Annotated in this window: 80 protein-coding genes and 3 pseudogenes; 55 read left to right on the top strand and 28 right to left on the bottom strand. The window is 59.0% G+C overall.

Going from position 1 to position 85,415, the window contains the following annotated elements; all coding sequences use genetic code 11:
- The 4 genes from UW3_RS29750 to minC form a co-directional block, all read right to left on the bottom strand.
- A partial coding sequence (locus UW3_RS29750) for a pseudouridine synthase (protein ID WP_010224189.1) occupies positions 1 to 328 on the bottom strand: 328 nt, incomplete at its 3' end.
- Positions 329 to 436: 108 nt separating this feature from the next.
- On the bottom strand, positions 437 to 691 hold the full coding sequence (gene minE / locus UW3_RS0118115; RefSeq protein ID WP_010224188.1) for a cell division topological specificity factor MinE: 255 nt from the start codon (positions 689 to 691) through the stop codon (positions 437 to 439).
- A 3-nt stretch (positions 692 to 694) separates the two neighbouring features.
- Complete coding sequence (minD, locus tag UW3_RS0118110) at positions 695 to 1,507, bottom strand: septum site-determining protein MinD (RefSeq protein WP_010224187.1); 813 nt, start codon at positions 1,505 to 1,507, stop codon at positions 695 to 697.
- A gap of 97 nt (positions 1,508 to 1,604) precedes the next feature.
- Positions 1,605 to 2,354, bottom strand: a complete 750-nt coding sequence (minC, locus tag UW3_RS0118105; protein ID WP_010224186.1) for a septum site-determining protein MinC — start codon at positions 2,352 to 2,354, stop codon at positions 1,605 to 1,607.
- Positions 2,355 to 2,475: 121 nt separating this feature from the next.
- Here minC and UW3_RS0118100 point away from each other — a divergent pair, with 121 nt between their 5' ends.
- Positions 2,476 to 3,408 (top strand): lipid A biosynthesis lauroyl acyltransferase, encoded by a 933-nt coding sequence (locus UW3_RS0118100; protein ID WP_010224185.1) that lies wholly within the window; start codon positions 2,476 to 2,478, stop codon positions 3,406 to 3,408.
- Positions 3,409 to 3,511: 103 nt separating this feature from the next.
- The gene (locus UW3_RS0118095) at positions 3,512 to 4,672 is read left to right on the top strand and encodes a patatin-like phospholipase family protein (protein ID WP_010224184.1); all 1,161 of its coding nucleotides are present in this window, start codon (positions 3,512 to 3,514) and stop codon (positions 4,670 to 4,672) included.
- Positions 4,673 to 4,678: 6 nt separating this feature from the next.
- Here UW3_RS0118095 and UW3_RS0118090 read toward each other — a convergent pair whose 3' ends face one another.
- Together UW3_RS0118090 and UW3_RS0118085 are read right to left on the bottom strand one after the other, a co-directional pair.
- A complete protein-coding gene (locus UW3_RS0118090) occupies positions 4,679 to 5,437 on the bottom strand; it encodes an MlaA family lipoprotein (protein ID WP_420220029.1) in 759 nt (252 codons plus the stop codon).
- Positions 5,438 to 5,474: 37 nt separating this feature from the next.
- The gene (locus UW3_RS0118085; RefSeq protein ID WP_010224181.1) at positions 5,475 to 6,773 is read right to left on the bottom strand and encodes a hypothetical protein; all 1,299 of its coding nucleotides are present in this window, start codon (positions 6,771 to 6,773) and stop codon (positions 5,475 to 5,477) included.
- Between the two features lie 241 nt (positions 6,774 to 7,014).
- Between UW3_RS0118085 and UW3_RS0118080 the strand changes: the two genes are divergently transcribed.
- On the top strand, positions 7,015 to 7,377 hold the full coding sequence (locus UW3_RS0118080; RefSeq protein ID WP_010224179.1) for a hypothetical protein: 363 nt from the start codon (positions 7,015 to 7,017) through the stop codon (positions 7,375 to 7,377).
- A gap of 91 nt (positions 7,378 to 7,468) precedes the next feature.
- Here the strand turns inward: UW3_RS0118080 and UW3_RS0118075 are convergent, their stop codons facing one another.
- Positions 7,469 to 9,025 carry a glycoside hydrolase family 17 protein gene (locus tag UW3_RS0118075; RefSeq protein WP_010224177.1) on the bottom strand — a complete coding sequence of 519 codons (1,557 nt, stop codon included), beginning with the start codon at positions 9,023 to 9,025 and terminating at the stop codon, positions 7,469 to 7,471.
- Between the two features lie 224 nt (positions 9,026 to 9,249).
- Here UW3_RS0118075 and UW3_RS0118070 point away from each other — a divergent pair, with 224 nt between their 5' ends.
- From UW3_RS0118070 to UW3_RS0118060, 3 genes are all read left to right on the top strand, one after another.
- Positions 9,250 to 10,098, top strand: coding sequence for a glycine betaine ABC transporter substrate-binding protein (locus tag UW3_RS0118070; RefSeq protein ID WP_010224175.1), 849 nt, complete (start codon positions 9,250 to 9,252; stop codon positions 10,096 to 10,098).
- Positions 10,099 to 10,290: 192 nt separating this feature from the next.
- Positions 10,291 to 10,602, top strand: a complete 312-nt coding sequence (locus tag UW3_RS0118065) for a DUF485 domain-containing protein (RefSeq protein ID WP_010224173.1) — start codon at positions 10,291 to 10,293, stop codon at positions 10,600 to 10,602.
- On the top strand, positions 10,599 to 12,257 hold the full coding sequence (locus UW3_RS0118060; RefSeq protein WP_010224171.1) for a cation acetate symporter: 1,659 nt from the start codon (positions 10,599 to 10,601) through the stop codon (positions 12,255 to 12,257). Before UW3_RS0118065 ends, UW3_RS0118060 begins: the two co-directional genes overlap by 4 nt.
- A 121-nt stretch (positions 12,258 to 12,378) precedes the next feature.
- Here UW3_RS0118060 and UW3_RS28350 read toward each other — a convergent pair whose 3' ends face one another.
- Complete coding sequence (locus UW3_RS28350) at positions 12,379 to 12,531, bottom strand: DUF3309 family protein (protein ID WP_010224169.1); 153 nt, start codon at positions 12,529 to 12,531, stop codon at positions 12,379 to 12,381.
- Between the two features lie 242 nt (positions 12,532 to 12,773).
- Here UW3_RS28350 and UW3_RS0118050 point away from each other — a divergent pair, with 242 nt between their 5' ends.
- The 3 genes from UW3_RS0118050 (at position 12,774) to csrA (ending at position 14,299) form a co-directional block, all read left to right on the top strand.
- Positions 12,774 to 13,589 carry an SDR family oxidoreductase gene (locus tag UW3_RS0118050; RefSeq protein ID WP_010224167.1) on the top strand — a complete coding sequence of 272 codons (816 nt, stop codon included), beginning with the start codon at positions 12,774 to 12,776 and terminating at the stop codon, positions 13,587 to 13,589.
- A gap of 53 nt (positions 13,590 to 13,642) precedes the next feature.
- Positions 13,643 to 13,975 carry a YnfA family protein gene (locus tag UW3_RS0118045; protein WP_010224166.1) on the top strand — a complete coding sequence of 111 codons (333 nt, stop codon included), beginning with the start codon at positions 13,643 to 13,645 and terminating at the stop codon, positions 13,973 to 13,975.
- 135 nt (positions 13,976 to 14,110) lie between these two features.
- Positions 14,111 to 14,299, top strand: a complete 189-nt coding sequence (gene csrA, locus UW3_RS0118040; protein WP_010224165.1) for a carbon storage regulator CsrA — start codon at positions 14,111 to 14,113, stop codon at positions 14,297 to 14,299.
- A 1-nt stretch (position 14,300) separates the two neighbouring features.
- Here csrA and UW3_RS0118035 read toward each other — a convergent pair whose 3' ends face one another.
- Both UW3_RS0118035 and mnmC read right to left on the bottom strand, forming a co-directional pair.
- Positions 14,301 to 14,528: a YheU family protein gene (locus UW3_RS0118035; RefSeq protein WP_010224164.1), complete on the bottom strand. Its 228-nt coding sequence runs from the start codon at positions 14,526 to 14,528 to the stop codon at positions 14,301 to 14,303.
- A 131-nt stretch (positions 14,529 to 14,659) separates the two neighbouring features.
- Positions 14,660 to 16,675, bottom strand: a complete 2,016-nt coding sequence (gene mnmC / locus UW3_RS0118030) for a bifunctional tRNA (5-methylaminomethyl-2-thiouridine)(34)-methyltransferase MnmC2/FAD-dependent 5-carboxymethylaminomethyl-2-thiouridine(34) oxidoreductase MnmC1 (RefSeq protein WP_010224163.1) — start codon at positions 16,673 to 16,675, stop codon at positions 14,660 to 14,662.
- 135 nt (positions 16,676 to 16,810) lie between these two features.
- Between mnmC and pap the strand changes: the two genes are divergently transcribed.
- Both pap and UW3_RS0118020 read left to right on the top strand, forming a co-directional pair.
- A complete protein-coding gene (gene pap, locus UW3_RS0118025) occupies positions 16,811 to 18,304 on the top strand; it encodes a polyphosphate:AMP phosphotransferase (RefSeq protein WP_010224162.1) in 1,494 nt (497 codons plus the stop codon).
- A 209-nt stretch (positions 18,305 to 18,513) separates the two neighbouring features.
- Complete coding sequence (locus UW3_RS0118020) at positions 18,514 to 19,470, top strand: DMT family transporter (RefSeq protein ID WP_010224161.1); 957 nt, start codon at positions 18,514 to 18,516, stop codon at positions 19,468 to 19,470.
- A 1-nt stretch (position 19,471) separates the two neighbouring features.
- Here the strand turns inward: UW3_RS0118020 and UW3_RS0118015 are convergent, their stop codons facing one another.
- On the bottom strand, positions 19,472 to 20,866 hold the full coding sequence (locus tag UW3_RS0118015; protein WP_010224159.1) for a class II fumarate hydratase: 1,395 nt from the start codon (positions 20,864 to 20,866) through the stop codon (positions 19,472 to 19,474).
- A gap of 157 nt (positions 20,867 to 21,023) precedes the next feature.
- Here UW3_RS0118015 and UW3_RS0118010 point away from each other — a divergent pair, with 157 nt between their 5' ends.
- From UW3_RS0118010 to UW3_RS0117980, 7 genes are all read left to right on the top strand, one after another.
- A complete protein-coding gene (locus tag UW3_RS0118010) occupies positions 21,024 to 21,545 on the top strand; it encodes a DUF2059 domain-containing protein (RefSeq protein ID WP_010224157.1) in 522 nt (173 codons plus the stop codon).
- Positions 21,546 to 21,560: 15 nt separating this feature from the next.
- Entirely contained in the window at positions 21,561 to 21,860 is a 300-nt protein-coding gene (locus UW3_RS0118005; RefSeq protein WP_010224156.1) for a BolA family protein, read from the top strand.
- Between the two features lie 109 nt (positions 21,861 to 21,969).
- Entirely contained in the window at positions 21,970 to 22,908 is a 939-nt protein-coding gene (gene trhO, locus UW3_RS0118000) for an oxygen-dependent tRNA uridine(34) hydroxylase TrhO (protein WP_010224155.1), read from the top strand.
- A 3-nt stretch (positions 22,909 to 22,911) separates the two neighbouring features.
- Positions 22,912 to 23,544, top strand: a complete 633-nt coding sequence (locus tag UW3_RS0117995) for a DsbA family protein (protein ID WP_010224154.1) — start codon at positions 22,912 to 22,914, stop codon at positions 23,542 to 23,544.
- Positions 23,537 to 25,369: an ABC transporter ATP-binding protein gene (locus tag UW3_RS0117990; RefSeq protein WP_010224153.1), complete on the top strand. Its 1,833-nt coding sequence runs from the start codon at positions 23,537 to 23,539 to the stop codon at positions 25,367 to 25,369. The genes UW3_RS0117995 and UW3_RS0117990 overlap by 8 nt, the downstream gene beginning before the upstream one ends.
- A 105-nt stretch (positions 25,370 to 25,474) precedes the next feature.
- Positions 25,475 to 27,931 carry an EAL domain-containing protein gene (locus UW3_RS0117985; protein WP_010224152.1) on the top strand — a complete coding sequence of 819 codons (2,457 nt, stop codon included), beginning with the start codon at positions 25,475 to 25,477 and terminating at the stop codon, positions 27,929 to 27,931.
- Between the two features lie 36 nt (positions 27,932 to 27,967).
- Positions 27,968 to 28,762, top strand: a complete 795-nt coding sequence (locus UW3_RS0117980; RefSeq protein WP_010224151.1) for an iron-containing redox enzyme family protein — start codon at positions 27,968 to 27,970, stop codon at positions 28,760 to 28,762.
- A 2-nt stretch (positions 28,763 to 28,764) separates the two neighbouring features.
- Here the strand turns inward: UW3_RS0117980 and UW3_RS0117975 are convergent, their stop codons facing one another.
- From UW3_RS0117975 to UW3_RS0117960, 4 genes are all read right to left on the bottom strand, one after another.
- Positions 28,765 to 29,505: a YciK family oxidoreductase gene (locus UW3_RS0117975; RefSeq protein WP_010224149.1), complete on the bottom strand. Its 741-nt coding sequence runs from the start codon at positions 29,503 to 29,505 to the stop codon at positions 28,765 to 28,767.
- Between the two features lie 98 nt (positions 29,506 to 29,603).
- The gene (gene mupP, locus UW3_RS0117970; protein ID WP_010224148.1) at positions 29,604 to 30,275 is read right to left on the bottom strand and encodes an N-acetylmuramic acid 6-phosphate phosphatase MupP; all 672 of its coding nucleotides are present in this window, start codon (positions 30,273 to 30,275) and stop codon (positions 29,604 to 29,606) included.
- 2 nt (positions 30,276 to 30,277) lie between these two features.
- Positions 30,278 to 30,976, bottom strand: a complete 699-nt coding sequence (ubiG, locus tag UW3_RS0117965) for a bifunctional 2-polyprenyl-6-hydroxyphenol methylase/3-demethylubiquinol 3-O-methyltransferase UbiG (protein ID WP_010224147.1) — start codon at positions 30,974 to 30,976, stop codon at positions 30,278 to 30,280.
- A 61-nt stretch (positions 30,977 to 31,037) separates the two neighbouring features.
- Entirely contained in the window at positions 31,038 to 32,369 is a 1,332-nt protein-coding gene (locus UW3_RS0117960; protein WP_010224146.1) for a TRZ/ATZ family hydrolase, read from the bottom strand.
- 108 nt (positions 32,370 to 32,477) lie between these two features.
- Here UW3_RS0117960 and mtnA point away from each other — a divergent pair, with 108 nt between their 5' ends.
- From mtnA to UW3_RS0117835, 25 genes are all read left to right on the top strand, one after another.
- Positions 32,478 to 33,554, top strand: a complete 1,077-nt coding sequence (mtnA, locus tag UW3_RS0117955) for an S-methyl-5-thioribose-1-phosphate isomerase (RefSeq protein WP_010224145.1) — start codon at positions 32,478 to 32,480, stop codon at positions 33,552 to 33,554.
- Between the two features lie 278 nt (positions 33,555 to 33,832).
- Positions 33,833 to 36,472, top strand: a complete 2,640-nt coding sequence (gene gyrA, locus UW3_RS0117950) for a DNA gyrase subunit A (RefSeq protein WP_010224144.1) — start codon at positions 33,833 to 33,835, stop codon at positions 36,470 to 36,472.
- A 101-nt stretch (positions 36,473 to 36,573) separates the two neighbouring features.
- Positions 36,574 to 37,659, top strand: a complete 1,086-nt coding sequence (gene serC, locus UW3_RS0117945) for a 3-phosphoserine/phosphohydroxythreonine transaminase (protein WP_010224142.1) — start codon at positions 36,574 to 36,576, stop codon at positions 37,657 to 37,659.
- A complete protein-coding gene (gene pheA, locus UW3_RS0117940; RefSeq protein WP_010224140.1) occupies positions 37,659 to 38,753 on the top strand; it encodes a prephenate dehydratase in 1,095 nt (364 codons plus the stop codon). The genes serC and pheA overlap by 1 nt, the downstream gene beginning before the upstream one ends.
- A 77-nt stretch (positions 38,754 to 38,830) precedes the next feature.
- Entirely contained in the window at positions 38,831 to 41,038 is a 2,208-nt protein-coding gene (locus UW3_RS0117935; RefSeq protein ID WP_026001392.1) for a bifunctional prephenate dehydrogenase/3-phosphoshikimate 1-carboxyvinyltransferase, read from the top strand.
- Positions 41,035 to 41,721, top strand: coding sequence for a (d)CMP kinase (gene cmk / locus UW3_RS0117930; RefSeq protein ID WP_010224137.1), 687 nt, complete (start codon positions 41,035 to 41,037; stop codon positions 41,719 to 41,721). Before UW3_RS0117935 ends, cmk begins: the two co-directional genes overlap by 4 nt.
- A gap of 125 nt (positions 41,722 to 41,846) precedes the next feature.
- Complete coding sequence (gene rpsA / locus UW3_RS0117925) at positions 41,847 to 43,526, top strand: 30S ribosomal protein S1 (protein ID WP_010224136.1); 1,680 nt, start codon at positions 41,847 to 41,849, stop codon at positions 43,524 to 43,526.
- A 245-nt stretch (positions 43,527 to 43,771) separates the two neighbouring features.
- Positions 43,772 to 44,071 carry an integration host factor subunit beta gene (gene ihfB / locus UW3_RS0117920; protein WP_010224135.1) on the top strand — a complete coding sequence of 100 codons (300 nt, stop codon included), beginning with the start codon at positions 43,772 to 43,774 and terminating at the stop codon, positions 44,069 to 44,071.
- A gap of 393 nt (positions 44,072 to 44,464) precedes the next feature.
- Positions 44,465 to 45,541, top strand: a complete 1,077-nt coding sequence (locus UW3_RS0117915; protein ID WP_010224134.1) for an LPS O-antigen chain length determinant protein WzzB — start codon at positions 44,465 to 44,467, stop codon at positions 45,539 to 45,541.
- Between the two features lie 154 nt (positions 45,542 to 45,695).
- Positions 45,696 to 47,033 carry a Wzz/FepE/Etk N-terminal domain-containing protein gene (locus UW3_RS0117910; protein ID WP_010224133.1) on the top strand — a complete coding sequence of 446 codons (1,338 nt, stop codon included), beginning with the start codon at positions 45,696 to 45,698 and terminating at the stop codon, positions 47,031 to 47,033.
- 60 nt (positions 47,034 to 47,093) lie between these two features.
- Positions 47,094 to 47,660: a dTDP-4-dehydrorhamnose 3,5-epimerase gene (rfbC, locus tag UW3_RS0117905; protein WP_010224132.1), complete on the top strand. Its 567-nt coding sequence runs from the start codon at positions 47,094 to 47,096 to the stop codon at positions 47,658 to 47,660.
- Positions 47,657 to 48,055, top strand: a complete 399-nt coding sequence (locus tag UW3_RS0117900; RefSeq protein ID WP_010224131.1) for a sugar 3,4-ketoisomerase — start codon at positions 47,657 to 47,659, stop codon at positions 48,053 to 48,055. The genes rfbC and UW3_RS0117900 overlap by 4 nt, the downstream gene beginning before the upstream one ends.
- On the top strand, positions 48,052 to 48,570 hold the full coding sequence (locus UW3_RS0117895) for a GNAT family N-acetyltransferase (RefSeq protein ID WP_010224129.1): 519 nt from the start codon (positions 48,052 to 48,054) through the stop codon (positions 48,568 to 48,570). Before UW3_RS0117900 ends, UW3_RS0117895 begins: the two co-directional genes overlap by 4 nt.
- On the top strand, positions 48,570 to 49,694 hold the full coding sequence (locus UW3_RS0117890) for a DegT/DnrJ/EryC1/StrS family aminotransferase (protein WP_010224127.1): 1,125 nt from the start codon (positions 48,570 to 48,572) through the stop codon (positions 49,692 to 49,694). The genes UW3_RS0117895 and UW3_RS0117890 overlap by 1 nt, the downstream gene beginning before the upstream one ends.
- A gap of 6 nt (positions 49,695 to 49,700) precedes the next feature.
- Positions 49,701 to 50,969, top strand: a complete 1,269-nt coding sequence (locus UW3_RS0117885; RefSeq protein WP_010224125.1) for an O-antigen translocase — start codon at positions 49,701 to 49,703, stop codon at positions 50,967 to 50,969.
- A gap of 85 nt (positions 50,970 to 51,054) precedes the next feature.
- Entirely contained in the window at positions 51,055 to 51,957 is a 903-nt protein-coding gene (locus UW3_RS0117880; RefSeq protein ID WP_081492820.1) for a glycosyltransferase family 2 protein, read from the top strand.
- Positions 51,954 to 53,285 (top strand): hypothetical protein, encoded by a 1,332-nt coding sequence (locus UW3_RS0117875; protein ID WP_010224121.1) that lies wholly within the window; start codon positions 51,954 to 51,956, stop codon positions 53,283 to 53,285. The genes UW3_RS0117880 and UW3_RS0117875 overlap by 4 nt, the downstream gene beginning before the upstream one ends.
- Positions 53,286 to 53,297: 12 nt before the next feature.
- Positions 53,298 to 54,182: a glycosyltransferase family 2 protein gene (locus UW3_RS0117870; RefSeq protein ID WP_010224119.1), complete on the top strand. Its 885-nt coding sequence runs from the start codon at positions 53,298 to 53,300 to the stop codon at positions 54,180 to 54,182.
- A 41-nt stretch (positions 54,183 to 54,223) separates the two neighbouring features.
- On the top strand, positions 54,224 to 56,155 hold the full coding sequence (asnB, locus tag UW3_RS0117865) for an asparagine synthase (glutamine-hydrolyzing) (RefSeq protein WP_026001390.1): 1,932 nt from the start codon (positions 54,224 to 54,226) through the stop codon (positions 56,153 to 56,155).
- Positions 56,156 to 56,177: 22 nt separating this feature from the next.
- A complete protein-coding gene (locus UW3_RS0117860) occupies positions 56,178 to 56,984 on the top strand; it encodes a glycosyltransferase (protein ID WP_010224117.1) in 807 nt (268 codons plus the stop codon).
- Positions 56,985 to 56,992: 8 nt separating this feature from the next.
- Positions 56,993 to 57,955, top strand: coding sequence for an NAD-dependent epimerase/dehydratase family protein (locus UW3_RS0117855; protein ID WP_026001388.1), 963 nt, complete (start codon positions 56,993 to 56,995; stop codon positions 57,953 to 57,955).
- 12 nt (positions 57,956 to 57,967) lie between these two features.
- Positions 57,968 to 59,308: a UDP-glucose dehydrogenase family protein gene (locus UW3_RS0117850; RefSeq protein ID WP_010224114.1), complete on the top strand. Its 1,341-nt coding sequence runs from the start codon at positions 57,968 to 57,970 to the stop codon at positions 59,306 to 59,308.
- A 2-nt stretch (positions 59,309 to 59,310) separates the two neighbouring features.
- Positions 59,311 to 60,273, top strand: a complete 963-nt coding sequence (locus tag UW3_RS0117845) for an NAD-dependent epimerase/dehydratase family protein (protein ID WP_010224113.1) — start codon at positions 59,311 to 59,313, stop codon at positions 60,271 to 60,273.
- Positions 60,274 to 60,307: 34 nt separating this feature from the next.
- The gene (locus UW3_RS0117840; RefSeq protein WP_010224111.1) at positions 60,308 to 61,321 is read left to right on the top strand and encodes an MraY family glycosyltransferase; all 1,014 of its coding nucleotides are present in this window, start codon (positions 60,308 to 60,310) and stop codon (positions 61,319 to 61,321) included.
- Positions 61,322 to 61,424: 103 nt separating this feature from the next.
- Positions 61,425 to 63,419 carry a polysaccharide biosynthesis protein gene (locus tag UW3_RS0117835; RefSeq protein WP_010224109.1) on the top strand — a complete coding sequence of 665 codons (1,995 nt, stop codon included), beginning with the start codon at positions 61,425 to 61,427 and terminating at the stop codon, positions 63,417 to 63,419.
- 167 nt (positions 63,420 to 63,586) lie between these two features.
- Here the strand turns inward: UW3_RS0117835 and UW3_RS28340 are convergent.
- Positions 63,587 to 64,466, bottom strand: a pseudogene (locus tag UW3_RS28340) (IS3 family transposase); the annotation flags it as partial.
- 156 nt (positions 64,467 to 64,622) lie between these two features.
- A complete protein-coding gene (locus tag UW3_RS27235; protein WP_010224104.1) occupies positions 64,623 to 65,750 on the bottom strand; it encodes an acyltransferase family protein in 1,128 nt (375 codons plus the stop codon).
- A 379-nt stretch (positions 65,751 to 66,129) separates the two neighbouring features.
- Here UW3_RS27235 and UW3_RS0117820 point away from each other — a divergent pair, with 379 nt between their 5' ends.
- Positions 66,130 to 66,447 (top strand): ComEA family DNA-binding protein, encoded by a 318-nt coding sequence (locus UW3_RS0117820; RefSeq protein ID WP_010224103.1) that lies wholly within the window; start codon positions 66,130 to 66,132, stop codon positions 66,445 to 66,447.
- A gap of 130 nt (positions 66,448 to 66,577) precedes the next feature.
- The gene (locus tag UW3_RS0117815) at positions 66,578 to 67,372 is read left to right on the top strand and encodes an SDR family NAD(P)-dependent oxidoreductase (RefSeq protein WP_010224102.1); all 795 of its coding nucleotides are present in this window, start codon (positions 66,578 to 66,580) and stop codon (positions 67,370 to 67,372) included.
- A 30-nt stretch (positions 67,373 to 67,402) separates the two neighbouring features.
- Here the strand turns inward: UW3_RS0117815 and UW3_RS28335 are convergent, their stop codons facing one another.
- Positions 67,403 to 67,570 (bottom strand): DUF2897 family protein, encoded by a 168-nt coding sequence (locus UW3_RS28335; protein ID WP_010224101.1) that lies wholly within the window; start codon positions 67,568 to 67,570, stop codon positions 67,403 to 67,405.
- A 179-nt stretch (positions 67,571 to 67,749) separates the two neighbouring features.
- On the opposite strand from UW3_RS28335, the gene pyrF reads away from it, so the two are divergent.
- On the top strand, positions 67,750 to 68,451 hold the full coding sequence (gene pyrF, locus UW3_RS0117805) for an orotidine-5'-phosphate decarboxylase (protein WP_010224100.1): 702 nt from the start codon (positions 67,750 to 67,752) through the stop codon (positions 68,449 to 68,451).
- Here the strand turns inward: pyrF and UW3_RS0117800 are convergent.
- Positions 68,441 to 69,445, bottom strand: coding sequence for an NADP-dependent oxidoreductase (locus UW3_RS0117800; RefSeq protein WP_010224099.1), 1,005 nt, complete (start codon positions 69,443 to 69,445; stop codon positions 68,441 to 68,443). The two genes, pyrF and UW3_RS0117800, sit on opposite strands and share 11 nt — an antisense overlap.
- 230 nt (positions 69,446 to 69,675) lie before the next feature.
- Here UW3_RS0117800 and UW3_RS0117795 point away from each other — a divergent pair, with 230 nt between their 5' ends.
- The gene (locus UW3_RS0117795) at positions 69,676 to 70,437 is read left to right on the top strand and encodes an SDR family oxidoreductase (protein WP_010224097.1); all 762 of its coding nucleotides are present in this window, start codon (positions 69,676 to 69,678) and stop codon (positions 70,435 to 70,437) included.
- Here UW3_RS0117795 and UW3_RS0117790 read toward each other — a convergent pair.
- Positions 70,430 to 71,599 carry an MFS transporter gene (locus UW3_RS0117790; protein ID WP_010224096.1) on the bottom strand — a complete coding sequence of 390 codons (1,170 nt, stop codon included), beginning with the start codon at positions 71,597 to 71,599 and terminating at the stop codon, positions 70,430 to 70,432. The genes UW3_RS0117795 and UW3_RS0117790 overlap by 8 nt on opposite strands.
- Positions 71,600 to 71,711: 112 nt before the next feature.
- Here UW3_RS0117790 and UW3_RS0117785 point away from each other — a divergent pair, with 112 nt between their 5' ends.
- The 3 genes and pseudogenes from UW3_RS0117785 (at position 71,712) to UW3_RS30295 (ending at position 75,165) form a co-directional block, all read left to right on the top strand.
- The gene (locus UW3_RS0117785; protein ID WP_010224094.1) at positions 71,712 to 73,109 is read left to right on the top strand and encodes an aminotransferase-like domain-containing protein; all 1,398 of its coding nucleotides are present in this window, start codon (positions 71,712 to 71,714) and stop codon (positions 73,107 to 73,109) included.
- Positions 73,039 to 74,304 (top strand): annotated as a pseudogene (locus tag UW3_RS30300) (HAMP domain-containing protein); the annotation flags it as partial. The gene UW3_RS0117785 and the pseudogene UW3_RS30300, both read left to right, overlap by 71 nt.
- Positions 74,284 to 75,165, top strand: coding sequence for a methyl-accepting chemotaxis protein (locus tag UW3_RS30295; protein ID WP_374045282.1), 882 nt, complete (start codon positions 74,284 to 74,286; stop codon positions 75,163 to 75,165). The pseudogene UW3_RS30300 and the gene UW3_RS30295, both read left to right, overlap by 21 nt.
- Before the next feature lie 17 nt (positions 75,166 to 75,182).
- Here the strand turns inward: UW3_RS30295 and UW3_RS0117775 are convergent, their stop codons facing one another.
- The gene (locus tag UW3_RS0117775; protein WP_010224092.1) at positions 75,183 to 76,370 is read right to left on the bottom strand and encodes a benzoate/H(+) symporter BenE family transporter; all 1,188 of its coding nucleotides are present in this window, start codon (positions 76,368 to 76,370) and stop codon (positions 75,183 to 75,185) included.
- A gap of 147 nt (positions 76,371 to 76,517) precedes the next feature.
- Here UW3_RS0117775 and UW3_RS0117765 point away from each other — a divergent pair, with 147 nt between their 5' ends.
- A complete protein-coding gene (locus UW3_RS0117765) occupies positions 76,518 to 77,120 on the top strand; it encodes a glutathione S-transferase family protein (RefSeq protein WP_010224090.1) in 603 nt (200 codons plus the stop codon).
- A gap of 4 nt (positions 77,121 to 77,124) precedes the next feature.
- Here the strand turns inward: UW3_RS0117765 and UW3_RS0117760 are convergent, their stop codons facing one another.
- The 5 genes from UW3_RS0117760 to UW3_RS0117740 all read right to left on the bottom strand — a co-directional run bounded on the left by UW3_RS0117760 (position 77,125) and on the right by UW3_RS0117740 (position 79,766).
- Entirely contained in the window at positions 77,125 to 77,493 is a 369-nt protein-coding gene (locus tag UW3_RS0117760) for a glutathione S-transferase N-terminal domain-containing protein (protein ID WP_010224089.1), read from the bottom strand.
- 59 nt (positions 77,494 to 77,552) lie between these two features.
- Entirely contained in the window at positions 77,553 to 78,098 is a 546-nt protein-coding gene (folE, locus tag UW3_RS0117755) for a GTP cyclohydrolase I FolE (protein WP_010224088.1), read from the bottom strand.
- Between the two features lie 70 nt (positions 78,099 to 78,168).
- The gene (locus tag UW3_RS0117750) at positions 78,169 to 78,726 is read right to left on the bottom strand and encodes a Smr/MutS family protein (RefSeq protein ID WP_010224087.1); all 558 of its coding nucleotides are present in this window, start codon (positions 78,724 to 78,726) and stop codon (positions 78,169 to 78,171) included.
- Between the two features lie 52 nt (positions 78,727 to 78,778).
- Complete coding sequence (locus UW3_RS0117745; protein ID WP_010224086.1) at positions 78,779 to 79,099, bottom strand: hypothetical protein; 321 nt, start codon at positions 79,097 to 79,099, stop codon at positions 78,779 to 78,781.
- A gap of 76 nt (positions 79,100 to 79,175) precedes the next feature.
- On the bottom strand, positions 79,176 to 79,766 hold the full coding sequence (locus tag UW3_RS0117740; protein WP_010224084.1) for a cysteine hydrolase family protein: 591 nt from the start codon (positions 79,764 to 79,766) through the stop codon (positions 79,176 to 79,178).
- A 189-nt stretch (positions 79,767 to 79,955) separates the two neighbouring features.
- Here UW3_RS0117740 and prmB point away from each other — a divergent pair, with 189 nt between their 5' ends.
- Positions 79,956 to 80,864, top strand: a complete 909-nt coding sequence (gene prmB, locus UW3_RS0117735; protein WP_010224082.1) for a 50S ribosomal protein L3 N(5)-glutamine methyltransferase — start codon at positions 79,956 to 79,958, stop codon at positions 80,862 to 80,864.
- Between the two features lie 84 nt (positions 80,865 to 80,948).
- Here prmB and UW3_RS0117730 read toward each other — a convergent pair whose 3' ends face one another.
- Together UW3_RS0117730 and UW3_RS0117725 are read right to left on the bottom strand one after the other, a co-directional pair.
- Entirely contained in the window at positions 80,949 to 81,746 is a 798-nt protein-coding gene (locus UW3_RS0117730; protein ID WP_010224080.1) for a hypothetical protein, read from the bottom strand.
- Between the two features lie 106 nt (positions 81,747 to 81,852).
- Positions 81,853 to 82,815 (bottom strand): alpha/beta hydrolase, encoded by a 963-nt coding sequence (locus tag UW3_RS0117725; protein ID WP_010224078.1) that lies wholly within the window; start codon positions 82,813 to 82,815, stop codon positions 81,853 to 81,855.
- A gap of 133 nt (positions 82,816 to 82,948) precedes the next feature.
- Between UW3_RS0117725 and aroC the strand changes: the two genes are divergently transcribed.
- The 3 genes and pseudogenes from aroC to UW3_RS29745 all read left to right on the top strand — a co-directional run.
- Positions 82,949 to 84,040, top strand: a complete 1,092-nt coding sequence (aroC, locus tag UW3_RS0117720) for a chorismate synthase (protein WP_010224075.1) — start codon at positions 82,949 to 82,951, stop codon at positions 84,038 to 84,040.
- Between the two features lie 38 nt (positions 84,041 to 84,078).
- Positions 84,079 to 85,227, top strand: coding sequence for an MFS transporter (locus UW3_RS0117715; protein ID WP_010224073.1), 1,149 nt, complete (start codon positions 84,079 to 84,081; stop codon positions 85,225 to 85,227).
- A gap of 43 nt (positions 85,228 to 85,270) precedes the next feature.
- A pseudogene (locus tag UW3_RS29745) lies at positions 85,271 to 85,415 on the top strand (acireductone dioxygenase); the annotation flags it as partial.

Genomic DNA, 85,415 nt, shown 5'->3' with positions numbered 1-85,415 from the left:
AGCGCAGCGGCGGGTCGATCCTGCCGCTGTCCAGCTCCGGTTGGCCCCAGCACAAGGCGGTATAGGCTTTTTCGGTTTCACGGTCGTGAAATTGGCGGGACAGTTCGCGGTGACTGTCGGCGTCGCGGGCCAGCAGGATGATCCCCGAGGTTTCCCAGTCCAGGCGATGGACGATCAGGGCATCGGGGTAGCCGTTTTCCTGCAGGCGGGTGATCAGGCAATCCTTGTTGTCTTCGGCCCGGCCCGGCACGGACAGCAGCAGGGTCGGCTTGTTGACCACCAGGATGGCGTCATCTTCATGCAGGATGTGAACGTTGGACAGCGGCATTGCGTGTTCCAAAATAGTTGTGGGAGCGGGCTTGCCCCGCGATGCGATATGACTGACAGATCGCTATCGCGGGGCAAGCCCGCTCCCACAGGGTGCTCGAAAACGCTATCAGCGATCGGGCAGGGTGATGTTGAGTTCCAGGATCGAGCAGCTGCCCTGGTTTTCCAGAGCGACCTGCACATCATCGGAGCCGATGTTGACGTACTTGCGGATCACTTCCACCAGTTCCTTCTGCAGGGCTGGCAGGTAGTCCGGAGTACTGCGCTGACCGCGCTCGTGCGCCACGATGATCTGTAGACGCTCTTTCGCGACCGAGGCGGTGCTTACTTTTTTGCTGGCACGAAAGAAGTCAAAAAGGTTCATTGGTTAGTTGCCTCCAAACAGGCGCTCGAAGAATCCCTTCTTCTTCACATCAAGGAACCGATGTTCCACGTTTTTGCCCAGCAGGCGGTCAACGGTATCGCTATAGGCCTGGCCAGCATCGCTCTGGTCGTCAAGGATCACCGGCACGCCCTGGTTGGATGCCTTGAGCACCGCCTGGGATTCCGGAATCACGCCCAGCAGGGTCACCGAAAGGATTTCCTTGACGTCTTCGACGCCGAGCATTTCGCCCTGGCTGACGCGCTCGGGGTGGTAGCGGGTGATCAGCAGGTGTTCCCTGATCGGGTCTTCGTTGCGTTCGGCGCGGCGCGATTTGCTCGCCAGCAGGCCCAGCATACGGTCCGAGTCACGTACCGAGGAGACTTCCGGGTTGGTCACGACGATCGCTTCGTCAGCGAAGTACATGGCCAGGTGGGCACCTTTCTCGATACCGGCCGGCGAGTCGCAGACCACGTATTCGAAGTCCTCTTTGAGCTGCATCAGGACTTTTTCCACGCCTTCCTGGGTCAGCGCGTCCTTGTCGCGGGTCTGGCTTGCGGCCAGCACGTAGAGGTTTTCAAGGCGCTTGTCCTTGATCAGTGCTTGCTGCAGGTTGGCTTCGCCGTTGACCACGTTGACGAAGTCGTATACCACGCGGCGTTCGCAGCCCATGATCAGGTCGAGGTTACGCAGGCCGACGTCGAAGTCGACAATGACAGTCTTGTGGCCGCGCAATGCGAGGCCGGTACCAATAGCGGCGCTGGTGGTGGTCTTACCCACACCACCCTTGCCGGATGTAACCACGAGAATCTTGGCCAAGGTGTTTCACCCCTAAAGAAAAGGACGTCGAGTCCCAAAAAATACAAAAAACGGCAACATCAAAAAAAGTTGCGCAGAAAATGGCGGCAAGTATCCGTTAAAGACGGGTGATGTTCAACACGTCACCGGACAGGCTGACCTGCACCCCTGCCCCCCACAGCGGATCGCGGCGCAGGTCTTCGGAGACCTTGTATTGCCCGGCGATCGAGACCATCTCGGCGGTCAACTGCTGGCAGAAGATCCGCGCCCGGGTGTTGCCCTTGATCCCGGCCAGTGCCCGCCCACGCATTGCACCGTACACATGGATGTTGCCATCGGCGAGAAGTTCCGCCCCCGGGCTGACCGACGACACCACCACCAGGTCGCCGCCCTGGGCGTAGATCTGCTGGCCGCCGCGTACCGGCGTGGTGATGATCTTGGTCGGGCGGATGCTCGGTTCCGGCGGTGGCGGCGGGGCCGGGGCCGGCTCGGGCTTCTTCACTTCCGGCTCTGGCTCCAGCGGCCGCTCACGGGCGCCGGACGGTGGCAGCACCGGCAGGTCGATGGCGATCGCTGCGGCGATGTCTTCGATTCGGCTGGCACGGATGGCCAGGGTGCGCAGGCCGTGATGGCGGCAGACGCGCATCAGCCCGGGCAGGTCGACTGCGCCTTCGCCGGCCGGGAGCTTGTCCAGGGCCAGCACCAGCGGGGTGTTGCTGAAGAAATTCGGCGCCTGGGCCACCTTGGCCGCCAACTGCCGGTCGAGGCCTTCGAGGTTGTTCCGGGCAAGCTCGAGCACGGTAATGGCGAGCATGCTGCCCTTGAGCTGGAACACGGGGTCTTGGTCTGGCGTTTGGGTTTGGCTCATGGTCTGCATTAGGGCGGCTTGTTACGAAAAAGTGCCCAGACTTATAACGAGAACACCGGTTGGCCGCAACCCGTGCCGAACCGTTGTAGAATGCCCGGCCCTTGTCTTTCCGGAATCTTTAATGGATCGCCCGCGTTTTCGTCGTTACTTTCTGCACCCGCGCTTCTGGCCGCTGTGGCTGGGCCTGGGCCTGCTGTGGCTGATCGTGCAGCTGCCATACCGTGTATTGCTGGTGATCGGCCGTGCCCTGGGGGCGCTGATGTACCGGGTGGCCGGCGAGCGCCGCTACATTGCGGCGCGTAATCTGGAGCTGTGTTTCCCCGAGCTACCGTCCGTCGAACGGCAGCGTCTGCTCAAGGAAAATTTCGCTTCCACCGGCATCGCCTTCTTCGAAATGGCCATGAGCTGGTGGTGGCCAAAGGCCCGGTTGGCGCGCCTGGCGCACATCGAGGGGCTTGAGCACCTGCAGGCCGCCCAACGTGATGGCCAGGGTGCCATCCTCATGGCCCTGCACTTCACCACCCTGGAGATCGGCGCTGCACTACTGGGCCAGGAGCACACCATCGACGGCATGTACCGCGAACACGGCAACCCGGTGTTCGATTTCATCCAGCGCCGTGGCCGCGAGCGGCACAACCTCGATTCGCTGGCGGTGGAGCGTGAGGACGTGCGCGGCATGCTCAAGCTGCTGCGCGCCGGGCGCGCCATCTGGTACGCACCGGACCAGGACTACGGCGCCAAGCAGAGCCTGTTCGTGCCGCTGTTCGGCATCGAGGCGGCGACCGTCACCGCGACGACCAAGTTTGCCCGGCTGGGCAAGGCGCGGGTGATTCCCTTCACCCAGCAGCGCCTGGCCGATGGCAGCGGTTACAAGCTGGTGATCCATCCGCCGCTCGCAGACTTCCCTGGCGAGACCGAAGAGGTCGATTGCCTGCGCATCAATCAATGGATCGAAGCGGCCCTGCGTGAATGCCCGGAGCAGTACCTGTGGGCGCATCGGCGCTTCAAGTCGCGCCCGCCAGGGGCGCCGAAACTCTACGAAAAACGGCGTTGAGGCTATCGCTGGCAAGCCAGCTCCCACAGGGTCGAGCCAGCCCTGAAGCTGTGGGAGCCGGCCTTGCCGGCGATAGGGGCGACACAATTGGCGGGAGGAACCCATGGCAGCAAAACCGATCACCGGCTTGATCCTCTCCGGCGGCGGCGCCCGCGCCGCCTACCAGGTCGGTGTGCTGGCCGGCATCGCCGACCTGTTGCCGCCGGGTGCGGCCAATCCCTTTCCGGTGATCGTCGGTACCTCGGCCGGCGCCATCAATGCCGTGACCCTGGCCAGCGGCGCGATCCACTTTGCCGACGCCATCCGCCGCCTGACCAGCTTCTGGCAGGGCTTTCGCAGCCATCAGGTGCTGCGCAGCGACTGGCCCGGAGTGATCCGCCAGGCCAGCCGTTTCGTTTGCCACAACCTGCTCGGCCTCGGCACGCCAGTGCCGGTGGCGCTGCTCGACAGCTCCCCCTTGCGCAAGCTGCTCAACCAGCACCTGGACATGAACGGCATCGACCAGGCCATCGAGCGACAGCACCTGCATGCCGTGGCGGTAACCGCCTTCGGTTATGAGTCCGGTCAGGCGGTGACCTTCTACCAGGGCAGAGGTGCTATCGATCCCTGGCTGCGCCACCGGCGGATCGGCCTGCCGACCCGCCTGAGCGTCGAACACCTGCTGGCAAGTTCGGCGATCCCGTTGCTGTTCGCGCCGATCAAGCTTGGCGAGGAGTTCTTCGGCGATGGCGCGGTGCGCCAGTCGGCGCCGATCAGCCCGGCGCTGCACCTGGGCGCCAGCCGGGTGCTGGTGGTCGGGGTCAGCGGCAACCCGCAGCGGCCCACGGCAGGCGACCTGCAACCGCGCATCTTCAGTGGCCAGCAACCGAGCCTGGCACAGATTGGCGGGCACATGCTCAACAGTACGTTCATTGACAGCCTGGAAGACGATATCGAGTTGCTGCAGCGGCTCAATCACCTCAGCCACCTGATGCCGGAACACCTGGAGCGCCGGCGTTTGGGCCTGGCGCCGGTCGAGGTACTGGTGGTTGCGCCCAGCCAGCCCCTGGATGAGATCGCCGCCCGCCACCGGCGTGAATTGCCTGCCGCCTTGCGCCTGTTCCTGCGTGGTCCGGGGGCGACCAAAACCAGCGGGGCGGGGGTACTCAGCTACCTGCTGTTCGAAGCCGGCTACTGCAGCGAACTGATCGAACTCGGGCGCCGCGACGCCTTGGCCAAGCGCCGCGAACTGTGCGCGTTTCTTGGTCTGCCGCCGCTCAGCTGAAGCCGCTTACTCGGCGATCTGCAACTTGCGCGCTTCGGTGTAGACGTAGCGCACCTTCTCGTACTCGAACGGCGAGTTCAGCTGGCCATAACGGAAACTGGTGGTGTAGCGCTTGTCGATGGCGCGCAAGGCCAAGACTTCCGGGTGGTTGCTGCTGACCTCGGCGACATTGAGAAAGTTGATCCAGTTCTCGGCGCTGTAGTCCACCACCAGGCCACCGGTATCGCGCAGGTTCGAGGGGCCGAGGATTGGCACCATCAGGTATGGGCCGTCTGGCACACCGTAGAAGCCCAGGGTCTGGCCGAAGTCCTCGCTCTGGTGCGGCAGGCCCATCTTGCTGGCCGGGTCCCACAGGCCGGCGACGCCGATGGTGGTGTTGAGCAGCAACCGCGCGGTGATTTCCATCGAGCGCTTGCCCTTGAACTGCAGCAGGCTGTTGAACAGGTTCGGCACATCGCCAACGTTGCTGAAGAAGTTGCTTACGCCACTGCGCACGAAATGCGGGGTGATGTAGCGGTAGCCATTGACCACCGGCAGAAATACCCATTGGTCGAAGCGGTAGTTGAAGTGATAGATGCGCCGGTTCATCGATTCCAGCGGGTCGTAGACGGTCAGCGCCGCCAGGGTCGAGCGTTCGAATTCGCGCTGGTCCAGGCCCGGGTTGAATTTCAGTGCCTTGAGCGGCTCGGTGAAACCATCGCTATCGACGTTATTGGCTTCGATGACGCTGGTGCGCGGCGCGGTTTCTTCAACCGCCTCGGCCATGCCACAGGCCAGCAGCGCGCTAATGATCAATAGGCGTTTAACCACGGAAGAACTCCAGCATGTCGTCGCTGTTGACGCGGTAATTGAGGTTGCCGCAATGGCCGCCATGAGGGTACAGGGTCAAGCGCTCGCCAAAGGCGCTACGCAGGAACCCCAGGTCGCCAGGGCCAAGGATGACGTCGTCGGCGTTATGCATCACGGCGATTTTCGGGCTTTGCTGCAGGTAGTCCTTGAGTGCATAGAGGCTGACCTGGTCGACCAGTTGCAGCAGGCTGCCGCCGTCGGTGCGGGCGCGCCACATGGGGATTACCTGCTCGGTCAGGTAGCAGTCGAAGTCGCATTGCAGGGCCCGCTTGAAGAACGGTGTGAGGCTGCTGCCTTCGGTGATCGGGTACTTGGGCGGGATGATCAGGCCGCGGCGGTTGATCAGGTCGGAGGTAAAGGCGATATCGGCCGCCGAGAAGCGGAACGAGGTCCCGATGACCATCGCCATCTGCTCATTGGACAGGTGCTGGCGTGACTGCTGGAAGTCGTAGAGCAGGGCATCGTTGAGGTCGATGTAGCCCTTCTGCTGGAAATAGCGGGTCAGCTTGTTGAGCACCAGCTCATAGAACGTCGTGCTGTTGTTGACCCCCTTGACCTCGGTCTGCACCAGCTTGTCGAGGTTGCTGATCGAGGTGTAGAGGTTGACCGGCGGGTTTAACAGCAGCACGCGCTTGAAGTTGAAGCTGCGCCGGGTCTCGTCCAGGTGGCTGACGAATGCGGCGTCCAGGGCGCCGAGGCTGTAACCGCTGAGGTAGTACTCGCTGACCGGCAGGCGCGGGTGCTGGGCGCGCACGCCCTGCATCACCCGGTACAGGTCTTCGGCATCCTCCTTGGTCACCCCGGGGGTGGCATAGCGCGAGGCGGCGGTGATGAAGTCGAAGCTGGTCGGCGACGACAGCTGCACCACGTGATAGCCAGCTTTGTAATAGAGCTTCTTCAGGTATTCGTTGATGCTGCTGGAGTAGGGCGCGCCGGTGCCGGCGATCAGAAACATCAGCGGCGCTTCGTGGTCCTGGCGGGCCAGGCGGTACTTGAGCTTTTTGACCGGCCAGAAGTTGTCCGGCAGGGTGAAGGCCCGCTCCGGACGCAGGTTCAGGCTGTAGTCGGACTGGGTGATGTCGTCGTCGCTGGGCAGTTCCGGGCGCAGCTCCGGAGGCGTCGTGGCGATGGTCGCCTCGAACGGGTTGGTCAACGGGTAGCCGTAACTGGCGGCGTCGATGGTTTGTGCCCAAGCGCACGCACTCGAGATAAGGCCGCCCAACAGGGCAGCGAGGCGCAGAGAACGAAGCATGACGGATCCCCAAAAATGCAGCGGCAAAGTGCGTTACGCAGGCTAGGACCATGATGGCCCTGGCAAAGTTGCCTGGCGCTCCGGCATTTATCGTCCCAGATGTTGCCGATGCCCGTTGAGGATACGCAACATTTGGTTCCACTTATCTACAGGACAAAGTAGTTGAGGCTGGCGCTTTTGCCTTGCATAGACGCCTCGGACGATTATGCTGGGCGCCGATTTCACGTTTCTGGAGTGTCGCATGTCCCGTCGTTTACCGCTGATCGCTTTGCTGGTGTTCCTGCCTTTGTGGCTGGCGGCAAGCTATGGGCTGCGCTATGTGCTGATGGAGGACGCCCACTGGCTCGCCACCTGCGCCGATCAGGCACAATTGTGGGGCTGCCAGGCGCGCTCGGTCATGGGCTTGATGATTCACTTCAGGCTGCTGGCCTGGTCGGCCCTGGGCCTGGCGCTGCTGGCCACGCTGGTGCCTGGGCGCGCAGGTTGGCGCCTGGGGGTGGCGGCGCTGGTGTGCGGGATTCCGGCGCTGGTGTTGTATACCGCGAGCATTGCGGTGTTCGCGGTGGTGCTGGCGGGGTTGCGCCTGGTGCGGCGCTCCAGCTGACATTGCGGCGCTGCCATCGCTGGCAAGCCAGCGCCCACAGGGGCTGTTGTGGGAGCTGGCTTGCCAGCGATGGGGTGCGAAGCAGCCCCGGTTACTGCTGAAGCCGAACCCTCAGGCTGCGCCACAACGCCGCCACCATCAGTACGCTCACCCCGGCCCAGACCAGCGCTTGCTGGTTGCTCAGCCCTTCAAGGAACAACTGCGGGGCAATGCCGCCGCCAACGATCAACGCCAGCAAGGCTGCTTCGGCCCGGCGTGCCGGTACCGGCCGCAACAGGTACACGACCGCTGGCAACAACAGTGCCGGGCTCGGGAAACTGCGATAGCGCGGGTCGAACACCAGCGCCAGCATACTCACCGCCGCCGCAAAACCTGCCGCCAGCAACCACCCTCCGGCACGTGCTTCAAGCCAGGCGAAGGCGCGCCCACGCCAACCCTGACGCTGCGACAACGCCAGCGCGCCATGGGCCAGTACCAGCAGGTTGAGGCCCGCCAGCAGGAGCGCCCAGATCCACTCTCCGGCAAATCGGCTATTGATTCGCACCATTTCGCCCCACAGGCCCAGGCTGGCGGCGCCCAGTGCCGCCAGCAACGGCACCAGCAAGGCCGCGCGGGTACCGCGCACACGCCCGGCCAGCAGCAGGGTGGTGGCGAACAGCGCAACACCGACGCCCAGCCACTGCGGCCAGAACGCCAGGTTGCTCACCGGCCCTTCAAGGATGCCCTTGTCCTGGCGATCGGCGTCATACAGGCCCCAATAACCGCCTACGGCGCCTTCGCTGGCACGTTTCCACGGTTGGTCGAAGGCTTCGATCAGGTTGTACTTCCAGCCCTGCTGTTCGGCCATGGCCACGAAGCCACGGATGAAACGCGCTTCGTTGACCCGGCTGGGCAGGGCGGTTTCGCGCTGGCGGCCTTCGCTCGGCCAGCCGGTTTCGCCAATGACGATGTCCTTGGGCGCGAAGCGGTTGCCGAACACCTGGCGAATCTCGCCAACGTGCACCAGGGCATCGTCGATGCTCTTGGGATCATCTTCCCAGTAGGGCAGCAGGTGGATGGTCAGGAAGTCCACCGTCGGGGCGATCTCGGGGTGTTGCAGCCAGAACTCCCAGACATCGGCGTAGGTCACCGGCACGCTGACCTGGCTTTTCACCTGGTTGATCAGCGCCACCAGTTGCGGGCCGGTGACCTCCTTGCGCAGCAGGGTTTCGTTACCGACGATCACCGCCTTGACCACATCCGGGTTGGCATTGGCCGAGGCGATCAGGGCCTTGACCTCCTTTTGCGAATCCACCGGGTTGGCGTTGATCCAGGCGCCGAGCATCACCTTCAGGCCATGCTTGCGGGCCAGGTCCGGGATCGCCTCAAGCCCGGTCATCGAATAGGTACGGATGCACTCGAAGCGCTGCGCCAGCAAGGCCAGGTCCGCGTCCATGCGCGCCGGGCGCAGCTGGAACGGCTGGTCGAAGGGTGATTGGTCCTTGTCGAATGGCGTGTAGGAGGCGCACTGCAGCTTGTGTGAAGCGCTGGCCGCATCCGGCAGTACCACCGGTTTGCCCAGGCCGTACCACAGGCCCCCCAGGGCAAACAGGCCCAGTAGGCAGGCGAACAGGTAGGGTAAAAGCGGGAAGCGCGCAGTCGAGGACATGGATCGGACCGTCTGGGAACAAAGCCGGCAATAGTACCTGCAAATGGCTCAGGCCAAAGCCTTGGGCGGCAAAGTTGGCCGCGGTGGATGTTGCTTGATGTAACGATCCACGTTGCTGGCGATGTGATGTCGTTTCTCGTTGCCTTGAGGTCGTTACCAGAGCAGGTCAGCAACCATGCGCGGTTGATGATGCAGCTTCCGTGACGTGACGAGGGGATGCTTGGATGAAAATGCGACGACTCCTGGGGGTGGGCACCGCCCTGGTAATGGCCATTGGCGCGGGGCAAGCGCTGGCCAAGGAAGTGAGCATCGGCTATGTCGATGGCTGGTCCGACAGTGTGGCGACCACTAACGTCGCCGCCGAAGTCATCAGGCAGAAACTCGGCTATGACGTCAAACTGCAGGCCGTGGCCACCGGCATCATGTGGCAGGGGGTGGCTACCGGCAAGCTCGATGCCATGCTCTCGGCCTGGCTGCCGGTAACCCATGGCGAATACTGGACCAAGAACAAGGACAACGTGGTCGACTACGGCCCCAACTTCAAGGATGCCAAGATCGGCCTGATCGTCCCCGAGTACGTCAAGGCCAACTCCCTGGCCGACCTCAAGGCCGATGACAGCTTCAAGAAGAAAATCGTCGGCATCGACGCAGGTTCCGGCGTGATGCTCAAGACCGACCAGGCGATCAAGGACTATGACCTGAGCGGTTACAAACTCCAGGCCAGCTCCGGCGCGGCGATGACCGCAGAGCTGGGCCGCGCCTATGCCAAGCAGCAATCGATCGCGGTGACCGGCTGGGTACCGCACTGGATGTTCGCCAAGTGGAAGCTCAAGTTCCTCGAAGACCCCAAAGGCGTGTATGGCGCTGCTGAAACCGTCAACAGCATCGGCAGCAAGGAACTGGACAAGAAAGCCCCGGAAGTGGCGGCATTCCTGAAAAACTTCCAGTGGCAGTCCAAGGATGAAATCGGCGAGGTCATGCTGGCCATTCAAGAGGGCGCTAAACCCGAGGCCGCAGCCAAGGACTGGGTAGCCAAGCACCCGGAACGCGTAGCACAGTGGACCGGCAAATAATGGCCTAAGGCTTCTATCTGGCACCTTCCAGGGCCGCGGCAGCGAAAACGCTGTCGCGGCCCTTGTCGTTTCAGGCTGTTACCGATTCGGTAAAAGAGTTTTGCATCTAAGACTAAGGTCGTCTGGAGTGCGTCCGAAGGCAGCATAAAGTGGAGTGGGTTCTACCTAATCTGTGCTGCGAGGACAAAAACAATGAACGACAGCATTTATCTCTCGATACAAAACAGCCCGCGGTTCAAGGAGCTGGTTTCAAAACGCGAACGCTTCGCCTGGATTCTCTCGGCGATCATGCTCGGTCTCTATTCCGCCTTCATCCTGTTGATTGCCTATGGCCCGCATGTATTGGGTGCCAAGCTCAGCCCTGACTCGTCGATCACCTGGGGTATTCCCCTCGGCGTCGGTCTGATTGTCTCGGCCTTCATCCTCACGGCCATCTACGTGCGTCGCGCCAACGGCGAGTTCGACGAGATGAACAAGGCGATCCTCAAGGAGGCTCAGCAATGATCCGGCGTCTACTGGCAACCCTGGCCTTCGGCGTTTTTGCACCCGCCGTCTGGGCCGCTGACGCCCTCACCGGCGCGGTGCAGAAGCAACCGTTGAACGTGTCGGCGATCGTCATGTTCGTCGCCTTCGTCGGTGCCACCCTGTGCATCACCTACTGGGCATCCAAACGTAACAAGTCCGCCTCTGACTACTACGCCGCCGGCGGGCGCATCACCGGTTTTCAGAACGGTCTGGCGATTGCTGGCGACTACATGTCGGCAGCCTCTTTCCTGGGTATTTCCGCCCTGGTGTTCACCTCTGGCTACGATGGCCTGATCTACTCGATCGGTTTTCTGGTCGGCTGGCCGATCATCCTCTTCCTGATCGCCGAACGCTTGCGTAACCTGGGCAAATACACCTTTGCCGACGTCGCTTCGTACCGCCTTGGGCAGAAGGAAATCCGCACCCTGTCGGCCTCCGGTTCGCTGGTGGTGGTGGCCTTCTACCTGATCGCGCAGATGGTTGGCGCCGGCAAGCTGATCCAGTTGCTGTTCGGCCTCGACTACCATGTCGCGGTGATTCTGGTCGGCATCCTGATGTGCATGTACGTGCTGTTCGGCGGCATGCTCGCGACCACCTGGGTGCAGATCATCAAGGCCGTGTTGCTGCTCTCCGGTGCCAGCTTCATGGCGCTGATGGTGATGAAGCACGTCAACTTCGACTTCAACGCGCTGTTCTCCGAGGCGATCAAGGTTCACCCCAAAGGTGAAGCGATCATGAGCCCCGGTGGCCTGGTCAAAGATCCGATCTCGGCGTTCTCCCTTGGCCTGGCACTGATGTTCGGTACCGCCGGCCTGCCGCACATCCTGATGCGCTTCTTCACCGTCAGCGATGCCAAGGAAGCGCGCAAGAGCGTGCTCTACGCCACGGGCTTCATCGGCTACTTCTACATCCTGACCTTCATCATCGGCTTCGGCGCGATCCTGCTGGTCAGCACCAACCCGCAATTCAAGGACGTCGCTGGCGCCCTGATCGGCGGCAACAACATGGCCGCGGTACACCTGGCCAACGCGGTAGGTGGCAGCGTGTTCCTCGGCTTCATCTCGGCAGTGGCCTTCGCCACCATCCTGGCAGTGGTTGCCGGCCTGACCCTGGCCGGTGCTTCGGCGGTCTCCCACGACCTGTATGCCAGCGTGATCAAGAAGGGCAAGGCCAACGAGAAGGATGAAATCCGCGTCTCGAAGATCACCACCATCGCCCTGGGCGTACTGGCGATCGGCCTGGGTATCCTCTTTGAAAGCCAGAACATCGCGTTCATGGTTGGCTTGGCGTTCTCCATCGCTGCCAGCTGTAACTTCCCGGTACTGCTGCTGTCGATGTACTGGAAGAAGCTGACCACCCGTGGCGCCATGATTGGCGGCTGGATGGGCCTGGTCAGTGCGGTGGCGCTGATGGTTCTCGGCCCGACCATCTGGGTGCAGATTCTCGGCCACGAGAAGGCGATCTACCCGTATGAGTACCCTGCGCTGTTCTCGATGCTCATTGCCTTTGCCGGTATCTGGTTCTTCTCGATCACCGACAAGTCCAAGGCCGCCGATGATGAACGGGCGCTGTTCTTCCCGCAGTTCGTGCGCTCGCAGACTGGCCTGGGTGCCAGCGGTGCGGTGTCTCACTAAGTAGGCAAAAGGCAGCCTTTGGCTGCCTTTCCAGCCACAAGCCACAAGCCACAAGCCGCAAGTTGAAGCCGTACGCGTACTGCTTTGACTTGCGGCTTGCCGCTTATGGCTTGCAGCTTTTCTATATCTTGCCGAGCAATAACAGGATCAACAGGATGATCAGCACCGTACCGATGATGCCGGATGGCCCATAGCCCCAACTTCTGGAGTGCGGAAAGACGGGTAAGCCACCGATCAACAGCAGAATCAGGATGATGATAAGTATGGTGCCCATGGCAGTTTCCTTGTTTGGCTTGAGAAGTAGGCGTTACGCTGCAATCCATCTCTTCGGTCATGTGTTTCATGCCCGCCTGTTAATTCCGACTGCTGCCAGTGGCTAAAAGTTTTATCGGTTGTTAACACGCCACTTTCACCGCTGTTTGCCCCGCCCATTCAGCATCCTGATACAGCGTGGGTCGCGGCCTTGCCTTCGCTACACTGGCCTGAACTTTCCAGAACAGTACAAGGCAGCCTGCTATGCAAAAGCGCATGATGATTACCGGTGCCGGCTCAGGGCTTGGGCGCGAAATTGCCTTGCGCTGGGCGCGCGAGGGGTGGCGGTTGGCCCTGGCCGATGTCAACGAGGCCGGCCTCAAGGAAACCCTGGCGCTGGTACGCGAAACTGGCGCTGACGGCTTTGTGCAGCGCTGCGATGTGCGCGACTACAGCCAGTTGACCGCCCTGGCCCAGGCCTGTGAAGAAAAGCTCGGTGGTATCGATGTGATCGTCAACAACGCCGGGGTGGCCTCTGGCGGCTTTTTCGCCGAGCTGTCGCTGGAAGACTGGGACTGGCAGATCGCGATCAACCTGATGGGCGTGGTCAAGGGCTGCAAGGCCTTCCTGCCGCTGCTGGAGCGCAGCAAGGGCACGATCATCAACATCGCTTCGATGGCGGCCTTGATGCAAGGCCCGGCGATGAGCAACTACAACGTTGCCAAGGCTGGTGTGCTGGCCCTGTCGGAAAGCCTGCTGATCGAGCTGCGCCAGCATGAGGTCGCCGTGCATGTGGTGTGCCCGTCGTTCTTCCAGACCAACCTGCTCGACTCGTTCCGCGGTCCGACCCCGGCAATGAAGGCCCAGGTCGGCAAGCTGCTGGAAAGCTCGCCGATCAGCGCCGCCGATATCGCCGACTACATTCACCAGCAAGTGGCCGCCGGCGAGTTCCTGATTCTGCCCCATGAACAGGGCCGTGAAGCCTGGAAGCTCAAGCAGCGCACCCCGCAGCTGCTCTACGACGAAATGGCCAGCATGGCCGAGAAAATGCGCGCCAAGGCCCGACCGTCCCAGGCTTGAGCGTCGGCATCAGGTATTCTTGGCCATCCCTTGAACAGCCTTGAGTACCTGGTGTGATCAATTACCTGTGGTTTTTTCTCGCGGCGGTCTTCGAGATCGCCGGTTGTTATGCCATCTACCTGTGGCTGCGCCTGGGCAAGAGCGCTTGGTGGATTGCCCCGGCCCTGCTCAGCCTGTCCCTGTTCGCCCTGATCCTCACCCGGGTCGAGGCCGCTTACGCCGGGCGCGCCTATGCCGCCTATGGCGGTATCTACATCGTCACATCGTTGCTCTGGCTGGCGCTGGTCGAGCGAGCCCGGCCGCTGGGCAGTGACTGGATCGGCGCGCTGCTGTGCGTGCTGGGTGCCAGCATCATCGTGCTCGGACCACGTCTACAGACTGCCTGAAGGGTCTAAAACAACAAGAATCTGTAGGCAAAATCGCCTAGTTAGGTGGGATCTGTCTAATTAGTTGTCAGAGCATTGAAGGCGTCCGGCGCCCCGTGCAGTCTCCGAACTTCCTGATTTGTGGAGGATCGGAGCATGTTGGTAATAGGCCGCGAAATAGGCGAAATCATCGCCATTGACGATCACATCAAGATCAAGGTGTTGTCGGTGGACGGCAATACGGTGCGCTTTGGCATCAGTGCCCCCCGGCACGTCGAGGTGCACCGGGCAGAGATCTACAAGCGCATTGTCGAGCAGTTGGCCAAGCAGGCGGTGGCCGGCTAAATCAATCGAGCAGTTCCCTGGGCACGTCGTGCTTGGCCAGCAGCTGGCATTGCTGGCTGTCGAGATCAAACAGGATGAATGCCTGTTTTTTTGCCAGCGCCTGGCGTACCCGCAGCACGCGGGTTTCCAGCGGCGTGTCGTCACCGTTGTCGGTGCCGTCGCGGGTGACGAAATCCTCGATCAGGCGGGTGAGGGTTTCGGCTTCCAGTTGGTCGTAGGGAATCAGCATGAACAGGACAGGTCTGGCGAAAAGGTACCGCCATGCTACGCGAAACCTGTCCTGGCTGTGTAGGCGCCAATGTTTGTTGCCGACCAGGCTGTCTAATCCGCACACAAGTCCTTAAGACAGAGCCGGGCCGGTCAGCTTTTAGCGTGTGGCTTGCCGCTTGCCGCTGCATTTTTGCTTCTGACCAGATCACGCAACATGAAGCGATTCGGGTGGCACGCTTCGGCGACGGCGCGAGGCACTGGCAGCGGCGCGTTGTCGGCCCAGGCGGCGATCATTTCGCCAGAAAGTGGCGCGGTGATCAGCCCGCGCGAGCCATGGCCGCTGTTGATGAACAGGCCTTCGAGCCAGGGGCAGGGGCTGTCGGGGATCTGCCGGGCATCCCAGGCCAGCACGGCGTAAACCTCGTTTAACTGCGCCTGGTCGGCCAGCGGGCCGACAATCGGCAGATAGTCGGGGCTGGTGCAGCGAAACGCGGCGCGGCCCTGCAACGCGTGCGGGTCGAGGTCGTGGGCGCCCAGGCGCTGGGCCAGGTCGCTGGAGATCGCTTCGAGCAAGCCGAGGTTACCGACATGCTCGCCAGTGGTGGGCGTCAGGTCGGTGCTGTGGAAATCGAAGCTGGCGCCGAGGGTGTGCTCGCCATTGCGCGGTGGTGCCACGTAGCCGTCGGCACAGACCACGGTGCTCAAGGCCTGGCTCTGTGCAGTAACCGGCAGGCGGGTGATCTGGCCACGAATCCGCTTGAGCGGCAGCCCGGCGCAAGGCTCGAAGCTATGGATCTCGGCGGCGGTGGCGAGTACCACCAGCGGTGCGCTGGCCAGCAGCTTTTCACTTTCCCAGGCTTGCCACAGGCCGTCGACCTTGCGCAGTTGCAGCACCTGATGATGGGGCAGCAGGGTGATGTTCGGGTGCTGCAACTGGGCCTGGCACAGCGCCGGCGGATGCACCCAGCCGCCTTCGGGGTAGAACAGCCCGCCACTGCCCAGGGCAACCCCGGCCAGCTGCTCGGCCTGCTCGCGGTCCAGGCGTTGCAGCAATTGCGGGTTGAAGGCCTCGGCCAGTTGCTGCTGGCGTTGGTCTTCCTTGGCGTCGAACGCCAGTTGCAGCACCCCGCAGCCATCCCAATCCTGCCCGCGCTGCAGGCGTTCGAGCAGCCGCCTTGTGTAGCCGAAACCGCTGAGGATCAAGCGCGACAAGGCCGTGCCGTGCGCGGATAATTTCAGGTACAGCACCCCTTGCGGGTTGCCCGAGGCTTCCGCCGCCGGCGTTGCATGGCGCTCCAGCACTTTCACCTGCCAACCGCGGGCGGCAAGGCTGGCGGCGCTGGCGCAACCGGCCAGGCCGGCGCCGATCACCAGCGCCTGGCGCGGCCCTGGCAATACCGGCGGGCGAGCAAACCACGGCGCGCTGGCGGGCGGCAGTGGCTGCTCGGCTGGCCGGCCATTGAAGGTCCCGCGCAGGATTTCCCATTTCTTGCCGATGCCGGGAATGCGCTTCATGGTAAAGCCCACGGCGATCAGGCCCCGGCGCACCCAGCCAGTGCTGGTGAAGGTGCCGAGGGTGGCCGTGGGCGATGACAGCCGGCCGATCTGGGCGAACAGTTCCGGGGTCCACATTTGCGGGTTCTTGGCCGGGGCAAAACCGTCGAGGAACCAGGCGTCGACCTGGGCATCGAGCTGCGGCAATTGCTCCAGCACGTCACCGATCATCAAGGTCAGGCGCACCCGGCCCTGCTCGAACACAAACGGCTGGAAGCCTTGGTGCACCGCCACGTATTGAGCCAGCAACTGGCTGCTGAACGGCGCCAGTTGCGGCCACAGAGCCAGGGCGCGGCCGAGGTCGGCGCGGGTCAGGGGGTATTTTTCGACGCTGATGAAATGCAGCCGCGCATCACGCGGGGCGCACTCGGCAAACAGCTGCCAGGCGCAGAAGAAGTTCAAGCCGGTACCGAAGCCGGTTTCACCGATCACCAGGCACTGGCCCGGCTGCAGCGCAGTGAAACGCCGGCGCAGGTCGTTCTGGTCGATGAACACATGACGGGTTTCCTCCAGGCTCTGCTCCTTGGAGAAATAGATGTCATCGTATTGGCGCGAGTGCGGTCGGCCTTGGTCATCCCAGTCGATCTGGGCGTATTGGGTTACTTCGGTCATGTTCGGCTCAGCGTTGGCAAGAGGGCCATTTTAGCTGATCGGTGCCAGGCTGTTTGACCTGCGGCAGGCTTTGTTTTGTACCGACAAAGGTTTTTACAATCCGCTAGTCTTGCTTATCCATGTAGGGAGCCTGGTATGTTCGAATCCGCTGAAATTGGTCACGCCATCGATAAAGACACCTATGAAGCCGAGGTTCCGGCACTGCGTGAAGCGCTGCTGGAAGCCCAGTTCGAACTCAAGCAGCAGGCGCGTTTTCCGGTGCTGGTGCTGATCAACGGCATCGAAGGCGCCGGCAAGGGCGAGACAGTCAAGCTGCTCAACGAATGGATGGACCCGCGCTTGATCGAGGTGCGCACCTTCGACCAGCAGACCGACGAAGAGCTCGCCCGGCCACCGGCCTGGCGCTATTGGCGGGCACTGCCGGCCAAGGGGCGGATGGGCGTGTTTTTTGGCAACTGGTATAGCCAGATGCTTCAGGGGCGGGTGCATGGCCAGTTCAAGGATGCCGTGCTCGACCAGGCCATTCGTGGCGCCGAGCGCTTGGAGGAGATGCTCTGCGATGAAGGCGCGCTGATCTTCAAGTTCTGGTTCCACCTGTCCAAGAAGCAGATGAAGGCCCGGCTCAAGGCGCTCAATGACGACCCGTTGCACAGCTGGCGGATCAGCCCGCTGGACTGGCAGCAGTCGGAGACCTACGACCGTTTCGTGCGCTTTGGTGAGCGGGTGCTGCGGCAAACCAGCCGTGACTACGCGCCCTGGCACGTGATCGAAGGCGTCGATCCGCATTACCGCAGCCTGGCCGTGGGCAAGATTCTGCTCGAAGGGCTGCAGGCGGCGCTCAAGGCCAATCACGCACCGATCCACCAGGCCAACATCGCCCCGCTGGGCGAAAGCATCGACCAGCGGAGCCTGCTTGGCAGCCTCGACCTGAGCCTGCACCTGGACAAGGACGACTACCAGGAGCAGTTGATCACCGAGCAAGCGCGCCTGGCCGGTTTGCTGCGTGACAAACGCATGCGCCGGCATGCGCTGATCGCGGTTTTCGAGGGCAATGATGCGGCGGGCAAGGGCGGTGCCATCCGCCGGGTTGCGGCGGCGCTAGACCCGCGTCAGTACCGCATCATACCGATTGCCGCGCCCACCGAAGAAGAGCGCGATCAGCCTTATTTGTGGCGTTTCTGGCGGCACATTCCGGCGCGCGGCAAGTTCACCGTGTTCGATCGCTCCTGGTATGGCCGGGTGCTCGTCGAGCGGGTCGAAGGCTTTTGCAGCCAGGCTGACTGGATGCGTGCCTATGGCGAGATCAACGACTTTGAAGAGCAACTGAGCAACGCCGGGGTCGTGCTGGTCAAGTTCTGGCTGTCGATCGACGAACAGACCCAGCTCGAGCGCTTCCAGGAACGGGAGCAGATCCCGTTCAAGCGCTTCAAGATCACCGAGGAAGACTGGCGCAACCGCGAAAAATGGGGGCAGTACGCGGAGGCGGTGGGCGACATGGTTGATCGCACCAGCACCGAGATCGCGCCCTGGACCCTGGTTGAGGCCAATGACAAGCGCTGGGCGCGGGTCAAGGTTTTGCGCACCATCAATGAGGCGCTGGAGGCGGCGTTCAAGAAGGACAAGAAATAGGACCTCATCGCCGGCAAGCCAGCTCCCACAGAAAGGGTGCAAACCTGGCCTTGTGGGAGCCGGCCTTGCCGGCGATGGGGCGCGTAGCGGCGCCAGCAGGAACTCAGGGAATGAAGTACTGAATTCTTTTCCACAATCGCGCCTGTCTCCCCACCAGCCCACCCCGTAGAATCCGGTTTCCCCCCACCACAGGGCTATCGAGGCTGGTTATGCATATTTCTTCCGGACGCTGGGTTTACGGTCTGTCCTTGTCGCTACTGACCGCCGTGCTCTGGGGTATCTTGCCGATCAAGCTCAAACAGGTGCTGCAGGTGATGGACCCGATCACCGTGACCTGGTTTCGCCTGCTGGTTTCCGGTGGTCTGCTGCTGGCCTGGCTGGCGGCGAGCAAGCGCCTGCCCTCGTTCGACAACCTCGGGCGCAAGGGCTGGGGCCTGGTGTTGCTGGCCACCTGCGGCCTGGTCGGCAACTATGTCCTGTACCTGGTCGGGCTCAAGTTGCTCAGCCCCGGCACTGCGCAACTGGTGGTGCAGATGGGCCCGGTGCTGTTGCTGGTGGCCAGTGTGTTCCTGTTCAAGGAGCGATTCAGCCTGGGGCAGGGCATGGGCCTGGCGATCCTGCTGGTGGGCTTTGGCCTGTTTTTCAATCAGCGCCTGGATGAGCTGTTGAGCTCCTTGAGTGTCTATACCACCGGCGTGCTGACCATTTTGCTGGCGACCACCATCTGGGTGTTCTATGCCCTGAGCCAGAAGCAACTGCTGACGGTGTGGAATTCACTGCAGGTGATGATGGTGATCTACCTGTGCTGCGCGGCGCTGCTGACGCCCTGGGTGCATCCGCTCGAAGCCCTGCAATTGAGCCCGCTGCAAGGCTGGCTGTTGCTCGCCTGCTGCCTGAACACCCTGGTGGCCTATGGCGCCTTTGCCGAAGCCCTGGCGCACTGGGAAGCCTCCAAGGTCAGCGCGACCCTGGCGATTACGCCGTTGATCACCTTCGTCGCCGTGGCCCTGGCGGCCTGGTTCTGGCCCGACTACGTGCACGCCGAGCAGATCAACACCCTGGGCTACATCGGTGCGCTGGTGGTGGTGCTGGGTTCGGCGCTGACCGCCCTGGGCCCGTCGATCATGGCCGGCTGGCGGGCCAGGCGCGTACGCCTGGCCCGGTGACTCAGCCCTTGTCGCCCGGTTCGAGCATTTTTTCCGGGCGTACCCACTGGTCGAACTGCTCGTTGGTCAGGTAGCCCAGGGTCAGCGCCGCCGCGCGCAGGGTGGTGCCTTCGCTGTAGGCCTTCTTGGCGATTTCCGCCGCCTTGTCGTAGCCGATGTGCGGGTTGAGCGCGGTCACCAGCATCAGCCCGCGCTCCAGGTGCGCGGCCATCTGTTCGGTATCCGGTTCGATACCGGCAATGCAGTGCTGCTGGAAGTTGCTGCAACCGTCAGCCAGCAGGTCGATGGACTGCAGCAGGTTGTGGATGATCACCGGCTTGAACACGTTCAACTGCAAGTGCCCTTGGCTTGCGGCAAAGCCGATCGCGGTGTCATTGCCCAATACCTGGCAGACCAGCATCGACAGGGCCTCGCATTGGGTCGGGTTGACCTTGCCGGGCATGATCGAGCTGCCCGGCTCGTTGGCCGGCAGGCGCACTTCGGCAATGCCGCCGCGCGGGCCGGAGCCGAGCAGGCGCAGGTCGTTGGCCAGCTTCATCAGCGCCACGGCGAGGGTTTTCAGGCCGCCGGCGAGGGTGGTCAACGGTTCATGGCCGGCCAGGGCGGCGAACTTGTTCGGCGCGGTAACAAAAGGCAGGCCGCAAAGGGCGGCAAGCTCGGCGGCAATGGCTTCGGCAAACCCGTGCGGGGCATTCAGGCCGGTGCCCACGGCAGTGCCGCCCTGGGCCAGCTCGCACACCGCTGGCAGCGCCGAGCGAATGGCGCGTTGGGCGTAATCGAGCTGGGCGACATAGGCCGAGAGTTCCTGGCCGAAGGTGATCGGCGTGGCGTCCATCATGTGGGTACGGCCGGTCTTCACCAGATGCTGATGGCGCGCTGCCAGTTCCGCCAGCCCCGACGACAATTCGCCAATCGCTGGCAGCAGCTTGTGCTGCACCGCCTGGGCGGCAGCGATGTGCATGGCGGTGGGGAAGCAGTCGTTGGAGCTCTGCGAACGGTTGACGTGATCGTTGGGGTGGACTGGCGCTTTGCCGCCTCGACCCTTGCCGGCCAGTTCGTTGGCCCGGCCGGCTATCACTTCGTTGACGTTCATGTTGCTCTGGGTGCCACTGCCGGTCTGCCAGACGACGAGTGGAAACTGGTCATCCAACTGGCCGTCGAGCACCTCGTCGGCGGCCTGTTCGATCAGTCGGGCGATGTCCGCCGGAAGGTCTCCGTTGCGGTTGTTGACCCGTGCTGCGGCTTTTTTGATCAGTGCCAGGGCATGCAAGACCGCCAGCGGCATGCGTTCCTTGCCGATGGCAAAATTGATCAGCGAGCGTTGCGTCTGGGCACCCCAGTAGGCCTGGTCAGGAACTTCGACCTGCCCCAGGCTGTCAGTTTCGATACGGCTCATGCTGCGCTCACTCCCTTGTGGTCTGAATTCGCAGTTTAGGTCCTTATTCGACATCGCGGTTCCATCGCGCGTCGATCCACTTGAGCACTGTGCCACTGTCGGCGCAGAATGCTCTACTCTGGGGTACTACCTCCTCTGTCTACTTGAAGGAATTCCGATGACCCGTCTTCGCGCCCTCTGCACTGCTGTAGCGCTGGTCTGCGCCAGCGGCCAGGTGCTTGCAGATACCGCCAGCCACAACGCCAGTGCTGAAAAATTCCTCATGATGGCACATGCCGACAAGCTCGGTACTCCGGTCTACATGCAGGTGCAGCAGATGTTTGCCCAGCGTTTCGAGCAGACCAAGGCACCCGCCTCGAAGAAGTCCGTGCTCGACAGCTACCAGGCCAAAGCCAACGCCGCCCTGGACCAGGCCATTGGCTGGAACAAGCTCAAGCCGGACATGGTCAAGCTCTACACCAGCACCTTCACCGAAAGCGAACTCAAGGACCTGGTAGCGTTCTACCAGTCGCCGCTGGGCAAGAAAGTCCTGGAGAAGATGCCGCAGGTGACTCAGCAATCGGCCCAGCTGACCCAGCAGAAACTGGAAAGCGCGGTACCGGTGGTCAACAAGCTGCTGGCTGACATGACCAATGAACTCGATCCGAACGCCGGCAAGGCCGCGCCGGCCAAGAAGTAACCAGCGGAGCCTGACATGACCATGCAGCAAAAAATCGAGCAGAGCCTGCAGGCGCTGGCACCCCAGCACCTTGAGGTGCTCGATGAAAGCCACATGCACAGCCGTGGGCAGCAGACCCACTACAAGGCGGTGCTGGTGAGCGAGCAGTTCGAAGGCCTGAACAGTGTCAAGCGTCACCAGAAGGTCTACGCCACCCTCGGTGAGCTGATGAGCCAGTTCCATGCCCTGGCACTGCACACCTACACGCCGCAGGAATGGCAGAAAATCGGCGTCGCCCCGGCCTCGCCGACCTGTGCCGGTGGCAGCAAGCACTGATTTCCTCGTCAGGTTTTTGCTAGAATGCTCAACGCGCCGCTTGTCGGCGCGTTTTTATTTGGCATCCGGTCCGCCCTTTGCGAGGGCGACCACCTGGAGAAGTTACTGCATGTCCCAAGCTATCGTCGTCGCGGCGCTGTACAAATTCGTCACCCTGAAAGATTACGTCGAGCTGCGCGAGCCGCTGCTCGAGAGCATGATGGCCAACGGCATCAAGGGCACCTTGTTGCTGGCCGAGGAAGGTATCAACGGCACCGTCTCCGGTACCCGTGAAGGCATCGACGGCCTGCTGGCCTGGCTGCGCAGCGATGCGCGCCTGGTGGATATCGACCACAAGGAATCCTACTGCGACGAACAGCCGTTCTACCGCACCAAGGTCAAGCTCAAGAAAGAGATCGTCACCCTCGGCGTGCCGGGCGTGGACCCGAACTACAAGGTCGGCACCTACGTCGAGCCCCAGGACTGGAACGCGCTGATCAGCGACCCTGAAGTGCTGCTGATCGATACCCGCAACGACTACGAAGTGGCGATCGGCACCTTCGACGGCGCGATCGACCCCAAGACCACCACCTTCCGCGAGTTCCCCGAGTACATCAAGGCCAACTTCGACCCGGCCAAGCACAAGAAAGTGGCGATGTTCTGCACCGGTGGCATCCGCTGCGAGAAAGCCTCCAGCTATATGCTCGGCGAGGGTTTTGAAGAGGTCTATCATCTTAAAGGCGGGATCCTCAAATACCTCGAAGAGGTGCCGCAGGATCAAAGCCGCTGGCAGGGCGACTGCTTCGTGTTCGACAACCGGGTCACCGTGCGTCACGACCTGACCGAGGGCGATTACGACCAGTGCCATGCCTGCCGCACCCCGATCAGCGTGGAAGACCGTGCGTCCGAGCACTACTCGCCAGGCATCAGTTGCCCGCATTGCTGGGACAGCCTGAGCGAAAAGACCCGACGCAGTGCCATTGACCGGCAGAAGCAGATCGAGCTGGCCAAGGCGCGCAATCAGCCTCACCCGATCGGTCACAATTACCGCAAAGCTGCCGAGGCCTGATTGATGTCCGCACGCCTGCTTTATGTGATGGACCCGATGTGCTCCTGGTGCTGGGGCTTTGCCCCTGTCGCCGAGGCCCTGATCGCCCAGGCGCGGGCAGCAGGCGTACCGACCCAGGTAGTGCTGGGTGGCCTGCGTTCCGGCAGCCGGGCGCTGGATGTCTCGACGCGCGGTTACATCCTCGATCACTGGCAGGCGGTGCACGACGCCACCGGGCAGGATTTTCAGTTCGAAGGTGCGCTGCCTGACGGTTTTGTCTACGACACCGAGCCTGCCTGCCGGGCCCTGGTCACCGCGCGCAGCCTTGACCCGCAGCATGTCGGCACGTTGCTCAAGCTGATCCAGCAAGCGTTCTACCTGCGTGGCGAAGACGTCACCCGCGCGCCTTTGCTGGTGGAGCTGGCCGAGCAGGCCGGTTACGAGCGCGCAGCCTTTGCCGAGGCCTTTACCAGCGCCGAACAACGCTCGGCCACGGCGGCGGACTTCACCTGGGTCCAGGACCTGGGCATCGCCGGCTTCCCGACCCTGCTGGCCGAACGCAATGGCCAGCTGGCTTTGCTGACCAACGGCTACCAGACCCTCGAATCCCTCGAACCGCTGCTCGGCCGCTGGCTGAAGCAGGCCGCCTGTGCTTGACCTGCCGGGTTCACCCGACCCGGTACCAGGGCCAGGCCCTGTGCATGCTGATCGCTTGAGCTGGGCAGAAATCCGCCGCCTGGCCCTGCGGCATAAAAAAGCCCTGTGGATCGCCAATGGCGTGGCCGTGCTGGCAGCGCTGTGCAGTGTGCCGATCCCCTTGCTGCTGCCGTTGCTGGTCGATGAAGTGCTGCTGGGGCATGGCGATGCCGCGCTGAAGTGGATGAACCAGTTCCTCCCCGGCAACTGGCAGGTTGCCGCCGGCTACATCGGCCTGATGCTGCTGTTCACCCTGACCCTGCGTTGCGCCGCCTTGGCCTTCAATGTGGTGCAGGCCAAGCTGTTTGCGGGCCTGGCCAAGGACATCGTCTACCGCTTGCGCATTCGTCTGATCGAGCGCCTCAAGCGCATCTCCCTCAGCGAATACGAGAGCCTGGGCAGCGGTACCGTGACCACCCACCTGGTCACCGACCTCGATACCCTCGACAAGTTTGTCGGCGAAACCCTCAGTCGCTTCCTGGTGGCCATGCTGACCCTGACCGGCACCGCCGCCATCCTGATGTGGATGCACTGGAAGCTGGCGCTGCTGATTCTGTTGTTCAACCCGTTGGTGATCTTTGCCACGGTGCAGTTGGGCAAGCGGGTCAAGCACCTGAAAAAACTGGAGAACGACAGTACCTCGCGCTTCACCCAGGCACTGACCGAAACCCTCGACGCGATCCAGGAAATCCGCGCCAGCAACCGTCAGGGCTATTTCCTCGGCCGCCTTGGCCTGCGCGCCCAGGAGGTACGCAACTACGCTGTCGCCTCGCAATGGAAAAGCGATGCCAGCGGACGTGCCAGCGGCTTGCTGTTCCAGTTCGGTATCGATATTTTCCGCGCCGCGGCGATGCTCACGGTGCTGTTCTCCGATTTGTCGATCGGGCAGATGCTGGCGGTGTTCAGCTACCTGTGGTTCATGATCGGCCCGGTCGAGCAACTGCTGAACCTGCAGTACGCCTATTACGCCGCCGGTGGCGCCCTGAGCCGGCTCAACGAACTGCTGGCGCGTGCCGACGAGCCGCAGTATCCCGGTGGCGTAGACCCGTTCAAGGGGCGCGACACCGTTGGCATCGAAGTGCAGGGGTTGCGCTTTGCCTACAACGACGAGCCGGTGCTCGATCAGCTCAACCTGTCGATCGCCCCGGGCGAGAAGGTCGCGATCGTTGGTGCCAGCGGCGGCGGCAAGAGCACCTTGGTGCAATTGCTGCTGGGCCTGTACAGCGCCCAGGCCGGGACCATCCGCTTTGGTGGCTCGACCCTGCAGGAAATCGGCCTGGAAACCCTGCGTGAGCATGTGGCGGTGGTGCTGCAGCACCCGTCACTGTTCAACGACACGGTGCGCGCCAACCTGACCATGGGGCGCGACTGCAGCGATGATGCCTGCTGGCAGGCGCTGAACATCGCCCAGCTCGACACCACCATTGCCGCCTTGCCGCAAGGCCTGGACAGCGTGGTTGGCCGCTCTGGCGTGCGCTTGTCCGGCGGCCAGCGCCAGCGCCTGGCGATTGCGCGGATGGTGCTGGCCGAGCCCAAGGTGGTGATCCTCGACGAGGCCACCTCGGCCCTGGATGCGGCCACCGAATACAACCTGCACCAGGCCCTGACTCGTTTTCTCAGTGCCCGCACCACCCTGATCATTGCCCACCGCCTCTCGGCGGTGAAGCAGGCCGACCGGGTGCTGGTGTTCGACGGCGGCCATGTCGCCGAGGACGGCGATCACCAGCAATTGATCGCCGAAGGTGGCTTGTACGCCAAGCTGTACGGCCATTTGCAACAGAGTTAGGGCAAATTGCTGTGCATGTGAGAAAAGCTCTCCAGTATTAATAGCAAATAGCCTAGGCTGTGCTTTTGTAGGTGAGATTCATCCGGCTCTGTTGCAAGGGACCTCATGAAGCGAAAACGGACTCTCGAAGCGCCAAAGTTGTTGGGCATTATCTGGCCATTTGTTGCTGTTGTACTGTTTCAGGCCTTGCTCGGGAGCATCAGCCTGTACGCGCTGTCGGCAGTGCGTGGTTATGTGGCGGGCGAGAGCTTGTGGTCCAAGGGCCAGAAAGACGCTATCTATTACCTCAACCTGTACGCTGACAGCCGCGACGAGGCGGTTTTCAAAAAGTATCGCAAGGCGATTGCCGTGCCCCAGGGTGGCCATGACCTGCGCGTGGCCCTCGACCTGCCGAGCCCGGATATCGACGCCGCGCGCCGTGGCATTCTCCAGGGCGGCAACCATCCCGACGACGTGTCCAGTGTGATCTGGCTGTACCTGAACTTTCACCAGGTCAGCTATATGCAGGAGGCCATCGAGCTGTGGGCGGTCGGTGACGGATTCCTGCGCCAGCTGGATGAAGTCGCCGAGCAGATGCACAACGGTTTTCGTTCAGGCCAGGCCGATGCCCGTAGGGTCGCGGGCTGGAAGGCGCAGATTGCTGCGATCAACGATGCCGTGACCCCGGCCGCGCGGGCTTTCAGCGACGCCCTGGGCGAAGGCTCGCGAATGTTGCTGCGGGTATTGCTGGTCACCAACCTTGCGACCGCACTGTTCCTGATTGCCCTGGCCTGGATGCGCTCGAGCAAGCTGCTGGCCCAGCGCCAGGCCTTTGCCAATGCCCTGGAAGTGGAGAAGGAGCGGGCGCAGATCACCCTCGAATCCATCGGCGATGGCGTCATCACCACCGATGTCGAAGGCTGTATCGCCTACATGAATCCCGCGGCCGAACAGCTGACCCACTGGCATGCGGCCCAGGCCCAGGGTTTGCCCCTGGCGGCGCTGTTCAGCCTGCTGGACGAGAATGCCGAAAAAGACAGCCTGACCCTGGTCGAGCGCGTACTTGAGGGCGGGCTCAAGGGCGGCAGCGAACACACCAAACTGATCCAGCGTCTGGACGGCAGCACTGTGTCGGTCACCCTGGTGGGCGCGCCGATCATGGCTGAGGGCAAGGTCAGTGGCATCGTCCTGGTGCTTCACGACATGACCCAGGAGCGTCAGTACATCGCCAACCTGTCCTGGCAGGCGACCCACGATGCCCTGACGGGCCTGGCCAATCGCCGCGAGTTCGAATACCGCCTGGAACTGGCGCTCAATGCGCTGGCACGCAAACCGGCGCGCCACTCCTTGATGTTTCTTGACCTGGACCAGTTCAAGCTGGTCAACGATACCTGTGGCCATGCTGCCGGGGACGAGCTGCTGCGCCATATCTGCGCCGTGTTGCAGGCCGGGCTGCGCGAAGGCGATACCCTGGCGCGGCTGGGCGGCGACGAGTTCGGCATCCTGCTGGAGAACTGCCCCCAGGAGCAGGCTGAACGCATTGCCGAGAGCTTGCGCCAGGCGGTGCAGAGCCTGCACTTCGTGTGGAAGGGGCGGCCATTCATGACCACCGTGAGCCTGGGGCTGGTGCATATCGCCCAAGGGCCGGCCACCCTGGAAGCCTCGCTGCGGGCAGCCGACATGGCGTGCTACATGGCCAAGGAAAAGGGCCGCAACCGCGTGCAGGTGTACCACGCCGACGACAGTGAGCTGTCCATGCGTTTTGGCGAGATGGCCTGGATCCAGCGCCTGCACGTGGCCCTGGAAGAGAACCGCTTCTGCCTCTATGCCCAGGAAATTGCCGCCCTGGGGCCCCATGAAGGCGTCGGGCATATCGAGATCCTCCTGCGCCTGCACGACGAGAGCGGCCGCATCATCCTCCCTGACAGCTTCATTCCCGCCGCCGAGCGCTATGGCCTGATGACCGCGCTGGACCGTTGGGTGGTGCGCAGTGTGTTCAAGGTCATCCGCCAATGCCTGGACGAGCAACGCGACGGCCCATTGGCCATGTGCGCGATCAACCTGTCGGGCAGCAGTATCGGTGACGACAAGTTTCTTGAGTACCTGCAGCGGCTGTTTGCTGAGTTCGCCATTCCGCCGCACATGATTTGTTTCGAAATCACTGAAACCAGTGCAATCGCCAACCTGGGCAGTGCCATCCGCTTTATCAACGAGCTCAAGGGGCTAGGTTGCCGGTTCTCGCTGGATGACTTCTGCGCCGGTATGTCGTCGTTCGCCTATTTGAAGCATTTGCCTGTAGACTTCCTGAAAATCGACGGAAGTTTTGTCAAGGACATGCTCGATGACCCGATCAACCGGGCCATGGTCGAGGTGATCAACCACATCGGTCACGTGATGGGTAAACGCACCATCGCCGAGTTTGTCGAAACCCCGTTGATCGAGCAGGCCCTGCAGGAGATTGGCGTCGACTACGCCCAGGGATACCTGATCGAGCGGCCACAGGTGTTCACCTGTGACAGCTTGCAGCGCAAACGGATTGCTGCAAGGCCCCTGTTGTTCAAGGCGCCGGGGACCTTTCGCTGAGATCCACCGAAAATCACAAGGAACAAGGAGCTGACAGTGATTGACGCGTTTATTCGTACTGGTCCATTGATGGACCCCAGCAGTTACCCGTTTTGGGCCCAGCAGTTGATCAAGGACTGCAGCGAGAGCAAGCGTCGGGTGGTGGAGCACGAGCTTTATCAACGTATGCGTGATGGTCGCCTCAGTGGCCGGACCATGCGCCAGTACCTGATTGGCGGCTGGCCGGTGGTCGAACAGTTCTCCCTGTACATGGCCAAGAACCTCACCAAGACCCAGTACGCCCGCCACCCCGGCGAAGACATGGCGCGGCGCTGGCTGATGCGCAACATCCGCGTCGAACTCAACCATGCCGATTACTGGCTGTTCTGGGCCCAGGCCCATGGCGTCGCCCTCGAAGACCTGCAGGCGCAGCAAGTCCCCAGCGAACTCAATGCCCTCAGCGACTGGTGCTGGCACACGTGTGCGACCGATTCGCTGGTGGTTGCCATTGCCGCTACCAACTACGCCATCGAAGGTGCAACCGGTGAGTGGTCGGCGCTGGTTTGCTCGACTGGCGTCTACGCCCAGGGTTTCCCGGAGGAAGGCCGCAAGCGCGCCATGAAATGGCTGAAGATGCACGCCCAGTACGATGACGCGCATCCGTGGGAAGCCCTGGAGATCGTCTGCACCCTGGCCGGCAACAACCCGTCGGTGGCGCTGCAAACCGAACTGCGCCGGGCCGTCTGCAAGAGCTACGACTACATGTTCCTGTTCCTTGAGCGCTGCATGCAGCACGAGCAGGAACAGCGCCAGCAGCCCGCCCGGGCGCGGGCGGAGCTGGCCGAGGGCTGAGCTTACTGGGCGTTGAAGGCCTGGCCGTTGATGCCAGTGCTGTCCGGGCCCATCAGGTACAGGTAGACCGGCATGATCTGCTCTGGCAGCGGATTGTTTTCCGGGGTTTCCGCAGGGTAGGCCTGGGCGCGCATGCTGGTACGGGTGGCGCCCGGGTTGACACTGTTGGCACGCACCGGCGCCACCCCTTCAAGCTCGTCGGCGAGGGTCTGCATCAGGCCCTCGGTGGCGAACTTCGACACCCCATAGGCACCCCAGTAGGCTCGGCCTTTGCGCCCGACGCTGCTGGAGGTGAAGATCACCGAGCCATCCGCCGACAGCTTGAGCAGCGGCAGCAGGGTGCTGGTGAGCATGAACATGGCATTGACGTTGACCTGCATCACGCGCATGAAGTTGTCGCCCGAGAGCTGCTCCAGCGGCGTGCGCGGGCCGATGATCGAGGCATTGTGCAGCAGGCCGTCGATATGGCCGAACTCGGCTTCGATCATCGCTGCCAGCTCGTCGTACTGGTGCGGCAGGGCGGTTTCCAGGTTGAACGGAATGACCGCGGGTTTCGGGTGGCCAGCCGCTTCGATCTCATCGTAGACCTGGCTCAGGTTGGCTTCGGTCTTGCCCAGCAGCAAGACGGTGGCGCCATGGGCGGCGTAGCTCTTGGCCGCGGCCGCACCGATGCCGCGACCGGCGCCGGTGACCAGAATGGTCCGGCCTTTGAGCAGGTCGGGGCGGGCAGAGTAATCGAACATGGGGTTACCTCTAGATAGGTGATGGCTTCATCGCTGGCAAGCCAGCTCCCACAAGGTTGGTGGTGACCTGTGGGAGCCGGCCTTGCCGGTACGAAGGTTCAGCAGCCGCAAAGCGCGTTATCGAGCACCTTGCGCAGCTCCAGCGGATGATCGACCACCACATCCGCGCCCCAGTTGTTGGGGTTGTCATCTGGATGAATGTAGCCGTAGCGCACCGCCGCAGTGCGGGTGCCGGCATCGCGGCCCGACTCGATGTCACGCAGGTCGTCGCCGACGAACAGCACGCTGGCCGGGTCCAGGTTGAGGGTCTTGCAAGCGAGGATCAGCGGCTCGGGGTCCGGCTTGCTGTTCTTCACGTGGTCCGGGCAGATCAGCAGCGCCGACCGTTCGCTCAGGCCCAGTTGCTGCATGATCGGCTCGGCGAAGCGCACCGGCTTGTTGGTGACCACGCCCCAGATCAGGTTGCCTTTCTCGATGTCGGCCAGCAGTTCGGCCATGCCGTCGTAAAGCTTGCTGTGCACCGCGCAACCCTGCTGGTAACGCTCGAGGAACTCCAGGCGCAGGGCCTCGAAACCTTCGGCTTCAGGGTCGAGGTCGAAGGTCGCCGACACCATGGCCTTGGCGCCGCCCGAGACCACGTCGCGGATTTTCTTGTCGTCGATGGCCGGCAGGCCGCGCTCGGCGAGCATGGCCTGGCAGATGGCGATGAAGTCCGGCGCCGTGTCGAGCAGGGTGCCGTCCATGTCGAAAAGTACCGCTCGCAAACGCATGCTTATTCCTCGCGCAGGGTCTGGATCATGTAGTTGACGTCAACGTCGTTGGCCAGCTTGTAGTGCTTGGTCAGCGGGTTGTAGGTCAGGCCGATGATGTCCTTGACGGTCAGGCCGGCATCGCGGCTCCAGGCGCCAAGCTCGGACGGGCGGATGAATTTCTTGAAGTCGTGGGTGCCGCGCGGCAGCAGCTTCATGATGTATTCGGCGCCGATGATGGCGAACAGGTAGGCCTTGGGGTTGCGGTTGATGGTCGAGAAGAACACCTGGCCGCCGGGCTTGACCATGCGCAAGCAGGCGCGAATCACCGAGGACGGGTCCGGCACGTGCTCGAGCATCTCAAGGCAGGTAACCACGTCGAACTGCTCGGGCATTTCTTCGGCCAGGGCTTCGGCGGTGATCTGCCGGTACTCGACGTTGACCCCGGACTCGAGCTGGTGCAGCTGGGCCACGGCCAGCGGCGCTTCGCCCATGTCGATACCGGTGACGGTGGCGCCGCGCAGGGCCATGGCCTCGCTGAGGATGCCACCGCCGCAGCCGACGTCGAGGACTTTCTTGCCGGCCAGCTTGACCCGCTCGTCGATCCAGTTGACCCGCAGCGGGTTGATGTCGTGCAGCGGCTTGAACTCGCTCTCGCGGTCCCACCAGCGGTGGGCCAGGGCTTCGAACTTGGCGATTTCGGCGTGGTCGACGTTGCTCATGGAACAGTCCTCTGAATCTTGGATAATTTGCTCTTGCCCGCCAGCACTGGCTGCCGGGCGCTTATTCGTTGCGCTCGCCGATCCGCTGGCCCCAGGCGCAGGCGGTGGCGTGCAGGGCCTGTTCGTCCAGGCGGGTCAGGCGCCGGTCGTCAAGCAGTGGCTTACCGGCAACCCAGACGTGCTTCACGCAGTCCCGGCCGCTGGCGTAGATCAGTTGCGAAACCGGGTCATACAGCGGTTGCTGGGCCAGCCCCGAGAGGTCGAAGGCGACCAGGTCGGCGGCCTTGCCCAGCTCCAGCGAACCGGTAATCGCCTCCAGGCCCAGGGCCCGGGCGCCATTGAGGGTGGCCATGCGCAGCGCCCGGTGGGCGTCCAGGGCGCTGGCCGAACCGGCCACGGCCTTGGCCAGCAGTGCCGCGGTACGGGTTTCGCCGAGCAGGTCGAGGTCGTTGTTGCTGGCCGCGCCATCCGTGCCGACGGCAACGTTGACGCCAGCCTGCCACAAGCGCTCGACCGGGCAGAAGCCGCTGGCCAGCTTGAGGTTGGACTCCGGGCAGTGCACCACACTGGTGTTGCTTTCTACCAGCAGGGCCAGATCCTCGTCGCTGACCTGGGTCATGTGAACCGCCTGCAGGCGCGGGCCGAGCAGGCCGAGACGGGCCAGCCGAGCCAGCGGGCGCTCGCCACGGGTCTGCAGCGATTGCTCGACCTCGAAGGCGGTTTCATGGATGTGCATGTGGATCGGCGCGTCCAGCTCTTCGGCAATGACGCGGATCTTTTCCAGGTTGTCGTCGCTCACCGTGTACGGCGCATGCGGGCCCAGCGCTACACTGATGCGTGGGTGGTGGCGCAGGTCGCCGAACAGCTCGATGCCCAACTGCAGGGCTTCGTCGGTGCTGCGCGCGCCGGGGATGGGGAAGTCCAGCAGGGGCACGGCGATCTGCGCGCGAATGCCGCTGAGGTGCACGCGCTCGCTGGCGACCTTGGGGTAGAAGTACATGTCGCTGAAGCAGGTGATACCGCCTTTGACCTGCTCGGCAATGGCCAGGTCGGTGCCGTCACGCACGAACGCTTCATCGACCCAGCGCCCTTCGGCCGGCCAGATGTGCTCTTCGAGCCAGGTCATCAGCGGCAGATCGTCGGCCAGGCCGCGAAACAGGGTCATCGCCGCGTGGCCGTGGGCGTTGATCAGCCCGGGGCTGAGCAGGCAGCCCGGCAATTCGCGGGTTTCGCTGGCAATAAACGCCTGGGCCTGGCTGCGCGGGCCGATGAACACGATCTGCCCATCGCGGATGCCCAGGCCGTGATCCTTCAATACCACCCCGGCAGGTTCGACCGGCACCAGCCAGGTAGGCAGGAGCAGCAGGTCGAGCGGCGTAGCGGGTTTGGGCATGACAGGTTTCCCTGGGCGACTGGAAGTGAGGGCGAAGTATACCCGAGCGTCCGCGCCTGGGGCTCGCTATAATCGTCCGCTTTTGATGTCCGAATGATGGGGTGAGGCATGCGCGATCGACTAATGGCTGCAGAGAAGGTGAAAGCCATCGATTGGCGGGATGGCACCCTTTATCTGCTCGACCAGCGCGCGCTGCCGGGCGCGCAGGTCTGGCTGGCCTGCGGCGATGCCGCTGCGGTGGCCGAAGCCATTCGCTCGATGGCGGTGCGCGGCGCTCCGGCCATCGGCATCAGTGCCGCCTACGGCCTGGCCATGGCGATTCGCCAGCGCCTGGCCGCTGGTGGGGATTGGGAAATGGCCCTGGAAGAGGACTTCGAGCTGCTGGTGCATGCCCGGCCAACCGCCGCCAACCTGTTCTGGGCCCTGAACCGCATGCGTGAACGCCTGCTGCGGCTCAAGCCGGGCGATGACGTACTGGCCATCATGGAGGCCGAAGCCATGGCCATCCACGACAGCGACCGCGAAGCCAACCTGACCATGGCCCAGCTGGGCGTGGAACTGATCCGCAAGCACCAGGGCAACGAGCAGACCATCCTTACCCACGGCAATACGGGTGCTCTGGCCACCGGTGGTTTCGGCACGGCCCTTGGGGTGGTGCGCGCCGCGTACCTGGAGGGCATGATCGAGCGTGTCTATGTCGGTGAAACCCGCCCGTGGCTACAGGGTTCGCGCCTGAGTGCCTGGGAGCTGGCAGGCGAGGGCATCCCGGCAACCATCACCGCCGATTCCGCCGCCGCCCACCTGATGAAAACCAAGGGCATTACCTGGGTGATCGTCGGCGCCGACCGCATCACCGCCAATGGCGATGTGGCGAGCAAGATCGGCACCTATCAGCTGGCGGTCAACGCCATGCACCATGGCGTGCGTTTCATGGTCGTGGCGCCCAGTTCGAGCATCGACATGAATCTTGAGAGCGGCGATGACATCCTCCTCGAAGAGCGCAGCGCCAGCGAGTTGCTGGAACTTGGCGGCGAGCCGCTGGGCGCCACTTTCGAGGCGTTCAACCCGGTGTTCGACGTGACCCCGGCCGACCTGATCGACGTGATCATCACCGAAAAAGGCATTGTCGAGCGCCCGGATACGGTGAAGATGGCGCAACTGATGTGCCGCAAGCGTTTGCATTGAGTCTTTGCCCTCGTCTGCGGCCTGCTGTAGCGGCTAACGGGCGTTATCGACGAGCAGTAGGGTAGTAGTGCCGCAGGCTACTCCCACCCTCTGGGCGATTGTGGTAACATCCGACGGTTTCCAAGGCCGCCCTGCGGGGCTGTCTTTACTGCGCAGATCCATGGCATAACTCGTTGATTTGTCGTAAGTCGTTGCAAGGAGTCACTTTGCAGCGGCGAGCTTCGTTCGTCCCATATGGATGTGACGAGGTTTCACCAGAAAAAGGAATCAGGCTTCTCATGGGCGAACTGGCCAAAGAAATCCTCCCGGTCAATATCGAAGACGAACTGAGACAGTCCTACCTCGACTACGCGATGAGCGTCATTGTCGGGCGTGCACTGCCCGATGCGCGTGATGGCTTGAAGCCCGTGCATCGCCGCGTTCTGTATGCGATGAGCGAACTGGGTAACGACTGGAACAAACCGTACAAGAAATCCGCCCGTGTGGTCGGTGACGTGATCGGTAAGTACCACCCGCATGGTGATACCGCCGTTTACGACACCATCGTACGTATGGCCCAGCCGTTCTCGCTGCGTTACCTGCTGGTCGACGGCCAGGGTAACTTCGGTTCGGTCGACGGCGACAACGCCGCCGCCATGCGATACACCGAAGTGCGCATGACCAAGCTGGCCCACGAGCTGCTGGCCGACCTGCACAAGGAAACGGTCGACTGGGTACCCAACTACGATGGTACCGAGCAGATCCCGGCGGTCATGCCGACCAAGATCCCCAACCTGCTGGTCAACGGTTCCAGCGGTATCGCCGTGGGTATGGCGACCAACATTCCGCCGCACAACCTCGGTGAAGTCATCGACGGTTGCCTGGCGCTGATCGACAACGCCGACATCACCGTCGATGAACTGATGCAGTTCATCCCCGGCCCCGACTTCCCGACCGCGGCGATCATCAACGGCCGCCAGGGCATCATCGAGGCCTACCGCACCGGCCGTGGCCGCATCTACATGCGCGCCCGCTCGATGGTCGAAGACATCGACAAGGTCGGTGGCCGCCAGCAGATCGTCGTCACCGAGCTGCCGTACCAGTTGAACAAGGCGCGTCTGATCGAGAAGATCGCCGAGCTGGTAAAAGAGAAAAAACTCGAAGGCATCACCGAGCTGCGCGACGAGTCCGACAAGGACGGTATGCGCATCGTCATCGAGCTGCGTCGTGGCGAAGTGCCGGAGGTGATCCTCAACAACCTCTACGCCCAGACCCAGCTGCAGAGCGTCTTCGGCATCAACGTGGTGGCGCTGATCGACGGCCGTCCGCGGGTGTTGAACCTCAAGGAGCTGCTCGAGGCCTTCGTTCGCCACCGCCGCGAAGTGGTCACCCGCCGTACCGTGTTCGAACTGCGCAAGGCGCGCGAACGCGGGCATATCCTTGAAGGCCAGGCGGTTGCCCTGTCCAACATCGACCCGGTGATCGCCCTGATCAAGGCTTCGCCGACGCCGTCCGAGGCCAAGGAAGCGCTGATCAGCACGCCGTGGGAATCCAGCGCCGTGCAGGTGATGGTCGAGCGCGCTGGCGCCGACTCCTGCCGCCCGGAAAACCTTGACCCGCAGTTCGGTCTGCGTGATGGCAAGTACTTCCTGTCGCCGGAACAGGCCCAGGCCATTCTGGACCTGCGCCTGCACCGCCTGACCGGCCTTGAACACGAGAAGCTGCTGGCCGAGTACCAGGAGATCCTCAACCAGATCGGCGAGCTGATCCGCATCCTCAACAGCGCCGAGCGCCTGATGGAAGTGATCCGCGAAGAGCTGGAGCTGATCCGTGCCGAATACGGCGACGTGCGCCGCACCGAGATCCTCGATGCGCGCCTGGACCTGACCCTGGGCGACATGATTCCGGAAGAAGACCGGGTCGTGACCATCTCCCATGGTGGCTACGCCAAGACCCAGCCGCTGGCCGCCTACCAGGCCCAGCGTCGCGGTGGTAAAGGCAAGTCGGCTACCGGCGTCAAGGACGAGGACTACATCTCGCACCTGCTGGTCGCCAACAGCCACACCACCCTGCTGCTGTTCTCCAGCAAGGGCAAGGTGTACTGGCTCAAGACCTATGAAATTCCCGAGGCCTCCCGTGCCGCGCGCGGTCGACCGCTGGTCAACCTGCTGCCGCTGGACGAGGGCGAGTACATTTCGACCATGTTGCCGGTCGAGGAGTACACCGAAGGTCACTTCATCTTCATGGCTACCGCCAACGGCACTGTGAAGAAGACCCCGCTGGAATCCTTCAGCCGTCAGCGCAGCGTTGGCCTGATCGCCCTGGAGCTGGACGAAGGCGATGTGCTGATTTCCGCGGCCATCACCGATGGCGAGCGTGAGGTCATGCTGTTCTCCGATGCCGGCAAGGTCACCCGCTTCAAGGAGTCCGACGTTCGCGCCATGGGCCGTACCGCCCGCGGTGTGCGTGGCATGCGCCTGGCCGAAGGGCAGAAGCTGATCTCCATGATCATCCCGGAAGAAGGCAGCCAAATCCTCACCGCTTCCGAGCGTGGTTACGGCAAGCGGACCGAAATCGGCGAGTTCCCCGAGTACAAGCGTGGCGGTCAGGGCGTTATCGCCATGGTCAGCAACGAGCGTAACGGACGCCTGGTCGGTGCGGTGCAGGTGCAGGACGGCGAGGAAATCATGCTGATTTCCGACCAGGGCACCCTGGTCCGTACCCGTGTCGGCGAAGTCTCCAGCCTGGGCCGTAACACCCAGGGTGTGACCCTCATCAAGCTGGCCAGCGACGAGACCCTGGTGGGTCTGGAGCGGGTCCAGGAGCCGTCCGAAGAGGAAGGTGACGAGGACTTCGATGCCGAGGTAGAGGGCGCTGACGTGGACGCCGATGCGGCGCCACAGGCCGACGCTGCCGACGAAGAGGCACAGCCGGAATAAACAAGTAGTAGCGTAATCCTGGTGGGGGAGGTCGCGGCAGTCGGGCACGGCTCGCTGCCCGACCGGCTCCTGCGGACATCAAGAGCAGAGCGAGAGTGGATGTGAGCAAACGAGCCTTTAACTTCTGCGCAGGCCCTGCTGCGCTTCCCGACGCTGTTCTGCAGCGCGCCCAGGCTGAAATGCTGGACTGGCGTGGCAAAGGCCTGTCCGTGATGGAAATGAGTCACCGTAGCGATGACTACGTGGCCATTGCCGAGAAGGCCGAGCAGGATCTGCGCGACCTGATGTCCATTCCCACCAATTACAAGGTCCTGTTCCTGCAGGGCGGTGCGAGCCAGCAGTTCGCCGAGATCCCGCTCAACCTGCTGCCCGAAGAGGGGACCGCCGACTATATCGAAACCGGTATCTGGTCGAAAAAAGCCATCGAAGAGGCGCGCCGCTACGGCAACATCAACGTTGCTGCCAGCGCCAAGCCTTACGACTACCTGGCCATCCCTGGCCAGAACGAGTGGGAGCTGAGCAAGAATGCCGCCTACGTGCACTACGCCTCGAACGAGACCATCGGTGGTCTGGAGTTCGACTGGGTGCCGCAGACCGGTGATGTGCCGCTGGTGGTCGACATGTCCTCGGACATCCTTTCGCGTCCGGTCGATGTCTCCAACTTCGGCCTGATCTACGCCGGCGCCCAGAAGAACATCGGCCCGAGCGGCCTGGTGGTGGTGATCGTCCGCGAAGACCTGCTCGGCCGCGCCCGCAGCAGCTGCCCGACCATGCTCGACTACAAGGTCGCGGCCGACAACGGCTCGATGTACAACACCCCGGCGACCTATTCCTGGTACCTTTCCGGGCTGGTCTTCGAGTGGCTGAAAGAGCAAGGCGGCGTCGAGGCCATGGAGCAGCGCAACCGGGCCAAGAAGGACCGCCTGTACGGCTTCATCGACAGCAGCGAGTTCTACACCAACCCGATCAGCGTCAATGCCCGTTCGTGGATGAACGTGCCGTTCCGCCTGGCTGACGAGCGCCTGGACAAGGCGTTCCTCGCTGGCGCCGACGCTCGCGGCCTGCTCAACCTCAAGGGGCACCGCTCGGTCGGCGGCATGCGCGCCTCGATCTACAACGCCCTGGGTCTGGATGCCGTTGAAGCGCTGGTTGCCTACATGGAAGAATTCGAGAAGGAGCATGGATGATGTCTGAGCAGGAACTCAAAGCGCTGCGGGTGCGCATTGACAGTCTCGATGAGAAGATCCTCGAGCTGATCAGTGACCGTGCCCGTTGCGCGCAGGAAGTGGCGCGGGTCAAGACTGCGACCTTGGCCGAAGGCGAGACCCCGGTATTCTATCGCCCCGAGCGTGAAGCCCAGGTGCTCAAGCGCGTGATGCAGCGTAACCAGGGGCCGCTGGGCAACGAAGAGATGGCGCGTTTGTTCCGCGAAATCATGTCGTCGTGCCTGGCCCTGGAACAGCCGCTCAAGGTGGCCTACCTGGGCCCTGAGGGGACCTTTACCCAGGCGGCGGCGCTGAAGCATTTCGGCCATGCGGTGATCAGCAAGCCGATGGCGGCCATCGACGAAGTGTTCCGCGAAGTGGCGGCCGGTGCCGTCAACTTTGGCGTGGTGCCGGTGGAAAACTCCACCGAAGGTGCGGTCAACCACACCCTCGACAGCTTCCTTGAGCACGATATGGTGATCTGCGGCGAAGTCGAGCTGCGTATTCACCACCACCTGCTGGTGGGCGAGAACACCAAGACCGACAGCATCAGCCGTATCTACTCCCACGCCCAGTCGCTGGCCCAGTGCCGCAAGTGGCTGGACGCTCACTACCCGAATGTCGAGCGCGTCGCGGTGTCGAGCAACGCCGAAGCGGCCAAGCGGGTCAAGGGCGAGTGGAACTCGGCGGCGATCGCCGGCGACATGGCGGCTGACCTGTACGGCCTGACCCGTCTGGCCGAGAAGATCGAAGACCGTCCGGACAACTCCACGCGCTTCCTGATGATCGGTAACCAGGAAGTGCCGCCGACCGGCGATGACAAGACCTCGATTATCGTTTCCATGAGCAACAAGCCGGGCGCCTTGCACGAGTTGCTGGTGCCGTTCCATGAGAACGGCATCGACCTGACTCGTATCGAGACTCGTCCTTCGCGCAGCGGTAAATGGACCTACGTATTCTTCATCGATTTCGTCGGCCACCACCGCGACCCGCTGATCAAAGCCGTGCTGGAGCAGATCAGCCAGGAAGCCGTGGCCCTGAAGGTGTTGGGTTCCTACCCCAAAGCGGTACTCTGAAGCGATGAGTGGCGTACATGCAGTCTTGAACAGGGTCCAGCTCCGTGGTTGAAGTCGTGGTAAACAAGCCTGAGCCGATCATCGGTCGGCTGGTGGTGGTCGGGTTGGGCCTGATTGGCGGGTCCTTCGCCAAGGGCTTGCGTGAAAGCGGCCTGTGCCGCGAAGTGGTCGGTGTCGATCTGGATCCGCAGTCGCGCAAGCTGGCGGTGGAGCTGGGTGTGGTCGATCGCTGTGAGGACGACCTCGCCGTCGCCTGCGTCGGTGCTGACGTCATTCAGCTTGCCGTGCCGATCCTGGCCATGGAAAAGCTCCTCGCCCGCCTGGCTCGGCTTGATCTGGGGCAGGCGGTGCTGACCGACGTCGGCAGCGCCAAGGGCAATGTCGTGCGCGCAGCTCGCGAGGCCCTTGGCGGGCATTTGCCGCGCTTCGTGCCCGGGCATCCGATTGCCGGCTCCGAGCAGAGCGGGGTGGAGGCTTCCAATGCTGCTCTGTTCCGCCGCCACAAAGTCATTCTCACGCCGCTGGCCGAAACCGATCCTGCTGCCCTGGCGCTGGTCGACCGGCTTTGGCGTGCGCTGGAGGCCGATGTCGAGCATATGCAGGTCGAGCGCCATGATGAAGTCCTGGCGGCGACCAGTCATCTGCCGCACCTGCTGGCCTTCGGCCTGGTCGATTCCCTGGCCAAGCGCAATGAAAACCTCGATATCTTCCGTTACGCTGCCGGAGGTTTCCGCGATTTCACGAGAATCGCCGGAAGCGACCCGGTCATGTGGCACGACATTTTCCTCGCCAACCGCGAGGCTGTCCTGCGCACGCTGGATACATTTCGCAGCGATCTCGACGCCTTGCGCGACGCGGTCGATGCAGGGGATGGGCATCAGTTGCTGGGCGTCTTCACCCGCGCCCGTGTTGCCCGCGAGCATTTCAGTAAAATCCTGGCCCGACGGGCCTATGTGGACGCTATGAACTCCAACGACCTGATTTTCCTGGCAAATCCTGGTGGCCGCGTATCTGGCCGTATTCGTGTACCAGGTGACAAATCGATTTCCCATCGCTCGATCATGCTCGGCTCCCTGGCTGAAGGCACCACTGAAGTGGAAGGCTTCCTCGAGGGTGAAGATGCCCTGGCGACCTTGCAGGCCTTCCGCGACATGGGGGTGGTCATCGAAGGCCCGCACCATGGCCGGGTAACCATCCACGGCGTCGGCCTCAACGGCCTGAAGCCGCCACCGGGCCCGATCTATCTGGGCAACTCCGGCACCTCGATGCGTCTGCTGTCGGGCCTGCTGGCCGCACAGCCGTTCGATACCGTATTGACTGGCGATGCCTCGTTGTCCAAGCGGCCAATGAACCGCGTGGCCAACCCGCTGCGGGAAATGGGCGCAGTAATCGAAACCGCCGCCGAAGGTCGTCCGCCGATGACCATCCGCGGCGGCCACGCGCTCAAGGCCTTGACCTACACCCTGCCGATGGCCAGTGCCCAGGTCAAATCCTGCCTGCTGCTGGCCGGTCTGTATGCCGAAGGCAAGACCACTGTCACCGAGCCTGCGCCGACCCGTGACCACACCGAGCGCATGCTCCGTGGTTTTGGCTACAGCGTTAAGGTCGACGGCCCTACGGCTTCGCTGGAGTCGGGCGGCAAGCTCAGCGCCACGCATATCGAAGTGCCGGCCGACATTTCCTCGGCGGCCTTCTTCCTCGTGGCGGCGTCGATTGCCGAAGGCTCCGAGCTGCTGCTCGAGCACGTTGGCATCAACCCGACCCGTACCGGCGTCATCGACATCCTGCGCCTGATGGGCGGCGACATTACCCTGGAAAACCAGCGTGAAGTCGGCGGTGAACCGGTGGCTGACTTGCGCGTGCGCGGGGCTAAACTCAAGGGTATCGAGATCCCCGAGCACCTGGTGCCACTGGCTATCGACGAGTTCCCGGTGCTGTTCGTCGCCGCGGCCTGTGCCGAAGGCCGTACCGTGCTGCGCGGCGCCGAAGAGCTGCGGGTCAAGGAGTCCGACCGCATCCAGGTCATGGCCGACGGCCTGCTGGCCCTGGGCGTGAAGTGCGAGCCGACGCCGGACGGCATCATCATCGATGGCGGCGTTATTGGCGGTGGTGAAGTTCATGGTCATGGCGACCATCGCATCTCCATGGCCTTCAGTGTTGCCTCGTTGCGCGCCACGGCGCCAATCCGCATCCATGACTGCGCCAACGTCGCGACCTCGTTCCCGAACTTCCTCGCCCTGTGCGCCGAAGTCGGCATTCGCGTGGCAGAAGAGGGCAAGTCGTGAGTTCCAACGCACCGGTCATCACCATCGACGGGCCGAGTGGTTCGGGCAAGGGTACCGTTGCCGGCCTGCTGGCCCGTGAGCTGGGTTGGCGCCTGCTGGATTCCGGCGCGCTGTACCGGTTGCTGGCCTTTGCCGCCAACAACCACGGCGTCGACCTGACCAATGAAGAACTGTTGGTCAAGATCGCTGCGCACCTGGATGTGCAGTTCATCGCTGCCGAGCCGGGCAAGCTGCAGCAGATCATTCTCGAGGGCGAGGATGTCAGTCATGTCATTCGCACCGAAACCGTCGGTGCCGGTGCCTCGATGGTCGCCTCGCTGCCGGCGGTGCGCGAGGCCTTGTTGCAACGTCAGCGGGCATTCCAGGAAGCCCCGGGGCTGATTGCCGATGGTCGCGACATGGGCACCGTGGTGTTTCCGGATGCACCGCTCAAGGTGTTTCTGACCGCCAGCGCCGAGGAACGTGCTCGCCGCCGTTACTTGCAGTTGAAGGCAAAAGGCGAAGATGTTAGTCTGTCAAGTCTGCTAGAAGAGATCCGTGCGCGTGATGAGCGTGACACCCAGCGCGCAGTGGCCCCGCTCAAACCGGCGGCCGATGCGATCCAGCTGGATTCCACGGAGTTGTCCATCGAGCAGGTGTTGCAACGCATCAAGAGCGAGATCGCCCTGCGCGATATCGCCTGATGGCCAGGAGAGCAGGCAGGGGCACCAGTCAACGTCCTGCCGGCTTTCCTTTATATGAACGAAACCCACATTGTCTGGAATGTGGCTGATGGGCGTTTGTCCCGCCCGAATCTACAGGAATTAAAATGAGCGAAAGCTTTGCAGAACTCTTTGAAGAAAGCCTGAAAACCCTCAATCTTCAGCCGGGTGCGATCATCACCGGTATCGTTGTCGACATCGACGGCGACTGGGTTACCGTACACGCTGGCCTGAAGTCCGAGGGCGTCATCCCGCTCGAGCAGTTCTACAACGAAGCTGGCGAGCTGACCATCAAGGTCGGTGACGAAGTTCACGTTGCGCTGGACGCGGTCGAAGACGGCTTTGGCGAAACCAAACTGTCCCGTGAAAAAGCCAAGCGCGCCGAGTGCTGGATTGTTCTGGAAGCAGCTTTCGCCGCCGAAGAAGTGGTCAAGGGCGTTATCAACGGTAAGGTTAAAGGCGGCTTCACTGTCGACGTTAACGGTATCCGTGCGTTCCTGCCTGGTTCCCTGGTTGATGTCCGCCCAGTGCGCGACACCACCCACCTGGAAGGCAAAGAGCTGGAATTCAAGGTCATCAAGCTGGACCAGAAGCGCAACAACGTTGTCGTTTCCCGTCGCAGCGTCCTGGAAGCCGAGAACAGCGCCGAGCGCGAAGCTCTGCTGGAATCCCTGCAGGAAGGCCAGCAAGTCAAAGGTATCGTCAAGAACCTCACCGACTACGGCGCATTCGTTGACCTGGGCGGCGTTGATGGCCTGCTGCACATCACCGACATGGCTTGGAAGCGTATCAAGCACCCATCGGAAATCGTCAACGTTGGCGACGAGATCGATGTCAAGGTTCTGAAGTACGATCGCGAGCGTAACCGTGTATCCCTGGGTCTGAAGCAACTGGGTGAAGACCCATGGGTTGCTATCAAGGCTCGTTACCCAGAAAGCACCCGCGTCATGGCGCGTGTTACCAACCTGACCGACTACGGCTGCTTCGCAGAGCTGGAAGAAGGCGTGGAAGGCCTGGTACACGTTTCCGAAATGGACTGGACCAACAAGAACATCCATCCTTCGAAAGTCGTACAAGTCGGCGACGAAGTGGAAGTCATGGTTCTGGACATCGACGAAGAGCGTCGTCGTATCTCCCTGGGCATCAAACAGTGCAAGTCCAACCCATGGGAAGACTTCTCTGGCCAGTTCAACAAGGGCGACAAGATCTCCGGCACCATCAAGTCGATCACCGATTTCGGTATCTTCATTGGTCTGGACGGCGGCATCGACGGCCTGGTTCACCTGTCGGACATCTCCTGGAACGAAGTCGGCGAAGAAGCCGTACGTCGCTTCAAGAAGGGCGACGAGCTGGACACCGTCATCCTGTCTGTTGACCCAGAGCGCGAGCGCATCTCCCTGGGTATCAAGCAGCTGGAAAGCGATCCGTTCTCCGAGTACGTTGCTGCCAACGACAAGGGTGCAATCGTTAAGGGTGTTGTAAAAGAAGTTGACGCCAAAGGCGCCATCATCACCCTGGCCGACGACATCGAAGCCACTCTGAAAGCTTCCGAAATCAGCCGTGACCGCGTTGAAGACGCGCGTAACGTCCTGAAGGAAGGCGAAGAGATCGAAGCGAAGATCATCAGCGTTGACCGCAAATCGCGCGTCATCCAGCTGTCGATCAAGTCGAAAGACGACGCTGAAGAGAAAGAGGCTATCCAAAGCCTGAAAGAAGCTGCTCCTTCGGAAGCTGCTGACACCACCATGGCTGCGCTGCTGCGTCAGGCAATGGCCAAACAGAACTAAGTTCTGCTGGTGTTAAAAAAGGGCGACTTCGGTCGCCCTTTTTTGTGCCTGCGATTCCTCCCGCGCGCTGAAACCCTTGTGCCAGTGAGCTTCGGTGAAATTGGCGGCAAACCGCCATCATCTATTGTGCCAAGGCGTATTTCTTCAAATTCCGATTAAGTCAAGAACCGCCCTGTTCAAATCCTTCAGGTCATGCTAAAAACAACGAAGCAATGATCTAGCTGCTTGATAAAGAAGGGAAAAATATGACGAAGTCGGAGCTGATCGAACGTATTGTCACCCATCAAGGGCTGCTCTCATCCAAGGATGTCGAGCTGGCCATCAAGACTATGCTTGAGCAAATGTCCCAGTGCCTGGCCACTGGCGACCGCATCGAAATTCGCGGCTTCGGCAGCTTCTCCCTGCACTATCGCGCCCCCCGCGTAGGCCGCAACCCAAAAACCGGGCAGTCCGTCAGCCTGGACGGCAAGTTTGTGCCACACTTCAAGCCGGGGAAGGAGCTGCGGGATCGGGTGAATGAAGAAGAAGGGCAGCACGAAGATTAATTCGGATAAACGGGAGCCGTTGTGCGGAACTTTAAGCGGTTGATTCTGGTCGTATTTTTGTTATTGCTCGGCTTGGTTGTGCTAGCGTTTGTACTAGAGAATCAACAGCCGACCGCCGTGATGTTTGCCGGATTTAAAACACCCGACTTGCCGCTTTCAGTGCTGATGATTTCATTTTTTGCAAGTGGATTGGTATGCGGGCCTCTGGCGTTCTACTTCACTCGTCTGTTCGGGCGGAGAAAGAACTGAGGTATCTCCTTTCGGGGGGGGTAAAGGGGGCGCGTAGGAACGGTCTGTTTCGTTAGGGGGCAACGCTTTTTCCGTGGTTTTTCTACCGAACAGCGACGTACAGTGTAAATCACAGCAATGTAACCGTGAGTGGGACAAACAAGAATGCAAGACGGTAGATTTGAAAACCGCGCAGATGCAGATGCAGATATTGATTTCGTTGAGCTGCTTCGCCTCCTTTGGGCAGGGAAATTCCTAATCCTTCTGGTGGTATTGGTTTTTGGTTTGTTTGGATTGGGTTATGTTTTTATCACCAAGCCGGTCTACGAGGCAAAGGTATCGATCATCCCGCCGACGCAAAGCCAAATTGCTGAGTTGAACTACGGTCGCACCTCGGAGTCTGGTCTTGACCCATACTCCTTGAAAAGTGTTTATGACGTTTTCCTTCGTAATTTGCAGGCTGAGGCTCTTCGTCGCGAGTTTTTCAATACGCACTACCTTCCCTCTTTGGGGGCGGCGGCGGATGAAGCATCTAAAGACAAGCTGTACGAGCGCTTCGGCAAGACGTTGCGCGTTGTGTCTGCAGGAAAGGCTGAGCCGGATCGTTATGTTTTCTCCTTTCAGGCAGGTAGCCCGGAAGAGGCGCAGCAATGGCTGACAGAGTACGTTACCAAGGCTGGAATCAATGCCAGGGATGAGGTCATTGAAGACGCCGCCAGGGAGGCACAGGTCAGGGCTCGTAACATCAGTCAGCAGATCAGCACTTTGCGTGAAAGTGGACTGAAAATGCGCGAAGACCTGATTGTTCGCCTCAGAGAGGCGCTGCGAATTGCGCGTGCTATCGGGCTGGAAAAACCGCCACTGATCGACGGTGCGGCATCAGCGGAGCTTGCAGCCAGTGTCGATGGCGAGCTGACTTATATGCGCGGTGCGAAAGCCCTTGAGGCAGAGATAACCAACCTTGAGCGGCGTGGTTCGGATGACCCGTTCATTAATAAGCTGAGAGACCTGCAAGCGAGATACGAGTTTTACGCAGGGCTGGAAGCTGAACCAGGTGGCGTCAAGGTCTATCGTCTAGACGGTCAGATCGATGTGCCGGAGTCTCCCGTAGCACCAAAAAAACTGCTCATACTGCTCGGGGCAACACTTTTAGGAGCGATTCTTGGGGTCTTTTTAGTCTTGATGATCGCGCTGATAAAGCGCGTGGATCCGCGTTCTCCGCATGCAAGCGGCGCTTTGTGAATGATCTGAATGGTGGCACAATGTCCGACTTTCCTCGATTGCTGTAGAGCGAGTCGATTGTGCCTGTTTAGCTAGCGCTGAGTATCCCGCGTCGCAGTAACCGGCAATCGAGGGCAATCTGTCCGATTGAACGTAGGCGGTAGCAGTGACTAGTATGAGCAGGATCTCTCAGGTATCACATGGAGAAGTTGACCTTCTGTACGTTGTTAAGATTATCTGGACGCAAAAAAAAATCGTGCTGCTGTCGGTTCTGATAGCAGCACTTTTTGCGCTTGTTTATTGCTTTTTTTTTCTTGTACCCGTGTACCAGGTTACAAGCGTATTGCGACCCGTGCCAATGAATGAGTTAGACGCCCTCAACCGCTCGGGGCTTTACTCGCTATCATCGGAGAAAGCATTAAAGAAAGTGGCTTCTACGCTTGATTCCTATGATACGCGTCTTCGTTTTTTCAAAGAAAACCCAGCGCTTTTCAAGTCCTTTGAGAAGAATGACGAAAGTTCCGAGCTGGCGTTTGAACGATTCAATCGCGACTCGCTTAAAGTGCTCCTTTCCGATACAAAAAAGGACGCGCTTTCAAACAGCGTGAGTGCGGCCCTGGATTACAAGCAAGGCGTGGATGGTGTATCCATCCTCAACAAGTTTGTTGATTATGCTATTGAAACCGAGCGTGAAGCCATCAAGGCTGATATGACGGTAATTGTGCGAAACCGGATGGCAGAGCTAGCGGCTCAGCTTAGTGCTGCGAGGGTCGCCTATAGCAGCGGCAAAGAGTCTTTAATTGCGGGGCTCCTTGAGCAGGATGGCTTGAAGCAAGCGCAGCTGCAGGATGAGCTGAAGGCCTTAAGACAACAATTGAAACTCAATCGTATCGCACGCATGCAGCAACTGGCAGAGGCTATTGGCATCGCACGCAGCTTGGGCATTCAGCGGCCAACGACACCGTCTATGCTTGGAGACGCAGCGCGACCAGCTAATAACGTATTCCGGACGGAGGTTAACAACCAAGCGGTGCCTCTCTACTTCATGGGCGTTGATGCGTTGGAAGCCGAACGGGCAGCATTGGCGAAACGGGCCAATGACGATTTTACCGATGGCCGGGTAGCGCAAATCGCAAAAGAGCTCCAACTTTTGCAGCATAATCGCCAGGTGCAACTCTTGCAGAACCGTCAAAATGAAGACCTTTTTCTGCAAAATGTCGATGATGTTCGTAAAGAAATGGACCGCTTGAAGAATCTTGGTATTGATTTTGACAATATCAAAATGGTCCAGATTGATCGGCGCGCCATTGAGTCGTTACAACCGGTTCGACCAATGCGAGCGATTATCATATTGGTTGCGGTTTTGGTTGGTCTTTTGGTTGGAGTCGTCGTTGCGATTTTGCGTCATTATGCACTTCAGCAGGCATCGTTGGCGGTCGGGCGGCAAGTAGAGCAAACAGAGCGGGCTCTGGAGCGACGAACCAAGGGTGATGCGCTTCGCGAAACCCTATAAGTGACACTTGGCGGCTCAGATCCTAATTGTATTGATTCGCGGTAAAGAATCAGAGGGAATATGAAATTAATACGTACTAACATTCCTGATGTTGTTGTTCTGGAGCCAAGCGTATTTGAAGACGAGCGTGGATGGTTCTTCGAGAGCTATAGCGAGAGAGTCTTTCACGCATTGCTGGCTGAAAGCGGGCTGCCAGTACCCAGAGCTTTCGTACAAGATAATCGCTCCTGTTCAAAAAAGGGAGTGCTCAGGGGGCTTCATTATCAACGCGCCCCTCATCAACAAGGGAAATTGGTATGCGTCACTCAAGGCGCAGCGTTTGATGTCGCGGTCGATATCCGTGAGTCTTCGCCGACGTTTGGGAAATGGGTGGGTGTCGAACTGACCGCTGCCAATAAGAAAATGCTGTGGATTCCAGAAGGCTTTGCCCATGGTTTTGTAGCGCTTGAAGAGGATACGCACTTCCACTACAAAACCACAGATTATTACGCCAAAGAGTGTGAGGGCGCTATTCGCTGGGATGATCCGACGCTGGCTATAAAGTGGCCTGAAAAGGTCGATTTCATTATCAATCAAAAAGACCGCGATGCGCCTTTTTTAAAAAGTGTGCAGGAGATAGCTGAGTGAGTCTTATCGATACGATCGACTTTCAGGTCATGGGCGATGACCGTGGGCAATTGGTAGCGCTTGAAGGGGGGAAAAATATTCCCTTTGATATTAAAAGAGTTTACTACCTGACTGGCACGAAAGCAGGTGTGCCCAGAGGCTTTCATGCCCACAAGGAGCTGCAGCAGATAGCTGTGTGTGTGGCCGGCAAGTGCCGGATGATCATGGATGACGGGAAGGAGAGGGCTGAAAGCTGGCTGGATTCGCCCAATAAGGCGATCCGGATAGACAAAATGGTGTGGCATGAGATGCACGACTTCAGTGAAGATTGCGTCTTGCTAGTGCTCGCCAGCGATCACTATGATGAACTTGACTATATCAGAAATTATCAAGAATTCTGCCGGATGGTTGTATGAATCTTCAAGCTAAAACAGTTCGTATGCGTTTGGTGGAAGAGCAGGATGCTGAGTTCATCTTGAGCCTCAGGCTGGATACTGAGCTCAACCGATACCTGTCTTCAGTACAACCTAGCGTCAAAGATCAGGTTGAGTGGATCAAAAAATATAAAGCCGACGAGCAAAATGGCTTGCAGTATTACTTCATCATCGAAAGGCTTGACGGCGTCCGCTGCGGAACCGTACGCGTCTACGATATTCTGGACGATTCGTTCTGTTGGGGTAGTTGGATCCTGAACAAAGAAAAAACCCGTTTCGCTGCACTTGAAAGTGCCTTTCTGGTTTACCAGTTCGGGTTCCAAAATCTGGGCTTTGAAAAATCTCATTTTGAAGTGGTAAAAGGAAATGATCGCGTGGTTTCCTTCCACAAGAAAATGGGGGCGGTCCAAGTAAGTGAAGATGATACAAACTACTATTTTGAAATTTCGCGCAGCGTGGTCGAGGCGAAAAAGCTGAGCCTGGGAGATAAAGTATAATGAATGTTCCTTTTCTGGATCTGAAAGCCATTAACGCTGGTCTCCGCGCTGAGCTTGTTGAGGCCTGTACGCGAGTCATTGATTCTGGTTGGTATATTGGCGGTAATGAACTGGCCTCTTTTGAGGCGCAGTTTGCCGACTACTGCGGTGCTCAGTATTGCATCGGTGTAGCCAATGGCCTCGACGCGCTTACGCTGACCTTGCGTGCCTGGAAGGAGATGGGCAAGATCAAGGAAGGCGATGAAGTAATCGTTCCTGCCAATACCTACATCGCGAGTATTCTCGCTGTCACCGAAAATCGATTGGTTCCGGTGTTAGTCGAGCCTGACCTGGAAACATACAATCTCTGCCCGAGCAAGGTTGAAGCAGCAATTACATCCAGAACGCGTGTTCTACTGCCCGTGCATCTCTATGGGCAACTGGCTGATATGCCGGCGTTACGCGAAATTGCGCAAAAGCATAACTTGTTGATTCTTGAAGATTCGGCGCAGTCGCACGGTGCCAGTATTGATGGCCGTAAAGCGGGCAACTGGGGAGATGCTTCGGGGTTCAGCTTCTATCCAGGAAAAAACCTGGGCGCTTTGGGAGATGCTGGTGCGATTACTACCAGTGACGCAGAACTTGCGCAGACCCTGAAAGCACTGCGCAACTATGGTTCGCATGAGAAGTACAAAAACCTGTTCCCCGGCGTTAACAGTCGGCTGGATGAGATCCAGGCGGCCATGTTGAGTGTCAAGCTTAAGCACCTGGATGCTCAAACAGAACATCGCAGAGTCATTGCAGACGTTTACCTGAAAGGTATTAAGAATCCTGCTATTACGCTCCCAGCAGCACCTTCCATGTCTGCAGCGTCTCTTGAGTCCCATGTTTGGCATCTTTTTGTGGTTCGCAGTGAGCGTCGAGAATTGCTGCAAAGTCACTTGGCAGAGCAGGGTGTTCAAACACTAATCCATTATCCGATTCCACCTCACCGGCAACAGGCGTATGCCGAGTGGAATCAGCGCTCTCTACCGATTACTGAAGCAATACATGAACAAGTCATCAGCCTGCCAATGGGGCCGACGATGACTGTAGAAGAGGCTAACCATGTAGTTGCCGCTTGCAATGCTTTCAGCGCTGGTTGACTTGACGTGACATTAATTAAAACCAGCCTGCTGAATGGTATCGCGGTCTTGGTCAAGATGCTTACCCTTTTGGGTATCAATAAACTGCTGGCCCTATATGTTGGGCCAGCGGGTTATGCGGCATTCGGCCAGTTTCAAAATGCAGTTGCAATTATTACCACTTTTGCAAGTGGGGCTTTCAATAACGGGGTGACCAAATATACTGCGGAGTACCACGACGAGCCGGATTTGCAGAAGAAAATATGGAGAACTGCTGGTACTGTAAGCCTGATCACTTCTGTTCTCGCCTCGCTGATGATATATGTATTCAGTGATGATTTGGCTGAGATATTCTTGAAGAATGTAGAGTTTTCAGGGGTGTTCAAGTGGTTCTCTGTAGGGTTAACCTTTTTTGTATTTAATAGTCTGCTTTTGGCTATTCTTAATGGTTTGAAAGATATTGGTCGCTGTGTGGTTTCCAATATTTTAGGTAGTTTGTTTTCTCTGGTTATTACGGGGGGCTTAGCGTTATACGGAGGCTTGTATGGCGCGCTCGTGGCGTTAGCAATATACCAATCTTTTTCGCTGCTTGGCACGCTATTTATATGTCGCAAGCAGGTTTGGATGTCGCTTTCTTCATTTTTTGGGAAAGTTGACAAAGATATTACCATTAAATTATTTAAGTTTTCCTTGATGGCTGCAGTCTCAGCTGCTTGCGTGCCAACCACTCAAATGCTTGTGAGGAGTGAAATTGGTGCGGAGTTGGGTTGGACACAAGTCGGTTATTGGGAAGCGATGTGGCGACTCAGCTCAGCCTATCTGTTGGTTGTGACCACTACACTAGCGGTTTACTATCTTCCACGGCTGTCGGAGCTAAAGACATTTTCAGAAATTAAGTTAGAGATTCGCGCAGGGTATAAGTTGATACTGCCCGTTTCAGTTTTGGCAGGAGTTGCAATTTACTTTCTCAGAGAACATTTGATTCTTATCCTCTTCAGTAAAGAATTTTTACCAATGCAGGCGCTGTTTTTTTGGCAGTTAATTGGTGATAGTTTGAAGGTGGGTAGTTGGGTTCTGGGTTATCTTATGCTCGGCAAAGCGATGGTGAAAACCTTTATCTTTACTGAAGTTTCGTCTTCGGTCTTTTTCTACTTCCTATCGGTCAAGCTGCTTGGCGTGTTTGGTTTGGAGGGAGTGGTAATTGCTTATGCAGTCAACTATCTATTGTATTGGATTGTTGTTTGGTTACTTATAAAACGGAATTTTTCGACTGCTCAAGAGGAAAAAGCTGCATGATGCGAGTGCCCGGCTATCCGTTTTGATTTTGTTTAAGTAGTGTGTGTAGGTGTAATCATCAGCTAGGCTTAGGGTGGTCGAAACAATGTTGACAATAGTAATTCCTTCATATAATCACTCTGCTTATGTGCTTGGGTGTATTGACGCTGCCGCGATAGTTAATATACCAGGCACAAAAATTATTGTTGTTGATGATGGTTCGACGGATGGTACTGTCAACTTGATTCAAAGGTATATTGAAGATAATCAGCTTGCTCATAAGGTGTCGCTGATTACCAAGCCCAATGCTGGGCTTGTCTCTTCTCTGAATCTTGCACTTTCCATGATTGATACCGAGTACTGCTTTTTTATCGCGTCCGATGATATTCTGGTTCCGGATGGAGTGGAGAAACTATTTACTGAAATCAGTCACGGGCAATATAAGTTTGTGATTGGCGGTGGTGAGTACTTCTTTGAGGACGGACGCAAGGGGCTTGTCTATAGGAAAGATCATGAGCGGTTTTTCTCACTATCGGAGGAGGCTCGGGAACTCGAAATGTTCACGGACTATCCATCCCCCATTCTATTGCAATCTACTATTTTCAGAACGGAAGCCTTGCGTGGAATTGGGGGGTGGGACCCGACATTGAAACTGGATGACTACCCCATGTTCATAAAACTATTCCAAAAATATGGGCAAAGAGGAAAGGGGTTCGACTTTAAAGCTGATATAACGGCGGTTCGTTATCGTCAGCATGAAACAAATTCCTATAAAAATGCGGTTTCGCAGTTTTTCATGGTTCGTGATCTTATTCGGGCTCTAGCGCCTGCACAGATTCAGCAAGTGGCTATAGCAAAAACACTAGCGTACTATTCACTTCATTCGGCGAGAATTGGAAAATTCTCAGTTGTACGGGACCTGTTTCGCTCATGCACGTGGTCGGAGTGTGTGGCAAGTGTGTTGCAAGCTCCGGGTGTAGTCGTTAAATACTTGCGCAGAAAAAAATGAGCGACGTCGACTTTTTTGAATTTGCTTTTTCTCATATTGCGCTGGTACTAGCCTCCATTGCGGCGGTTAGTTTTGTGCTCTACATTTCTATTCGAAAGTCAGTTTTGGTTGGTTATCTTGATCCCTTGCATTTCTATTGGACGTTTACGTTAGGTACGGCCTACGGGATCGTTGTTGCACTTTTTTTGTCTGGATATATATCCGCTTATCTAATTTTCATTTTATTTTCTTATGCTTTTATCTTGTGGTTCGTTTATAGCTCTCTTCATAATCGGCTTTCCTGGTTTCGCAGTGCGGTAAATGTCTTTTTAGTCCCTGCGGGAAAAGGGCGATTTGAGTTTTACCTGGTGCTGATTGTTTACTTTGCGCTCGCCTTGTTCTTGATTTTTAAAACGGGGCTGGGTGTTAGTGCAGAAACAAACAGGTTTGAACAGAATCGAGGGATGGGGGCATTTGTTCGTGTAGCAGACGGCTTTAGGTTGTTTCTTATAGGCTACCTATTTTTGATGTGTGTCGAACGCTGGCGGGAAGGGCGAAGAGGTTTCGCGACGTGGTGTTTGTTCTTGTTGTATTTGTTCGTTCTTGTTGTTAGCTCCATGTTGAACGGCGCGAAATTTGCTGTGCTTGAGGCTATATATGCATCATTGTTCGCGCTTGCGATGCTTGGTATTAGGGTGCGTTTAGGTTTTATAAAGGTCGCACTCATTTCGACGGTTGTTGGCTTTTTTGCTTTGTTTGTATTGGCTAAGAATCTGGATAACTCAGGGGTTGATGCGAGCTCTGGAGGGGGGTACATGCCCGAAGTTCCGATGCTCGTCGAAAGGTTAGTGTTGAGGGTGTTGGCCAATGGCGATAAATACTATTTCGCACTGCCAAATGATGTGATTGAGGAGCTAGAAACTGATGGCGTGTTTATTCAGTTGCTGGCGCCGCTGGTTAGCGTGACAAAGATGAGCGAGCTAGTAGGGCACCCCGTTGATAATTATACGATTGGCAAACAGAGTTTGCTTTATTGGTACCCTAATTATGATATTGCTGGCGGTCCAACTAGTCACTTTGATTTGTTTGCTTATAAATATTTCGGGTTGATTCCAGGGTTTATTTTTTCAGCGTTTATCGGCTTTTTGTTGGCATCGGTCTCCTCGCTCTCCAGATTTGAAGGCGGTATGTTCTATTCAGCAATCGCTGCCGCGTTGTGGGTTCGCTCGATCCCTATGCTGTTGGAGCCGGCGGTGGGATTGGCCTATATGTTGGATATTTTTATTTTGTTTTCGATAATTAAATTTTTCGGGCTTGCACTTCGTCTAGCCTCTCATAGTGGCCGGTGATGAGGTAGAATTATGGTTGAGTATAGCTCTGATAAAAAAGTTGCGATAATACTTACGGTTTATAATCCTGATGTCGTCGAGCTTGTTGATAATTTGCGGACATATGTAGATCAGGTGGATGTAGTCGTTCTATCGGATAACTCCGACAATGTGCTCGCCCAGGCTGCGGTTCGTAAGTTGGTTAGTGTGTCACCAAAGATAGTGCTGAATCAGCTCTTTAACAATGTTGGCATCGCAAAAGCACAGAATCTCGGTTTGCGTATAGCGCTTGATCTTGGTTGCGATTTTTTTATCGAGATGGACCAGGATTCTAAGCTTCCGCCGTCTTATGTTGCTCGGTTGCTTAATTGCTTTGATTCGCTTGTTGAAGAAGGGAGGCTAGTTGGAGGTGTGGGGCCTTTAGCTGTAAAAAAAGGAAGCGATGAAATATACGATGGTCTTAACAGGGCGAAAGGGGTAATAGAGGTAGACTATACCTTAAGCTCTGGGTTTCTGGTCTCTCGACACGCAATGGAGAGGATCGGGGAGAAGAACGAAGACTTGTTTATCGATTTCGTAGATTGGGAATGGTGTTGGCGCAGTCGGGCGTTAGGTTATCAAATCTTTATTGATACGACCTTGGAAATAGGCCATATGCTTGGTGACGGGCATAAATTGTTTTTCGGTTTTAAGATTGGTATGCCTTCACCTATTCGCCATTATTACCAATATCGAAACTTTATCTATTTGCTCTCTAAGTCGTTTGTTCCTGGGAAGTGGAAAATTAAGTATTTTCTTATCATGGGGAGCAAGCTCATGATTGTTCCTCTTATCCTGGATCGAAAAATGCGACGGCTGCAGTATATTTTTAAAGGCATCAAGGATGGCATGTTGAAAAAGACAGGTAAGATTAGCTGATGTCGCTTAGCAAACGCGTTTCTCAATTTGAGGCTAAATAAATGTGTGGGTTCGCAGGGTTTCTATCGAGAAAGGAGCTTGATGCAGGCGCAGATGAGCGACTGGCACGCATGGGGAAAGCTATCCTTCACCGTGGACCTGACTCAGGTGGTGTATGGGTAGACGCCGGCTGCGGGGTGGGTCTCTCGCACCGACGCTTGTCAATTCTGGATACCTCGAGCCATGGTGCGCAACCCATGCTTTCCGTGTCCGGGCGGTATGTCATAGCTTTCAATGGTGAAATTTACAACCACTTGGATCTTAGAGCATCACTGGAAGCCCAAGGTAAAGTAAGTGGCTGGTCAGGGGGCTCTGATACAGAGACATTGCTAGCTTGTTTTGACGCCTACGGCATAGAAAGGACCTTGGTCCTTACCCATGGGATGTTCGCCATGGCGATCTGGGATCAAACGACTCAGGAGTTAACGCTTGTCCGCGATCGGCTAGGTGAAAAACCACTGTATTACGGCTGGATGGGTGACGACTTTCTGTTTGGCTCGGAACTCAAGGCTTTAAAGATTTCCCCGACGTTCAAGGCAACTATCGATCCTCAGGCTTTGTCCGCGTTACTCCGCTATGGCTACGTGCCGGCCCCGCACTCTATTTATTTGGGTATTTCCAAATTAATGCCCGGCCAGTATTTGAAAGTGTCCAGGGTACGGCCAGATCCGCAACTGGGTACTTACTGGTCTATTGACGAGGTCGTCCGAGAGGGTTTGCACAATCCTTTTGAGGGTTCTGAAGCAGATGCAGTTGACGAATTGGAGCGTCAGCTCAAGCTTTCGATCAAACGTCAGATGATTTCGGATGTTCCGCTTGGGGCGTTTCTTTCCGGCGGCGTGGACTCTTCGGCAATCGTCGCGTTGATGCAGGCTCAGTCGAGTCAGAAAATCAAGACGTTCTCTATTGGCTTCAATGATGCTCGGTTCAACGAGGCGCAATATGCGAAAGAGGTTTCGGAGCATATTGGCACAGACCACGAAGAACTTTATATATCTTCGCAAGAAGCACTTGATGTCATTCCTATGATTCCGAACATTTGGGATGAGCCATTTGCCGATCCGTCGCAAATACCAACGTATCTGGTTTCTCGACTAGCGAAATCGAAAGTGACTGTATCGTTGTCCGGCGATGGCGGCGATGAACTGTTCTGTGGTTACAACCGATATCTTGTGACCGGGAAGCTGTGGAAGTACCTCAAGCCTGTGCCGGCTGGACTACGTGGTAGCGTAGGTAAAATTTTAACTTCTGTCGATCCAGCCAGTTGGGATGCGGTCGGGCGATGGCTGCCAGGAGCCAAAGGCTTCGGTAGCCTCGGTGACAAGCTTCACAAGGTCGCTCAGATCATTGGGGCGAAAGATTCAGATGCTATCTACCAAGGTATTGTCTCTAGCTATCACGATATTGACAGCCTGTTGCGTAACTCAACGAGTACGCAGCGCACAAGCGCTGTAGCAACGATCAGCGATGAGCTTTGCGATGTGCAGAAAATGATGGCGAATGATCTCAAGTCTTATCTGCCAGGGGATATCCTCACCAAACTCGACCGTGCGGCGATGGCGGTGTCCTTGGAAGGTCGTGCACCTTTCCTTGATCATAATATTGTTGAGCTGGCTTGGCGCTTGCCTTTGTCGGTTAAGTTCCGCGAAGGCGAGTCAAAGTGGGTGCTCAAACAGGTGCTTTACCGCCACGTTGATCGTGCACTGTTGGAACGACCCAAAATGGGCTTCGGGGTGCCTCTCAGGGAATGGTTGCAAGGCCCGCTGCGAGAGTGGGCGGAAGCCTTGCTTGATGAGCGGCGATTGGAGGAGCAAGGGCACTTTAATGTGTCCATGGTTCGCGGATTATGGTCGGAACATCTGTCGGGTAAGAAAAATCGCTCTACAGTGTTGTGGAATATTCTGATGTTCCAGGCTTGGCTGGCTCACCAGTAGTAGTCGTAAAAGGGGATTTAATGTGAGCGCCGGCTTTTCAGTTCTGATTTCAGTTTATGTATCTGAGCAACCAGGTTATCTGGATGATTGTTTTGCGAGTATCGTCACTCAGACACTACAACCCGCTGAGGTTGTAGTGGTCGAGGATGGTCCCATCGGCGAAGCCTTGGCCGCGGTTATCGAGTCTTATCGCGACCGCCTACCGATCGTTTCGGTCAGACTCCCAGAGAATGTTGGACTGGCACGGGCATTGAATGCAGGGCTGGCTCAGTGCTCGTATGAGCTGATCGCACGTATGGATACAGATGATGTATGCTTACCTGCTAGATTTGAAAGACAGATCGACTTTCTTGAGCGGAATCTTGATGTTGACGTCCTTGGGGCGATGGTGGAGGAGTTTGACAGCGAGATGTCCGAATCGTTGGGCATCCGCAGACTGCCCCAGGACCACGCGTCGTTGCACCAGTTTGCCAAGCGTCGCAGTCCGTTGAGCCATCCGACTGTGGTGTTTCGCAAGCAATCAGTCCTTGCTGTCGGCGGTTATCCTGAATTTCGTAAGGCTCAGGATTACGCTTTGTGGTCACTGATGCTTACGCGTGGTTATCGGATGCGAAACCTGAATGAAGTTCTGCTTAAGATGCGGGCTGGGAGCGGTATGATGGAACGCCGTGGGAGTGCGTATCTCAAGCACGAATTATCGATTCTCAAATTTCAGCGTCGAATAGGATTCATTGGGCTCCATGAGTACCTGATTAACTATTTGCTGCGCTCGGTAGTCCGTCGCTCTCCTGCTTCGATCAAGCGATTGTTATATAAATTTGCGCGATAGGATCTGCAATGAAAATATTAATTACCGGCGCTGCGGGATTTATTGGTCATGCCTTGTCCAAGGTTTTAGCCTCAGAGGCCGAGTATATTGTAGGTATTGACAATCTCAATGACTACTATGAGGTTTCGTTGAAGCGCTCGCGCTTGGCAGACTTGGCGAATATTGAAAACTTCAAGTTCATTGAAGCTGATCTTGCCGACGCAGAGAAAATTAACGATATTTTCTCCGAGCACGCATTTGATTGTGTAGTCAATCTTGCGGCTCAAGCCGGTGTGCGGTATTCGTTGGATAATCCAATGGCCTACGTTCAAAGCAACGTAGTCGGATTTCTTAATGTGCTTGAAGCCTGTCGACATCATTCAGTTAACAAATTGCTTTATGCTTCCTCCAGTTCGGTATATGGATTGAGTAAAGAAGTTCCATTCTCAACTGGGCAGCGTGTCGATAATCCAATCAGTCTATATGCGGCAACAAAAAAATCCAACGAGTTGATGGCCCACACCTATTCACATTTATATGGTCTGCAAACAATTGGTTTGAGATTTTTTACGGTGTATGGACCATGGGGCCGTCCGGACATGGCCATGTTCAAGTTTACCAAGGCTATTTTTGAAGGTAAATCCATAGATGTCTACAATCACGGGGCGCTGTCACGTGATTTTACTTACATTGATGACATTGTAATCGGAATTAAGTTGTTGCTTCAATCTGCCGCCGTTATGGAAAAGTACTCTCTATTTAATATCGGGCACGGTAGTCCTGTTAATCTTATGGACTTCATTCGAGCGGTGGAAGTTGCCACTGGTATTCAGGCGAAGTGTAATTTTATGCCAATGCAGCCAGGCGATGTTGAACAGACTTGGGCAGACACTAGAGGGTTGTTTGACGTGGTGGGATACACCCCGAATGTATCTGTTGAGGATGGTGCTGCGAAATTTGTAAGTTGGTACCGTTCGTACTATAAAGTTTAATGGTGGGGCATTATGAAAATTACCGTATTCGGCACTGGTTATGTTGGCTTGGTTACAGGCACATGTTTGGCTGATGTTGGGCATCAGGTCATGTGCGTTGATATCGACGAAGCTAAAATCGAAGGATTGAAACAAGGCGTTATCCCGATCTATGAACCAGGTCTGGACGAAATGGTCGTTCGTAACTTCCAAGAGCAGCGTCTTCATTTTACTACCAGTGCTGAAGCGGCTGTCGCTTTTGGTGAACTGCAGATAATCGCTGTTGGCACGCCGCCGGATGAGGATGGTTCGGCGGATTTGAAGTATGTACTGGCGGTAGCAGAAACTATTGGTCAGCATATGGTTGAGCCAAAAATTGTTATCGACAAGTCGACGGTTCCAGTGGGGACTGCTGACAAAGTTAGTGCCACTATTTCAAAGGTCCTTCAAACGCGCGGTATCTCCCTGAAATTTGACGTTTGCTCAAATCCCGAGTTTTTGAAAGAAGGGGCAGCGATTGAAGACTTCACTAAGGGTGCGCGTATCATCGTTGGTACGGATTCCGAAACTGTCAAAGTTAAGATGCGCGAGTGCTATGCACCCTATAGCCGCAATCATGACAAATTGATTTTCATGGATGTACGTTCTGCCGAGCTTACCAAGTATGCTGCTAACGCTATGCTGGCGACAAAGATCAGTTTTATGAATGAACTGTCTAACCTCGCCGAACGCCTGGATGCTGATATCGAGCAGGTACGTATTGGTATTGGATCCGACCCACGTATTGGCTACAGCTTTATTTATCCTGGCTGCGGGTATGGAGGCTCGTGCTTTCCAAAGGATGTCCAAGCGCTGGCTAAAACTGCTGACGAAGTCGGGTACTCTGCCGAATTGCTCATGGCAGTCGAAGCGGTAAACAAACGGCAAAAGACCAAGCTATATACAAAGTTAGCTGATGCTTTTAACGGGGTGCTGGCGGGTAAAACCATATCGATTTGGGGGCTTGCCTTCAAACCCAATACCGATGATATGCGGGATGCACCTAGTCGCACGCTCATCGAGCAATTGTGGGCCGCAGGTGCAAGCGTTCGTGTTTATGACCCGAAAGCGATGCATGAATTCGAACGCATTTATGGTTTGCGCGAAGACTTGTACTACGCCACATCTCCTGATGACGCCTTGATTGGGGCTGATGCTCTAGCTATTTGTACAGAATGGAAGTCATTCCGCGTCGTGGAGCCTAGCGTGCTGCATGCGGCGCTGGCCTCCAAAGTAGTCGTTGATGGTCGCAATCTGTTCGAGCCCCAGGTTATGGCGGACGCTGGTCTTGCTTACTACGCGGTAGGTCGCCCGTACGTAGCAGCAGGAGTCTGACAATGCGCACTCCCTGTCAGGTTCTGGTCACTGGTGCCTCTGGATTCGTTGGCTCCGCTCTATGCGAGTCGCTGGTTGGCGAAGGTTTCTCTGTGAAGGCGGCAGTGAGGCGAATGCCCGCCAATCCTATAGCTGGCGAAGTCATTAGCGTTGATCTCTGTGATCAGGAAAGTATGACTTCTCATTTGGCAGGGGTTGATTGTGTGGTGCATCTGGCGGGGAGAGCGCATGTCCTCAACGATCAAGTACAGAACCCATTGGAACTCTTTCGCGTCGCAAACGTTGAAACTAGCTTGGCGCTGGCACGTAGTGCGATTGCTGCGGGAGTGAAACGTTTTGTGTTTGTTAGCTCTATTGGGGTCAACGGAGCGACGACTTCGGCTGAAGCGTTCAACGAAAATAGCGCTGTTTCTCCCGTTGCTGCTTATGCGCATTCTAAGTTGGAGGCAGAGGTGGCCCTGCAGGCATTGGTGCAGGGAACGACAATGGAGCTTGTTGTTGTTCGTCCACCTTTGGTGTATGCGGCGTCCGCTCCAGGGAATTTTGCGCGTCTCTTATCCTTGGTCGAGAAAAATATCCCATTGCCGTTTGCGAGATTGGGCAATCGACGGACTATGATTTCGCTTGGGAATTTGGTTGATTTCCTCACATTGACCATTGCCCATGAAAAGGCAAGTAATCAACTGTTCCTCATCTCCGATTGCCAAAGCGTGTCTACTGGTCAGATTGTCGAAGCATTGTCGGTGGGAATGGGGCAAAAGGCACGGTTGTTTTACATGCCTGGTCTGCTGATGAAATTTGCATTGACGTTGGCTGGCAAAAAGGGCATCTACACTCAGCTGTTCTCCTCGTTGGAGGTCGATTCGCGCAAGGCACAAAATCTGTTGGGGTGGATACCACGAGAGAAGCCAGTTGAGGCGTTGATCGAAGCAGGGAAGTCTTATAAACAACGCCGCCCGTTGTGATCAGATACTGTACTAGGATGGATTTGGAAGCCCTATGATTTCCGCTTTTGTCGTTATTTTCTGCTTTATTGGCTCATTTTCCCTCACCGCCGCGGTCAGGCGTTTTGCCATTCTCAAAAGTGTGATGGATATACCCAACGCGCGTAGTTCTCATAGTGTTCCCACGCCTCGCGGAGGGGGAGTGGCGATCGTCGTTTGCTTCCTCCTTGCACTGCCCTGCCTGTATGGTATTCAGGCCATCAGCGGCGAAACGCTGCTGGCGCTTTTAGGTGCGGGAGCAGGCGTAGCGCTGCTTGGATTCTTCGATGATCTTGGGCACATTGCTGCCCGCTGGAGACTAATCGGGCATTTCTTTGCCGCGATTTGGATTGTTTTCCTCATAGGAGGGCTCGCGCCCCTAGAGGCTTTCGGCTTCTCTCTGAGCCTCGGCTGGGTAGGGCATGTGTTGGCGGTGCTCTATCTCGTCTGGATGCTCAATCTTTACAACTTCATGGACGGCATTGATGGGCTGGCTAGCTCACAGGCAATTTTCGTCACTGTTGCAGCCGCTCTGATTTGGTTGATCGGCGGGTACACGGGAATGGCGTTGCTTTCCTTGGCGCTTGCCGCATCGGCGGCCGGCTTTCTATGCTGGAACTTCCCTCCTGCCAAGATATTTATGGGGGACGCCGGCAGCGGCTTTCTGGGGATTGTATTGGGAGGCATGTCATTGCTCGCGGCATGGACTGCGCCGAACTTTTTCTGGAGTTGGCTAATCCTGCTGGGAGTATTTATCGTAGATGCAACATTCACGTTGCTTCGTAGGTTGTTGCGCAAAGAGAAGCTCTATGAGGCCCATAGAAGTCATGCCTATCAATTTGCGTCACGGTATTACAGCAGCCACCGTACAGTCACCTTGACGGTTTGGCTCGTGAACATCATTTGGCTTTTCCCATTGGCACTGTGTGTGGCTTTCGATGTGATTGATGGCGCCCTGGGGACGCTGATTGCCTACGTCCCGTTGGTATGGTTGGCGATAAAGTTTAAAGCCGGTGCTCTGGAGAGGTAGTAAGGTACATAAAGGATGTCTTGTGGCCAAGGTATTACCCTTGGCTCAATGGCTTGAATGGTTGGTGGCATGGCTGGGGACTGAGTAGGTGCAGGTACGGAAAATGGACAAATTGAGAGCAAGCTTGCTTCAGCTATCACGTCGTAACAAGCGTATGCTGCAGGTATTGGCAGATATTCTTTTGGTGTGGCTTGCCTTGATACTTGCGTTTGCTGTGCGTCTAGGTGTCGAAGACATGGCAAACCCCGTCAAGGAACATCTGTGGCTGTTCATTTGTGCACCGGTGGTGGCCATTCCACTTTTTATAAAGTTCGGTATGTACCGTGCGGTCATGCGTTATTTCGGTAACGATGCACTGGTTGTCATCATCAAGGCCGTGTCGCTATCAGCGTTGGTTCTTGGTTTTGTAGTTTACTGGTACAGCAACCACCAGAATGTGGTTCCACGTTCGATCATTTTCAATTATTGGTGGTTGAGTCTGGTCATGATTGGCGGATTGCGCCTAGCCATGCGTCAATATTTTCTTGGCGACTGGTTTGCGGCTGCTCAACATGTTCCATTCGCCAGTCGCGACAATGGCTTACCCAAAGTAGCGATCTATGGGGCAGGCGCGGCAGGAAATCAGCTTGTGGCGGCCCTGAGAATGGGCAAAGTCATGCGACCTGTCGCCTTCATAGATGACGACACCAGCATTGCCGATCGGGTGATAGCCGGGCTTCAGGTCTACAAGTCAAGCCGTATTCAGAAGATGATCGAGTTGACAGGGGCTCAGGAAATACTTCTGGCTATCCCTTCTGCAAATCGTAGTCGACGTCGTGAAATTCTTGCCTATCTTGAAGGCTTTCCGCTGCATGTACGGAGCGTGCCCGGCATCATGGACCTGGCCAGTGGGCGAGTCCAAGTTGATGATATTCAGGAAGTTGACATTGCCGATCTGCTGGGGCGAGATGCTGTCCCAGCTCAAGCTGCCTTGTTGTCTCGGTGTATCGTCGGTCGCGTCGTACTGGTAACAGGTGCTGGGGGGTCGATTGGCTCTGAACTATGCCGGCAGATCATCAGTTCGCGTCCCACGACTTTACTTTTGTTCGAGCACAGCGAATTTAATCTTTATAGTATTCTCTCCGAGTTGGAGCAGCGAGTTACCCGCGAATCGCTGCCGATCAAAATATTGCCGATATTGGGATCGGTTCGAAATCAGGGCCAGTTACTTGACGTCATGCGAACATGGCATGTCGATACCGTTTATCATGCTGCAGCTTACAAGCATGTGCCTATGGTCGAGCACAATATTGCCGAGGGTGTACTGAACAACGTAATAGGTACATTGAATACTGCCCAGGCGGCCTTGCAGGCAGGTGTGGCGAATTTTGTATTGATTTCCACCGATAAAGCAGTACGTCCAACCAATGTGATGGGAAGTACTAAGCGTTTAGCTGAAATGACATTACAGGCGTTGAGTCGAGAATTGGCACCTGTGTTGTTCGGTGACTCGGAAAACGTTTCCCAAGTAAACAAGACTCGTTTCACAATGGTCCGATTTGGTAATGTCTTGGGATCATCGGGCTCCGTCATCCCATTGTTTCACAAGCAGATCAAGTCTGGAGGACCGCTAACTGTTACACATCCCAAGATTACCCGATACTTTATGACCATTCCGGAAGCGGCACAGTTGGTTATCCAGGCCGGCTCAATGGGGATGGGAGGGGACGTGTTTGTCTTGGACATGGGGGAGCCTGTACGTATCGCTGAGCTGGCCGAAAAGATGATTCATCTTTCCGGGCTCAGTGTACGTTCGGAAAAAAATCCACATGGGGATGTTGCCATTGAATTCACCGGGCTCAGACCGGGTGAAAAGCTCTATGAAGAGTTGCTGATCGGTGACAATGTTGTTGCAACCGAGCACCCGATGATTATGAGTGCTCATGAGGACTACTTGGCTTGGGATGTGCTCAAATCTAAGCTTTCTTGCCTACTGGACGCAGTTTCCCGAGACGACTATGCAACTGTGCGGCAGTTACTGCGAGAGACGGTCAGTGGCTATACACCCGATGGGGAAATTGTTGATTGGATTTATCAGCAGCGTAAGATGGAGCCATGACGCGCGCTTGGGTAAGAAATCCACTTTAGAGCCCGACGTTAGTCTCTCGGTGTCATCAGTATCTTGAATTATACGGTGCGGCTAACTTTTTAAGTTTGCCGCATATTTATAATGGTATAGGTCTTTGTGTTTGCTGTCTCTTCAAGGCTTTCTTGTGGGCTTTTGCTTCGGCTGCCGTATTGGCATCCTTGCTCGCTATGACACAACACGTTCTGAGGTCGGCCACGCTGCTCATACGCCATGTCCAACGCCTTGATCACCAGGTCAGCATCAGGCTTCGATGACAATGCCCAGCCCACCACGCGATGGGCAAAAAGATCAATCACCGCTGCCAGATAGTGCCTGCGACCTTGAGCCCATACATACGTGATGTCCCCACACCAGACTCCATTTGGTGCCGGCACGGTGAACGCTCGGCCCAGCACGTTCGGGATATCCGGCCGCTCTACTGGCGGCTTATGCGAGCAAGGTTGCTGGCTGATCAGTTTCACCTCGCTCATCAGCTTGCGTACCTTGAAGCTTCCAATCGTTATGCCGTCCTCGTGCATCATGAAGATGATGCTTCGACTGCTCGCCGCGCTGCGACTTTGGGTGAACAGCTCGTTTACTCGGCTGCGTAAAACCAGCCGCTTAACGTCTGGACATCGACGCTTGCGGCAGTGCGCGTAATAGCAAGATAGGGTGATTTCAAATACCGAGCACAACAGATCAACAGGCTCTTTAGCGCGGAGCTGACCAATTAACGCGAACGCTCGTGTTCCTCGGCCATCAAGAGCGCGGTCGCCTGTTTAAGGTCGATTTTTTCCGTTCCAATCGATAGACCCGGGTTTCCAACGCCTGAATTTTTTGCTGCTCGGGTGTCAGCGCTTTACTCGTTGGAGTAACGCCATTTCGCTCTTGCTGAAGTTGCTTGATCCATCGACGCAGGGCCGATTCCTCCAGCCCAAGCGAACGGGCGGCATCGACATGGCTGTAGCCTTGGTCGAGTACCAGGCTGGCAGCTTCGCGCTTGAATTCTGGGGTAAAGGTACGACGTTTCTTGGTCATCAGACACCTCTCTATGGCGAGCATTCTCGCCTAAATGGGTGTCCGGAATCATTAGACCACTACAACAGGCTGCCGAGGAGGTCCCGAGAACAGGCGTTCAAGCTGTTCGGACCTCCCCTCTTAGGGCTTTTAACCCAATGGAATAAATAACCTAAACTAAATGGCCTTTTGTTGGGCGAGTGTAGGTGCAGGCTGAGTTTTTGGGGATGCTCTCAGTGAGTTGTTGATAGGTTTTTCAATGTATTTATGTACGGCGATTGCTATTGCTTGGCAAACAATGATGTTAATTACCAGCAAGCTAATGCTATTAAGGTTGGCCATGCCTACCTTGGTTGTGATGAAGTAAGCTATCCATGGTAGTGCAAGCCAGTGCATAAGGTAGAGGCTGTATGATGAGTCGCCGAGGATGGAGAGTACTTTAGGGGCGCGAAGGGTTTTTTCTAGGCTAATCGCTGACCAAACTGTGATGAACGCAAAAACGCCCCATACCATTGGGCGGTGATAGGCTCCGCCAAGTCCCATGAAAATATCATTTGCCTCCGCATATATGAAGAGGGGGATGACAATTATGGCTGCAAGGGTGGCGGGTATTTTGCTTAGATAAATTTCATTTCGATAAAGCCTGTATACTACCATCCCCAGTAGGAATTCAATCATCATTGGGCTGGACATTACTCGCAGTGGTCTGTAGAGAGCATTGTCTGTGAGCGCGCCAATTTTAGTAAGGTATGAACTTAAAAGCGCAGATATGATAAGGACTGCTGTGTACCAAAGTACAAGGCTTTCGTATTTTCGTACGCCAAGGCCAAGGATTATAGCGACGGTAAAATAAAAAGCGAATTCGAGCTGTAGGGTCCAACCAACATTTATAATTGGCGCTACGGCGTCGTGTGTAAACGTAAGTGACTCAAGAATCAGCATTGGATTAAGCTTGTCTGAACCATATACGACAGAGATCTCGGGGAAAGCGGCGAGTTGTGACCCTGCTATGAGATAAGAAGTGACGACGACAAATATAGAGAGAATGAAGTAGAGTGGCCAGACTCTGTAAATTCTTCTCTTGATGAATGTCGTCCAAGGGGTTGAAGTGGTTTCATTATTTGTTTTGTTGTTTGAAAATAAAATGAACGGGATGATAAATCCGCTGATAATAAAGAATATGTCAACTCCAAAGCCGCCAAGTTTAATGAAAGATGGGCTGACCCCATAAAGATTAAGCGGCGAGTGAGCAAAGACGACCAGAGCTGCAGCGACAAACCGTAGCAGCTGAATATTCCTGATCAAGATTTAGCGTCCTTTTATAGATCAATGTTGGCTGCGAGATGATACCCACTCAACTGGCGGCCCGCCAGCAGAATGCGCTATCAGCCGTACAGGTTTTATGAGGCCGTATTCCAAATCACAACCTGACATCGTGTGTTACGTATCCGGTTTCGTCTCAAATGAGACCTGTGTCGCCCTCCATACAAAAGTCAAAGACGTCCGTTTGTGATGGAGATTCCTATGTGCTCAGTAACCGTGGGCTACATCGTACCTATTGCTCTCGTTTAATTTAGTAAAGATTCCTATGGGCTTCACGGTTTGACTCTCTTGCACGTCCGTCTAGGTTTCAGAGGCAGCCACGGAAAAGCTGCCTTCGCAAACCACCCAAGGAGTCTCACCTATGCGCAACACCGTCCTGTCCTACCTCCTTCTGCCTCTGTTCGCTGCCGTATCCCTTACGACATCGGCTGCTGTGCAGCCCGAAGCTAATCCGGCACCGATCACGGTCGTGCAACCGGCGGCTAAACTGGACCTGAACCAGGCCGATGCTGCGACCCTGCAATCCACCCTGACCGGTATTGGTAAAACCAAGGCTGATGCCATCGTGGCCTATCGTGATGAACATGGGGCGTTCACTTCTGTGGATGAATTGCTGGAGATCAAAGGCATCGGCAAGGCACTGCTGGACCGCAATCGCGACAAGCTTGTGGTCAACTGACTTCAAGGGAAGGGGCCGGTCATTGACCGGCTTTTCTTCGTGAGCACATGCCTTCAGTCGGCTTCAGTTGACTTAATATTATGGTGGTAATATTTTGTTTTGACACGGCACATCTTCGGAGACCACCGCAATGTCAGATTTTTCGGCGACCCCTACCGCGCTTGTTACAGGCGCTTCTTCCGGAATCGGTGCTGTCTATGCCGAGCGCTTGGCCGCACGCGGGTACGATCTGTTGCTTGTTGCACGGGATCGCCAGCGTCTTGAAGCCCTGGCGAGCGATCTTCAGGCGCGCCACGGTATCAACGTCGAGGTGTTGGCCGCAGACCTCGCCCAATCGAACGATCTGGCGCGGGTCGAGCAACGCCTGCGCAGCGACGGGAATATTGGCGTGCTGGTAAATAACGCCGGGATTGCCCTGCACGGCACCCTGGCGGATGCCACGGCAGAACAGATCGATGCATTGGTCGCGCTCAATATCGTCGCCTTGACCCGCCTGGCCTCTGCGGCGGCAGCACAGTTTTCCAGTGCCGGCCGCGGCATAATCATCAACCTCGCTTCGGTGGTAGCCCTGGCGCCAGAGATGTTCAACGCGGTCTACAGCGCGAGCAAGGCCTATGTCCTGAGCCTGACCCAGACGCTGCAAGGGGAGCTCAAAGATAAAGGGGTACAGGTCCAGGCTGTGCTACCCGGGGTGACTCGTACGGAAATCTTCGAGCGCTCAGGCCTTGATGTAACCCAGATCGACCCGCAGATGGTGATGGAAGTAGGGGAGATGGTTGATGCGGCGCTCAGCGGCCTGGACCAGAAAGAACGGGTGACCATTCCGTCACTGCCGGACGTGGCGGATTGGCAGGCTTACATCAAGGCCCGGGATGCGCTGGGGCCAAATCTGTCGCGCAGTTCGTCGGCGGCGCGCTACAAGTAGCGCCGTGTGTTGCCGAGTCGCGTAAACGGCTCAGCGGTCCTGCGCATCCTTGGCATCCATTTCAGCATTTCGCTCATGCACGCGCTTAAGCTGTTCCTCGGTCAAGGGCAGCTTTTTCGCGGTATCGCGCAGCAGCATCAGGCCACCGACGATGGAGCCGATTGCGAGGACCAGAATCAACCAGGCATACCAGGGCATGTAGTTCTCCTTTTAAACAGCGAATGACGCTGCCTCATTAAATTGGAGCAAACACATCATTCATTGGTTCAATTATAGGGGCTGGGGCGGGACGCGGTCATTTCGCGATCATCGGCCCCCCACAGGCCGCCGCTTCGTTTACAATGCGCGCCGTTCAAGACTTGCCAAGAGACCAGCCCATGTCCGCCTGCCAGACGCCCATCATCGTCGCCCTGGATTTCCCTACCCGTGACGCCGCCCTGAAGCTGGCCGATCAGCTCGATCCTGCCCTGTGCCGGGTCAAGGTCGGCAAGGAGCTGTTCACCAGCAGCGCGTCGGGCATCGTCGAATCCCTGGTCGAGAAGGGCTTCGAAGTGTTCCTCGACCTGAAATTCCATGATATCCCCAACACCACCGCCATGGCCGTCAAGGCCGCGGCGGAGATGGGCGTGTGGATGGTCAACGTGCACTGCTCCGGTGGCCTGCGCATGATGGCGGCCTGCCGTGAGGTGCTGGCCCAGCGCAGCGGCCCGCAGCCGCTGCTGATCGGCGTGACCGTGCTGACCAGCATGGAGCGTGAGGATCTGGCCGGCATCGGCCTGGACATCGAGCCGCAAGAACAGGTGCTGCGTCTGGCGGCCCTGGCCGAGAAGGCTGGTATGGACGGGCTGGTGTGCTCGGCCCTGGAAGCTCCGGCACTGAAGGCTGCGCACCCGTCTCTGCAACTGGTGACCCCGGGTATTCGCCCGGCCGGCAGCGCCCAGGACGACCAGCGTCGCATCCTGACCCCGCGCCAGGCCCTGGATGCCGGCTCCGATTACCTGGTGATCGGTCGCCCGATCAGCCAGGCCGCCGATCCTGCCCAGGCACTGGCGGCCGTGGTCGCTGAAATCAGGGCTTAAGCACCAGCTTGCCGAAGTTTTCCCCGCTAAACAGCTTCAACAGTGTTTCGGGGAAGGTTTCCAGCCCTTCGACCACGTCTTCCTTGCTCTTCACCTTGCCGGTTGCCAGCCAGCCGGCAATTTCCTGCGCTGCCTTGCCATAGTTGGCGGCATGGTCCATCACCACGAAGCCTTCCATGCGCGCACGGTTGACCAGCAGTGACAGGTAGTTGGTCGGGCCTTTGACCGCTTGTTTGTTGTTGTACTGGCTGATGGCGCCGCAAATGACCACGCGTGCCTTGAAGTTCAGGCGGCTGAGCACGGCATCGAGAATGTCGCCACCAACGTTGTCGAAATAGACATCGACGCCTTTCGGGCATTCGCGCTTGAGGCCTTCGAGGACATCTTCGGCCTTGTAGTCAATGACCCCGTCAAAGCCCAGTTCACTCTTGAGGTACTGGCATTTCTCGGCGCCGCCGGCGATCCCCACCACGCGACAACCCTTGAGCTTGGCAATCTGCCCGGCAATGCTGCCGACGGCGCCGGCAGCGCCGGAGATCACCACGGTTTCTCCTGCTTTGGGCGCACCGACTTCGAGCAGGGCGAAGTAGGCGGTCATGCCGGTCATGCCCAGGGCCGACAGATAACGCGGCAGCGGCGCCAGTTTCGGGTCGATCTTGTAGAAGCCCTGGGGCTCGCCGACAAAATAGTCCTGGATGCCCAGCGCGCCGTTGACGTGATCACCGACGGCGAAGCCCGGGTGTTTGGATGCAATCACTTCGCCGACGCCCAGCGCGCGCATCACCTGGCCCAGGGCTACCGGTGGGATGTATGACTTGCCTTCGTTCATCCAGCCGCGCATGGCCGGGTCCAGGGACAGGTAGAGGTTCTTCACCAGCACCTGGCCTTCAGCCGGTTGAGCCACTGGCACTTGTTCGTAAGTGAAGTCGTCGCGGGTGACGGCGCCGATCGGGCGTTTGGCGAGGAGGAAGCGGCGGTTGCTCTGGGCAGTCATGGCAAGGCTCTCGTTTGAAGGGCAATGTTTGTTGATAGACCCAGATCGGCCAACCGGCAAGGTTTACCCGCCTGGCGAATACACTGCAATCCACTGAGCTGATTGAGCAGGGCAAAGACAATCACCCACGCCGATAGTGCTTCAACCGGCGTCCTGATGATGCTGCCCAACGCTGCTGATCGCTGCCTAGACTCCTCAGCACTGACCTTACTTTGTTGCGGGAGCTAGCGATGAGCATGAGTTTTTCCGGCCAGGTTGCCCTGGTCACCGGTGGTGCTGCGGGGATTGGCCGGGCGACGGCACTGGCGTTTGCCGCCGAAGGGTTGAAGGTAGTGGTGGCCGACCTGGATCAGGCTGGCGGCGACGGCACGGTCGAGTTGATCCGCAGTAGCGGCGGCGAGGCTTTGTTCGTCAGTTGCAACGTCACTCGCGAGGCGGATGTGCGGCAACTGATGGCGCGCACCGTGGAGGCGTATGGGCGCCTGGACTACGCCTTCAACAACGCCGGCATCGAGATCGAGCAGGGTCGCCTGGCCGAAGGCAGCGAAGCGGAGTTCGATGCGATCATGGGTGTCAACGTCAAGGGCGTGTGGCTGTGCATGAAGTACCAGTTGCCGTTGATGCTGGCCCAAGGGGGTGGCGCTATCGTCAATACGGCGTCGGTGGCGGGGCTGGGGGCGGCGCCGAAGATGAGCATCTACAGCGCCTCCAAGCATGCGGTGATCGGCTTGAGCAAGTCGGCGGCCATCGAATACGCCAAGAAAAAAATCCGCGTCAACGCCGTGTGCCCGGCGGTGATCGACACCGACATGTTCCGCCGCGCCTATGAGGCTGACCCGCGCAAGGCCGAGTTCGCCGCCGCCATGCACCCGGTTGGGCGCATCGGCAAGGTCGAGGAAATCGCCAGTGCGGTGCTTTACCTGTGCAGCGACGGCGCCGCGTTCACCACCGGCCAGGCCCTGGCGGTCGATGGTGGTGCCACGGCTATTTGACTGCCGTCAGCATTGGCTCGGCGAGCGCCTTGTGGCTGCGTGCCAGGGCCAGGCCGACCAGCAGGCAACCGGCCAGCAGCACCAGGCCGAACACCAGCAGGGCGGTGCCCGGCCCGAGGCGGTCGACCAGCAACCCGGTGAGGATTACCGGCAGGCTGAAGCCCATGTAGGCCAGAAGGAAGAAACCTGCGCTGGCACGGGTTTTTTCCTCGCCTGCCAGGCTGTTCACTGCTGACAGGCCGCCAAGGTAAACAAAGCCATAACAAGCGCTGCTGGCGGCGATGGTGCCCAGCAGCACGGCGGCCAGCGCGCCGCCGTCCGCCCCCCAGGCTAGCAGTGCATAGCTGCAAGGCAGTATCACCAGGCCAATGGCCGTGGCCCGCACTGGCGCCAGGCGCTTGGCCAGCGGCTGGAACAGCAGCCCGCAACTGATCACGCAAAAGGTCGAGAACCCTGACCAGTTGGCCAGGCCATGCTGTTTGAGGATCGACGGCAGCAAGGCGATCACCAGGCCGACACAGGCCCAGGCCAGCAGGATTGCTAGGCCGTAGGGCAAGCTGCCGGCAGGGTAGTAGGGCAAGCGCAACAGGGCGGCGGGATTGTCCAGGCGCCGGTCGGGCAACTGCCATACCGCCAGCATCGCCAGGCAGGCCAGCGCCAGGTGCAGGTAGAAGCTGCCAGGTGTCAGGCTTGGGCCGCTGAGCAGGAACAGGCTGGTCAGTGCCGCGCCGAGGCCAAAGCCCAGCGAGGTGCTGGCGGTGACCCAGGTGGCAGCATGGCGGTTGTCGCCAGCGTGCATCAGTTCGCTCATGTAGGCGGTGCCGGTGGCCGACGCCAGTGCGGTGCCGATACCGAGCAGCAGGCGTGCCAGGCCCAGGGTTTCCAAGCCAGGGGCCAGCAGCATCAGCAGGGTGGCAAGCATCGACAAGGCCAGGGCGACGAGGATCAACGGACGGCGCCCGACCCGGTCGGCCAGGCCGCCGAGCAACAGCAGCACCGGTATCACCCCCAGCACATAGCCGGAGAACGCCATGGCCGTGGCCCCGGCACCATAACCGGAAAGCTCGGCATAGGTGGTGTACAACGGTGCCTGCAGATTGACCGCGAAGGTGATCAGGCACAGGGCAAAAGCCAGTAGGGCGGGGTGGCGCTGGGTGGGCATGGTCGGCTCCTTGTCGAGGGGCTGACTATCCGGCGCCCGGCAGGGCGTCACAAGGCACACTGGCGAGGGTTTTGTGATTAACTGTTCGGACAAAATCCACGAACACTTTGCCATGCACCTCAGCCTTGATCGTCACTCCGCCATCCCGCTGGTACAGCAATTGACTGGGCAACTGCAGGCCTGGATCGAAGGCCAGCGCCTACGTCCCGGTAGCCGCTTGCCGTCGATACGTCAGTTGGCCCGGGAGCAGGGCGTCAGCCAGTCCTGCGTGATCGAAGCCTACGACCGGCTGGTGGCGGCGGGCTGGTTGCAGGCGCGTCATGGCGCCGGATTTTTTGTTGCCGAACAGCGGCTCAAGATGCCTCTGGTTGATCAGCCGATCCGCGACGAGGCATTTGACAGCCGATGGCAGCAGTTCACTGACGATCCGGCTGAGCTGCTCAAGCTCTGCTGTGGCTGGGTGCCTTCCAACTGGCGCGCCACCGAGGCGATTGCCCAGGCGGTGCGTCAGGTCAGCCGTGGCGCGCTTGAAGACTTGATCGACTATTGCCCGCCGTTGGGCCTGGCCAGCCTGCGCGCGCAGTTGCACAAGGGCCTGGAGCAGATCGGCATCCAGGCCGCGCCTGAGCAGATCCTCACCACCCAGGGCGCCAGCCACGCCCTCGACCTGCTGGTGCGCACACTGCTCAAGCCCGGCGACAAGGTGCTGGTAGAAAGCCCGGGTTACTACAACCTGTACAGCCTCCTGCGCCAGCATCAGGTGGACATGCTCCACGTGCCGCGTACCCCTCAGGGCCCTGATCTGCATGTGCTGGAAGACCTGCTCAAACGGCACCGCCCGCGTTGCCTGTACATCAACAGCCTGTACCAGAACCCCACCGGCAGCAGCCTGTCGCCCAAGGTCGCTTATCGCTTGCTGGAACTGGCCCGTGAACATGACGTGTTGATCATCGAGGATGACATCTACGCGGATTTTCAGGACAGTGCGGTCACGCGCCTGGCAACCCTGGATGCCGAGCAGCGGGTGATTTACCTGGCCAGCTTCTCCAAGACATTGAGCAGTTCGCTGCGGGTTGGCTATCTGGTGGCCAGGCCTGATCTGGTCGCTCGCCTGGCTGAATTGAAAATGGTCAGTGGCCTGGGCACTTCACGCTTTACCGAGCAGGTCGTGGCGCAGATGCTGGGCAACGGTAGTTACCGAAAAAGCATCGCCCGCTTGCGCGTGCGCCTGGCCCAGCATATGGCCAAGGCCCTGGGGCAATTGGAAGCCAATGGCTGGGAAGTGTTCACTGAGCCGTACGGCGGCATGTTCGTCTGGGCCCGCTGCCCGGGGCGGGATTTCGCTGAGCTGAACCGTGAAGCGCAGGCCTGTTCGGTGCTGCTGGCGCCGGGCAGTGCTTTCGATCCGCAGGGCGCTGCTTGCGACTGGTTACGGATCAATGTCGCCTATGCGCAGGACCAGCGCGCGCAGGCGTTCTTCCAACGTGCCGGGCGACCTCGGCTGTCCTGAAAACGACGCGACTGTAGCTTTTTGCCATTATTCCGACGCCGGGATCTTGTGCCGCTGGCCGCGCCATTGCCACTCTTCACCCTTGATGCATTTGCGGGTATCGGGGGGAAGTGCGATGAGTTCGGCCAAGCGTGGTTTTTTCGCCAACCTGGGCATGGCCCGCAAGCTTGGGTTGGGGTTTGCCCTGGTGTTGCTGTTGACTGCGGTGGTGGCTGCGGCGGGGGTCGCCGCGCTGCACAGCGTCGGGCAACGTTTCGATGGCTTGAAGCAGATGGCGGCGCTCAATACCGCACTGCTCGACACCCGTTTGCAGGAGCAGGCATTCGCCCTGCGCTCCGATCCCAAGGCGGTAGAGGCTGTGCATCAGCGTGTCGAAGCGCTGCAGGAGCAAGCGCGGGCGCTGGTGCAACTGGCCGGCGTCGAGCAGGCGCTGAGCGACTACCGCCAGGCCTTCGACCAGTTCGTCGAGCTGACCCAGGCCAAGGAGCTGGCACTGGACATGGCCAGCTGGTCGGTCTCCAGCGTTGCCAACAACCTCGATGTGCTGCAGTCCGGGCTGGCCGATGACGGTACTTACACCCTCAAGGACACCCAGGGCCAGCAGGGCGCCGAGTTCGTCGAGCAGGCCGGGCAGGTGGCCCAGGTCGCGCGCCTGATGCTGCAGGCCATGGATGAGGCGCGGGTGCGCCTGGAGCAGAACCGCAAGGGCGCCGAAGACGCGCGCCAGGGTCGCATTGAACAGACCGAACAGGCTGCTGCTCTGGTCGAGCAGTTGAAGGCCGCCGTGACCGATGCCGGTTATCAGACCGTGCTTGGCGAAGTCGGCACGCATATCGTCAGTTTCAGTGAAAAGCTCGCCGAATACACCGACTTGCTCGGCCGCGAGCAGCAGCTCAAGCAGCAATTGCAGGCACGTGCCGAGCAGGTCACCGGCCAGGTCGATCAAGCCTATCTCGCTGAAGACCGGGCCATGCAAAGTGAGTTGAAGAACAACGCCATACTGATCCTTGCGGCCTCGCTGCTGGCACTGCTGGTGGGCGTGCTGGCGGCCTGGTTGATCACCCGTGCGGTGGTCGGGCCGCTGCGCCAGGTAATGGGCCGTGCCCAGCAGATTGCCGCCGGCGACCTGCGCGGTGATATCGGTGTCGACCGCCAGGATGAGGTCGGGCAGTTGATGCTGGCCATGCAGCAGATGGGCACGGGCTTGAGCGCAATCGTCAGCGGCCTGCAAAACGGTATCGAACAACTGGCCAGCAACGCCCAGTCGCTGTCGGCGGTCACTGAACAGACCAATCGCGAGGTCAACAGCCAGAAGGATGAAACCGAGCAGGTGGCCACTGCCATGCAGCAGATGACCGCCACCGTGCATGATGTCGCACGCAACGCCGAAGAGGCTGCCCAGGCGGCGCAAACGGCGGATGACAAGGTGGAAAGCGGTCAACAGGTGGTACGCCAGAGCATGCAGCGTATCGAACAGTTGGCAACTTCCGCCGAGTCAGCCAGCCAGAGCATCGAGACTCTCAGCAGCGAAGTGCAGAACATCGGCCAGGTACTTGAAGTGATCAAGAGCGTCGCCGAACAGACCAACCTGCTGGCGCTCAATGCCGCCATCGAGGCCGCGCGGGCGGGTGAGCAGGGGCGTGGTTTTGCCGTGGTCGCCGACGAGGTGCGGGCGCTGGCCCGGCGCACCCAGCAATCAACCGAGGAAATCGAGCGCCTGGTCAGCAGCTTGCGCAGTGGTGCCCAGGCCTCGGTGGCGCAGATCCAGGGCAGTGCCGAGTTGGTCAAGTTGGCCGTCAGCGATGCCCTGCACACGGAAAGCGCCCTGGGCAGCATTGCCGCGGCGGTGTCGTTGATCCAGCAGATGAACCAGCAGATTGCCGCGGCGGCGCAGCAGCAAAGTTCGGTGGCCGAAGAGATCAACCGCAGCGTCACCCAGATCCGCAGCAGCGCCGATCAGTCGGCGCTGGCCATGCAGGGCAACGCCAGCTCAAGTATCGAGCTGGCGCAGTTGGGCAATGACTTGAAGGGGATGGTCGGGCATTTTCGCCTGTAGGAGCGGCGTCCCTACGACTATTTACGCCAGTTGAGTATCATCAAGGTCAGCACCCCGGCAACAATCCCCCAGAACGCCGAACCGATCGAGAACAGGGTAAAGCCGGACGCTGTGACCATGAAGGTGATCAGTGCAGCTTCGCGCTCCCTGGCCTCGTTCATCGCCACGGTCAGGCCGTTCATGATCGAGCCGAACAGCGCCAGGGCGGCAATCGACAGCACCAGCTCCTTGGGCAGGGCCGCGAACAGCGCCGCCAGGGTGGCGCCGAAAACCCCGGCGATGCCGTAGAAAATCCCGCACCAGACCGCTGCGGTGTAACGCTTGTTCGGGTCTTCGTGGGCATGCGGCCCGGTGCAGATCGCCGCACTGATGGCCGCCAGGTTGACGCCGTGGGAGCCGAACGGGGCCAGCACCAGCGAGGCCAGGCCGGTTACCGTGATCAGCGGCGAGGCCGGTACCTGGTAGCCGTCAGCACGCAGCACGGCGACACCGGGCATGTTCTGCGAGGTCATGGCTACCACGAACAATGGAATGCCGATGCTGATGGTGGCGGCCAGGGAGAAGCTTGGCGTGGTCCACACCGGCGTGGCCACTTCCAGGCTGAAACCGCTGAAGTCGAGCAGGCCCATGGCTGCGGACAACACAGTACCGACCACCAGCGCCGCCAGCACCGAGTAGCGCGGCGACACGCGCTTGATCAGCAGGTAGCTGAAAAACATGCCCAGCACCAATGCGGTCCGATGCTGGGCGGCAATGAAAATCTCGCTACCGATCTTGAACAGGATCCCCGCCAGCAACGCCGAGGCCAGCGACGCCGGAATGCGCTTGACCAGGCGCTCGAAGCTACCGGTCATCCCACAGATCACCACCAGCACTGCGCAGGTGATGTAGGCACCAATCGCTTCGCCATAGCTGACCCCACCCAGGCTGGTGATCAGCAGCGCCGCGCCGGGCGTCGACCAGGCGACGGTGATCGGCGTGCGATAACGTAGCGACAGGCCGATGCTGCACACTGCCATGCCGATCGACAGCGCCCAGATCCACGAAGAAATTTGCCCGGTGGTCAAACCGGCTGCTTGACCGGCCTGGAACATCAGCACCAGGGAGCTGGTGTAACCGGTGAGCATGGCAATGAAACCGGCCACTAGCGCGGACGGCGAGGAGTCGGCCAAAGGGCGCAATTGCGCGGACGTGGCATCGGGCATCGGGGCATTCCTTGTGCTGGATGTAAGCAGGTATTTCAGACTACCGCGCACACTGTTGATCTTTGCCATACAGCAGGCATTGCAATTAGCCGTACAGTCGCCAACTATGGGCGCGGGTACGATTGAGCCTTACGAAGAGGGGGAGTGATGTACAAGGTTTACGGCGACTACCAGTCGGGCAACTGCTACAAGATCAAGCTGATGTTGCACCTGCTCGACTTGCCTTACGAATGGCATTCGGTGGATATCCTCAAGGGCGAGACGGAAACCCCGGCGTTCCTGACCATGAACCCCAACGGCAAGGTGCCGGTGCTGGAGCTCGAAGATGGCACCTACCTGTGGGAGTCCAACGCGATTCTCAACTTCCTGGCCGATGGCAGCGAGTTCCTGCCCACCGAACCGCGTTTACGCACCCAGGTGCTGCAATGGCAGTTCTTCGAACAGTACAGCCATGAGCCGTACATCGCCGTGGCGCGCTTCATCCAGTTCTACCTGGGGCTGCCGCAAGACCGGCTGGAGGAATACAAGACCCTGCACAAGGGCGGCTACAAGGCCCTGCGGGTGATGGAGAAGCAACTGCAGCTGACGCCATACCTGGTGGGCGATAACTATTCTATCGCCGATGTCGCGCTGTACGCCTACACCCATGTCGCCCATCAGGGCGGGTTCGACCTTAATGAGTACCCGGGCATCCAGGCATGGCTGGAACGTGTGGCCAGCCATCCCCGTCACGTGACCATGCTCGGTTGAGCGATCAGGCGGCAAAACGCTTGTTGAGGTAGTCGATGATCACCTTGGATTCATACATCCAGGTGGTCTTGCCGTCTTCCTCGATACGCAGGCACGGTACCTTGATCTTGCCGCCTTCGGCGAGCAGGGTCTGGCGATCCTGTTCGTTGTTCTTGGCGTCGCGCAGCGCAACCGGCACATTCAGGCGGTGCAGGGTGCGGCGGGTTTTCACGCAGAATGGGCAAGCGTGGAACTGGTACAGGCTCAGGCCCTCGGCCTGTTGCTCGACCCGGGCCTGGGCGGCCGGGTCGCGCTTGAGCTTGGCCGGGCGGCTGATCCAGTCACCGAACACAATCAATTGGCCGAGGCCCACACGCAGTGCTTTGACGATCATGGCAACTCCTGAGAATAAAAAAAGCCGACCACGAAAGGTCGGCTTGCAGTCTGGTTCGCTTACTTGATCAGGCTGAGAAACTCGCTGCGGGTCGCGGCGTTTTCACGGAACTCGCCGAGCATCACCGAAGTGATCATGGTCGAGTTCTGTTTTTCCACACCGCGCATCATCATGCACATGTGCTTGGCCTCGATGACCACCGCCACGCCCAGGGCGCCGGTGACCTTCTGGATCGCTTCGGCGATCTGGCGGCTGAGGTTTTCCTGGATCTGCAGGCGACGTGCGTACATGTCGACGATCCGCGCCACCTTCGACAGCCCCAGGACTTTGCCGTCAGGGATGTAGGCAACGTGGGCCTTGCCGATGAACGGCAGCATGTGGTGCTCGCACAGCGAGTACAGCTCGATGTCCTTGACCAGGACCATCTCGCTGTTATCGGAGCTGAACAGGGCGCCGTTGGTCACTTCTTCCAGGGTTTGCTCATAACCGCGGCAAAGGTACTGCATGGCCTTCGCTGCCCGTTTGGGCGTGTCGAGCAGGCCCTCGCGGGAGATATCCTCGCCAAGCTGGCCAAGGATCGCGGTGTAGTTCTGTTCCAGGGACATGGATCTACCTGTGGGATTTTATCGCAAACGCGAAGGGTACGGCGGCGGCGGCGGCGCTGCAAGTACGGCGTTACTCGTCGCGGCCTTCGAGCATGGTTCGCTTGAGCATGACATACACCGCGCCAGTACCGCCATGGCGGGCCTGGCACGAGGTAAAACCAAGGACTTGCGGGTGCTGGCGCAGCCAGGTGTTGACGTGGCTCTTGATCATCGGCCGCTTGCCATCCAGGCGTACCGCCTTGCCATGGGTGACGCGCACGCAGCGCACTTCGAAACGGGTCGCTTCGGCGAGGAAGGCCCAGAGGGTTTCCCGCGCCTTTTCGACATTCATGCCATGCAGGTCAAGGCTGCCTTCGAAGCCGATCTGGCCAAGCTTGAGCTTGCGCATCTGGCTTTCCTGGACGCCGTCACGGCTCCAGTGCAGGTCGTCTTCAGGGCCGACATCAATGACGAACTGGTCCGACAGGCCATCGACCACGGTCTGGTCGCTGCGCACCGTCGCGGCCTGGCGCAGGCCCGCCAGTTTCTTGCGGTCGGCCTTGGGTTTACCGACTTCGGCGCGATCATGCGTGATCGGCTTGACACCGCGCATCTCGCTTTTGAACAGGGAAAAATCGTCGTCTTGCATGTAAGCCTCCGCCTGGGCGGCGTAGTTTACGCGACTCCCCCACGGCGTGCAGTCAATCGTGTTTTTTCATCAGGTGCGGTGACAGGTTGAGCTCGCGGCTGCGACGCAGGCGCAAACGGCTGCGGCGCCAGAACCACACGCCCAGGTACAGCAGCAACAGGCCAAGGCCGAGCAAGACGCTGGCACCGGCCGGGTTGGCATTGAGCTCGCCCAGGGCAGCGGGGCGGCCCAGCAGGCTGGCGGCGCCGGCCATGGCCAGGAGCACGCCAGCGGTTGCCAGCAACGCCGAGAACGCCGCCGCAAAGCGCATGCCCCAGTTGCGGGGCGTGCGTGGGCGTAAGCGCTTGGCATCGAAACCATCGGATATTTTCATTCCGATTTCCTCTATGGATATCCGGCGTTGGACCGAAAAGCCCTGAGGTGGTTCCGCCCGGCTGCCGGGCGGTCGCTCAGATCAGGCTGGTGGTCGGCGCTACACAGGCAAAGTTGTCGGCCATGATCGCCATCTCGCTCTGCTGAATCTGCGCCGCCGGGATCACGCCATCCTTGAAGGGCAGGTCGCGGGTGGCGCAAGCATCTTCGATCAGGGTGCAGCGGTAGCCGTAATCCTTGGCCCGGCGCACGGTGGTGCTGACGCTGGAGTGGCTCATGAAGCCGCAGACGATCAGGTCCAGGTGGCCGTATTTCTGCAGGGTTTCATGCAGGGTGGTGTTCTTGAAGGCATTGGGCATGCGTTTTTCGATGATCACCTCATCGCCCTGCGGCTCAAGGCCCGGGATGAACTCACCGCGCGGTCCCTGCGGGTCGAACATGCCGCCGACGGTACCCAGGTGACGCACGTGGATGATCGGGCGCCCGGCCTTGCGGGCCGCCTCGAGCATTTTAGCGATGTTGGCCACGGCAGCATCCATGCCCGAGAGCGCCAGGGGACCGCTGAGGTACTCCTTTTGCGCATCGATAATCACCAGGCTGGCATTGTTCAGCTTGGCCGGCGGATAGCCGCGACCGCTGAGGTGGAACATCGTCGTTGGAACAGACATCAAGGGCTCCTTTGGATAGGGCTTTTACCCTATTGTCCCCTGCCTGAGCACTTATGTGAATCGCTTCGCGTACAACCAGCGTCGTTAGTGGCCTGCAGCCAGCTTGGCGATATCCTTACAGGGTGTTTTTGCCGATCATTTCTGCTGCCGGGCTGTTAGAATCGCAGGTCGTCTTTCAAGGAGTCTGTTGTGATCACTTCTCGCTTGCGCACCCTGCGCGATCATATCCGTTGGGCCGTCAGCCGTTTCCACGAGCAGGGCCTGTTTTTCGGTCATGGCGCCGACAACGCCTGGGATGAAGCGCGGCTGCTGGTGCTGGGGTCGGTGCATCTGCCCTGGGAAGTCGCCGACGCCTATCTGGACTGTCAGCTGGAAGACGACGAACTGGTCAATCTCCAGCGCCTGCTCAAGCGCCGCATCGAAGACCGCGTACCCACCGCCTACCTGCTCGGTGAGGCCTGGTTCTGTGGTTTGTCGTTCATCGTTGACGAGCGCGTGCTGATTCCGCGCTCACCCATTGGCGAGCTGATCGAAAAACGTTTCGAGCCGTGGCTGGCCAGCGAGCCTGCGCGCATCCTCGACCTGTGCACCGGCTCTGGCTGCATCGGCATCGTCAGCGCCGAAGTGTTCCCGGACGCTGAAGTGGTGCTGGCCGACCTGTCCTTCGAGGCACTGGAGGTGGCGAACCAGAACATCGAGCGTCATGGCCTGGAAGAGCGCGTCTATACCGTGCAGGGCGATGGCTTCGGCGGTCTGCCGGGGCAGCGCTTCGACCTGATCCTGTCCAATCCGCCGTATGTCGATGCCGAAGACTTTGCCGACATGCCCGAGGAATATCATCACGAACCGGAACTGGGCCTGGCCTGCGGCAATGACGGCCTGGACCTGGTGCGGCGGATGCTGGCCGAAGCGGCCGATCACCTGACCGAGAAGGGGTTGCTGATCGTCGAGGTTGGCAACAGCCAGGTGCATGTCGAGGCGCTGTATCCGCAAGTGGATTTCGCCTGGCTGGAGTTCGAGCGGGGTGGGCACGGGGTGTTCATGCTCACGGCGCAGCAGTGCCGGCAGCATCAGGAGTTGTTTGCTTCGAAGGTGTAAGGCTTCAGGTTTGCAGTGCATCCATCGCTGGCAAGCCAGCTCCCACAATTGCCCTTGTGGGAGCTGGCTTGCCAGCGAGGCTTTTTAGCGGTGAGTCGCAATCCAGATCAACAACCCCGCCTGAAACACCGCAAAGGCCACCAGGCAGGTGATGGTAAAGCGCAGCCCGCTGTCTTCACGGCGGTACTTGCTGACCCGCTCGTCACGCTCGCGCAGTTGCGCCTCTTTTTCCTGCAGGCTCTGCTCGGCCTGTTGCAGCATCTGCGCAGCATCGAGTATCTCCACCCGCTGCACCTTGTCACTGTTCCAGCCGCCCTTGAGTTCACCGACCTGCACATCGACAAAGCGTCCCTTCAGGTGCTGGGCATCAGCGTACTCGACCTCCAGGCCATGACTGCGCAGCACATGGTCACGGCGCAGACGGGTGTCTTCGTTGAGGGCGTCCTTGTTCGGCAGGGCCGCGCCTTCGACCCGATAGTGCGGCCACTTGCGTTGCGCCCAGGTCACCGCCTGGTTCATCAGAAAACGCCCCAGGCCGCGGTTCAGCGGCTCGATCTGCAGGCCGGAGTCAGGGCTGAAGGTCACGCGTTTTTCTTCGTGGTCGACCCATACATCCAGGTGGTTCTGTTCCTTGCGCACCTTCTGCGCCGGCAGCTGGATAGCCATGCGTAGCAGGCTGGTCTGTTTGTTGTGGCGTTCGGCATAGCCGTACTGGACGAAGCGCAGCGGCCGCGCACCGCTGTTGCGGTCGGTCGGCAGCGGCGCCAGGCGCAGCATCTGGAAGTGTTCGGGGGCAACATCGGCCCAGGGCAGGGGGGCAACTTCCGCTGCTGCCTGTTCGGCAGTCGTCTCGGCGGTGTCCTGGGGGGCGGCTTCGGTCATCACGGCAATCCTCATGTGCGCAGCAGGCTGGTCGCATTGACGAAGCCAGCACCACTTTATCGGCAGGACTGGCCCGGACTGGAGGCGTAATTTCTGCGATTGGGCCTCAGCTGGCGGGCAACCGCTGAATGAAGTCGACAACGCGCTTGCCCAGTTCGGCCGCTTGCGGCAGTTGCGGATCAAGATAACTGTCGCGTTGCTGGCTGATTTGCTCCGGTGCGATGCGCAGCATGTGGTTCATGCCCTTGATCAAGGCAAGCTCGGCATCCGGCTTGGCGGCCTTGAGGATCTCGGCGTTGTCGACATTGACCTGGAAGTCATGGGTGCCCTGGATGATCAGCGCCGGTACCTTGACTTTGGCAAAGGCCTCGGCCGGGTCCTGGCGGAACAGCGAAATCAGGTAGGGCTGCACGCTGGGGCGCAGTACATCCTGCAGGGGCAGGGGCACGCGAGAGGAGGTCTTGCCGTTTTTCAGGCGATCGAGGATATCGCCGGCACTGGCCATGTAGCGCCCGGGCACCCGCTCAAATATCTGTGCGCGCAGCGCCTTGTCGATCGGCCAGCCACTGCCGGCAATGCTGATCACGGCGCTGGCGCCGCTTTGCTCGGCGGCAAGGCTGGCGATCAACGCACCTTCGCTGTGGCCAAGCAGAATCAGGCGGCCGAAACGTGGGTCGGATTTGATCTTCTGGCTCCAGGCCACGGCATCGGCGACATAGCGCTCTACCGTCAGGTCGCGCTCGTCCGGGGTGGCCGCGAGGCTGGCCGCGACGCCGCGCTTGTCGTAGCGCACGCTGGCGATGTTGTTTTTCGCCAGGGTCAGGGCCAGTTGCTTGAGGTTGTCCGTGTTGCCGCCGTAGGGGTTGTTGCCATCGCGGTCGGTGGGCCCGGAGCCGGCAATGATCAGCACCACCGGTGGTGGCTGCTCGGTACGCGGCAACAGCAGGCTACCGTGCAGCACGCCGCTGCCGGTATCGAGGCTGACCGGGCGCTGGAACACGGTGGGAGCGGCAGCCTGGACCAGGCCGCTGAACAGCAGGGTGAGTACCGCAACAATACGCAACATCATCAGGCCACTATCGAGAGAGTGCGGTTTGGACCGGGCCGGGCGCAGAAGGTTCGCCGTCAGGGATGAACTGAATGGTTAGCCTGCGTATACTGGCGCTCTTGTTCAAATCTGGCTGATTCGCGGAGCGTCCTGCATGTCCGGCAATACCTACGGCAAGCTGTTCACTGTCACCACCGCTGGCGAAAGCCATGGCCCGGCGTTGGTCGCCATTGTCGATGGCTGCCCGCCAGGCCTGGAGATTTCCCTGGCCGACCTGCAGCACGACCTGGACCGGCGCAAGCCCGGCACCAGCCGCCACACCACCCAGCGCCAGGAAGCCGACGAAGTCGAAATCCTCTCGGGAGTGTTCGAAGGCCGCACCACCGGCTGCTCCATTGGCCTGTTGATCCGCAACACCGACCAGAAGTCCAAGGACTACTCGGCGATCAAGGACCTGTTCCGCCCGGCCCACGCCGACTACACCTACCACCACAAGTACGGTGAGCGTGATTACCGTGGCGGCGGCCGCAGCTCGGCGCGGGAAACCGCCATGCGCGTGGCCGCCGGTGCCATCGCCAAGAAGTACCTGGCCACCCAGGGCATCCGCATCCGCGGCTACATGAGCCAGCTCGGGCCGATTGAAATCCCCTTCAAGACCTGGGATTCGGTAGAGCAGAACGCCTTCTTCAGCCCGGACCCGGACAAAGTCCCGGAGCTCGAGGCCTATATGGACCAGCTGCGCCGCGACCAGGATTCGGTCGGGGCGAAAATCACCGTGGTCGCTGAAGGCGTCATGCCCGGCCTGGGCGAGCCGATCTTCGATCGCCTGGATGCCGAGCTTGCCCACGCGCTGATGAGTATCAACGCGGTCAAGGGCGTGGAAATCGGCGCAGGTTTTGCCAGCGTCGCCCAGCGCGGTACCGAGCACCGTGACGAGCTGACCCCGGAAGGCTTCCTCAGCAACAACGCCGGCGGCATTCTTGGCGGTATTTCCTCCGGTCAGCCGATCGTTGCCCACCTGGCCCTCAAGCCGACCTCGAGCATCACCACCCCTGGCCGCTCCATCGACGTCGATGGCAACCCGGTTGAGGTGATCACCAAGGGCCGTCATGACCCGTGCGTGGGTATCCGCGCCACGCCGATTGCCGAGGCCATGATGGCCATCGTGCTGATGGACCACCTGCTGCGCCACCGCGGGCAGAACGCCGACGTGCGCGTGAAGACGCCGGTGCTGGGCCAGCTGTAATGCTGGCGCCTGCCAATCGCGCCGCGGCTCGCTGAGCCGTGGCGCCGATTCCCTACTGGCGGCTGTCCAGTTTCTACCTCTTTTACTTCGCCTTGCTCGGCTCGACAGCGCCGTTTCTGGCGTTGTATTTCGATCACCTGGGTTTTTCCAGTGCGCGCATCGGCGAGCTGGTGGCCATCCCCATGCTGATGCGCTGCGTGGCCCCCAACCTGTGGGGCTGGCTGGGCGACCGCAGTGGCCAGCGCTTGCTGATCGTGCGCCTGGGCGCCTTGTCGACCCTGGCGACCTTTTCGTTGATCTTCTTCGGCAAAAGCTACGCCTGGCTGGCGCTGGTGATGGCCCTGCATGCGTTCTTCTGGCATGCGGTACTGCCACAGTTCGAGGTCATCACCCTGGCCCACCTGCAAGGGCAGACCGCACGCTACAGCCAGATCCGTCTGTGGGGCTCGATCGGCTTCATCCTCACCGTGGTCGGCCTTGGCCGATTGTTCGACTGGCTTAGCCTGGATATCTACCCGGTTGCCTTGGTGGTCGTCATGGCCGGTATCGTCGTGGCCAGCCTCTGGGTGCCCAATGCCCAGCCGCCGGGGCAGAATGAGCGTGCGGCCGGCGGCAGTTTTCTCAGGCAACTGGCAAGCCCGGGTGTTGCCGCGTTTTACCTGTGCGTGGCACTCATGCAGCTTAGCCATGGCCCGTACTACACCTTCCTGACCCTGCACCTTGAGCACCTGGGTTACAGTCGCGGCACCATCGGCATGCTCTGGGCCCTGGGGGTGGTGGCCGAGGTGCTGATGTTCCTGGCCATGAGCTGGATCCTGGCGCGGGTCTCGCTGCGCCGGGTGCTGCTGGCCAGTTTTGCCCTGGCGGCCGTGCGCTGGGTGTTGCTGGGCAACTTTGCCGAGCACCTGGGCGTACTGCTGCTTGCCCAGGTCCTGCACGCAGCCACCTTCGGCAGTTTTCACGCGGCCGCCATCGCCTTCGTGCAACGCAGTTTCGGCGCCCGCCAGCAAGGCCAGGGCCAGGCGCTGTATGCAGCGCTCGCCGGCACGGGCGGCGCCTTGGGCGCCTTGTGTTCGGGGTACAGCTGGAACCTGCTGGGGCCGGCTACCACCTTTAGTATTGCCAGCGTCGCGGCCCTGGCCGCAGCCGTTATCATTGCACTTCGAATGAAAGAGGACAGGGCATGAGCCTTGGCCGTGAACCATTGGCCGGTAGTAAGGAGTTGCCCTGATGAGCAGCCTGACCGTGTATCACCAGTCCACCCCGGATATTCCCAACAAAGTCTTGACTCATCTTGAAGACATTGCCGCGACCCTGGCCGAGCAGGGCGTGCGTTTCGAGCGTTGGCAGGCCGCCGCGCCCATTCAGGCGGGGG

It is taken from the genome of Pseudomonas donghuensis, from assembly GCF_000259195.1.
Taxonomy (GTDB): Bacteria; Pseudomonadota; Gammaproteobacteria; order Pseudomonadales; family Pseudomonadaceae; genus Aquipseudomonas; species Aquipseudomonas donghuensis.
This window is presented reverse-complemented; position numbering and strand designations above follow the sequence as displayed.

Bases quoted from the DNA above. Each gene is read 5' to 3' on its own strand.
- minE (WP_010224188.1), bottom strand. From the start codon at position 691: ATGAACCTTTTTGACTTCTTTCGTGCCAGCAAAAAAGTAAGCACCGCC.
- minC (WP_010224186.1), bottom strand. From the start codon at position 2,354: ATGAGCCAAACCCAAACGCCAGACCAAGACCCCGTGTTCCAGCTCAAG.
- UW3_RS0118100 (WP_010224185.1), top strand. From the start codon at position 2,476: ATGGATCGCCCGCGTTTTCGTCGTTACTTTCTGCACCCGCGCTTCTGG.
- UW3_RS0118095 (WP_010224184.1), top strand. From the start codon at position 3,512: ATGGCAGCAAAACCGATCACCGGCTTGATCCTCTCCGGCGGCGGCGCC.
- UW3_RS0118090 (WP_420220029.1), bottom strand. From the start codon at position 5,437: ATGGCCGAGGCGGTTGAAGAAACCGCGCCGCGCACCAGCGTCATCGAA.
- UW3_RS0118085 (WP_010224181.1), bottom strand. From the start codon at position 6,773: ATGCTTCGTTCTCTGCGCCTCGCTGCCCTGTTGGGCGGCCTTATCTCG.
- UW3_RS0118080 (WP_010224179.1), top strand. From the start codon at position 7,015: ATGTCCCGTCGTTTACCGCTGATCGCTTTGCTGGTGTTCCTGCCTTTG.
- UW3_RS0118075 (WP_010224177.1), bottom strand. From the start codon at position 9,025: ATGTCCTCGACTGCGCGCTTCCCGCTTTTACCCTACCTGTTCGCCTGC.
- UW3_RS0118070 (WP_010224175.1), top strand. From the start codon at position 9,250: ATGAAAATGCGACGACTCCTGGGGGTGGGCACCGCCCTGGTAATGGCC.
- UW3_RS0118065 (WP_010224173.1), top strand. From the start codon at position 10,291: ATGAACGACAGCATTTATCTCTCGATACAAAACAGCCCGCGGTTCAAG.
- UW3_RS0118060 (WP_010224171.1), top strand. From the start codon at position 10,599: ATGATCCGGCGTCTACTGGCAACCCTGGCCTTCGGCGTTTTTGCACCC.
- UW3_RS28350 (WP_010224169.1), bottom strand. From the start codon at position 12,531: ATGGGCACCATACTTATCATCATCCTGATTCTGCTGTTGATCGGTGGC.
- UW3_RS0118050 (WP_010224167.1), top strand. From the start codon at position 12,774: ATGCAAAAGCGCATGATGATTACCGGTGCCGGCTCAGGGCTTGGGCGC.
- csrA (WP_010224165.1), top strand. From the start codon at position 14,111: ATGTTGGTAATAGGCCGCGAAATAGGCGAAATCATCGCCATTGACGAT.
- UW3_RS0118035 (WP_010224164.1), bottom strand. From the start codon at position 14,528: ATGCTGATTCCCTACGACCAACTGGAAGCCGAAACCCTCACCCGCCTG.
- mnmC (WP_010224163.1), bottom strand. From the start codon at position 16,675: ATGACCGAAGTAACCCAATACGCCCAGATCGACTGGGATGACCAAGGC.
- pap (WP_010224162.1), top strand. From the start codon at position 16,811: ATGTTCGAATCCGCTGAAATTGGTCACGCCATCGATAAAGACACCTAT.
- UW3_RS0118020 (WP_010224161.1), top strand. From the start codon at position 18,514: ATGCATATTTCTTCCGGACGCTGGGTTTACGGTCTGTCCTTGTCGCTA.
- UW3_RS0118015 (WP_010224159.1), bottom strand. From the start codon at position 20,866: ATGAGCCGTATCGAAACTGACAGCCTGGGGCAGGTCGAAGTTCCTGAC.
- UW3_RS0118010 (WP_010224157.1), top strand. From the start codon at position 21,024: ATGACCCGTCTTCGCGCCCTCTGCACTGCTGTAGCGCTGGTCTGCGCC.
- UW3_RS0118005 (WP_010224156.1), top strand. From the start codon at position 21,561: ATGACCATGCAGCAAAAAATCGAGCAGAGCCTGCAGGCGCTGGCACCC.
- trhO (WP_010224155.1), top strand. From the start codon at position 21,970: ATGTCCCAAGCTATCGTCGTCGCGGCGCTGTACAAATTCGTCACCCTG.
- UW3_RS0117995 (WP_010224154.1), top strand. From the start codon at position 22,912: ATGTCCGCACGCCTGCTTTATGTGATGGACCCGATGTGCTCCTGGTGC.
- UW3_RS0117985 (WP_010224152.1), top strand. From the start codon at position 25,475: ATGAAGCGAAAACGGACTCTCGAAGCGCCAAAGTTGTTGGGCATTATC.
- UW3_RS0117975 (WP_010224149.1), bottom strand. From the start codon at position 29,505: ATGTTCGATTACTCTGCCCGCCCCGACCTGCTCAAAGGCCGGACCATT.
- mupP (WP_010224148.1), bottom strand. From the start codon at position 30,275: ATGCGTTTGCGAGCGGTACTTTTCGACATGGACGGCACCCTGCTCGAC.
- ubiG (WP_010224147.1), bottom strand. From the start codon at position 30,976: ATGAGCAACGTCGACCACGCCGAAATCGCCAAGTTCGAAGCCCTGGCC.
- UW3_RS0117960 (WP_010224146.1), bottom strand. From the start codon at position 32,369: ATGCCCAAACCCGCTACGCCGCTCGACCTGCTGCTCCTGCCTACCTGG.
- mtnA (WP_010224145.1), top strand. From the start codon at position 32,478: ATGCGCGATCGACTAATGGCTGCAGAGAAGGTGAAAGCCATCGATTGG.
- gyrA (WP_010224144.1), top strand. From the start codon at position 33,833: ATGGGCGAACTGGCCAAAGAAATCCTCCCGGTCAATATCGAAGACGAA.
- pheA (WP_010224140.1), top strand. From the start codon at position 37,659: ATGTCTGAGCAGGAACTCAAAGCGCTGCGGGTGCGCATTGACAGTCTC.
- rpsA (WP_010224136.1), top strand. From the start codon at position 41,847: ATGAGCGAAAGCTTTGCAGAACTCTTTGAAGAAAGCCTGAAAACCCTC.
- ihfB (WP_010224135.1), top strand. From the start codon at position 43,772: ATGACGAAGTCGGAGCTGATCGAACGTATTGTCACCCATCAAGGGCTG.
- UW3_RS0117915 (WP_010224134.1), top strand. From the start codon at position 44,465: ATGCAAGACGGTAGATTTGAAAACCGCGCAGATGCAGATGCAGATATT.
- UW3_RS0117910 (WP_010224133.1), top strand. From the start codon at position 45,696: ATGAGCAGGATCTCTCAGGTATCACATGGAGAAGTTGACCTTCTGTAC.
- rfbC (WP_010224132.1), top strand. From the start codon at position 47,094: ATGAAATTAATACGTACTAACATTCCTGATGTTGTTGTTCTGGAGCCA.
- UW3_RS0117895 (WP_010224129.1), top strand. From the start codon at position 48,052: ATGAATCTTCAAGCTAAAACAGTTCGTATGCGTTTGGTGGAAGAGCAG.
- UW3_RS0117890 (WP_010224127.1), top strand. From the start codon at position 48,570: ATGAATGTTCCTTTTCTGGATCTGAAAGCCATTAACGCTGGTCTCCGC.
- UW3_RS0117880 (WP_081492820.1), top strand. From the start codon at position 51,055: ATGTTGACAATAGTAATTCCTTCATATAATCACTCTGCTTATGTGCTT.
- UW3_RS0117875 (WP_010224121.1), top strand. From the start codon at position 51,954: ATGAGCGACGTCGACTTTTTTGAATTTGCTTTTTCTCATATTGCGCTG.
- UW3_RS0117870 (WP_010224119.1), top strand. From the start codon at position 53,298: ATGGTTGAGTATAGCTCTGATAAAAAAGTTGCGATAATACTTACGGTT.
- asnB (WP_026001390.1), top strand. From the start codon at position 54,224: ATGTGTGGGTTCGCAGGGTTTCTATCGAGAAAGGAGCTTGATGCAGGC.
- UW3_RS0117855 (WP_026001388.1), top strand. From the start codon at position 56,993: ATGAAAATATTAATTACCGGCGCTGCGGGATTTATTGGTCATGCCTTG.
- UW3_RS0117850 (WP_010224114.1), top strand. From the start codon at position 57,968: ATGAAAATTACCGTATTCGGCACTGGTTATGTTGGCTTGGTTACAGGC.
- UW3_RS0117845 (WP_010224113.1), top strand. From the start codon at position 59,311: ATGCGCACTCCCTGTCAGGTTCTGGTCACTGGTGCCTCTGGATTCGTT.
- UW3_RS0117840 (WP_010224111.1), top strand. From the start codon at position 60,308: ATGATTTCCGCTTTTGTCGTTATTTTCTGCTTTATTGGCTCATTTTCC.
- UW3_RS0117835 (WP_010224109.1), top strand. From the start codon at position 61,425: ATGGACAAATTGAGAGCAAGCTTGCTTCAGCTATCACGTCGTAACAAG.
- UW3_RS0117820 (WP_010224103.1), top strand. From the start codon at position 66,130: ATGCGCAACACCGTCCTGTCCTACCTCCTTCTGCCTCTGTTCGCTGCC.
- UW3_RS0117815 (WP_010224102.1), top strand. From the start codon at position 66,578: ATGTCAGATTTTTCGGCGACCCCTACCGCGCTTGTTACAGGCGCTTCT.
- UW3_RS28335 (WP_010224101.1), bottom strand. From the start codon at position 67,570: ATGCCCTGGTATGCCTGGTTGATTCTGGTCCTCGCAATCGGCTCCATC.
- pyrF (WP_010224100.1), top strand. From the start codon at position 67,750: ATGTCCGCCTGCCAGACGCCCATCATCGTCGCCCTGGATTTCCCTACC.
- UW3_RS0117800 (WP_010224099.1), bottom strand. From the start codon at position 69,445: ATGACTGCCCAGAGCAACCGCCGCTTCCTCCTCGCCAAACGCCCGATC.
- UW3_RS0117795 (WP_010224097.1), top strand. From the start codon at position 69,676: ATGAGCATGAGTTTTTCCGGCCAGGTTGCCCTGGTCACCGGTGGTGCT.
- UW3_RS0117790 (WP_010224096.1), bottom strand. From the start codon at position 71,599: ATGCCCACCCAGCGCCACCCCGCCCTACTGGCTTTTGCCCTGTGCCTG.
- UW3_RS0117785 (WP_010224094.1), top strand. From the start codon at position 71,712: ATGCACCTCAGCCTTGATCGTCACTCCGCCATCCCGCTGGTACAGCAA.
- UW3_RS30295 (WP_374045282.1), top strand. From the start codon at position 74,284: ATGCTGGCCATGCAGCAGATGGGCACGGGCTTGAGCGCAATCGTCAGC.
- UW3_RS0117775 (WP_010224092.1), bottom strand. From the start codon at position 76,370: ATGCCCGATGCCACGTCCGCGCAATTGCGCCCTTTGGCCGACTCCTCG.
- UW3_RS0117765 (WP_010224090.1), top strand. From the start codon at position 76,518: ATGTACAAGGTTTACGGCGACTACCAGTCGGGCAACTGCTACAAGATC.
- UW3_RS0117760 (WP_010224089.1), bottom strand. From the start codon at position 77,493: ATGATCGTCAAAGCACTGCGTGTGGGCCTCGGCCAATTGATTGTGTTC.
- folE (WP_010224088.1), bottom strand. From the start codon at position 78,098: ATGTCCCTGGAACAGAACTACACCGCGATCCTTGGCCAGCTTGGCGAG.
- UW3_RS0117750 (WP_010224087.1), bottom strand. From the start codon at position 78,726: ATGCAAGACGACGATTTTTCCCTGTTCAAAAGCGAGATGCGCGGTGTC.
- UW3_RS0117745 (WP_010224086.1), bottom strand. From the start codon at position 79,099: ATGAAAATATCCGATGGTTTCGATGCCAAGCGCTTACGCCCACGCACG.
- UW3_RS0117740 (WP_010224084.1), bottom strand. From the start codon at position 79,766: ATGTCTGTTCCAACGACGATGTTCCACCTCAGCGGTCGCGGCTATCCG.
- UW3_RS0117730 (WP_010224080.1), bottom strand. From the start codon at position 81,746: ATGACCGAAGCCGCCCCCCAGGACACCGCCGAGACGACTGCCGAACAG.
- UW3_RS0117725 (WP_010224078.1), bottom strand. From the start codon at position 82,815: ATGATGTTGCGTATTGTTGCGGTACTCACCCTGCTGTTCAGCGGCCTG.
- aroC (WP_010224075.1), top strand. From the start codon at position 82,949: ATGTCCGGCAATACCTACGGCAAGCTGTTCACTGTCACCACCGCTGGC.